Genomic DNA, 114890 nt, shown 5'->3' with positions numbered 1-114890 from the left:
GGTAGCGGGACAGTACCCGGTGGACGGTCGAGGGGTGCAGACCCAGCAGATAGCCGATCCTGGCAGGGCCCCACCGGCGGTTCACACGCACGGCAATGATCCTCCGTTCGGTACGCGTAGCAGTCCTGCGGGGCGAGGAATGTGGCCGACTCGAACGGTCCACCATTCCTTCGGGTCCCTCCTGGCGGTAGCGCTTCGCCCAACGTTCAGCAGTCGGGACCGAAACCTGAAACCGCTCCGCGGCACGGCGCAGGCTCCAGCACTGATCAACAACACACTGCGCGAGCTGTAACCGGCCACGAGGAGTGAGGAAAGCATTAGGGTGGGACACGAAGACCTCCGTGTGTGGAAAAAGGACTCTAGACAAGCCCCACTCCACCCGGAGGTCTTCTTCATGTCACCAAACCACGCCGGGCGTCACTAACGTCTGTGGTCAATACAACTAGGTGGCTCAATGGGCTGCTCCGCGGTGTCGGAGGTTGGGAAGGGCCGGGTTCCGGGAACCCTTTCGCGCCGAGGTCTGCTGCCCGGCCTGCCACTGTTCGGTTGCGGCCAGACCAGTGCCTCGGCCTCTGAGACCCATCCTGACCTGAAACGCGCCTGTCCCGGGCGTCCTCTAGAGTGTAGAGATGCGCCTGCTGCACAGAATTACCTCCCAGGCCGGGCGCTTCGGCTGGTTCGGCATCTCGGCGGCGGCTGCAGGTGTTTTCCTTACGGCGTGCTCCCAGGTAGTGGACGTAAAACTCTGCGAAGGACGCGGCAAACCCGGCATGCGCGCCGATGATGGTGGCTCTGCCCAATTCTGTCGGGGACGCGACGTCGGGCAAGACCAACAGCCAAGCCACAGCCGCATGGGGAGATCCCTCCCGGTTGATCCTCCGTTGCGGCGTCAACGTCCCTGGCCCCACCACGGACAGGTGCGTTAGCGTCAACGGGATCGATTGGCTGATCAAGGAAGGGGATACGGTGTGGACACCGCTGCAGCAGTGGGCAAACCGAGGCTTCACCGGAGCACGCACGGGCAGGACACGATCTCAGTCAAACGTTCCACCGCACCCCGAGACCTCCCCGTCCCGCTGGCGCTGTGGGGAGATCTGGCGGACTCCCTGCTGCGAACCAGGAACAGGGCCGGCTCGGCTTTTGCATCCCATTTCAGCTACATGCCTAAATGGCGCGGCTCCCGCGTCGTTGATGTGTCAGGACAACACCCATGAGCAAGAAGTACATGACCATCTCGTCGGTTGCCGTTGCCGCCGCTATCGCCCTGACCGGTTGCTCAGCTGACTCCGGCAGCAGCATGCCCGGGATGAACCACGGCGGTGACGGTCCCGTGCCGTCATCAACTTCCCCGGCGGCTGCCAGCTCCCCGACCGCAACGGACCCGGCCGATGTCGCGGGGACCGGTTCAGACCGCCGAATAATGAGAATGCCCCCCTGACGGTGGGCATCGCCGGGGCGTTGCCCACTGTGGCCGGAGGAATCTTTTACTTGGCGCAGCGTCGGTCCCGGAACTCGGGCCACCAAGGCCGTTCCAGACGAGGGTGACAGGTGCAGCAGGTGCCCCGCCTTGCGTAGATCCTACTGGCTTCCCCAGCAACAGACGGGCTCCGGTTGACGCCCAGGAGCTCCATCCACCACCACCTCGACGGATCCGACACTGGCTCGAAGCTGCGCTCCATACATTGTCAGCTACGCCCAGACCGGGTGATCCCGGATTGGAACCAGCTGGTGGAAAACACCTTCAATACTGCCGGCATCCCTGTGGGAGACACGGGCCCGATGTTCAGAATTACGCCACCCCGATTTCCAGCCAGTCTGGCCAGCTCGGGACCTATATCGGCAACAGCCAGGTCCTCGGCTCCGGTCTGAAGGGAATAACGAAACCGCGGTTCACCCGCTACCTGAATGACCGCCAAGGGCGCCGTCACTATCGTCCGCGCCGGAAAATGACAGCCCTTGGCAGCCCGCCTAAGGCTGGCGATGGAGACGGTCGCGTCCCGGGAATCCCCGCGGTGTCCTTTATAGTCCCAGCCTGTCGAGGAGGGCGTCCTCTTCGTCATCGGAAGTGTTGCGTTTGCGGGCTTTGTCCTCCCGGCGGACCCGTAAAGCCGGGTCGTGGGAGCCGCTCTGCCTCTGGTCCTCGTGTTCCTCCTTGGCAATACGGGCCTGTTGGCGGGCCGCGTGCCCGAACCCAACGAAGGCAAGTATTCCAAAGGTGAGCCATTGCATCGCGTACGAAAGGTTCGATCCTTCCTGAACAGCCGGCATGGAGAGCTGTTGCGGCGAAACGTCGGGCGCAGGCGACTCGGAGGCCATCAGCCCGTAACTGCCGGTCAACAGTGGGTACTCCAACTGCTTGGCATAGACAGGCAGGGCGATACTCGGCAATTGACCCTCAGGCGCCGTCCTACCCTCAAGCGCCTGCTCGGACGGTTTGATCCGGATTATAACCTCAACATTTCCCGCTGGTGGAGATGGGACAACATCGGGGTACCCAGACCTTAAGTTGCCGATGGGTAACCAGCCCCTGTCCACTATCACCGTGTCGCCCGTGCCGAGTCGGAAGGGAACAAGAATCTCATAACCGGGCGCGGAATTGTTTGGCCGGTTCCTGACAATCCGCTGATCCTGGGGCAGATATCGACCACTAAGCGTCACCGTTGTCCATTTAATTTCCGGATCAGACACCGAAAAATACTGTTCCACCTGCTCGAACGGCACAGGAGGTTTTACGTAGTTTTGCTGGACGCGCCGGATTTCAGCAACCGCCTGGTTGCGCCGATCCATCTGCCATTTGCTCAACCCTGCGCAGGCCGCCGCGACAACAACGGCAAGGACCAGGAAGCTCAGCCAGCGCCTTGTCAGCAGGAACCGGTAGTTCAAGGCGACCTCCTCTGGAGACGTGGGGGCTCAATCAATCCCTGGGTGGCGGGTTGTTTGAGGAACCGCATACGCGGTATCAGGCGTGGCAGGTTTGGGGTAAGGCGCAGGAATGCCGAGAACACCCATCCAGCGTAACCGTGCTGAAGGAAATCCTTTGCCTGCTCTCAGACGGGACGGCGCTCCCCAATTGACGTGACCAGAGGCCCCCGCTTGAAGATTGAGACTTCGGGAAGCACGCCCGCGCAACTTCGGATGACGTTGCGGCAGGCATAAGCGGCCGTCGAATGCGACAGTTCCTGGCCGCCATGCTCCTCGATGAGCCTGGCAAGTATGGCTGTAACAGGTTTGGATGGCCTCGGTATGACTAATCAATATCCGGCTGTGTCCTTGATCAGGGAGCCGGCAGAGACCGTTTCCGCAGGGTATCTGTCGGAGGACGAACGGATCACGATTGCGGACCGCTACCGCGGCGGGCACAGTCTTTGCTTAAACGTGCAGGAGCTGGGCAGGGCGCCGTCGACGTTGAGCCGGGAACCGCCGAAACCGGCACCAATGCGGCAGTTACCGCCACACCATGCGCAGAAGCTGGCCCGCACCCGCCGTCAACGCCCCGGGCAGGGCAAGATCGCCGGGAGACCCGAACTGCGGGAATTCATCCAGAAGCACTTGAACAAGTGGTGGAGTCCGGCTTGATCTGCCGCAGGATCAAGGCCCTTTTCCCTGACCGGCCTGAGCTGCATCTGGTGCACGAGACCACCTAGGAGGCCCTGTATCGAGCGGGCGCACCGGCGGTGGGTTCGGTCAACCGATGGACGAGCAAGCCCTATCTGTCCCGCGGGTATGCGCCTGCACCGGTCAACAACGCACTGATCCGCGCGAACAACTCCACCTTGACTCCGGCCAGACCAGCCCTCCGCCGTATCCATCGACTGATGAATCCAAAGTTGAAGCTGGGGCGATATAACCGTCACAAGTGCCCGTCGAGTCATAACGTGGGGCCAGAATGACCGTCCTACCGGCGCCACAAACCTGTCACAGCCAACGGGGATTCAGGTCCCGACTGTCCTTGGAAGCACCCTTGTTGGGCCATCCTCACCTACCAGCGGTAGAGTTCTCCATGACGCCCTTGTTAGGCGTCATGGAGAACTCTAGATTGCAAGCGTCCACCGTAGCCGTTGGTCCTTTGGGACGGGATTTGGAGCAGTGGCAGGCAAGCAAGGAAAACATGATTAATCGGGACGAAAACCTCCAGTTCTCCTGTTTCTGGCCCTCAGGCCGGCATGCCGCTGTCGTCCAGACGGCTGGTCCTGGTTGCTGCTGCATGCATCCTCGTCGGAATTTTGGCGGGGCGGTTCCTGTTCGCAGGGCTGATTTTGGCGGCAGCGGGAATGGCTGTACTCGCGGTCGCTTTGTCGTATGGAACTGGCAGCTGCCGGTTCTCCCCGGTGACTTGGGTTGTCTGCGTCGCCGGGGCTGTGTGGACTGCAGCGACTGCCGGGTACTGGCTGTCAGTGACTACAGCTGCCGACACTGCACGAGAGGTTCCTGCTATTGCGTCGCCGCTGTTCGACACTGGCGCGGCCAGTCTCGTCATCATGGCCGGAGGAGTAGTGACCGCAGCCGTTCTACGGACAGTGAGGGGACGGAGGCTTTCGTGATACCGGCGTTGTCATCCTTGTCGTGGAGGAGCTGCGGCGACGAGCCGGCGCTTGACATATCGATCGAAGGCCACGGACGTCCCCCGAATCGGGCCGCGAAAGATTTCCCATGCGGGGTTAGCTCCTGATGGCTCAGGGACAAGGGCGCCCCCATGCCGGGCACGGCTCATCATCTACTGTGACGGGCTCCCGCTGGCAGGCCAACCGGTTACTCCTGGTGATCCTGGCTCCGCTGGCACTGCTGACGTTAGTGGCCATGATCTGGATGTGGCCATCAGGCAGCAGGGAAGGCATCGCCCTCAACAACCCTTATTCCGGCGCCCCCGGGGCCACGTTCGAGAGCGGCAGAATTCAGCGGGTTCTGCACGAAGGTTGCGTTCAGGCAGGAAACCAGGGCAGTCAGGTCCAGGCGGACACGGAGTGCGTCTTTGCATTTACCGAACCGGACAAGGGCGGCACGCCTGTGAAAGTGATCATTAATCCTGATGTGGCAAAGTCCCATGGTGTCAAAGCGGGGGACAACATCACCTACGTTGACCTGTCGGCTTCCCCTGGCGTGGCTTCCAGCCCTGCGGCTCCGCGCTACATTTTCGTGGACTTTGTCCGCACGGTTCCTGTTCTGCTGCTGGCCATGCTCTACGCCGTCGTGGTGGTCACCGTGGCACGTTGGCGCGGGCTGCGTGCGCTTATGGGCCTCGTCGGGGCGTTTGCGGTTCTGGCAGCATTCATACTGCCCGGCCTGGCAGAAGGGAAACCCCCGGTGCTGCTGGCCCTTGTGGGATCTACCGTGATCATGATGGGCATGCTGTACTTCGCCCACGGGTTTTCCGCGCGCACGTCCACAGCTCTGCTTGGCACTGTGTTCGGGCTCGGCATCATCGCGCTGCTGGCCGCATGGTCAACGGATGCTGCGAACCTGTGGGGAAAAGCAGGTTTTGAAGCCTCAACCCTGTCCAGCATCTCCAGCAACATCTCGATCTCGGCGATCATCCTGTGCGGGCTGATCATCTCGGGGCTCGGGGTGCTGAACGACGTCACCATCGCGCAGTCATCCGCCGTGTGGGAACTCTACGAGCTTGCTCCGGAAACGACGGCGCACGACCTCTTCACGTCCGCCATGCGCATCGGCCGCGACCACATCGCCTCGACGGTTTACACCATTGCCTTCGCCTATGCCGGAGCCGCGCTGCCTGTCCTGATCATTGTGATGCTCTATGGCCGGCCGTTAGGGGAAGTGCTGACCAGTGCCGAGACCTCGGAGGAAGTGGTTCGCACGCTGGTTGGCTCTGTGGGTTTGGTCCTTGCGATCCCTGTCACCACCCTCATCGCCGTCCTGGTCGTCAAGGCAGAGGGCGCACGAACTCGGCCCGGCCGGCCCACGTCGTCAGGCATAACCGTGCCCCGGGACCGACCACCATTTTGGCCGGACAGTGCTCTGTGAGCAGCGGGGCGCGCAAAGAACAGCCGCCCCGCTGCTGGCTGGGTTTACTTAGCCAAGCGCGGCGAGGAGCTCATTGCATGCTGTCTCGCAGCGCTGGCAGGCGTCGGCGCAGATCCGGCAATGCTCGTGCATGCTGGCATGCTGTTCGCATTCGTCGGCGCAGGCTTTGCATGCTGTGGCGCACGCCTGGAGTACGGCGCGGGTGATGTTGGCGTCGTAGCCGGTGTGGCGGGAGAGGATGTTTCCCGTCGTGGCGCAGAGGTCGGCGCAGTCCAGATCTGTGCGGATGCACTTGACCAGTTCAGCGACCATGTCCTCGCTGAGACAGGCATCCGCGCACGCGGTACAGGCTTGGGAGCAGTCATAACAGGCTGCGATGCATTCGGCGAGTTTATGCTGGTCAATACCGCTCAGGTCCTTGGGGTAGGAGTCCAGGAGCTTGTGGGTTGTTCCATGTGTCATTTTTCTCTCCTTATCGTGTGGTTACGCTGACTGTGGTGCGTGCTGCAGTGCCGCGTGGTGGTGGCGGCCTCCGCGGTGTATGGGCTGTATCTTCTCCTGTCTCTATGGTGTTGGGACTGCTGTCCGTGACGGGCGGATGGACGGAATGAAGGCGCTGGGCCTACCGGGGCATGGCTTGCGCGTGAATTTTCAGGGCGCGGTCTTTGGCTTGTCGGGACGTTTCGGCTTGACGTGTCCTTCCGGCATGGCGGTACAGATCCTGGGCCCAGTCAAATTCCGCTGCGGCGGCCGCGTAGAGACCTTCGTCGAAAAGGCGCCTTCCTATCTGATGGCGCACGAGAGCTTCCCTGGTTCTGGTATGGGCCAGCCGGAGCGCTTCTTCGTGAAGCCGCGCGGCCTGCCTCCATTGGTAGGTCCTTTGGTAGGCATGGGCCAGGACAAGTAGAGCGTTGAAAGGATCCTCGGAGGTTTCCAGGAGCCCACGGCCTTCGGTGATCGCTTCATCCCCGCGGCCCAGCAGGGTGAGGAGCCAGACCCGTTCCACGGTTGTGCAGTCCGCGAGCCGCGACTCCATGGCGGCCCGGTCCACAACGACGTCCAGCAGCGTCCCTTGATCGGTACGCCACATTTTCTTCTCAGTTTCCATCAGTATCCATTCATTCCTGCTGTCCGAAAACGACTTCCTGGGTGAGCCGCCGACCATCCCCATGGGAACGGGCCATCAACAACGTTCCTTCCCGGACCGTGCAAGCTTTGCCGAGAGCCCACTTGGTTCCCCGCCTGGTCTCATTGAGCCTGCGCGCTGACGATCAGGGATTTGAGGGTGCCCTGGTTGGCCAGGCCAAGGATCCTGCTGGTGAGTATGACAGTCTGAGCGGAGCCCACTAGGACGGCCCGAACGGTACCCACCAGCCGGACATGCCGAACCTAATGACGGCTTGAATGGTACCCACCTGTGAACGTTGATCCATCCAGTGTTGGATCGACGACGGGAGGGCCGGGATGGGGTCAAGAGTGGAGTTGTTCGCGCAGATTCGGAGGGATGCCCGGGTGGAGGGCGCGTCAATCCGGGAGCTTGCCCGCAGGCACCAGGTGGCGCGGAAAACCGTGCGTAAGGCGTTAAGTTCCCCGGTCCCGCCAGAGCGTAAAACTCCTGTACGGTCCTCGCCGCGGCTTGATCCTTATAAACCGACGATCGACGCCATGCTCGTCGAGGACACGACGGCGCCGAGGAAGCAGCGTCACACTGCCCGGAGGATTCTTGCCCGGCTCATCGAGGAGCATGGAGCGGACGAGTTGTCGTATTCGACGGTGCGTGACTACGTTCGGGTCCGCCGGGCGCAGATCGATGTGGAGGCCGGCCGCCGGGTTGAGGTATTTGTTCCTCAGGAGCACGCCCCGGGCGCGGAAGCGGAAGTGGACTTCGGTGAAGTCTGGATCGTGCTGGACGGGGTAAAGACGAAATGCCACATGTTCATCTTCCGGCTTTCTCACTCCGGCAAAGCCATCCACCGGATTTACCCCACCCAGGCCCAGGAAGCGTTTCTGGAAGGCCACGTCGAGGCGTTCAACGAGATCGGCGGCGTGCCGGTCAAACATATCCGCTATGACAACCTCACCAGTGCCGTCAGGGCCGTGGTGTTCGGTCAGGGGCGGAACCGCCTGGAGAATGACCGGTGGGTGTTGTTTCGCTCGTTCTATGGATTTGATGCCTTTTATTGCCAGCCAGGTCTTGCCGGCGCTCACGAGAAAGGCGGGGTCGAGGGCGAGGTGGGCTGGTTCCGCCGCAACCGGCTGACCCCGATGCCCGTGGCGAGGTCCCTTGATGAGCTCAACGACTGGATCCGGAGCCGGGAGGTTCAGACGATCAGCGGCGGATTGATGGCAGGATCCGCACTATCGGCCAGGACTTCGCCGCCGAGCGCCCGTTCCTGGCACCGTTGCCGGCCGACGAGTTCGATCCCGGTCTGGTGTTGAACCCGAGAGTGGACCGGTCCTCAATGATCACCGTGCGGATGGTGAAGTACTCGGTGCCAGCACGGTTCATCGGTCGGCGGGTCCGGGTTTCATTGCGGGCATCCGAAGTTGTGGTGTTCGACGGCCGCGCGGTGGCGGCCCGGCACCAGCGGATTATTGCCAAGGGCGGGCAGTCGGTCCAGTTGGACCATTATCTGGAGGTCCTCAAGACCAAGCCCGGCGCTTTGCCTGGTTCCACTGCTTTGGCCAGGGCGCGGGAGTCGGGTGCTTTCACCAGCGCCCATGACGCCTTCTGGTCTGCCTCGCGCAGGGTCAACGGTGATGCCGCGGGGACCCGTGAACTGATTGACGTCCTGCTGCTGCACCGATCGATGGAAGCCGAAGACATCGAGGCAGGGATCACCGCAGCCCTTGGAGTAGGTGCCGTCAGTGCCGACGTCGTGGCGGTTGAAGGCCGCCGACATGCCTCCAGCATCCCTGCTGGTGGGTCCCGTCCTGACCGTCATCGCGGTGCTCATGCTGAAGCGAAAGTGCAACGAGTTGTCAGCCTGACCCAGCGCCGGCTGATGGACCCGGCGGCGGTCATCGCCGGGCTCCCTCCAGACAAGCGGCCGCTCCCGGCGATCAGCGCCTATGACGAGCTGCTGGCCAAACGCACCGAACACTCCGCAGGAACCGCGTCGAAGGAAAACATCTCATGAGCCCCACCGCACCGGCCACCACCATCACCCCAACCCTGCGACGGCGCCGCGGTCTGACTGAGCAGGCCGCGGTCGCGGCCGTGGACCAAGCATGCCGCCGATTGCGCCTGCCCACCATCCGGGCGGTTCTGGACGAAGCTCTGACCGTCGCGGGGAAGGAACAACTCTCTTACCAAGGCTTCCTGGCCGAGCTGCTGCTGGCCGAATGCGATGACCGGGACCGTCGCTCCTCAATCCGACGCGTCAAAGCCGCGAACTTTCCCCGGGATAAATGGCTCGGTGATTTCGATTTCGACGCGAACACGAACATCAACCCCGCTACCATCCATACCCTCGCTACCGGCGAATGGATTCGAAAAGGTGCACCGCTATGCCTGATCGGGGACTCCGGAACCGGCAAATCCCACCTGCTTATCGGGCTGGGCACCGCCGCGGCGGAGAAGGGATACCGGGTCAAATACACTTTGGCCACCCGGCTCGTGAACGAACTCGTCGAAGCCGCCGACGACAAAGTCCTCGCCAAGACCATCGCCAGATACGGCCGAGTGGACCTGCTCTGCATTGACGAGCTCGGCTATATGGAACTGGACCGGCGCGGCGCCGAACTCCTCTTCCAGGTCCTCACCGAACGCGAAGAGAAGAACTCCATCGCCATCGCTTCCAACGAGTCGTTCTCCGGCTGGACCAAGACATTCACCGACCCGCGCCTCTGCGCCGCGATCGTTGACCGGCTGACGTTCAACGGCACCATCATCGAAACCGGCACCGATTCCTACCGCCTCGCCCACAGCCTGACAAGGAACGCGCACTAAAAGGTAGCCGCGGCCGCCCGCCCCACGAACACATAGGTTGTCGTTGACCACTTCATGCCGCGCAACAGGACAGTTTGGAGACGTCAGTAGTGAAGGACTGGGCTGCTATCTTGATGCCTTCGGCCATGGTCAGATAGGGGCTCCAGAGATTCGCGACCTGATCAACGGTCATCCCGGCCTCCAGAATGTAAATCCCTGCGGCGGCGATGTCCCCGGCGTCCTTACCCACGACAGTGATCCCTACAATCCGACCCGTGTCCGCGTCGGCAACGATCTTGATGAAGCCGCGGGTATCACGGTTCACCAGCGCGCGAGGGATAAATTTGAGCGGCATAACCCGGCACATGCACCGGATCCCTGCCTGGTTCGCTTCCTTGTCCGTCATCCCGACAGCGGCCAGGGCAGGGCTGGTAAACGTGACCCGGGGCAGGTGCCGGTAATCGACCTCACGCCCGGCACCCTCAAAGGCGTTCTCCACCATCAGGGCCCCGTGCGCGGCGGCGACATAAACGAACTCCGGGTGACCCGTCACATCACCCGCGGCCCAGATCCTCGGATTAGTACTGCGAAGGCTCCCGTCGACCAGGACTTCCCCGCGGTCCCCGGTTTCAACGCCGACCATGCAAAGGTTCAAATCCTCCGTGACCGGGCGCCGGCCTGTTGCCATGAGCAGGCGCGCGGCCCTGAATTCCTCGTTTCCTCCTGAGACGGAAGCATCCACGACCACGTCCCCCGACACCTCATCGGTCCGGACCGAGGACGCTGTCGCTCGACGGACGACCCGGATGCCCTCATCGGCGAAGACACCGGCGAGGGCATGCCCGGCTTCAGGCTCTTCGGCCGAGGCGAGCTTGGACCGGACCAGGATGGTCACCTCCGTGCCGAGCCGGGCGAAAAGCTGCGCCTGCTCCAGCGCCACATACCCGCCGCCCACCACCAGCATCGAAGCGGGAACGTCCTGCAGCTCCATCGCACTCGTGGACGTCAGATAATCCACCTCGTCCATTCCCGGCACTTCAGGGATCCAGGGGGTGGAGCCGGTCGCGACCAGGTAGTGTTCCGCGCTGACTGTCTCGGTGGTTCCGCCCGGGGCGGTGATGTTCAAAACCGGTGCGGCTGCGGTTCCGGCGAACACCGCCGTCCCCCGCTGCAGGTTCCATCCATAGCCCGCGGCGAGATCCACATACTTCTCTGACCGCATGGATTCGACCAGTGAGCGCTTCCCGGCGACCAGTTCGGGCATATCCACCGGCTCTGCGGAGGTGCTGATACCGGGGAACCGTCCGGAAGCATCGAGGGCGACATGGCGGGCTTCCGCGGCGGCCAGCAGGGCCTTGGACGGGATGCAGCCCGTGTTCACGCACGTGCCTCCCACAGTGCTGCGCTCCACCATCAACACCCGCTTGCCACGGCTGGTTGCCCGGATGGCCGCAGCGAAAGCAGCCCCGCCGGAACCGATAATGGCCAGGTCATAATCGAAAGATGCTGCCGACACGAGGGACTCCTGAAGATGGAAGGGAAGCAGCCGCCAGCACACCTGTTGCTCAACCGACCGCCATGTGCAGCCTTCAACCGAAGACCAGCTCTGCATCCCATTCTCAACCTTCCCCTACACTGGAATGTCAAGGAATCGCCGTCCTGGCCGCCTGCTAAGAAATGAGTTCATGATGCGTATCGGTGAGGCCGCGGCAGCGGCAGGGATGACAACCAAGACGCTGCGTTTCTACGAGGACAGCGGGCTTCTCCCGGCAGCGAAAAGATCCTCTAACGGCTACCGGGACTACCATGACGACTCCGTGGCCAGGCTCGAATTCATCCGCCGCGGACGGGCCGCAGGCCTCGCCCTGACCCAAATACGCGAAATTCTTAGCCTCCGTGACGCCGGAGAAGCCCCCTGCGCCCACGTCCAAGACCTTCTCTCCAACCAGCTGGCCGAACTGGACCACCAGATTTCTGAACTAATGGCGCTGCGATCCATCGTCGCCGGCCTTCACGCCACTGCCGCGTCCGGGACCGACGCAAGCTGCGATCCCGAACAAATCTGCAGCTACCTCTGACGCACTACTCCGCCAGACGCCAGCTTCCAACAACCGGGACCCCGGGTATCGTCCCAACCCGCGGCAGTGTTTTCACAGACCCAGAAACCACGCCAAGAACCCCTAGACACCCTCACAACATCATCCCCGGACGTCCGACGGGTGGGTACCGTTCGGGCCGTCCTAGTGGGCTCCGATCACGTTGACACAATCAGCTGGCGACCCGTCCCCGTTTGTCTAGGACAAGGGTGGAGGGTACGGCCTGCGGCGGGACGTATTGCGCCATGGCGAGCAGGATCCCGCCGTTCTTATCCTCCATGCTCGGATAGGTGATGCCGAACGTCCGCTCAAAGGCGGTGGCGGTTTGTTCCTCGTCTCTGATGTTGACGCCGTAGAACCGGACTCCGTCACGTTGAAACTGCTCCCAGAGGGCCTCCAGGCGCGGGGCTTCGAGCCGGCAGGGCGCACAGGCGGCGTACCAGAAATTAAGTACGACGACCTGGCCTGCCCAGTCCGCTGAGCTGACGGCAGTCCCGTCGTAGAGCTTGCCGGTCAATACCACCGGCGGGGTCCGCTGCGAGGGGGCATATTCGGTGACGGAACCGTCACCGGCGATGTAGTTCTTGTTGTCGCCCGCCTTCGCTTGTTGGGCAAGGGCGTCATTGGAACCGCATCCTGCGAGGACTGTGATGCTCGCTGCCCCCATGAGGGCAGCGGAAATCAGCCTTCGCCGTGAAAGGACAGGGGCTTTCCCCTGATCAGACTGAGGGGGGAGAGGGGGTGTGAAATCGTGCACGGTCATCCCTTGCTGTTCTGGGTGATGGCCCGGACGACATTCATCCAAGAGCCGTCCGGGCGCCTTTTATAAGGGCTGCAAATCTTGGGAGTGGTCCTTCGAGGAGGGGCTTGCCCGGTGTGACTGTCGGCGCCGGCCAGTATGCGGGGAGCGTCGATGCTCGGGCGCCATCCTGGAAAAAGTGATGCTGCCTCCGGCATCACGACGGCCCCTGGGGAACGTTCGGCCCGTTCAAATGTTCGCGGTTGAGCGCCTCGAGCTGCTCGTCGGTGAGGCTGTCGTAGGAGCTCGCTTCATTCCGGTCACTGCGGGCGAACCGGACGAACATGAGGATGATGAGGGGCACGTCGACTATTTCCGCCAGGAACCACAGCAGGTCACCGGCGAGCTGTTGGTCCCGGAGCGGTCCCGGGAGCCAGCCCGGATGCCCGGTGAGGCCCTGCGTGGCGCCGTCCAGGATCTGCGGGCTGATCCGCATCATGATCCCGGGCACGGCGTCCGCGACCAGTTCAATGAACACGTAGATGAATTCGACGATGATCAGTGCGCTGACGGTCTTCGACGAGGCATCTTCGATGATGGGCACGACCATCAGCATCCCGGTCAGCGGCACGAGAATGGTCAGAACCACGTCCCAGAACGGGTCGGTCCGCAGGGGGTGGAACAGGGGCGTCAGGAAAAGGGTGAAGATTCCCAGGCCCAGCAGCGCGGCGACGACGGTGTTGCTCAGCGCCCGCATCACAGCGTGTGCCAGAAATCGGTCCAGCCTTGCCGTACCGGCGGGTCCGAGGGTTGCCCTGGCCAGGGTCAGGGGTTTGCCCGCAGTAACGAGCAACGGGACGATGAACAGGTATGAGGTGATTTTCAGGGTAAAGACCCAGCGCAGGTCGTGGCCGTACACCCCGGTAAATCCGAAGCTCAGCACGGCAAAGCTGCCCAGGCCCAAGGCGTAGAACGTCGCGGTGCGCCGCCACGGCCACCGGACCAATCGTTGCCGGGCGGCCCGGAGGCCGCGGGCGTAGAGCAGTGCGGCCGTGGTCAGTAGGGCCAGGGCTGGCCAGTTTATCGTCCAGGAGGTCAGGACTACATCCAGGGGCGGCATGCCGGTGCTATTTCGTCTCGGCGCGTCCGGCCATGACAGCACCGGCAAGCAGCAGTAAAGCGCCGGTGGGGTAGCCGATGAAGATGTCCTCCATGGTGCTCGGTCCCTGCCCTGTGGGTGCGAGGTGGGCTATCCAGTGGGCGATGGCCACGAGGGCGCCGAGGGCCATGAGGACCTGCCCGGTGCGGACCAGCCGCCGGTGCCGCCGATAGCGTGACTGGTAATCGTTCTGCTGTTTTGGTTTGCGGTAGTTTTTCATGATGGTCCTTAGTGGGGCGGGTCAGCCGTTGGTTCCGCCGGTGCAGGCGGCGCCGGGTTCGGGTGCATTCGGCGATTGCGCGTAGGCGCGGATGAATACGGGGATACGGGTGTCGTCGGCTGCCGTGGGTTCGAGCTGGGTTCCCCATGCCGTCGCCTTAACCGCGGCTGTTTGGTTCGGGTCCGGGCTGAGGAGTACGTACGGTTTGTCCCGGACGAGGCCTGTGAGTGTTGCGATGTCGTCGGCGGCAAGGTCGGGCTTGTAGGTCAGCCACACGGCGCCATGCTCCAGCGAATGGACGGCGTTTTGTTCGTTGATGGGGGTGGTGTAGATGCCGCAGTTCGTCCAGATCGGGGCGTGGTCTCCTCCAACGCCGGGTTCCTGGGGATAATCCACGGATGTTTGGACGTGGTTGCGGGACAGGTCGGTGAACGTCTGGATGCCTTCGATGGGTTTGCGGGCTTCTTCGGCGGCCCGGTTGCGTTCCTGGACGGAACCCGTCACCGTGATGGCGACAACGGTGATGATGGCGGTCAGCAGGAGGCCAAAGCCGCCGTAGACCAGCAGGTTCCATCTGCGTTGCTTTGCATTCTGTTTCGCGCGGATCGAGGCGACGATCGCCTGGTGTTCACTGCGTCGCTTGGCCGCGTTGCTCATACCGGTGTTCCTTTGCCTTGAATGTCGGAAGTGGGCTGGGCCGCGCTGCCCTGGTCGTGCTCGACTGCCGAGCGCGGCCGGCGCCTGCGGACCTGGAAGAGCACCAGCCCGCCGAGGAACACCAGCGCCGCGGCCCAGGTGTTAACCCGCAGCCCCAGGATGGTGTTGGCGGGATCGGAACGGAGCAGTTCGAACACGAACCTGCCGGCGGTGTAGAGCATGATGTAGACCGCGAACACCGACCCGGCGCCCAGTGAATACTTACGGTCCAGGAACATCAGCAACGACGCCGCTGCCAGGCACCACAGCGATTCGTAGAGGAAGGTCGGCTGGAAGTAACCGATGATTTCTGCGCTGCCGTCGGGTCCGGTCAGCGCCTGTCCGGTGGCCTGGTCCATCGCATGGATCCGGAGTTTCCACGGCAGGTCGGTGGCCTGGCCGTAGAGTTCGTTGTTGAACCAGTTGCCCCAGCGTCCCAGCCCCTGGGCGATCAGCAGTCCCGGGGCGGCAGCGTCGACGAATGCGGTGAAGGGGACCCCGGCACGGTGGGCACCGATCGCGGCTCCGACGAGTCCAAGAGCGACCGCTCCCCAGATGCCCAGGCCGCCCTCCCAGATCCTGAGCGCACCCCAGGGGTCTCTTCCCGGGGCGAAGTAGAGCTGGTTGTCGGTGATGACGTGGTACAGCCTTCCCCCGACAATGCCGAACGGTACCGCCCAGGCCACGACGTCCAGGGTCTGGGCCGTGGTGCCGCCCCGGGCGCGCAGGCGCCGTGCGGTCAGCCAGGCTCCGAAGACAATGCCGGCGAGGATGGCCAGGGCGTAGAAGCGTATCGTCAACGGCCCGAGTTGGAAGGCGCTGACCGTGGGGGAGGGAAAGAACAGTTCCATGGTGGCACGGGTGCTCATGGCAGGGGCCCTCACTTGGTGTAGGAGAAGACGGCCATCATGCCGCGTTCTGCGTGATAGGCGTTATGGCAATGGGTGAGCCACTGTCCCGGGTTGTCGGCGTCGAAGATCACCGTGACGGTCTGCCGGGGCCGGACGATGATGGTGTCTTTGCGTGCCCCGCCGTCGGTGACCTGGAAGGTGTGGCCGTGCAGGTGCATGGGGTGCCACATGTCAGTGTCGTTGATGAATTTCACTTCAACCCGTTCGCCTGCCTTGATATCGAAGGTGTTGCCGTACGGGTTGTTCATGTCGAAACGTTTTCCGTTGATGCCCCAGTCGTAGTTCATCATGCTTCCCGTGAGGTGGACGTCGTGGGTCCGGTCGGGGGTTTTGTCCGCCAGCGTGACTTTCGGATCGGCCTTGAGCTGGCCTCCGTCGACGACCGTGCCGTCCAGTTTGTTCGGGAGTACGGCGGGTAGGGGCTTCTTGCCGGTGCCGGTGCTGATGAACCCGAGCGCCTGGCCGGTCTTGCCCTCGGCCAGCGCCATGACGGGGGTATAGCCCTCCCGAATGGTGAGGAGCGCATCGATGCGTTCGCCCATGCCAAGGACCACGGCGTCAACGTCCTGCTGTTGGACCGGGAACCCGTCGGCGTGGGTGAGGGTGATTTTCTGTCCCGGGATCCCGACCCGGTAGGCGGTGTCCCCGGCGGCGTTGATGATCCTTAACCGGATGACATCCCCCGCGGTCGCGTTCAGGGTCTCGGCCTCGTCGGGCGCTTTGGAGTTGAACAGGTGGTACGGGTACTTGACGTCCCCGGCGTCACCGCCCAAAAAGTCGCTGCGGGAACCCATCAGCATATGGCTCATGCCCGATGATCCCTGTCCGGCCGAGGGGGAGGGGGTCGATCCCATTGACCCGGACATGGAGCCGTGGTCCATTCCGGGCATGGAACCGGACATGGACATGCCGCCGGAGAGTTCTTTCACGACCTCGTCAGGGGTGCCGGTGATGCCGTCCAGCCAGTCGTCGAGCAGGATGACCCAGTCCCGGTCATACACGAGTTCCTCGGCCGGGTCCTCGATCACCAGGGCACCATACAGGGCGCGTTCGCGTTGCATCTCCACGTGGGAGTGGTACCAGTAGGTGCCCGGGTGGGGAAGCCGGAAATCGTAGGTGAACGAGCCCCCTGCGGCCACGGGGTCCTGGGTCAGGCCCGCGACCCCGTCCATGTCATTGCGGAGGGCAAGTCCATGCCAGTGGATGCTGGTGGGATCCTTGAGCCCGTTGGCCAGGTCGACCTTCAACTGGTCCCCGACCTTCGCGCGGATGGCGGGCCCGGCCAGTGCGCCGTTGTACCCCCAGGTGATGATCGTCTTGGCTGCTACCGCGGCAGTGAGGGAAGCCGCTTGCAGGGGTTGGGTGACGGTGTTCCCGGAAGAGGGGCGCGCGGCTTCATGGTCGGCGACGGCTGGGTCGGAGGCCGTCATGCGTTGCGCCGCCACGGTGCTGGGTTTGGTGCTGGCAGTGCATGCGGCCAGGGCTGCGGCCGCGGCGGTGGCGACCGATAGGCCCAGGAAGCGGCGCCGGTCCAGATGGTGATTCATAGCGACTCCTTGCTAAAACGGTGCTTGAGGCTCCGCATGTGTCAGATGGGGGTAAGGAAGGTCCCGGAGAGGTTTTGCAGCTGGTAGATCCAGCGGATCCAGACTCCCGTGACCATGAGAATGCCCAGAACGATGAGCAGGGCGGCGCCGGCGATGTTGACGGCCCGGATGTGTTGACGGACGAAGGTCAGCGCGTTACTGACCCAGCCCAGCCCCAGTGCGGTGAGGGCAAAGGGAATGCCCAGTCCCAGGCAGTAGGCAAAGGCCAGCAGCGCGCCGCGCCCGGCGCTGCCGGTGGTGACGCTGAGCGACAGGACAGCGCTCAGGGTCGGTCCCATGCAGGGGGTCCAGCCGAGGCCGAAGACGACGCCGAGCAGCGGCGCCCCGGCCAGGCCCGTCCGCCTTTCGAGGTTGATTTTGCGGGTTTGCTGCAGCCAGGGCATCAGCCCCAGCAGTGCCAGCCCCATCAGAATCACTACAATGCCCATGCCGCGCATGAGTGCGTCCTGCCAGCGCAGCAGCCAGGAGCCGATCGCACCGAATGCCGCGCCGTAGAGGGTGAAGACCGCCGCGAATCCGAGCACGAATAGCCCCACGCCTGCCAGGACGCGGCGGCGGTTTTTCGGTTGGGTGGGGTCGGTCAGGCCGGAGACGAAACCGAGGTAGCCGGGTACCAGGGGGAGGATGCAGGGGGAGAGGAAAGATACCAGGCCCGCGGTCATCGCCAGCGGGATGGCGATCAGCAGCGCACCGGAGGTAACGGTGGAGGCAAAAAACCCGCCGATGTCCATCAGCGTCAGGCGGCGTCTGCAGGGCGGAAGGTTGCCCCGCCGTCGGTGGATACGACGAGCCCGCTCATCGTGGCGGCCCAGATCCACGGGGTGCCCCCGGATCCCTCGGATGCGGCGACGGCCTGGACACTGCCGTCAATCTTTCCGGTGCTCCTCCAGGTAAGGCCCCCGTCCACGGAAAGATAGACGCTGCCGTCCGGGGTGACCCCGGCCGCTTCCGCGGCGCTGGCGAAAGCGGCGAACTGGATAACCGGCGCTCCCTGGATCATGGTCCAGGTGGTCCCGGCGTCGGAGGACCGTCGGAGGCCCTCAGGAGTCGTTGCCAGCACGGTGTCGCTGTAGGGGTTGCCGGCCAGGACGGCGGGGGTGAACCCGGCAGACGATGTCTTCCACGTCGAGCCATCGGTGCTGGTGCGCATGGTTCCGTCAAAGCCGACGAGTCCGGACTTGGTTGTGGTCAGCGTATGGAAGTCCGATTCCCCTTGCCGGGAGACCTGTGCCCAGGTCTTTCCCCCGTCATTGCTCTTGAGTAGTCCCAGAGGGTTGGGCATTGTTGAGTCTTTGCCTGGATGGCCGGAGGCGTAAAAGACGCCCTCGTCCATGGCGGTCGTGAAACCCATCAGGTCGTTGCTTGGTCCGATTTTGACACCCGTGTTTTTAGAGATGTCGAAGAGCCCTTCATGGGTCGCCAGCAGTATCTGCCCGGTTTCGGAGTTCACGCTCAGCCCGTGGACGTGGGAGCTGGGCCGCCCTGCTGCAGCCGGGGACGCGGCATCGGGTGTGGCTGTGCCAGGGGAGCAGGCGGACAGGGTCAACAGCAGGGCAGCGGCCGTGGCGAGAGCGGCGGCCGGGCGGCGATGGCGAAAAAAGTGCAGGGGCACGGGAAACTCCAGAGGATGGACCGGCCAACCGGGCGGACCAGGGTAACCGGGAAGGGTGACAGGGGAGGTGCCGGCCCCCCAGGGGGAAGAGAGCCGGCACCCGTTCAGGCGCTGGCTACAGGGTGGCCAGCAGGTCCTTCATTTCCTGGATCTCGGCTTCCTGGGCGTTGACGATGTCCTTGCTGAGCTGGACCGCATCGGTGTTCTTGCCGTCGGTAGTTTCTGCCCTGGCCATCGTGACGGCGCCTTCGTGGTGGGCGATCATCTGGGTCAGGAACACTTTGGCCGCCTCAACGCCCTGCGCGGCCTCGAGCTTGGCCATGTCGTCTCCGCCCATCATTCCGGGCATGGCGTGGTTCGATGCCATGTCAGTCGCTGCGGCGGTGGGCTGGCCCCAGCTCTGAAGCCAGCCGGTCATCTTTTCGATTTCCGGTCCCTGGGCGGCTTTGACTTTGGTGGCCAGGTCGGTCACTGCGGCAGGGATACCCTGCTTCTTGAGCATCATGTCGCTCATGGTGACGGCCTGGGCGTGGTGGGGAATCATCATCTGCGCGAACATCGTGTCCGCGTCGTTGAAGGCAGCCGCAGCCGCAGCTGAGCTTGCGGGGGCCGCGGTGGATGACATCATCCCGGAACTGCCGTGGTCCATGCCTGGCATGCTGCTTCCGTTCGAGCTCCCCGTTCCGGAGCCGGCCGAGCATCCGGCGAGGGCGATGGCTGCGGCGATGGCGGCAGCCGAAATGGTCAGGGTCTTCTTCATGAAAATCAGGGTCCTCAAAGTATCAGCGGGGGGATCCGCCTGGAAGGGGGAGCATGCAGCGGCAAACCCTAAGGGGTCTGGTGTGTTTGCTGCAGGCCATCTGGCTGGACGATGGCACCGGTTGAAGGCACCGGCGCGGTGGAGTGATTTACGTCCGGCTGATACAGAGGTCGCCGGGGGAGGGGCTGCCCGGTGAGTAGGAATAGATGCTGCCGAGTAAAGCGGCGGCACCAAAATCGGGCAGATCATAGGGCGCTGTTCCCGGCAGTGGAGCTGAGAGAGTCGTATGTCCCGGGGCAAGGACACAAGCGGCGTCACCGGCAGACATCTCGGTGCACGACCCCGCCGGGTCACAGGACGACGAGGAGAAGGAACCCGCAGCCGCCGGATCATATGAAGCCACGCCTATGGACGTCCCCATGGCGTGGACGTGGCTGGCCGCCATGGCCTGCAGCTGCGTCGTCCCCCCTGGTCCTGCCATTGACATGGTGGGGCCCGGGGGCATGTCGTGGGCACCGCCCATAACGTGCATGCCGAAGATGCCGGCAATGACGGCCAGGGCCGCGGTCAGGAACCCTCCCCTCAGGAGGAAGGCCGTGAAAAGGCGACGATGCGCTGGAGTCACGACTCTTCCTCCTTTCCGTAGAGTTCTCTCACAACAAGGGTAAACCGGCAGGATGTTCCTGCCGGCCGGCTCCTTCTAGTTCAACGCGCGGGCCTGCATGTCCGTCTGCCGCTCCCGCTCAGCGACGTCGGCACCGGGATGGGCGGCTTTTCAGGTCGCCCGGGGGCACCTGCGGGTGGTGACGTTGCGGAAATGGCCCTCCTCGCCGGGAGGCACAATGCCCCGGCGCGAGCAGAAGGTGCCGGGGACATGCAGATTCTAGATGCCGGCGAAGGTGTACCCGGCCGCAGTCACAGCCTCCCGCATCACTGCCGCGTCGACCGTACCTTGCACCCGCAGGCGGGAGCGGCCGCCGGGGACGAGGTCAACGGAGGCAGATTCCACCCCATCAACGGCAGAGACAGCCTTCTCGACCGTCTGCACGCAGTGCCCGCAGGTCAAGCCGTCCACAGCGAATTCAACGGTAGTGGCACCGGCGGCTGCGGTGGGGGAAGGGGCGGCTTCGGTCGAGCAGCAGCTGCACCCCGATGCCGCGGCAAGCGGCAGCTGGGAACGGTTTTCGGTTCCACACATGTCAGTTTCCATTCCTTGACGAAGGACTAATGGGCGCTGGGATTGAACGGCTGTGAGAGCCGGGCGCAGGGGCCGGCCGGGACATACCACTTCACTGACAACAGCAGAAACTATACCGGGTGGGGGTATCAGGAAGAAAGTAAACGACCTGTGATCTGCATCTTATGTTATTCAAATGTGACAAGTGATGCGTGCGTGAAGTACGGTCGAAGCCGTGCCGGTTTCTCCGAATGCGGCACTCCCGAGCAGACTTGCCTAACTCTGCCGCTGCCCGGGATCCGTTCGCAACTTTCGTCCGGCAGAGACGGGGAAACCAACACTGGCCTGCTGTGGGCAGGCCTTGGGGTGAAGCCGTGCCTGGTTCCTTTGGTACCAGCCTCGGCCGGGTGTCTCCCATCCGAATCCGACAGCTAACCCCGCAGGCAGTGGGAGAGGCCCTTTCATGCCCATGCGCAAAGCTCACGGCCGTCACCGCGCGGTCCCTGTCCAGACCGGCACGCTTGCGGTGCTGTCCAAATCGGTCGCCGGAAACGCCGGTGCCGCCGGCCGGCAGGCGGCCGTTATCGCCGCGGCGTCCGGCCTTGTCCTGACCAGCGGCATTGCCGCCCAGGCAGCCGATGCCCCGGCCCAGCGTGAGGCGGAGCCGGTTCAGGCGATGGAAGTCGCCAGCCAGGTCCAGGCTCCGCTCAGTGCGGATGCAACGGTCCAGATTTCCTTCGAGCGTCCCGCGGTGGAGACCACCCCGGCTCCGGTCGTGGAAGCACCCAAGCCGGTCGCCGTCGAGGCGCCCAAGGCGTCCGCCGCACCCGCGGTGGCTGCAACGGCTGCGCCCGTGAAGGCGCAGGTGACGGTTGCCCCTGCTGCCGCCACTCCTGTAGCCGCGCCCGCGGCCAGCGGTATCAACGCCATCATGGTTTCCTCCGCCTACGCCCAAATCGGCATGATCCAGGACTGCACCCGGCTGGTCGAAAACGCACTCAACGCTGCCGGCATCCCTGTCGGGGACCTGGGCCCGATGCAGTTCATGAACTACGGCACCGTGGTCACCGACCCGCAGCCTGGTGACATGGTCATGCAGCCCGGCCACGTGGGAATCTACGTCGGCAACGGCCAGGTCCTCAGCTCGGGTCTGAACGGGAAGAACGAAACCGCCGTACACCCGCTGACCTGGATGACGTCCAAGGGCAGCGTCACGTTCGTCCGCGCCGGTAAGTAAGCCACTGAAGGCCGGTGATGCACTGCCTTGGGGGCTGTGCATCACCGGCCTTCAGCATCCCTGCCGCAATCGGGACTACACCCTCATTGCGGGCCGCCCGAAGCGGCGCAGCCGCAACGAGTTGGAAACCACCAAGACCTGGCTGGCGGCCATCGCGGCGCCTGCGATCACCGGGTTCAGCAGGCCCAGCGCGGCGACCGGGATGACCACGGCGTTGTAGAAGACCGCCCAGAACCGGTTGGTGTTAAGGGGGCGCCAGCGTCCGGGGGGACAGTCAATCGGTTGGGCGACCTGGCCAGATCACTCCCCCATCATCGCCGGATCCCCCGATCGCGATGTACGCCGCCACTATTGGGCAATGCGCAGCTGCTTGGGTCAAGCAGCCGCGAGTGGAATGAATAACGGATTTGTAACTTATGCGAACGATTCGCTACTCTAGAGAGGCATACCCCTGGCGGGTATGTGTTGACCGCTACGCCAAACCCCGCCGGCGGTCAATAACTATGAGCTTCTCAAGGCGGGGGCGGAGGATCCACTTACGGCGCCGGAGCGCGTCTTGGGGTGAAGCTACCTGGCGGCTGCGTTACCGCGCGTCCTCCAGCAGCCGGACAGTCCACTCGTCCGAATCCGACAGCTAACTTCGCCGGCGCCGAGAGGACCACAATCTTGTCTGCCCAGCCCAGACACGGCCGTCGCCGTGCCCTTCCTGCTACCAGGACACGCCGCCCCCTTTTGCGTGACGCTGCCATTCTGCTGCGCAGCCATCAGTGGGGCGTTACAGCTGCCGTCACGGGAATGATCGCCCTCACGGCCCTTTCGGCCGCGCAGGCCGACCCGGGTGGCCGAGCCGGAGCTCCGGACCGGGCCGCCGCGTCCGCAGTTCCTGCCGTTGAGGCTGCAGTTACCGCAGTGCCAACCGCCTCCCTGACCTTTGACAGCCCCGCGGTAACCTCCCAGCCGGCTCCTAAACCTGCGTCGCCCGTGGAGGCTGCCGGAACGGTTGCAGCATCGACTCCAGTAGCACCGGCGGCTGCGCTGGCCCCCACTGCACAGTCCCGCGGCCTGAGGGCACCACTGGCCGCCATGAACGTGAGCTCCCCCTTCGGATTCCGTGTCAGCCCCATCACCGGAGCTGCCGGCGAACTGCACATCGGCATCGACCTGACAGGAGCATGCTCGACCCCGGTGTTCGCTGCAGGCCCAGGGAAAGTCGTTGAGGCAGGCTGGAGCCCCTATGGCAGTGGCAACCGGATCGTTGTGGATCATGGCAACGGGATGAAGACCACTTACAACCACTTGGCCAGCATCGGTGTTTCGATTGGGCAACCAGTAACGCAGGGCCAACAGATTGCCGGCGTTGGTACGACCGGGGCGTCAACTGGTTGCCATCTGCATTTCGAAGTCCTGATTAACGGTGCGACCGTAAATCCCTCGGCCTACATATAAGGAGAGACCGGTTTCCGGCTTCAAGTCCGTCAGCTGTTCATGGTTGCGGAAACGTAGAGTGGCGCCGACAGGAAGCTTCCGATGACCGGACCTCCTCCGGCGCTTCAGCCGTACCGGTCCCGCGCCTGCCTCAGTGGATCCTCTCCTACCTTCTTCTGCCAGCCTGGAGGCCCAGAAACATGACGTCCGTTTTAACTGGACAGGTCGTCATGGCCACAGGCATTACCGGGGCACACGGCCGCAGCTCGACCCCGTCGTGTCCGTCCACGAACTTGCGTTCTGCCCCATGACCCGGATGACCCCAAAGGCGCCGCGACGTTTGTCCGCGCCGGTGAATAAACTGCTGAAGGCCGGTGATGCACTGCCTTTGGGGGTTGTGTATCACCGGCCTTCACCATCCCTGCCGCAGGCGGAAGGGGATTCACCTCATCGCGGCCCGTCCGAAGCGGCGCAATCGCAGCGAGTTGGTCACCACCAGGACCGAGCTGGCGGCCATCGCGGCCCCGGCGATCATCGGGTTCAGCAGGCCCAGCGCGGCGACCGGGATGCCCACGGCGTTGTAGAAGAAGGCCCAGAACAGGTTGGTCTTGATCGTGGCCAGCGTCTTTCGGGAGAGCTCGATGGCTTGCGCGACCTGCCCGAGGTCACTTCCCATGACCGTGAGGTCTGCTGCGGCGATCGCCACATCGGTCCCGCTGCCCATGGCGATGCCAAGGTCAGCCTGGGCCAGGGCGGCGGCGTCGTTGACGCCATCCCCTGCCATCGCCACGGTTCCGCCGGTCTCCTGCAGCCGGCGCACGGCCTCAACCTTGCCTTCTGGCAGGACCCCTGCCAGCACATCCGCGGCCGGGATGCCCACCTGCGCGGCAACGGCCAGCGCCGCGGCTGTGTTGTCGCCGGTCAGCAGGACCGGACGCAGTCCGAGCTCCTTGAACCTGCCGATCGCAGCCGCTGAGCCCGGCTTGATGGTGTCGGTGAGGCTGATCAGGCCGCCGGCCTCTCCGTTCACGCCGACCCAGATCACGGTCGCTCCGGAGTCCTCCAGCGCGTGCAGATGTTCCATGCTTTCTGCAGGGGTGTCGATGCCATTGTCCCGAAGCCAGCCGGCGCGTCCGACGACAATTGAGCGTCCGTTGACAGTGCCGCGCACGCCCCCGCCCGGGGCGCTGACGAAGTCGGCCACCGCCGCCAGGGGACCGTGTTCGCGTGCGGCCCGTGCAATGGCGTGGGCCACGGGGTGTTCGCTGGCCGCTTCGACCGCCCCGGCCAGGGCGAGCAGCTCGTCCCCGTCGGCCCCGGTCAGGCTCCGGACAGCGGAGACGGACAGTTTGCCGCTGGTGACGGTCCCGGTCTTGTCCAGCACGATGGTGTCCACGGTTCTGGTGTCTTCCAGGACCTGCGGGCCCTTGATCAGGATGCCCAGTTGCGCGCCGCGCCCGGTCCCGGTGAGCAGTGCCGTGGGAGTTGCCAGACCCAACGCACAGGGGCATGCAATCACCAGCACGGCTACTGCGGCGGTGAATGCCGGCTGCAGGTCCCCGGTGGCAATCAGCCATGCTGCAAAGGTCACCGCAGAGATGCCCAGGACGACCGGGACAAAGACCGCGCTGATCCGGTCGGCCAGCCGCGCGATCGCCGCCTTGCCGCTTTGGGCCTGGCTGACCAATTGTCCCATCTGGGCAAGGGTGGTTTCACTGCCGACCCGTGTGGCCTTGACCAGCAGCCGGCCGTTGGTGTTGATGGTCGCCCCGATCACGGTATCGTCCACACCGACCTCGACCGGCACCGGTTCGCCTGTGATCAGCGAGGTGTCCACCGCGCCCTGGCCCTCCACCACGAACCCGTCCGTGGGGATCTTTTCCCCGGGACGGACGATAAAGACGTCCCCCGGAACGAGCAAATCAACCGGGACCCGTGACTCGGTCCCGTCCCGGACCACGCTGGCTTCCTTGGCGCCGAGGTTCAGCAGTGCGCGCAGGGCGTTGCCGGCGCGCTGTTTTGCGTTGGCTTCCAGATAGCGGCCCAGCAGCAGGAACGTGGTCACCACGGCGGCGACTTCGAAGTAGAGTGCATGCGCGCGCATGTCCATGCCGGGGTGTGCTGTCATGATCGGATCGGCCAGAAGCTGCCAGGCCGAATACAGGAACGCGGCACTGACCCCGATGGATACCAGGGTGTCCATCGTGGAGGCCAGGTGCCGGGCATTGATGGCTGCCGCCCGGTGGAACGGCCACGCAGCCCACGTGACCACCGGCGCACTCAGAACAAGCGCAACCCATCCCCAGTGCGGGAACTGGGCGGCCGGGAGCATCGAGATGACCAGCACCGGCAAGGTCAGGAGCGCGGCCGTCAGGAGGCGGGGCCACAGGGCCGTTCCCGCCGCCGTCGGTGCAGCAGCCTGGTCATGAATGCCCGGCCCTGCCGGGGGCAGAGCCGGGTCATGAACCTGTTGTTTGTCCCGGGAAGGCGCCTGGGCCTTGAGCGAGGCGGTGTAGCCGGTGGCCGCCACCGTGTCGATGATCTGCTGGTCCGAAACAGCGTCAGGGACGATGACCCGAGCCGATTCCAGCGGCAGGTTCACCATGGCGTCAACGCCGTCAAGCTTGCCCAGTTTCCGCTCCACCCGGGCAACGCAGGAAGCACAGGTCATGCCTTGGATGTCGAGTTCAAGAATCCGGGTACCGGGAGCAACGGTTTCGATGCCCACGCCTAACCCCCGGCCACCACGGCGTAGCCGGCCTCAGCGACTGCCGCATGGATCCGGGCCGGGTCCAGTTCCCGCGCGGACGTTATCGTGGCCACGGATATGCCGTCCTTGTTCAGGGCAACGTCCACGTCAGCGACGCCCTCGAGCTCCTCCAGCTCCTCGGTCACCGATGCCACGCAGTGGCCGCAGTGCATTCCGGAAATGTTGACCCTTGTCTTCACGCTCATGACGTTCTCCTTCGTCGTTACCGCAGCAGGCGACCGATGGCGTCTGTTGCTTCTTTGACCTTTGCCTCGCCGGCCTTGTCCGAATCGGCTGCAGCGTTCACCACGCAGTGTCCTATGTGTTCTTCGAGCAGGCCCAGGCTGACCGCGTGCAGCGCCTTGTTTACCGCCGCGACCTGGGTCAGGATGTCGATGCAGTAGGCGTCTTCATCGACCATGCGGGCGATCCCGCGCACTTGGCCTTCAATGCGCTTCAAACGCCGCAGGTAAGCCTCCTTTTCATTGCTGTACCCGTAGCCGGCGGCATGGGCGGACTGTTGGCTGTCAAAATTTTGAATCATTGGGAATTCCCTTTCAGCGGCAACAAAAATATATACCCCTAGGGGGTATGTAGTCAAGGATCCGAGGGGTTACAGGCCGTTGCTTCAGGACCTCCGTGGTGCCGCAATTCAAGCGGGCTTGACTCGCTCGATGCCTTTATACCCGGATCGGCGGCAATTCATCATCAGCGAGAACGGGGCCGACGTGCCCGGGAGCCGACGCGACGCCCTTCTCGAACTAGCGACGCCGGACAAATTCCTCTCAAAGAACGTACCGTTGCTGATTTCACGCAGTTTCTGCGTATTATGCTCCGGGCGCTGACGATATGACGCACCCATCCCGCTCCCGCAGGTCGATGCCGTGTATGCCGGAACTTGACAGGCTGGTTGCTTAAGGCCACATAATTGGTAAGGTTACTGTCGATTTCCCACCTGGTGTGCTTGCGTGGATCGCAGCCTTCATCGGCGTTCGGCAGTAAAGAAACCGACGATAAGTCAGGGCAGAGGCAAACGAATCATGTCCATTCACGTTTGGGCTCCCGGCGGTAAGGCCAGAGGGAAAGTCGTGGCTGCGTCCTTGCTGCTCCTGATGGTTTTCGGCCTGGGTGTTGGAGCTTGTCCTCCTTCGTCCTTCACTTCGTTCCACGACGTTCAGGCCCCTGGGGGCGGGCAGCCAATGGAAAGTCCGACGCTTCGCACGGGTGTGGTGAGCCCCTTGGCGGATTCGGAAGCATTTTCCGTCCGGGCCGTCGCTTTCCCCGACATGTCAGCCCATTGCCTTCGGAGTGGGACACCTTCGCCCGCGCTGCCGGCACAGGAGCTTAGGGTTGAAGCCGCGATTGACGCGCCTGTCACGGCCGCGGCCGGGGCCTGTCCGGCAGGAAATGGCATGCAGCAACCGGTAGTCCTCGAGATGGGGCCATCGGCTCCTTCGTTGACTGCGTTGTCTATCAGCCGGACGTAAACCGCGCCCCTGCACGTGAAGGGTTACAAGACCTGGCGCCGGGCTGGATCGACGTTGCGTGGCGCCCTCTTTGGCATGACCGTTGCAGACTACCGCGACGGAACCCCAGGACAAGGAAGCAAAATCATGAAATTGAATGGAAAAATGCTGGCAGGCCTCAGTGCCATAGCCTTGGTGACGGCTCTGACCGGCGCCCAGGTCTCTACGGGTGCCAACAATGATGGGCCCGGCCGGGACGGCAACGCCCCCGTGGCCACCACCATCCCGACGACTCCCGGTGTCGACACGGATATGGGCGAGCTGCAAGGTGACACAAGAATTTTTCGGCTGACCGCGGTGGAGGTGACGCAGCAGATCGCGACGTTCCCGATCAAGACGGCAAAGGTCCTGGGCTGGAAGGCGACGGGAAGTGATGACATCAAGGCGTCAAGTCCCGGACCGACGCTGGTGTCCTACGAGGGCGAAAAAGTACAGTTCGTGGTCACCAACGATCTGGATCAACCAACCAGTCTGCACCCACACGGAACCCACGAACCAAACGCGGCCGACGGCGTGGCGGGCATCGATTTCGAGCCGGTAAAGCCCGGCACGACCCGCACGTACCCGGCCTACCAGCCCGGCCATGCCGGAACCTTCGCGTATCACACGCACACTAAAACAGCCGAACAGGAGCCGCGGGGCCTGGTCGGGCTTATCACCATCCTGCCAAAGACCACCCAGGCGAAGCAGAACCCCCAGATTGACATCGGGATGACCCTGCAGCAGTTCAATCCATCCTGGGACGACGGCAGGACCGTCAGTGAAGGTGCGCCGGCGGTGCCCAAACCAGACGAGCGTGGAATGTTTCCCTTCAGCACCATCAACGGTAAAACCGGGGATGCTGCCGGCGGCCCGATCAACATCAATCAGGGGGACCTGGTCCAAATACGCCTCTACAACGCATCCGGCATGGCCCATTCCATGCATCTTCATGGAATGGACATGACGTTGGTCGACATCAACGGTCATCCAACCCCACCCACCACCATCACCACCCAGGCGATCGAACCAGGAGAGTTCTTCACCGTGCAGTTCAGAGCGAACAACCCTGGCAACTGGGTCTTCCATTGCAGTTTCCCGGGTCACCAGGCCAATGCCAGCGAGTCCGGCTACCAAGGGGCGCCGGTTGGGATGCTCCGCATCTTCCACTACAGCGGCTCAGCCCCGGTACCAGCCGACTACTTCGGGTCACCGTCCTGACAGGTGCTCATGAGGCAGGACGGCCGCTGCCTTGAAGCGCAGCGACCGCCCTGCCTCCGCCCCGCAAAACGCCAGCAGATCCCGGATGCTGTAGTGCGGCAGAACGTTGGAAGTGACCGGGAAGCCGGGCAGGGGCTTCCACCCCCGTGGCACGGTTGCTCGGGAACTGCCCTGACAACCACGCGGTCCGCAACCTGTCCTGCCTTGGGACCGGCGCACCCGGTTTCGGCTTCTCCTGATGCTCAAAGCCCGGGATCGTTGTCATTGTTACCGGGCGCCGGGTTTTGGCCGTGTTCTGCCGCGTAGGCAGCAAATATGTCTTCCGTGGACCCGCGCGTAGTGAGGAACTTACCGCCGAGCGTCGCCGCGAGATGGTCCAGTGCTGCGGACAGTTGTTCCCCGGCCAGTCGCAGACATGGTTCATTCGAGGAAAGGACGACGTCACGGACCTGCACGGCGTATCCCAGCTGTTTGGCAAGAGATAGGTCCGGGTCCTCCTCCCGGAAATAGAATCCCTCCGTGTATTGGATGAAATCGACGTCCACCTTAGCTACCTCCGCTGCGATTGCGTCCAGTACCAGGGCTGCGGTTGGCACATCGGCCACCTGCATTCTGTCTGCAAAGCCGGCCACGGCAAGGCCCCGCAACTTGAGCGCCAGTGCCCGGCGGCGCGACAGCGGCGCATAAATCTGGGTGAACCACGTCAGCGCCGCGGTCAATAGCCCGAATCCGGTCAGTGCTTCCAGCGGAGTTAAGGCGCGTATAAAGGGGTCGCTGGGCACCACATCCCCGAATCCCAGCGTGGACAGGGTGACCGTGGAAAGATACAGGGCTTCTGCAAGGTCGTGATACTTCGACGGGTCTATACCCGGCGAGTAGGCGAATCCTGCCGGGATGTGCGGCCAATAAACCAGGGCCCATCCCAGGATTTGGAGGCCCACCCACGAAAGGACAACAAGCACCATGGCAGCCGGACCTACCATTGACCCGGCCTTGTGCCGCATGGCCCTGGAAGCCCGCCAAATGCCTGCGAGGACAAAACGGGTGAGTCGGCCCGTGCCGCTGGGATGAAGCAGCGTGTGGAAAATGTCCAGCAAGCCGAAAATAACGACCGCGATGCCCGCTATGCCCAGGAAGATCTGCAAGGACCGGCTCCTTTCTTCGCCAAACGGCGGGTCTGCCAAGACGCAAAACGATGTGGCAAAGTCGAATCCCGCCGGCCGCCGGCGGGTCTCCTCTGGTCAGGCGCGGCGCAGGAATTGCCCGCGGCCGGGGTACGGTAAGCATACTGAGGAATTTGAGCCTGTGCCGCTTCTGACATATCCCGGAAAGGACGCCATGCTGGCTTACCTGGACCTGGCATTCGCCTTCGCGCTGGCCGTCGCCGGTGTGGGTGGCCTGTACGCGCTGCACCAGCTCACTGCCGCAGCCGGCAACTCGTTGGTCAATAGGCCGTATACCAGCGGCTGGGTCCCTGAGCAGCATGCACTTTCGCGGTACCACGCCCGCTACTATCCCGCGACCCTGGTCTTCCTGGCGTTCGACGTCGAGATGCTCTTCATGTACCCGTGGGCGGTGGTGGTGCAGGGGCTTGGCGCTTCCGCGGTCATCGAGATGTTTGTGTTCCTGGGTGTGCTGATGGCCGGCGTTGTGTGGGCCTGGCGCGAAGGAGCGTTCAAGTGGGCGTGAGGGACGCCCTTGCCCGGGCCGCGGTAACGCGCTGCCATGTGTTCGTCGTGGAGGCGGCGGACGGATCAAGCGCCCGGATGGCCGTGGAGGAGGACATTACGCTCAGGGGGTGGGTGGAGGCACTGTCGCCCGGCGACGCCGACATCCTGTGTGTGTGCGGCGACGTCCCCGCCGGTGAGGCAGAGGCCGTGGAACGCCTCTGGAACCAGCTGCCGGGCCCCAGGAGCCGGACCCGGGTGGGCCGCCCGGAGGACGTCCGGGCGTTGCTGGACGGCTGCGTCGGAGCGTTGACCGACGTCGATCATCAGGGGCGAACAGAGCGGGACCGGACCAGCGAACAGGGCCAGGACGACGGCGGGATGGACTCCCACGCGGACGTGGATGAGGGCGGGATGGACTCCTCCTGCGGGGACGTGGACCACGGGGACATGGACGACGGCGGGATGGGCCACGAAGGCATGGACCACGGGGACATGGACCATAGCGGGATGGACATGCCGATGCCGGGCGGGATTCCGTTGGCCGGCGAAGGTAAGGACCGGGACGGTCTTGACCTGGATGTCCTGAAGGTGCCGCTGGGCCCCTACCTCCCACACTGGCCGGCCGGACTTGTCCTGCACTGTGAACTGCAGGGGGACGTTGTCTTCGCCGCAACTGCGGAGTATGCCTTCGACCCGTCCGCAGCTGGCAGTGACGCCGGCCCAGCTGGCCGGGAACGCGCCGTCGTCATCCACCGCACGGACCTCGCGGCGCGGCTCCTGACATTGGCCGGGGCAGCCGGGGACGCGGCCGGGATCAGGGCTGTCCGTGACGCCGTCCGGGCTGGGGCGGGCATGGAGGAATGCCTGCGGCGGCTCGATGCCGTCGCCTCCAGGCTGCGCCGGAACTGGCTGCTGCGTCGGACGCTGCAAGGGGTGGGCCGCATTCCGCATGGGACCGCAGGGGACTCAGCCGGAACGGATGCGTGGGACCGGCTGCTCCGCATGGTCGACGCCGCCGCAGGTGCATCGCCGGCGGGTTTGGACCCTTCGGACACCCTGCCTGGCTTGGTCGGTGGGCAGGAGCTGTCCGTGGTGCGCCTCATTGTCGCCAGCCTTGACCTCTCGCCCACCCCTGTACCGGCGATGGAAGGGGACATGGCATGAGCGCCGGTGCCGTGGAGCAGCTGCCGTACTGGGGCCCGCTGGCAGCCCTTGCGGCCCTCGTCGTGGTTGCGTTGTCCGGGGCCGTGGCCGATGGTGTGCTGTCGGCCCGTGCCGGGGGCGCCCGGAGGGGCGCCCTGGCTCCGATCGCCGAAGGGGCGAGGCTGCTGCGCCAGCGCAGGCGCACCACCGTGGCGGCAGACGCCGTGCTCCGCCAGGTGGGCGTCATGGGACTCATGGTGGCCGCCGCGCTGAAGGTTGCCGTGCTGCCGGTGGGCACGTGGGTGGTGTCCGACCTCGACGTGGGACTGGTCTGGTTCAATACGATGGACGTCCTGGTGTGGGCCTTCGTCTGGCTGGCCGGCTGGGGTACCAACAGCGTGTATCCGCTGGTGGGCGGGTACCGTTTCCTGGCCCTCGCGCTGGCGTATGAGCTGCCGCTGATGTTCGCGCTGACAGCCCCGGCGATAGCTGCAGGCAGCCTGCGGATGGGGGACATTGTCGCTGCGCAGGACGGCCTGTGGTTCGTGGTGTGGATGCCCTTGGCCTTCCTGGTATTTGTCGCCGCCGTCCTGGCGTTTTCGCTGCAGCGGCCCTTTACCGCCCCCATTTCTGCCGACCTCGGGGGAGGGGTCCTGGCGGAGCTGTCAGGCATGGACCGGCTCCTCCTGCTGGCTGGCAGGTACGCGCTGCTCGCCGCGGGCTCCGGCTTCGCCGTTGCCCTTTTCCTGGGCGGCGGTTCCGGCCCCTGGTTCCCGGCCTGGTTCTGGTTCCTGGCCAAAACGGTTGCCCTGCTCTGGCTGCTCGTGGCCGTCCGCCAGCGGGTCCCGCAGCTGCGGCCCGAACAACTGATGGCACCGGCGTGGGTAGTGGGCCTTCCCCTGGTCCTGGTGCAGCTCCTCATTGTTTCCATCGTTACCATCACCGGAAGGGGCAGTTGATGCTCGAAACGGTTGTCTTCGCCGCCCTTTCCCTGCTTGCGGTGGCCTCGGGCGTGGCGGTTTTCCGCACGGACTCGATGGCGCGCGCCAGCTATGCCCTGGCCGTGTCCTTCGCAGCGGTCGGCATCATCCTGCTGCAGCTCAAGCTCGAGTACATCGGCGTCATCACCGTCCTGATGATGGTCATGGAAATGGCGATCATGGCCATCTTCATGATCATGTTCATGGGCATGAATCCGGCCCTGATGCCCATGGACATGGTCCACAGCAAAAAGGTCGCTACCTCTGCCGCGGTGGGGTTGTTCCTGCTCCTGGCCGCGGGCATCCTCTTCGCTGACTGGCCGCAGGCCCGGACGCAGCCGGCAGGGAACCTTACGGCATCGCTCGGTGAGGCCATCATGGGCTCCAAAATGCTGGTGATGCTGGTGGTCAGCCCGGTGCTCTTCGCCACCCTGGTCTCGGCCCTGGTCCTGGCGAATCCGCGCGGCCGGTACGCCGCCTACCCCACCCTGCCCCCGGAGTGCAAGGGCGGCGACGGCGACGCCCACCACGGCCGCCGCGGGAATCATGAGGATGACGGCGGCCAGGACGACAACAGCGGCCACGAGGGCCACCACGCCGGTCATGAAAAAGTTACTGGTCATGAAGGCCATCATGGGGATGGTGGTCACCAATGAGCCTTGAGCTGGTGTTGCTGACGGCGGCCGCGCTGTTTTGCGTGGGCCTGTACGGTGCCATGTCCCAACAGGTGGTGGTCATGGTGATGATGGGCCTTGAGCTGATGCTCAACGGGGTCATCCTCGCGGCCGCCGGCTTCTGGTGGTTCCTGGCCCCGGCGCCGGACGGCCAGGTGCTGTTGCTGGTGGTGATCGCCGCGATGACCGTGGAAATGGCCATGGGCTTTGCCGTCGCCATCCTGCTGCACCGCTCGCGCGGCACGGACATGACAGACATGGCATCGGACCTTGCCGGATGAGTTGGTTGCTGATCCTGCTGATCGGGATTCCGGCCGGCGCCGGGACCGCACTGGCCGTCGCCGGACGGAAGGCGGACCGGGTGGCGCCCTTGGTGTCCGTCGCCATTTCGGTGCTGGTGCTGGTTGCTGCCTCGGCTGCGGCAGCGCTGCGGCCGGCTCTGTGGGTCCGCTTCCTGGCCGGGGCGGGCTTCGGCCTGGACGTTGACGACCTCAGTGCGCTGCTGCTTCCAGCGGTTGCCGCGGTGGCGTTCCTGGTGCTGGTTTACGCAGCAGCAGCGGACATCGCCGGGCCGGCCCGGTTCCACGGTCTGATGCTGGTGTTCATTGCCGCGGTCCTGGTGACGTTGACCGCCACCACACTGCCCGCACTGCTCTTCGCCTGGGAGGTCATGGGGGCCGCCTCCTACGCCCTGATCGGGTTCCATTGGCGGCAGTCCCACCGCGTGTCGTCCGGGCTGACCGCCTTCATTGCCACCCGCACCGCGGACCTGGGCCTGTACCTTGCCGCAGGAGCGGCGATGGCGGGGGCCGGAATGTCCGGCGCCGGAGCGTCCGGTGGCGGCATGTCGCTGGCAGGGCTCGACGGCCTTCCCGGCCCCTGGCGTGACGTTGCCGCCGGCGGAATCCTGGTGGCGGCCCTGGGCAAGGCCGCGCAGTTGCCCTTCAGTTTCTGGCTGTCCCGTGCCATGGACGGACCGAGCGCCGTCAGCGCGCTGCTGCACTCTGCGGCGATGGTGGCTATGGGAGGTTACCTGCTCCTTCGGGTCCAGCCGCTGCTCGCGGCATCGGGATGGGCCGCCGACGCCGCAGCATGGGCAGGGGCAGCCACCGCCGTGGTGCTGGGGCTGATTGCGGTGGGCCAGGAGGACCTGAAGCAGCTGCTGGCGGCCTCCACGTCGGCGCAGCTGGGCTTGGTGACCATGGCCGCAGGCGTGGGCGACGCTGCGGGAGGTGCGGCCCACCTGATGGCACACGCGGCCACCAAGAGTGCCCTGTTCCTGGCGGCCGGCGCGTGGCTCGCGGCGCTGGGAACTAAAAGGCTGGCGGATCTGCGGGGAGCGGGGAGGCGCTGGCCACTGTTGGGCGCCTCCTTCACCCTTGCCGTGCTGGCGCTGGCGGGAATCCCGCCGCTGTCCCTGTGGGCCACCAAGGACAATGTCCTGACCGCCGCACGCGAGCACTCCCTGCCGCTCTACCTCGCAGGCCTGGCAGGGGCCGTACTTGCTGCCGCCTACGCCGCGAAGGCTGCCGCATTGATCTGGAAGCCCGTGCTCCCCGGGACCTCTGCCGGGTATGACTCGGAGGAGAAGGGAAGCCGGACCGTCGCCCGCTGGCAACAGGTGCCCGTCACGCTGCTCGCCGTGGCAGCTGCCCTTTCCGGCCTTCTGGTGCTGGGGACGGTGGGGGACGTGGTGCGCGGAATGCTCGGCAGCGGGGCACGGTCTTCGCTGCCGGAACTCGCGCTGTCCGGCCTGCTGGCCCTGGCCGTGCTGATCACCGTGTGGAAGTTCGGCGGTTCCCTCCCGTCCATTCCGGGCGCCCTGTCCTGGCTGCAAATGGAGCGAGCGGCCCACTTCCTGCTGGTCCGCCCTGTCCTTGCCACCGCCACCCACCTGGCCCGCTTCGACGACGCCATCCTGGCCCGCGCTGCGGGCGGTTCGGCGGAACTGACCCGCCGGAGCGCGCATGGCCTCAACGCGGTTGACACCGCCCTGGACTCCGCGACCGACGCGATGGCCGGTGCCACTGCAGGCGCGGCTGGCCGTTCAGCCATTACGGACGAGGCGATTGACGGGGCTGTCAGCACCCTTGCCCGCAGCGTCCGCGCGGCCGGGAGGGCCGCCCGCCGGCCGCAAAGCGGGCAACTGCACCATTACTACGCCCAAGCCGCCATAGTCATCATCGTGGCGGCCGTCCTACTCATCGTCGTGAGGTGACCTTGCTCAGTCTTGCCATCCTTTTCCCCCTGGCCGCGGCAGCGGTAATCCTTGCGTCCGGCGGGCGAGGCGGCGTGTCCCGCGCCGTGTTCCTGGGCGCGGCCGCGTTGGAAGTACTGCTGGCGGCAGTCATGTGGGCGGGGTACCGCGACCCGGGGCCGGGCCGCCTGGCCTATGAAGAACAGCTGCGCTGGATACCCAACGTCGGAAGCACCTACCACGTGGGGACAGACGGGCTGTCACTGCCCCTGATCAGCCTCACCGCCGTCATCTTCCTCGCCTGCGCAGTCTACGACTGGGGCGCACGGGACCGGCCGGGGCCACGCGCCGCCCTGTTCCTTTTCCTGGAGGCAACCAGCGTGGGCCTGTTCGCCGCCCAGGACCTCATACTGTTCTTCCTGTTCTTTGACCTGTCGATCGTCGGCATGTACTTCATCATCGCCGGCTGGGGCCACGGGGACCGGGCCCGGTCCGCGCTGAAATTCTTCCTGTACACCTTCCTGGGATCGCTGGCGCTGCTGCTGGGCTTCGTCGGGCTGTACCTGGCTTCCGCCCCCCACACGTTCGACATCCCCGAACTGCTGCGTGCCCAACCGCTGCGTGGCAACCCGGCCGGCCTGTGGGTGCTGGCCGCCGTCGTCGTCGGCCTGGCCATCAAAACCCCGACGGTGCCCTTCCACACCTGGCTGCCGCCGGCCCACACGGATGCGCCGTCCACCGGTTCGGCGGTCCTGGCCGGCATCCTGCTGAAAATGGGCACCTACGGCTTCGTCCGGATCGCGATGCCTCTGCTCCCGGACGCCTGGCGGGCATGGACTCCCGTGCTGATCGCCGTCGGGGTGGTGTCGGTCCTCTACGGCGCCCTGGTTGCCCTCGCCCAGAGCGACCTTAAACGCATGATCGCCTACACCTCCGTGAACCACATGGGTTACATCATCCTGGCCCTGGCCGCGGCGGGTGCCGGCGGAGGCCAGGCGGCCAGGGAAACCGCGGTGACCGGAGCCGTCACCCAGATGGTCAGCCACGGCCTGATTACCGGGGCCCTCTTCCTGCTGGCCGGTGTCCTCCATAGCCGCGCGGGAACCTATGACATGGGTGCCTTCGGCGGTTTGGCAGCCCCTGCACCCCGTTACGCGGCATTCTTTGCCGTGGCCGCCTTTGCCTCGCTGGGCCTGCCCGGGTTCAGCGGCTTCATCGCCGAGTTCCAGATCTTTGCCGGCAGCATCGGCGCCGCCCCGCTGACGGCCCTGGCGCTGCCCGGCATCCTGATCACCGCCGCGCTCTTCCTGCGGGCGCTGCAGCGCGTGTTCACCGGCGAAACCCGGGGAAAGTCACCGTCGGTGACAGACCTCCGACCGGCCGAGGCCCTATCCTCGGGCGGACTGCTGGTGCTTTCGGTGCTGGTGGGACTCGTCCCGGTTCCCCTGCTGGACGTCATTGCCCCGGCTGCGGCCTCGCTGGTCAGCCTCCTGGGAGGGTAGCCGCCTGTGGAGTCCATGAATCCGGGGACCGACGCTCTGGTGCTGCTGCCGGAAATCCTGATGCTGGCAGGGGCGATCGCGGCTTTGCTGGCGGGCTCCTTCCTGCCCAGGGAGCGGCAGTGGGTCAGCCGGGCCATTGGGCTGGCTGCCCTGGTGGCCACTGTTGCCGCGTCCGGCGCCGGTGCCGCCGCCTATTCCGGCAGCTACATCGTTGACGCCGTCAGCAGCGGGGGGCGGCTGGTGGTTGCGGTCTCTGCGTTGCTGGTCATTCTGCTGGGCACGGACGAACTCCGCGGCAGTGAGCGCGAAAGCGAAACGTACAGCCTGATCCTGCTGGCTTCCCTTGGCGCCATGGTGCTCGCGGGCGCCGCCGACCTCCTGGTGCTCATAGCGGGGTTCCTCCTGGCCAGCATCCCGCTGTACGCCCTGATCGGTCTTGGCCGGACCCCGTCCGGTGGGGAGGCTGCCCTGAAGACCTATCTGCAGGGTGTCTTCTTCGGAATCCTGCTGATGCTGGGGGTCACGGTGCTCTACGCCACGGCCGGGACCACGTCCTACCCCGGCCTGGCCGCCGGGCTGGAACCCGCTTCGACCGCCGTCGTCGGAGTGGGACTGGTGGGTGTCCTGGCCGGCCTGATGTTCAAGGCGGGGGCGGTCCCGGGGCACTTCTGGGTTCCGGATGCCGCGGAGGGGGCCGGGACCGCGGCCGCCGCGTTCGCCACCACCGTTCCCAAAATCGGCGGCATCCTTGCGGCTTACCGCCTGCTGGAGCACATGCCCCAAACGGTGGCCTGGCCGCTTCTGGTCGCATTGCTGTCCGCGTTCACCATGACCCTGGGTAACCTGGCTGCTTTTGCACAGCAGAACCCCCGGCGCCTGCTGGGCTGGTCCACTGTCAGCCAGTCCGGGTATCTGCTGATGCCGCTCGCCGTGGCCGGGGCCGTGCCGCTGGCCCTTCCCGCCGTCCTGGTCTACCTGGCCGGTTACGCAGCCAGCAACCTGGCGGCCTTCGCAGTCATCGCGGCCTACCCTCACCGGAACGTCCTCACCGGCTATGAAGGCTTCGCCGCCGCGCGTCCAGGGCAGGCGACGGCGCTGGTCGTGGCCCTGCTCAGCCTGGTGGGGACACCGCCCACCGCAGTCTTCCTCGGAAAACTGACGGTGTTCACTGCAGCGTGGGACGGCGGCTTCTGGTGGCTGACCGTCGTCGCCGCAGCCAACACGGTGGCAAGCCTCTTCTACTACCTGCGGTGGCTTGCCCCGGCCTTCCGTGCCGCATCTCCGGACTCCCCGGGGGCGGGGGACTTCAACCACCGGCCGTGGGCAGCCGGGGTTGCCCTTGCCGGGGCCGTCCTGATCCTGGCCGCCGGCATCGGCGGCGGCCTGGTCTGGGCAGGCCTCGCTTGACGGGCCGGACCTTCGTTGACCAAAGCTATCCGTGGCTGTGGGCGCCGTGCCGGGACGCAAAGAAGCGGCAGACAGTACGCTGGGTACCCCCGGGACCGGTCAGCGGCAGCTGGACGGGGCGGCCAGCCGGCCGCAACTACGGCACCCGGGGGAGAGGGAGTTCCATGGCTGAAGTATTCCCAAGGGAGGCCGGGCGTTGCTGAACGGACGTGCCGCCCATTGGCTGGACGCGCTGCGGACGCAGCTGTGGCCGCTGCCGGCGCTGGCCATTGCCGCCGCGATGGCGCTCGGGGCCGCGTTGCCGGCGCTCGATTCCGGCGTTTACGGCCAGCTGCCTGACAGCGTCAGCGTTCTTCTTTTCAGCGGGGGGCCGGACGCTGCGCGGGCGGTCCTGCAGGCCATCGCGGGCTCCCTGATCACGGTGACGTCCCTGACGTTCTCCCTGACGGTGGTCACGTTGCAGCTGGCCAGCAGCCAGTTTTCGCCCCGCCTGCTGCGAACCTTCACCGCCGACCGTTTTGTCCACGGGACGCTGGCGCTGTTCCTGGCAGCGTTTGCCTTCGCCCTGACCGTCCTGCGCAGCGTCCGTAACGAGGGCAGGGGGAACACGCTGTTTGTCCCCGAAATATCCGTAACCGTCGCCTTCGTCCTCGCCATTGCCAGCGTGGTGGGCCTGGTGCTGTTCCTGGCGCACCTCACCCGGGAGATCCGGGTGGAGACCATGATGCGCCGGGTGGACCGGGAAACCCGGGACACCATTGACCGGGTGTTCCCGAAGGACCGGCCCGCTGCTGGCACCCCTCCCGTCCCGCAGCCGGGCAGTTTCCCCATTACGGCAGCGTCCTCCGGGTTCCTCACCTCGCTGGACAAGGACCGGCTCCTGGCGGCTGCGGTGAACTGCGGGGCCGTGGTCCGGATCGACAGGGAACCAGGGAGCTCGCTGGTGGAAGGGGTTCCTTTCGCCACGGCCTGGCTGCTGGAAACGGGAGCCGGCCTTGGGTGGGCCGCCCGGGAAGAATTGTGCCGGGATATCAACGAGGCCGCGGCCACTGGTTTCGAGCGCACCAGCGTCCAGGACATCGGGTTTGGGTTCCGGCAGCTGGTGGATGTTGCGGCCCGCGCCTTGTCGCCGGGCATCAATGACCCGACGACGGCAGTACACATCCTGGGCCACCTCTCGGCCCTGTTGTGCCGGCTGGTGGAAAGGGATCCCGGCCCGGAGCGGGTCCGCGACGACGACGGGAGGGTGCGGGTTGTGCTCGCGCTTCCGGAGCTGCCCGCGCTGGTGGACCTGGCCGTGAACCAGCCCAGGAACTACTGCCGGGCCGGAAACGTAATACGGGTGTGACCCGCGCCACCCCCTGCCGCGCTAGGCTGTTAAGGGTGTTCAACGGGAAATGGCTGCGGGCCACGCCGCACAGCGCTCCGCCGAGGACGCGTCGCTGTAGGCCTGCCGCATTGGGGATGACCCCTGTATGGATCCTTCTGGCGTTTCTGCTCACCGGGGCGGCGTCCTATGTACAGGGCAGCAGCTATGCCCTTGCCGGGCATATGCCTGTTCCCGCGTCTTCTGCTGAAAGCCTCGCTGCCCACGCGGAGTCTTCGAAGCCAAGCGAACAGGCTCAGGCCGGTACCCCAATGTTAACCTCCCACCACCTCCCTGGCTTCATCGCCGGCGAAGCGTTCCAGGATGGAAAGCTGCTGGAGCGGGCGTGCTGCGAACGGCGGCAGGCTCCGCGGGCTGAACCGGTTCTACTCAGGACCGCGGTGGTGCACTCCGCTGACCAGGTACAACGCGGGACGCCAGGTATTGCCCTTTCTTCTCCCCTCATGCCGCCCGAGCCTGGTCTTCCCAGCCTCACCGTGGTGCAGCTTGCCGTCAGCCGGACATAGAACGCAGTGCTGTTCAACCCACACCACTGCCCCCGATACCGGAAAGACAAACCAATGACTAACAATGTTCTGTCCATGATCGACGCCCACCCCCAGGGCGTGGGAGGACTGGATAGGGCCAAGGTTGCCGAGTGTATCCAGACCTGCTTTGAATGCGCCCAGACCTGCACCGCGTGCGCAGACGCATGCCTCAGCGAGGACATGGCAGCGGAGCTCACCGCCTGCATCCGCACAAACCTCGATTGCGTCGACGCCTGCGTGGCCACCGGCAAAATCCTTTCGCGCCATCGGGGCCGTGACGAGCAAGTGACCCGTGTGATGGTGGAAGCCTGCCGGGCAGCCTGCAGGGCCTGCGCCGGCGAGTGCGCCGGACATGCCTCCATGCACAAGCACTGCGAAGTCTGCGCCGAGGCGTGCCACCGATGCGAACAGGCCTGCACGGATCTCCTTTCCGCACTTGGAGGGGACACACCATGACACGGCCCAGGGAAGTCCAGTGGATGGCGTCGGACGACCCCCAGCTGCGGCGAATGCTGGCAACACACATCCACTGCGGGGAGGACATGCAACCCGTGGCCCGGGCGGGCGCGGGAACGGATGGGCCGGAGGACAGCAAAGACGCTGCCGGCCAGGTCACCTACCGTTGCGCCTGCGGTTTCAGCTTCGATGAAAAAGCCGAATAGCCTCGTTCCTTCCCCCGACTTGCCTCAGTCATGGATCTCACTTCCCGTCAGTCCGATGAAGACATCCTCGAGGGTGACCGTGCCGCGTGCCACGGCAAGCACTTCAGGATCATTCTTATGTTTGGTGATCAGCTGGGCGGGTGTCCCGATCGTGAGCAGTCCCGTGATCGATGATCGCTACCCGGTCACACACTGCCTGGGCTTCCTCCATGGAATGTGTGGTGAGCAGGATGCTGCTGCCGTCACCGCGCAGCCGCTCGACCCGGCCCCATAGTGCCCGCCGGGATTGTGGGTCCAGTCCTGCCGTCGGTTCATCCAGCAGGAGGAGCATTGGGTTGTGGAGAGAGGCGATGAAGAGCGCGAGGCGTTGTTGCTGGCCACCGGAGAGCTGTTTAAACCGTTTGCCCAGTTCCTCGCCGAGCCCGATCCTGGTCATACTCCGCCCGATCTGGTCCCTCGAGAGTTTCACCCCGTACAGGCCCCCATAGAGTGTCACGATCTGCCGGATGCTCAGTTCGTCCTGAAAGCTGGAGGACTGCAACTGCACACCAAGGAGGGCCTTCACCGCTGACGGATTCTGTTGAACATCCAATCCATTGACGCGTACCCGGCCCGACGCAGGCTCTATCAGCCCTTCCAAGACGCTGAGAGTGCTTGTCTTCCCTGCACCATTGGGCCCGAGCAGTCCGAAGATCTCTCCCCGGTAAACGTCAACGGTCAGACCGGCCACCACCGTCCGTGTCCCGTAAGCCACGTGCAGGTCTTTGATCTCCAACAGCGGCCGCACTGGCTGCTCGTTCATTTCGGTCATCTGCACGCATCCCCTCCACGCGGCCCGCTACAGGCCTTGGTGGCCCCAGCCTATGGGGAGAAACTGAACGTACTCCCAGAACCGACGCAAGTCGACTCCGGCACCTTACCGCGCCGTTCCGAGAAGTCAGTGACTCAGCGGTGCCATTCTCACGCTCCGCTGACTCGGTTACTGGGCGAGTCTGACGGAATCTTTCGGACCCTCACCAGGACGTGGGGCACGGGGCGAAACCGACGGGGATGACAGGTCTTCTAACCCCCTCGGCCCCGCCACCTCCACGCTCAACCTGATGCATTTGGTCTCCGTTCCATGGACCAGGAAGCCGCCCGGCCACCAGGTGTACGGGGTCTTCTCCTCCGGGCACGCCGTGAAGGTCACGGATGTGTTGCCCTCCGTCGCGCCGTACTCGGCCGCGAGTCCCACGGTCTTCTGCTGCTCCGACGCCACATTGACGGTGACCGTTTGCCCGGCACTCAGCCAGTATGGATCTTTGCTGGTCCACCCATCGGTATGCTGATAGCCGTCGATGGCGTCCTGGTACGCCAGGTAAGTGACGTCCAAAGCGATGTGATCATCGTGGTCGGCCCGCAGGCGTTCCAGCCAGGCGGAGCCCGGCCGGGGGCATCCTGACGGTCTCAGATCGAGAGTCGTCACAGCCGAGTGACAGTCCCAAAACCAAGGAGAAGCATCCATGAACAACAACGAGCTGGCCCAGTTGGGTCTCGACACGGATGGCCTTACGCCGGACGCCGACTACGTCCCGAACCCCTTCACCGCCGATGACGGTGTGCACGTAGACCTCGTGTACCGCGCGTACCTGCAGCTCGAGCAGATCAACGCGCTGGGCGGTATCAGCCTGCTCGGCGGCTCGCACGAGCGGCTGGAGGAAATTTATGGCGGACTTGAGGACGGCATGGATCTCATGACGGCGGTGGCGCGCTTCGGCGACGATGAGCAGCAGCATCGCGCCCAGCAGCTCATGGCGGCAGGGAAGATCAGCGGCTCCTGACAGGCCTCGACGGAACCCCGACAGCTCCGGCTGTCGGGGTTCTTTCTTTTCGTCATGCAGACCGAGCTGGCGAGAACCCCTGGATATGCCGGGGCCCGGCATGCGTCGCGCGGACACCAACTGAACCAGGCGAGCCCCATTCTTCCCCTGGACAGGGACCGCGGGAACCTAAGCATTTGGTTCCATAGCCGCTCATTATCCGTCCATGCCCCGGCTGCTGTCTCCTGGCAGATCCATGCGCCTAAACAGACAGAAGTACGACCCTGATGTTCATGTGGTGTTCGCACCGTTCTGCCTGATAATGCAAGGATCGCAGGAACATCGCTCACGATGTTATTCGCATTCCTCCGGGAGCAGGCAAGACTATTCACGATCAGTGTGTGGCGACGAACTTCACCACCATCGATGCTGCGGCGTGGTGATCAAGTCGACCGGGGCGCATGCCGACCCTCACCTCGTTACCCAACGTCCGTTAGTCAGACAACTCGCTGACGTCTCTGCGAGATCGACATCGCCCCCGGTCATGCTCGGCCCGGTCGACTTAATCGCCACGCCAGGAACCATTGGACGCCGAGAATTTCGCCTGAACAGGGGAAAAACGGGCCTGAGTGACCCATCTCCTACCTCAACAACGGGGCGGGTCATTGCACGTCTGGTCGTCACGCCGCTCGATAGGCGTGTTCGAAGTTCAGGTCATGTCGTTCCATGCTTCACCTCCCATTGGCTACATCCTCTGGTCGCAGACCGCATTCCCTCTCGGGTTCTAGGTCATGCCCGTTGAGTGCGATCTCAATGGATGGTGGCCACCCGGATGCGGCCTGGTATCGCAGGCCAACGACAACGCCCTCGGCGCGGTCACGTCACTGTTCGCAAACATTCTGCAGAACATGGCGTCGTGGCTGTGGGCCTTCATCACGGGTGCCTTCACTGTGTCGAACGTCGACGACTCCCAGTGGCTGTCCATCCAGGGACTCACGAGCTGGTGGGTGATAGTAATGCTGACTCCGCTCGCCGTCGTAATGATCTTGCAGCTGCTCTCGGGTCTCATTAGCCAGCAACCAAGACGCATTGGAAGAGCTTTGATAGGCGGAGCAGTCGCGATCCCATTGGTGGGCGCCGCCGTGTACCTCGTCCGGCAGTTGACGAGGGCAACAGACCTGGCGTCTGCCGCCCTCCTCCAATCGATTGGGTCCGACCCCTATCTTGTCTTCATGCGGCTCTTCGGCTTTGAACGAGCGCCGCAGGGAAGTGGCCGGGAATGGAACTTGGTTTCACTGGCTCCCGGAAACACCGGCGGCCCGGCGGGCGCGGCCGTGGTGACCATGATGGCAGTCGTGGTCGTCTGGATACTCGCCTTCATTCTGATGTGCTCGATGATCTTCCGCTCGTTCGCCCTCGTTGTCCTCGCCGCCGTCGCCCCCGTGGCCCTCATGCTGCTGCCTTGGGACAAGACAAAATCCTGGGCTCGCCGCTGGTGTGAGGTCGTCATCGCGTTGGTTGTGGCCAAGCCCTTGGCTGCAACAGTCCTGGCCGTCGCCGTAAAGCTCTTTGCCGATTCCAAGTCCTTCGCGGGCTTGGCAGCCGGAACCGTAGGCATGGCCCTCGCATGTGGGGCACCCATGATGGCCCTGCGCCTCGTGAGCTTCGCTGGAGGGGAACTCGCTGCAGCTGCGCAAACGGCGGGCGGTGGCCACGTGCTCTCGCGAAGCAGCAGTGTTGCGGCCCGGCAAATCAGTCGTCAGGCAGGCGGCCGACTGATTCTCGCAAACATGGTGAGTCGTTCCGCCATGACACGGCCCATCAGTTCAAGCCGTAACGTCTTCCCGACACAGGTGTCAGCTCCTCCTGTGCCCGCCGGGTTGACCTCACCGGGCCCCGATGGAGGACAGAGAGCCTTGAAGACAGGATCGTCAACCGGATCACCGGGTGCACCGCAGTCCGCGGAAACCACAGGGTTCGTGCGTGTAGGTCCACCGAGCCAAGGCGGCGCGGTTCCAGCGCGAGCCCGGCAAAGCACGCCTACCGAACCGGGACCGCGAGCGCGGCCTCCCGCTAACACCCCAGGTCCGTCGAGCCCGCAACCTCCGAAACCCCAGCCACCCAGAATTGATCCTCCGAAGGGAGGCACCCCTCATGTCTGAAGACGGGCGCGCGTTGGAAGCCGTCAAATTCCCAAGGTACGAGCGCCGCGGTTTCTTCCTCGGACTCAAGTGGTATCAATTGCTCATTGTTGCCGCGGGAGTTACCGTCGCGATCGTTGCATCAGCGAGCCATGGTCCAATCGGACTATTCACCACTGGGCCTATGTGGCTCGTGCTCATACTGCTCGGAATACTGCAGTACTCCCGTGTCCCATATCCAGTCTGGGCACAACAGATCGCAACGTTCTTCTACCGCGCAGCTGTGGGCCAGACGAGGTTCCTCGCAAAGCCTGAAGCTCCACGCATCGCCGGCCGACTTGCCCTTCCCGGCGGGTTGGGCAATCTGGAGATTCGAACTACCGCCCGTGGGGAATGCTTCCTGGTCGATGGCCACGGCAAGGAGGCAATCGTAGTGCTGCGGTGCAGTACGCGGTCCTTTGCTCTCCTGGACGCTGACGATAAAGCGTGGGCAGTCCAGGCCTGGTCACGGGTTCAGGCCGGCATGGCCCAACGGCAAAGCATTGCCCGCATCGCCATTCAGGACTACACCGTGCCCTACCCGTCATCGGCACTCTGGGAGTTTTACAGGGAAAACGCCCTGCCGGCGCGAGACAACAAGGAAGCCGCTGGGTGGGGCCATCGTGCATACGAGGACTTACTGGGGGCCGCCGGCTCGGCTATGAGCCATGAGCTGGTCGTCGCGGTTGTCCTGGACACGAGTAAGGCGCGACGGCGGATCAGGGAGTCGGGCGGGGGCGTCACCGGCCTTGAACACGTCCTACGGCTCGAAGTCGATGCGATACGAACGTCGCTGGGTACTCACAACGTCAAGGTCGAGGAATGGTTCGGCGAGGCGGGGTTGCTTGCCATCATTCGCGGCGCTTTCGATCCTGCCCTTTTGCCCGCCGGCAAAGCGATGGCCGCGACAGCTTCGGCGTCGAGTGCACCAGCAGCAGAGTCGACGGATGAGCTCATGAGGCAAGGCCCGATGGGTGTAGAGGAGCACTGGACCTACCTGCGGACAGATTCCGGCTTCCACCAGACCTTTTGGATTGCTGAATGGCCGCGGCAGAAAGTCTTCCCGGGCTTCCTCCACCCTCTGATCTATGTGGGCGAATTCCGCCACACCTTCACCGAGGTTATTCGGGCGGTACCGACCGCTGAAGCTCTGCGCGACATCCGTTCAGCCCAGGAAGCCCACGAGACCCGTCGCCGTATCAATGCCCGCTTCGACAGGCCGCTCACGCGTGAGCAAAGGGCCGAGGAAGAAGAAGTGACACAGAGGGAAGAAGAGATTGTCGCCGGCCACGGTGACGTCCGTCCGGCCTCTTATATGACCGTCACAGCGACCTCACTGGAGGACTTGGCACGACACCGCCAGGAGCTTGAGTCCGCGGCAGCGGGAGCTTTCGTTGAGCTGCGGCTTCTCTACGGACAGCAATGGGCGGCTTTCGTTGCGAGCGCGTTGCCCTTGGGAAGAGGACTGCGGTGAACAAGACGAATGGCAGCTTCGAGTACCTTCCGTTGGGGGTAAGTCGGGGGGATCAGAAAGCACGACGGCGGTCCGCACCTTGGGCGTCCAAGCGGGCGAGTGCTCCGTCGGAGGATGAACAGCCCGGACTTCAGAAGCTTCGCTTCACGGGAGATTGGGGGAACAAGGAGCCGAACTCGCTCCGGGGCCCACACCGGTTGCGTCCGGCACCGCACCGCGCCTCGACCATGACATTCGCGGCCGCCTACCCGTTCCTCACAGAGTCCGGGCTGGGGCATGAAGGCACCTACATCGGAACCGATGTCTTCGGGTCAGGAGCCTTCTCCTACGATCCCTGGATCCTTTACGACAAAGGGATCATCAGCGGCCCATCCATCGTCGTTATCGGAACCGTCGGCACAGGCAAGTCGATGTGCGGCAAGTCGCTCGTCGCGCGGTCCATCACATTGGGCAGGAAAGCCGCCGTCGCCTCCGATCCCAAGGGTGAGTGGGTTGCCGTCGCCAAAGCTGTAGGCGGAAAGGTCATTTCCGTCGGACCAGGCCGTCCCGCACGAGTAAATCCACTGGATGCCGGGCCACGGTCAAGCGCCCTCACTGAAGCACAGTGGCAGGCTGTTGTTCGCCAGCGGCGCCGGTATCTCCTGGTGGCACTTGTCTCCCTCATGCGTCAAGGAATGCCGCTCCGACCCGTCGAGCACACGGCCTTGGATATCGCCCTCATGGAAACAATGGCGGAAAACTCCAACCCCACGCTGCCCATGGTGCTTGACCATTTGCTGCGACCGTCGAAGGAGATGGTAGCTCTCGTCGGGGTCGAGGGCGGAACCGCCGTCAGCCATTCCCTTAGACGCACGGTGTCCGGTGATCTCGAGGGCATGTTTGATGCTCCGTCCACCGTAGCCTTCGACGCGGACGCCCCAATGATGGTGATGGACACTTCGGCGCTCATTGGGGCTTCGGAGCAAGCCCTGTCATTAGCGGCCGCTTGCGGCGCTACCTGGCTGGAGGCGGCGATCACCAATCCCGACGGCGGCAAGCGCCTTGTCGTCTACGACGAAGGTTGGCGGATGCTCGCTGATCCTTACATGCTGGCGAAGATGAGCGAACAGTGGCGTTTGGCCAGAACTTACGGCATCGCCAACCTGCTGATCATGCATAAAGTCGCTGACCTCAACGAGATTGGTGACAGCACCAGCGGACATCGGCAGAAAGCCCTGGGTCTCCTCACCGAAGCGGACACCAGGATCATCTACCGCCAGAAGCACGACGCAATGCGGCTTACCAAGGAAGCGCTGGGCCTTACCGAAGCCGAGTGCGAGCACGTTGAGAATCTTCCGAAGGGCGTCGGTCTCTGGAAGGTCGGCAACCGCTCCTTCATCGTTGCCAACCGGGTGACAACGGACGAGTTGGACGTTTTCGGGACTGACGGCAGGATGCTGTGAGACAGCTAGTGAGTTCCCGGGCTGCCAGCGACAATCCGCTCGTCACCGCTGCTCTCGTTGGAGCGGCGGCTTACGTATGTCTCTGCGCGTTGGTGCAGGCCGCGGCGCAGCTCGCGACCTCTTGGCACTGCGGCGCCTTGCCGCCGTCGCCCTTCAACCCGGGTGCCGTCGTCGGACTTTTGGCCAACAGGATGGACTGGATAGTCATCCGCAGTGGGGACTGCGCAGTCGGCACGGACAGCGTTTGGTGGATCTTGGCTCCGGCCCTGCTGCTGGTCGGAGCGCTCGCCGTGGCTGCGCTGGTTGCGTGGAGGCGGTGGAAGCAATCGGGGGCATGGCTCCGGCAGGACATCCTGAACCGGGACGGCGTTGCCCGTCGCGCCGAAATCGTCCACGACTTTGGGGCGAGGGCGGTGCAGAAGCGGGGGAAGTTCACGCGCCCGGGACTGGTGAAGCCTTCGGTGCAGGATCTGTCCTGGACCCTGGGTCGATCCCGCGGCGTCACGGTCCACGTTTCCACTGAAGAATCGATGGTGATCCAGGGTGCTCCCCGGTCCGGCAAGGGCCTCTACGTGGTCATCAATGCGATCCTCGACGCGCCCGGTGCCGTCGTAACGACGTCTACGCGGGCTGACAACCTTGTAGTGACCATGAAGGCAAGGGCTTCTGACGGGCGCCCGGTGACGGTGTTCGATCCCCAAGGCATGTCAGGCTTGCCGTCGTCCCTCCGCTGGTCACCGGTGCGGGGATGTGAGGACCCGGACTTTGCCACCCGGCGAGCGCTGGTCATTACCGCGGACACGGAAATGAAGGGCGAAAACGCTGCGTGGCAGAAGCGCTCGCTGATCGTCCTCCAATGCCTGCTCCATGCTGCTGCCCTGTCCGGCGAGGGAGTGGCTGCATTCCGACGCTGGTCCTCCAGCCCTGTGCTTGCCCGGGAAGCGCTGGAAGTCCTGGGCACGCCTGGCGCGGCGCTTGGTTGGCAGTCAGACCTGATGGGAATCCTGGAAGACGACCCGCGGAATACCTCGAACTCTTGGATCGGTGTCTCGGCAGCGGTTGCCCCGCTGTCTTCACCGAAGGTTTTGGCTGCACTGAACCCGCAGGATGAGTCCGAGGAGTTTGATCCGAAGGCGTTCATTCGGGAACGGGGCACGCTCTATTTGATCGGCACGCGCGCAGGCGCGGCTGCTGCCGGTCCATACCTGTCCGCCCTGATCGACGACATTGACAGCGCGGCTCGCGAAATGGCGTTCGTTTCGCCAGGCGGCAGGCTTGAGCCGCCGCTGTCCCTCATACTCGATGAGATCGCCAACCTGGCTCCCTGGCCGGGCCTACCCGTGGCGCTGGCTGATGGCGGCGGCATCGGCATCTCCACCCTCGTCGTCCTCCAATCCCTTTCTCAGGCCCGTTCGGGCTGGTCCATCGATGAAGCGTCAACAATATGGGACTCCGCCATCATTAAGGTGATTTTCGGAGGCGGATCTGACGAACACGACCTCCGATCGCTCGCCGGTCTGCTCGGCGAGCGCAGCTTGACGCTCACCACGCGTTCCTGGTCGTCACAGGGCCGGCAGGACGGCGAACAGCTTCGCGACCGTCCGGTGATCGCCTTGGACGAGATTCGACGCCTCCCAGCTGGCACCGCACTCATGCTGGGTCGGCGCACGCGGCCTATTTTGTTGGATCTCCTGGAATGGCACAAGCGCAAGGACGCCGGGGAACTGCGCCGCCTGAAGGCTGAGATGGAGCGCCTGTTGGCCGACGGGCACAAGCAGCGTCAACAGAAGACCGAAGGGGCTCCTGATGCATAGCCGTGACAACGTCGACGAGTTTGATGTTCCCTCCTCGGGTTCCTTTGGGGACGACGAGATTACTGCACAACTTTTCAGGTCGGCATTTGCCGGACAGGCTGGGCCCAAGTCCGTGACCCGCCGCTGGCGGGAGATGACGACCGAGCAATCACAGGAGGCATGGCGATCGCTATTTGCGTGGGTGCGATGGCTCGTGGCCACCTACCAACTGACGACGTCGGTCGTCCCGGACTGCTGGTGGCGTCACCCTGAGATCGTGGCTGAGTTGTACGCGCTTCACCGCGCGGAGTTGGCCTCCTACACAACGGACGATCCTGGCTTCGGGCCGCTCGCCTTCCATGAAAGGCTCCCACACGCAGTCGAACGTCTTAGGACGCACACCAGGGCGGCCGGATGCGTAGGACTGCAGGCACACAAGGATCCCGCACCGCGCATGCTTGCGAACGACGATCCGGCCTTCCTCGACTGGTGCAAGGCGGCCCATCAATTGGTTCCCGAATTCTGAGTCATGTCGCTCCAATGACCTGGTCGCCATGAACTGGTGTCTGCGCAGCTGAGCTGCGGTCCAAGAAACAGAAGGGTGGCTGTCGTGGCCGCTGCACCCGAAGTTCCGTCAAGCCCCTCCGCTGGCCCGAACTCCCCGTTGGAGCCTCAGCGACTGGCGCCCGAGGAACGTGTTGCTGCCTTAATGGACGGACTGCACTCGATTCTTGAAAAGGCTGTCGAGTCGCCATCACATTGGCAGGTTCTCCTTGACGCTTCCGCCAGCCTGTGGCGCTATTCCGGCGGGAACGTTGCCCTGCTGATGATGCAGATGGCACAGCGCGGTACCGACGAGCCCACGCTCGTGGCGGGCTTCAAGGAATGGGAGCGGCACGGGCGGAATGTTCTTCGTGGTGAGCATGCCTTGTGGGTGATTGCGCCAAGGACGGCCCGCGTTCAACAGGTGCTCTTGCCGGACGGCACCCGTCACCGCATCCCTGTTGGCGACAAGGCTCCCAACGGCGCCGTTGACGAGGGGAAGAAGACGCTCATCACTGGCTGGCGGGGCCAGGCTGTCTTCGACGTCTCCCAGACCGAGGGTACCCCGCTGCTGGTTCCTCGATCAGCTGGGCTCACGTCAGTCGAGGTGCCGCGGCTGTGGGAGTCGCTGGCTGGAGTTGCCCGCGCTCACGGCTTCTCAGTGCAAGTCACGGACTCGCAGTTCGGGCTCACAAGCGGCTTCACGGACTTTGCCCAGCACCGGGTGCAGGTGGGTGGCTGGCTGAACCCGGAGGAACGGGCAGCGGTGCTTGCGCACGAGCTCGGGCACGTTCTGCTGCACGGCCCGAACGACAACGTGGGCAAGTTGTATGGAAGCAGCGTGGACCACCGCGGGCTGGCAGAAGTCGAGGCGGAGTCAGTGGCCTACACGGTGCTTAAGGCGCATGGAATTGATAGAGGGCCTCAATCAGCAAGCTATCTGTCCGGCTGGGCTGATGCAGTTATCGAAGCGGAGCATTCAGCCGCCGGAGTTACGTCCCGAAAGGAGCCGGCCTCGCGCGTGGATATTGCCAAATCAGTGCTTGGCCGGGTGACGGCCGCAAGCAAGGAAATTCTTGAAGTGACCGATCCGCCAGGACTAGGCGGGAAGGTTCCGGCTGCAGAAGCCTCCCTGCAAGTTGAAGGCCAGGAAACCTATGCGGGCGTGAAACCGGCACAGGAACCGTCGCGTGGCCTGGAGATTTCTGGCCCGTAGGCCGGCTTTGAAGCGTGGGATGGGAAAGTCCCGTCCGCGAAGGAAGGACGCACGATATGAGCACCAGAATACCGATCAACATCGCCGGCAACCTCGTGGCAGATCCGGATCTGACCTACGGCGAGTCGGGGGTGGCCCACACCAAGCTCCGCGTTGCGGTGAACCAGCGCGTCCAGGGGCCAGATGGATCCTGGCATGACGGTGAGCCTGTTTTTCACAACGTCTCCGCGTTCCGGGCGCTCGCCGAGAATGCCTCCAATTCGCTGAAGAAGGGCGACCCCGTCACCGTTTCGGGTGAGCTGGAATTCCGTTCCTTTGAAAAGGATGGGGAGCGGCGCGAGGCTCGTCGGATCGTAGCCGAGACCATTGGCCCGGACCTTCGCTTTGGTACCGCTGTATACCAACGTTCTGCGCGTGCCGCTGGGCCTGGCGCTTCAACCGAGGCGGGCCTGCAAGCGGCGCCGGAGCCGACGTACAACATCGCAACCAAGGGTTCGGTGTCGGTATCCCCTTTCGGCGAGCCGGCGCGGAATGAGGTTAGTCTCTGACCCTGCGCCGTTGGGAGGGCCTACTGAGCTTGCCCCCTAGGGCGTGTCTCCTAAAGCTGTTAGCCAGATGCTGATTGCCCGAAGAACCGCTCCTCCGCGGTAGGTGAGGGCGAGTTTGTCGTAGCGTGTTGCCAAGGCACGCCATTGCTTGAAGACGTTGAAGTTCCGTTCGACGACGTTCCGGCCTTTGTAATCCTCTTTGTCGAAGGCCGGGGGCCGGCCACCGGAGGAGCCGCGTCGCTTCCGGTGGCCGATCTGGTCGGAAGGCTGCGGGATGACAGCAATAATGCCGCGGTCGCGGAGGTGGGTTCGGATCGCTCGAGAGGAGTAGGCCTTGTCACCGCGGACACGGTCCGGGCGGGTTCTGGGTCTGCCCTGACCGGCCCGGTTGATCTTCAGCTGGTTCATGAGGTGGGCGAACATCGGCGCGTCCCCGCCCTGGCCCGGGGCGACCAGCAGAACCAAGGGCCTGCCTTGGCCATCAACCAAGGCGTGAATCTTGGTGCTCAGTCCGCCCCGGGACCGCCCAACCGCATGATCGTCCGGCTCAGCAAACAGATTCATGTAATTCGAGCCGGCCCCCTGTGGTGCGCGGCAGGTTGGTGCCGTGCTGGTGGGCACGGTTCACCGTCGAATCGACCGAGACCGACCAATCCACTTCACCCTGAGAGTCCGCGACCGTCAGCAGTGCAGCCAGGATGCTGTCCCACGTTCCGTCACCGCTATAGCGGCGGTGACGCTTCCAAATGGTCTGCCACGGACCGAACTCGGCAGGCACATCCCGCCACGCGATCCCGCACCGATACCGGTAAATGATGCCCTCGACCACGCGCCGGTCGTCCCGAAAAGGACGACCCCGACGACCATCAGAGGACGGCAACAACGGCTGGATGCGGGCCCACTGCCCATCAGTCAAAACAGAAGTACGCGACACCCATCAAGCATCCCGCCTAAACCAACCCAGGTTTAGGAGACACGCCCTAGCGAGACATGGCAATGGCCTGGTCCTTCCGCCGAGGACCAGGCCATTGTCATGCTGTCTCGCTGATGGACCGCGGTGCCTGCTATAGCCGCGAACTGCCCTTCCATTCGTCCGGTTCCACCCGCTTGATGCTCGAAGAGTGGGCCCACCCCATGTGGTACTTGCCGGAGGCATCCAGCCATTCGATGAGACCGTACTTGTGGGTCCAGCCAACGGCCTTGCCATAGATTCCGCCTACATACACTAACGGCCGGGCATACTTCGGGAAGTCCCGAATAGGCGCCGGATCATCTATCGGACGGGTGGACTCAGCGTCCATCCGGGCCATCATGCGCTCGAGGTCTTCTGGCGAGCCGGACTTGATCACGCAAACAACTATAGAACATATGTTCGAATAAGGGTTTCGGGACCAAACCAGCGGCAGGAGCTTCAGGTATTCCGTGCCCTCACAACGGATGGCGTTACAGGAGCCGCCCCGCGCCCTTCGGCAGGAGCCCAGGCCAAACAATCGACCGCCTGAATGAAGTACGTGTCCGGCCATGGCGCGCCAGGCATAACCTGGGATGGGTCCGGGGAGATGAGCAGAACCGATCCGGGCCAGATCGGTTCCGGAAGCGACTCCAGCCAGGCCCGCTGAGTGTGGTTGAAGCGATTCCACCGGATTGTGACCCAGGAGCCTGTGGGTTGTACTGCATCAACGCTGACCAGCGTTACCTCCGCTGTTGTGCCGCCGAGCGCTTTGGCGTTGCTGAAGGATCTCCACTGTTCCGTCGCCTGTTCCAGCCAGGCGCGCCGTTGTGTAGTCCGTCGCCACCATTGCCATCCAGTAAGTAGTGCAGCAGCGAACAGCGTGGCGCCGCCTACTAACTTTGCGGAGAAGGGAACGCCGGCGGAGGGAAGGAGAACCAGAGAGAGGGCAGCCGCGGATAGAACAACCGCGCTGGCCAGTACCAACCCGGCTGTCGCAACTCTCGGTTTCACCGCTGGGTTCACGACCAATGTTTTGCCTCTACATCAGCTTAGATCTACCAGCCCGAACTCGTAAGGACGACCTGCCCCGATCGACGCATATCAAATGTGCTGATCTCGGGCTGAGGGGCGGGCTGACAGCTGCCGGCGCTCTCAATTGCTTCCTGAAGTCTTTCCCGCTGGCCCAGCTGTTCCCATTCGTAGTTCGCCGGGGGAGCTCCCAATGGCAGGTGAGAATCGTAGATTCCCCATCTGTCCCTGAACAGGGCAACATCGCGAATCAGCCCGCCCAAGAATTCTGTCGCACCCACGGCGGCAGTCAGCTCGTCCTTCCACGGAGCACCCTGCGTCAGGGCAGCCCAGGTGACGGATTCCATCCTTTGCCGGATGCGTTCGCGGACCTGGACGATCATGTCTGCCAACCCGGGTCCAAGTACCGGGAACGATTCGCGCAAAGGGTCTGTCGCCGTCGTCGGTGTTCCTTTTGTGTAGCGACGAAGCCACGCGCTAAGGAGGGCCATCGGGTCGTGCACTGAATGGCTGCCCTGCACGGTCCGCTCCATGACGCGCTCTGCGCCGTGACGGCCGACCGCTGTAGCTTTTCGCCAGGCGGCAACTGCAGCGCCCCACGACGGTGACGCGCTTAGTTCTTGCACTGCGAGCGGGGCACGCTTTCCCAGACAACGTCTGAGGTCCTCACCGGCGGCAATCTGCGCGAGGTATTCGTACTCGGCATACAGCCGTTCAAGGTTGTCCGCCTTCCTGCTCTCTGCTTCGCGGACCTCGTGGGCAGTCCGCTCGGCACCCTCTGCGGCCAATATCTCACCGAGAATGCTGCGCCACGACAGCTGCAGCGAGGGGTCGACGGCTTGGTGTTCTGAGTCGTCGCCCTCGCTGACATATGCTGCGTTCCCGGACCGGCCGCGCGTCATGCTCACGTAGAGCAGCTCGCGGGTCAACCGTCCTGGGGTGACCACTGTGTGCCCGGTATCGACCGTAAGCCCTTGGGATCGGTGAGCGGTAGTCGCGTAGCCGAGCTCAACGGACGTCTCAAGATAGGCCCGGGGGAGTACGACGCTCGCCCCAGTCTCCCGCCGTACTGCGAGAACTGACCCGTCGTGCCTGTTGACCGCTCTGACGTCGAACAGCGTCCCGTTTCGGACAAATTCGCCTTCGCTGTCGATGTGCCGGCGATTGTTGCCGCGGGCGATGATGGTGTCACCGGAACCGGCCTGCAAGCCGTCGGCGAGTTGAGCTGCCAGCTCTGCATCCACAACGCCCTGGGCCACCAGGTCTGCTCGGGCCCGCTCGTTGAGCATGCTGACCGTCTCGTTGTCTGCGGCAATCAGGATGGACGACTTACCAGCGCGCCTGTCGGCCCGCCACGCAAGATACGCCTCGTCCAGCATGCTTAGGTAAGAGCCGTGGCGGATCCGCCGATGCTGCTCGTAGTCCTCGATCGCCGAGTAGTCTCCTGCCCGCAGCTTGAGGGACGAGGCGCGCTCCCACTCGTCGTGGAATCGCCAAATAGTGCTGAGGCGGGTGGTGAGTCCCTGGCGGTCCAGCCAGCCGAGGACGCCGCCGGCGTCGATTGCGTCCAACTGGCCTGGGTCTCCTACCAGGAGAATTTTCGCGCCGGCTTCCATTGCTTGTTGCACAAGTGCAGCAAGCTGAAAGGTGGACACCATAGACGCTTCGTCAACGATGACGAGCTGAGTCGGGTGGAAGCACCAGCGCTGTTGGGTTGCGGCTAGTCGGGCAGCTTCCTGGGCGAATACGGTGCTCCGGCGGTCGCTGTACTTGGACGAACTCAAGAGTTCCTCAATGTGGAAGAAGCGGTCAGCCCGTGTGGCCGCCCCGTGTCCCAGCGACTCGTGCAGCCATTTGGTAACGTTCTCGGTGACCATGCGAAGTTCCGTGCCCAGCACCTCCGCGCTCGCGGCAGCCGGGGCCAGCCCGACGACACTGCCCGCTCCGTGCTCTGCCTCCCAAACTGCCTTCACCGCACTCAACGTGGTGGTTTTTCCCGTTCCCGCCGGGCCGACGATGGCGTCCAGCCGGTTTCTGCTAAGGACGACGTCCGCAACTGCCGCGCGCTGATCGGCATGTAGCCTCGGCACTTGCACACGGCGGCCGCTGTCCAGCGAGTCCATGACGACTGATGGGCGGACAGCCGGTCCGCCGTGGTCCTTCCTTGCTGTCATGATGGCGTCCTCGCAAGCGAGTGTTGAAGCGTCGGTGTAGAGGCGTGACCCATGGAAGTCGAAAACGCTCCGCTGGTTGAGCTGCAGGTCCGGGCCAGCGTTCGGTGGAAGGGAGTAGCGGTACTCGTTCAGGGGAACTGATTGTTGTTCGGCAGCGGTGGCGACTGCATCTATCAAAGCGGCCCGGTCTGATGAGGTGCTGCAGCGGATTTGGGCGCAGACTCTCTCCGCTTCTGCAAGTAGGTTCCAGCGGTTCCAGGTGGAGCGTTTTCCGGCAACCCGTTCCCTGGCGATGGTCGCGACAGCGGAGGTCCAGTCGGGAGTGAAGTCCAGGAAGGTAAAAGGGGCGACGCGGGAGCGGTTGATGGTGTGGGCGAGGACGTCAGATGGCTGAAAACCTTTGGCAATTGCTCGAGCCTGCCATTGCTCAGAGAGCTGGTGCAGTGGTGTGGGACTCTCGGGCTTCGGGGCGCGAGTGGAAAGGGTTGCCTGCTGGCGGAGTTTGATGGTAGTCGTAGCCGAGGGAGTCTGGCAGTGATCCTTGGTCCACGCTGCCACAAGACGATCAGTTTCCAAGTCGATGAGGCGGGAGCGATTGGAGAATTCGCGGATGAGTTCTTCATCGATCCCGGTGAGCTGTTGGCTGGGGTTGTGCGTTGTGGTGAGGGGAGCGCGGATCTCGGGGTCGCACCCAAGGTCCCGTTGGAGGGCGTCGAACAGCAGGCCGTTGTAGTGTTCGCTCGCCGCAACGGCTGCTTTGTACAGAGCTCGCGAGTCGAGGGTAACCCAGGCTCCGTCGGTGACCCGTTGTGTGCGGTTGGCGATAACAAGGTGGGTGTGGAGCTGCGGATCCCCGGTTCGTGACTCCCAATGGTCGAACGCGGCGGCAACAGCTCCTTGCGTGCCGATATGGGCGACTCCGTTACGGCCGGCCCTTGTATGGATGACGTTCTTTTCCAGCCACGCAAGGGTCGCCTCGACCGCTTCGTGGTGGGTTCGCAGGATCTGCTGCTGCTTGCTGTGCGGGCTCAGCGCCCAGAGTACGGACACCGACTTTGGCACGCTGAACGTCAGGTCGAAGCCGACGACCGCATGCCGTTGGGCTGATTGGCCGGGCTGGTTCTCGACAGCGGCAGATTGGGCGTGTGGCCTGCCCAGGGGAGTGCCGGTCTGCGGATGCACCGCCATGTCAAATACCGCTCTTGCGTCGGTTTCCGTGACGGCGTCACCCAGCGACTTACTGATGCCGTTTAGTCCGCCGCCAATCCAACGCCCCTGGGGTGTGCCCGCCTTCATGTAGTACGTGGTGGGGTCCGGGGGAGAACCGGATAAGTCATCCATCATCGTCGTCTTGAACAGGTAGCGCAGACCCGACCGGGCAGACAGACGTGCGATAGACATGGTCACAGTCGAGGTGCCCCTGCCTGATGTTTGCCTGGATCCCATCCCCGCCGGCGGAGGATGTCCAAGGTTCGGACGTCAAGAGCCACTCCCTTGGCACGGGAGATTGAGACAAGCAAGGCCGCGGTGTGGGCCAGGTCCTGCACATTAGTCCGTTGAGCTCGTTTAAGGCGGGCGACCTCCGACTGGAGGAGGTTGATGCTCAGCCGCTGTTCCGAACTCTCGGCTTCGAGCCGGTCGATCTCTGCGGCTTGAGAGCGGAGCTTGGACTGAACCACTTGGCGTTGGCGCTCGCAGGATATCCTCTCGGACTCCAGACGACGCTTCGTAGCCTGCAACTGCGCTTTGAGGTGCGGCGAGCTCAAAGTTGTTGCCGGCACTGTAGAAGGTCGAATTGTGGCTCGGTGGCGACGACTCCGGTGCCTGTTCGCACAACGTTGGGAGCAGAACCGGTGGCTCCTCCGCGTCGCTTCGAAAGTGGTATGGCACTCTTCGCAATTCTTCTGGTTCACGTTGATTCATCAGCGAAGCGCAGCGGGGCAACATGACTGGCCGTGACAGCATCTAACGCTGGCGCCTTGGATGCCAGAGGTGTGAGGGCTGGATTCTAACGAGGAAGGTGGGGCGTGGAGCGGCTCTCGAGTAAGAGCTCGGCGCGTTCGACTACCGACAAGTGGTGTTCGTTGAGGCGCTCGCGGGCTAGGGGACTCGCCAATTCACAGTCTAGGATTTCGACTAGATGCCGGTGAAGGTGGGCTTCCGCGTGGCGGGAGAAGAACACGAGCAAAGCGGGGCGGTGGTCCTGCAGGACCAGCTCTCGCTGGCAACTTGTAACGTCATTCCAAATTGGCTTGATCTGCATGAGAAGTAGCCTTGCCCGCAGCGCGAAGATGCCCTGCCGGAGGCGTCCCGCCACGCGGGGGAGAAGTAGTCCAAGACTGACCAGGAGCACAGCAGCCGTCTCTCCGATCCAGTAGAAGCCTGTCAGTGCGGCAGCTGTTTGACTGTCGGCGCCTTCAGCTGCAATCACAGCGCCGTAGATCAGCCGGTCCAGCAGGACAAGTGCGAAGAGGACGCATCCCCCTGCGATGAGGGAAAAAGCCGACCGGAAGGCCGGTGCGTGCATGTGCGGGACGTTGCTGCGGCAGACCCGGGCTATGTCAAGGCAGACCCACATGATGAAAGCGGAGCCTGTCCAGAGGAAGACTGCCATCCCGGGCTGGTCAGCGTAGGTCAGCGGCAAGTTGGGATCGGTGCCATCCACGCGGCTGGCGAGAAACCCGGCCGTCACTGTGGTGCACACGGCGGCAGCAGCGAATCTGCCCAAGACGAGCTGCCGCCGTCGTACTTCTGTATCTGTAACCGCTGCCAGCAGAATCGCCGTGCGAAACTGCCAGAACCCCAGGAGCAAGGACAAGAGGGTAACCAGGCCGACGCGGTTGTGTCCGCCAAGTAATGGATCGACGGTGTAGTAGACCGCTGGGACATAAAGGGTACAGGCGATCGCAGCGAGGATAGTGGCGCGGAAGACGCTTCCACGGTGAGCATCGAGCGCTGTTGGAAGCCTGAGAACGGTCAGGACCCAGAGTGCGGCGGCAGGGACCGCTTCCATCAGCCGAATACTTGTCGAAATGCCAAGGGCTCGGGCATGGCATCGACGTCGCTGTTGATGATCCGAGTAGCGAGTTGGTCGGCCAAGACTTCAGCCATGAGTTCTGCGCCGTCTGTGTAGCTGCTGCGTCCGAGCACGCGGAGTACGTCCTGGCTTAGGTCAGGCAGGAAGGTCGCGGCAAGGTCTGCGCTAGTTTCTTCGAGGTCATGACAGAGAATCATGTGGCTGAACTCGTGAAGGACGATCTGCTGCCGGTGCCAGGCCGACTTCACGGGGGCATGCAACACGATGTCCCGGTCCGCGCAGATTAGCCACACGCCGCAGAGTTCCGATCCGGATAGGCCGGGTAGTTCGTCGACAATGATGGGGCGGCTTCTTTGCCGTTCCAGTTTGTCCTGAATGAGCTGGAGTGTTGGCGCCTTGGGCAACCCAAAGCCTTTCTCGGCCTTGCGGGCTACTTTTCGAGCTTCACGATAGTTCATTGCTTTGGAAGGTTGACGGGTCAGGGACCTTGACGGGGCCGATTTGATCGAGCGAGTAGCCGCCCGGGTACAAAGACGAGCCGGCCTTTCCTGGCGTGAAATGAGGCTTTCGCTGCAACGGCAGCCGGCGGTGGAGGGCGTTGCGGACTGCCAGAATAATTTCCAGGGTGGCTCGGGAGCCTCGGCCGCTGCGGGGGAGCCCGAGGGCGCCAACGAGCCGGTCATCAGCGAGCATTACACTGATCATTCTTGCAGCGAAGGGTCGTAGAGGAAGCGGCAGACGGCTCTGAAAGACCTGAACTGTCGCGTCCATCAGCTTTTGGCCTTCAATCGATGCAGAGACATGGGTTGCCTCGTATTGGTCGAAGAAACGCTCCGCTTCGGCATAGGTCTCCGGCATACCCTGTACGTTCATCCGGGATCCCAACTCTGCGAAAAAACGGGCTGCAGCGGTTAGCTCTGCTCCTGTGGGCGGGCGCCACCCATGCTGCTGGGCCCAGCGAACCGGGACGACCAGCAGGGTCAGAAGGACGTAGAGGTAATCGTCCGCGCTGCCGGGGACGTTGCGGTGAGCGCGATTGAGCAGGGCGACCATGTGCTCTCCCCGGTCGCTATCGAGGCCGCTTGCGATGAGCTCGTAAATGACGATTGCAGTGTCGTAAGAGCGCTTCATGGGACGCTCCAGGATTTCGCCGTTCCGGTAGAGAGTGGCCGCTATGCGCGGGATAGCAAAATTCCGGTAGTACGAGAGGAAGAAGCCAAGTTCAATGTCTGCCGCCAGATCGTAGAGGACCATGGTGCGGAAGGTGGTTTCCCAGTCGTTCGAGGAAGGGCTCTCCTGGCGCCGGAGGCTGTCAGCGAGGGTGGGATGAATCTTCATCGTGGCCCCCGTTCATAGTGCTTGCTACTGCACACTCGAACTGTGGGCTGCGAAGGCTCCCCAGCTCGGCTAACTTGCTTACATCCTAGAACTGTTGTCCTCAGCTGGCTAGGTGAATGTAGACGGGTCTACGCAGGTTTCTTGGTGCGGTTGTTGGCCAGTTCTCGCTGCAAGCCCTTTTCCCCCTGGCGCATCATCAGGGCATGTGCTGCTACGAAGGCCGGAGCGGCAACCGGTGTCAGTACGTTCATCCAGCGTTGGGTAGGCCGCACGCGCCACTCTATGTCCATACGGGTCGTCTTGCCCTGTTCTTGGGGGACAAGGGTTACTCGGCCCGTGCCCTGCAAGTGACCGCCGGCGTCGAACTCTATCTCACGAGGCGCGGAGACCTTTGTAGGGTGGATGGTGATGGTGAGCGTGTAACCCAGGAACGCCTTGAAGTTCAGGTGGGCCGTGGTGGCCTTCAGGATTTCCTCCGTGGCTTCGCTCGCGGCTTCGGTTCGCTCCAAGGGCGCAGCGAAGGTGCAGTGCGGCCACCAATTGGGCCAACTCATATCGGTGTCTGCAATGACGGCCCACACCTCTTCGGGCGAGGCGGGGAACTGCCAGGTGGAGTTGAGGTTGAAGAGGCGAGACTTCATATGAATATCTTGGCATCAACTCCAGCGCGCCCTGCTCCACCGACTTCGCGAGGCAAGCAAGGAAGGCATTTTCGACGTCTCCGGCCTCGTTGAGCATTACTCTGTGCTTCGGGCTGGTTGTCAGGTAGGACTCTAAGACTCAACAGTTGGCATGTGCAGGAACAGCCTTTCGAACCCTATTCTGACGCGCTTTTCGCCGCTGCCCGACGTCAGGTTGGGGTGTACTCCAAAGCGAGTCGTCGTTAATGGAGAAGACGTAAAGACCGGCATTACCCCCGATTATGACCAACCCGGAGCTTACTCCTTCCAGCACACGCGATGCTGACGCTGCCGCCAGACTCGGTGTTCTTCTCTACCGAGTACGATCCGGTTCTCGTCGGCCAAGAGTTCGCCGAGCACGCGGTAGGTTTCGCCGAACGCATGGAGCCGGATGCTCCGGGCTTCCACCGCACTCAAACGGTCTATTATGTTTGGGTTGCCAAGGGGCAGGTTGTACTTGAGACGGACACCGGGGAAGTGACTTTGGACGAGAACGACGTCGTGGTGCAGCACGGCACCAGGCACGCCTGGCGGAATCCCAGAGACAACTCCGCAACCCTGAGTGTCGTCCTCGTGGGCGTTGAGGCCTAAACTCGCTGCCAGGGTTCCCTGCGCAGAATCGGCGCAGACAGGGGAGGAGTGCGTCACATTCGATTCGATTCCCCTCGTGGCGTCTGGCGACCTGGATGTTTTGTGCTGCAGACCCTTGGCACCGTGCTCCACTTCGAGGCTGATTTTTTTGGGCCTCTGCGAGCGTCCGGCAGCCGCGGCCGACGATGGCTGAGTGATCGGCGAAGATATCTTTATCGCCGTCGTCGGGAGAGATAAACCCGAAGCCCTTTTCGGCGCTGAACCACGTGATCGTACCTGAAGCTATGCTGCTCCGTTCCTTCTCGCGTGGGTGCCTTCGGTTGGGACCCGGGGAGTGTGGGTCGTATGCCGGGTGTCGAGCGCGATGGTGCTTCCGAGTATCACGAGCGACAGGGACACGGATGCGATGGCGTCCGTGAGCCAGTGGTAGCCAAGGTAAAGCCTGCTGAGTGTGACAAGGCTGATCCCGAGGACAGCGACCAGGCAAATCGCGGACGTGAGGAGGGGTGTTTTCCGCCGTGACAGGACCAGGAACGCAGTAACCAGCAGGAAATCGCAGGCGCCGAGGACGTGGCCGGAGGGAAAGGAGTAGCTGCCGTCCGGGCCGAGCAACATGGCCTGAGCCGGTGGGCGCGGTCGTTGCACGATCGGCAGGATGATCTGGGAAATGACGACGCCGGCCAGCATCGCCCCGGCCAGCATCAGAGGCCGCCAGGCATTTCGGGCGATGAGCGCCCAGGTAAGGGTGACGACAAGAACAACAATGGGCATGGCGACAGGTCCGAAGACGAAGGCAACGGGAGCCATCACGGTGGTGAATACCGGGGCGCGGAGGGTCAGCAGCCAGTTACGTACAGGCTCGTCCGCCCCGGCCAGCCATGTGTCCTGAACGACGCTGGCCGTGGTGAGGGCGAAAAGGGCCGTCCCGACCAGGGCCAGGAGCAACGCGCTGATGTAGAGCCTGCGTTGTACTTTCAGGCTGACAACCCGTTGTACCCCCATCCAATGGTGGTGGCCTGAGTTCTGTCCCCGCGCTGGTTCGTGCCCTGCTGCCATCGTTTGAGTCCTCTTCTCTGATAGGGCACAGGCGGTCAGTAGGTGCCGGGAGCGGCCTGCCGGGATTGTATGGCGTCGGCCCGAGTCAGCATGCTTCGCCGTTCTGTGCTTGAGTAGTCGGCTGCGCTGATCGCTATGTTCAGCCGGTCCAAGTGATCAAGGATCGCTTCCCGGTTCCGGCCATAGGGGTCGCACCAGGTGAGCTCATCAAGGAGTTCAAGGAGGCGGTTCGCTACCGCCGGGTCTGTGGCACCGTAGTGCCGGGGCTGGTTCATCGCCAGGTCCAGGAGTTCCCGGAGCGTGGGAAGGGTCAGCACCAGGCGGATGCGTCCGTCATCGTCGGTAAGGTGCTTGGGTCCGGGGTTTCTGGCGGCAAGCCGGCACAGGAGTGCAGAGAGGTGCCCCATGACGTGCACTGCTGTGGTGGGGTCGTTGATGCCCGGTGACAGCGCCCGGACGGCGACGTCGACCAGCTGCCGGAATCCGTATGCGACATCCTGTGTGTTGGTCCGCTCAAAGTCGGTGGTGACGGCGGCGTTGGTCCCGTGCCCCAGCTTCTCTGAGATCTCTGAGGTGAAAGTCGCACCAGGTTCTATAGGCCAGGCTGTAGCGAATGGAACGCCGTCGACCAGTGAGCCGCCCGGTCCCTGATCGATTCTTAGGACTGCATGGCAATCCTTCGCCAGTTGGAGGAGCGCGTCTTCGTTAACTGATGTCAGGAAGCCCGAGGACCTGGATTTGATGGGGAGGCTGTCGGGTGGGGCGCCGGGACTGACTCCTCTGGTGGGGCGGTCCTTGGGAAAGACGCGGTCGATGGTTTCCTCGGTTTCGGTGTGGACTCGGCACATCATGGTTTCCACCCGGATTTCCCTGGTGAGGTGTGCCAGGAAGAGCACAAGGCCAACAACGCTGGCGATGGCCATTACGAGTGCGACAGTGACCGAAATTTCGGGGACGAACGCTGTGTTTCCATTCGCACCGTCCCGCACACTGCGCAGAACTGTCAGGGCAAAGGTAAACGCGGCCAGAAAAAGGGCGAGTGTCCCGTGGACGAAGCGATCGGAAGCAAAAGTGCGCAACAAGCGGGGGGAAAATTGGCTGCTGGCCAGCTGCAGCGTGACGACAGTCAGTGAGAACGTCAGCGATGTGACCGTGATGAGCGAGCCAGAGATCGCCTGCAGGACGGCCCTTGCCGCGTCAGGACCGCCGCTGAACAGGATCACCGAGACGCTGTCCGGCAAATGACGATCGACAGTGGAGTCGATCGCCGGCAAGCCGATACCCAGCCCTACCGCCAAGGCAACTGCAAACGCCGGAAGCGGCCACAGGCGGGCCCTTACCTCATCTAGCCAGTACACGCCCCGCCCATTCAGCGCCACTGCTGCCTCCACGCTGGGGGTACGTTTGTCATGATGCTCCTTTCACAGATGGCCAGGACCAGTCTGGCCACGGTAGGACCTGCACCACTGCCGACTGTGGCAGGAACCATAAGCCTACTGTTTTCGGCGCTTCTTATGGCTGCTGTTGTCGGGACGTTCCCTCAGCAAAGGAGTACTGACGTATGTGGTTCGATACTTGGGCAGATGTCCTTCGTGTCCTGATCATCGGCACCGTTTCATATGTGGCTCTAGTGCTGGCACTCCGGGTTTCGGGTAAGAGAACCCTTGGACAGCTGAATGCCTTCGATTTCGTCGTTACCGTCGCCATAGGGTCCACCCTTGCGACGATCCTGCTCAGCTCGGACGTCTCGTTCCTCGAAGGCATGGCGGCCCTGGTGCTCCTCGTAGGCCTCCAATTCATCGTGGCTTGGGCCTCAACGCACATACCGGGAACCAGAGCAGCTGTCACATCGGGGCCCGCGGCTCTGGTGATTTCCGGGCAGCTTCAACATGCGGAGCTGCGGCGGAACAGGCTGACCGAATCTGAGGTTCTCCAGGCGGTCCGCGGTACTGGTTCCGGCGACCTGTCCGACATCGCGGCGGTCGTCCTCGAGACAAACGGAACCCTCAGTGTCATTCCGAAGAGCAAACTCGGCAACGGCACAGCCTTACGGGGGGTGCGCGGTTTTCCTGAGGATCAGGACCTGGACCACCTTGGGTAGGAGAATTCCCCGGCACGTTGAGTGAGGCGTAAGCGCCGGCTATTTTGCAACGGTCCGCAGGATCTGATGGGCGATGACTCTGTCGATTCCTGGTAACTGCGTTGCCCGGATGATCCAACGCCGCAGGAGGCGCCGGAAGCGGCTGGCCGGAAGGAATGAAGCAGCGGCTCGTCGCCCTGAAATTTGTGCGGCTTCTACCGTGGGCTTCCATCGCTGCTCGAAGCGCTCAAGAGAAGATGCGATGTCTTCAGCTGAGGCTGTCGCAAGCAGATTCGCCAGGAGCGCGGCACCCGCGACTGCCAGAGATCCGCCTTGCCCTGCCAACAGTGACACGGCGCCACTGGAATCTCCGACGAGAACTACGCGTCCTTTGTGCCATGTCGGCATGACAATCTGGGCGACGATGTCATCGTAGGGATCGTCAGGGCACAACTGGAGAACGCGCTGCACTGCTTCACCGGTGTCGGCAAATTCAATGCGGAGCCGATCACGAATGCGGGGCAAGCTGTCATCGCTGCTCGCACCAGTAGCGCCTGTGTCACGGTAGACCAGGAAAGCAGCAACCGAGTCCCCTCGAAGGCCGTATAGGCCGGCCATACGATCGATCGTGTCGGTCAGCACGAAACGGTTTCCGAAGGCTGCGTTCAGTTCAGCGTCCTGGACGATGAACGCTGCCGCACGCATTCCCAGCGGCCGAAGGTACTGCTTTTCAGGACCGAATAGTTGTGCCCGAATCTCTGAGTGGACGCCGTCGGCGCCGATGAGGAGGTCGGCAGCGATGGTCTCTGGGGGAGTTTTCTGGACCCGGACGTACGCGCCTTGGTCGTCGGTTCCCGCGCCGGTCACCTGTGCCCCGTAGCGGAGTTGGATCCTGCCGCTGGGAACGTCTTGGAGCAGCGCTTCCCGTGCCGCCTGCTCCATGTCTGGCCTAAGCAGGCTAAGGACCTTGCCGCCTGCCAGTCGGGAGAACCGTTCGTAGCTGATGCTGCAGGTAGGGCGTCCTTTCAGGTCAACGTAGTCAGCTGCGTCGATCCTGTATCCGACAGCTGCGAGGCGCGGGTAGAGGCCGATTTGTTCGGCTGCTTCCACCCCTGCGCCGAAGAAGTCCATCATGTATCCCTCAGGGCGGGGCGTGGATGATTTTTCGAGCACGAGGACATCCCAGCCGGCCAGCCCGAATTGCCGTGCGGCGACCAAGCCTGCGATGCCTGCTCCCACCACAATGACTTTCACGGCTGTTCCGTTGCCTCAGGCAGGTTCTCTCGTTGCTCAAAAGCAAAGCCGCAATCGCATTGGTAAGTAACTACAGGACCGTCCGGATTGGCCTGCGTACCTGATTCGTCCACGGCCGGTATCTCGCGCATGAGCTCACCGCAGTGCCTGTGGGAGACCAGCATCTTTCGTACGTCTGGATCGCTCGCGGAAGTGTCACGGTTTTTCATGGGCCTCACGATGCCTTCCAACCATTCGGGACGGACATGAACATGGGCGGGTGTAGCGCCGTTGCTTCCATCAGTTTTTTTCCTTCTAGAGTGGGTGACCGTTCCTTTGCAGCGTTCTCACGCAGCATCCAGTCCGGTCCGGGTCGTCTGGGCGAAGGATGAGCCGGTAAGAGGCCAAGACTTCCGTAGAGGGCGTTCCGACGCGCTTCGTTAGGTCAGCTTCCTCGTCCTCATAGATGGAGGCATCCGCCCAAGCGGGGCAGGCCCTACTCCTGACCCTCCTTTCCTTCTGTCTTGTCCAAGTCATTGCCCTGGGACTGTGGCGGCAGCCCTTTCACTAACTTTCCTGCCCCTTGCCGTTTCCGGAGTCAAAAGGAGTGGTGCCGGTCTCAAAGAGGACAGTGTCAAGGCGCTCCACCCCGCGGACATTGTCGAGGAGTTCGTGCTCCAGCGGTGCGCCGCGTTTGATCACGCTGATCTCACCTGTGGGCTCCAGGATCACGCAGGCAACCTCGCTCCGGTTCCTGATTCCGGCGAGTCGCAGCTTTGGCCACAACTCCTCTTCCACAAGGTGTGTTCGCTTCAGATTTGAGCGCAGAACTTCGTTGCCTGACATGAGGAGGATGGGCGGGTTGTTCAGCAGTTTCGAGGAACGGTTCCATCGCTGCAGCTGCCCTGCCAGCGCCTGCATAGCGAACAAGGTTGCCAAAGCAAGCAAGCCAGCGGTGAGGGTGGGGGTGTAGCCCAGCGCGGCGCGCCCTAGCACAGCACCCAGGGCTACGACCGTGGCGAGATCGGAACTGGACATCCGTGCCAAAGCCCGCTGCCCGAGCATCCGGACTAAGGCGACGAAGGCCAGGTAAATCCCGGCGGTGGACAGAATGACCAACACACCCTGCATGGGCGTTAGCGACAGGTCATCCCACATTGTCCACTCCCTCCTCACCGTCCCGGCGCGTGCCGGGAGTCGAAGCCGGACTACATCCCCAGCACCAGGTTCTCAGCGGCAGTAGGCTCTCCCGCAGCCTCGGCGAACAGCGCGAAGGCGGCCGCCACTCTATCCTGGTCGGACGGCGTCAGACGGGTCAGGACAGCTGCGATGTCGCGGCGCCGGGCCTCTGTAACTTCTTCAACAACCCGAAGCCCGTCTTTCGTCGGAGACACCAGCACCTCCCTGCGGCTTCCGGGGCTTTGCTCCCGGATGATCAGGCCGGCCGCCTCCATCCGGTCGGCTGTCCTGCTGAAACTCGACTGGTGGACTCCGAGCAGTTGTGCCAAGTCACCCATCCGCGCAGGGCCTCGAGAGGCCAGGAGCACCAGGACCCGGAACTGGGGGAGGGACACCGAATCGGGAATTCCCGCCAAGGAGCGGGCAACGATGCCCAGCAGGGCACGCGATGTTGTCAGCGTCTGCTCCAGCGCTTCACGTTCTCGCGCCTGCGCCGTATCCTTATTCATTGCACCCTGCCCAGCTCATATACCTCGGACCAGCGAGGTAACTTAATCAGATACATATTTTATCTCCCACCATATGTCGCGTCCAGCACATGCGTTCGGGGACCAGGGGCCGGTTCTGGTTTAGACCCGATCCACGAAGAAGGATCCGCCCACGGGTTTATATGAGTCCGCCGGGCTCTGGGTGCTTCTCCTGGGTTATTTAGGAGCGAGATCAGGTGAGGGCAAACCGAATACATTCTTAAGGGCAGAACGGGCGGCGTACCACCCGCATAGCCCGTGGACCGAGGGGCCGGGCGGTGTCGAGGATGAACAGAGGTAGACACCTTTTGCCGGTGTCTGCCAGGCGTCCGGGGAGATCACCGGGCGTTTGAGCAGTTGCAGCGGTGTAAGGGCCCCGGCAGAGAAGTCACCTCCGACGTAGTTGGGGTTGTATTTGCTGTACTGCTCAGCGGTGATCGAGTGGGTGGCGAGGATCGTGTCCCGGAAGTTCGGCGCGAACTCTTCGATCCTCCGGGTGATGGCTTCAGTCATGTCCGCTGTCGAACCTGCAGGGACGTGGGTGTAGGTCCACAGCACGTGCTGTCCGGCCGGCGCCCGGCTGCTGTCCAGGGTTGAAGGCTGGGAGGCCAGAACAAACGGCTGCTGAGGATGCCGCCCGGCGGCGACCTCGGCTTCTGCCCGGGATATGTCAGCCCTGGTCCCGCCCAGATGGACGGTGGGTGCGTTCATCAGGTCAGGGTTGGCCCAAGGCACCGGGCCGGAGAGCGCGAAATCGACCTTGCTGACGGCGTTGCCGTACCGGAACGAGGCAAGTTTGCGCAGGTAGCCGGTCGGCAGCTCGGCTCCCGCTACTTCCGCTAGTCCCGCTGCAGAAAGGTCCAGCAGGATGGCCTTCGGCCCGGAGGCGCCGCGGAACTCCTCCAGTCCAGTGACAGGGATGTTGAGGACAATGTCACCGCCATGTTCCAGGAGGTCATCTGCCATGGCGTTGGCGATTGATTGGGATCCGCCGACCGGTACCGGCCAGCCACGGGCGTGGGCGTGCGCGCCAAGAAGCGTTCCCATGCCGCTGGTAGCCAGGCCTGGCAGGGGGCCGATGCAGTGGCTGCCGACGCCCGTGATCATTGCCGGTGCGGTGTCCTCACGGAAGCGCGTATTCCACCACGGACCACCCTGTTCTACCGTCCGCGCAGCATAGAGGATGGCAGCAACCGGGTGCCGTGGGATGCGAAGCAGCTGGTGCATGGTGAGATCGGTGACGCCGTCGGCACGTTCAACGAGCGGCTGGAAGAGCCGGCGGTATTCTTCCCCGTCACGGCCCAAGCCCTCGGCAGTCCGTCCGAGACTGCGGTACGCGATTCCGGCCCTGAAGGCATCCACTGCATGCGCATAAGAGATGTCGGGCACGATGAGGTCAATCCGGTCCTCCAGGTCAAAGGCCTGAAAGAACGGACTCGCCAATGCCATGGGGTGGACAGCAGAGCAAACATCGTGCCGGAACCCCGGCAGCGTGAGTTCCGAGGTCCTTGTTCCGCCCCCGATCTTGCCTGCTGCCTCGATCAACTGAACTTTCAGCCCGGCGCGTGCCATCGTCACGGCAGCTGCCAGTCCGTTCGGCCCTGCGCCCACAACCACTGCATCCGGTCTCATCAAGAGCGTCCGTTTCCGCGTCCGGTCTGGCTCAAGTTAGCGGCTTCGGGACTGGGTAGAGGCGTGTCGCTGTGCCTTGAGCGGCCGTGTTGGAGTTGCAGGGCGCAGTGGATGAGGGGGAAGTGGCTGAAGGCCTGCGGGGTGTTGCCCAGTTGCCGCTGGTTTTTGGGGTCCCATTCTTCGCTGAGCAGACCGACGTCGTTCCTCAGGTCGAGGAGGCGTTCGAAGAGTGCTTCAGCCTCCTGCCGGCGGCCTATTCCCAGCAGCGCATCGACGAGCCAGAAGGAGCAGGCGAGGAAGACGCCTTCGGTTCCTGGTAACCCATCGTTGCTGGCTTGGGGGTGGTAGCGCAGGACGAAGCCGTCTTCGGTTAGGTGCTCTTGGATGGCGTCGACGGTTCCGATGACGCGGGGGTGGTCGTGGGGCAGGAATCCTACGCGGGGGATCAGCAGGAGGCTGGCGTCCAGCTCTTTGCTTCCGTAGGACTGGACGAATGTGTTGCGTTCGCTGTCGTAGCCATGGGTCATGACGTCTTTGTGGATGGTCGCCCGCAGGGCGGACCACCGCTTTTCGGGGCCGGGCAGGCCATATTGCTGGATTCCTTTGACCATGCGGTCAGCAGCGACCCACGCCATGACTTTGGAGTGGGTGTTGTGACGGCGGGGGCCACGCATTTCCCAGAGCCCGTTGTCGGGCCTGTCCCAGGCGCCTTCAAGGAATTCCATGAGCGCAACCTGGATGTCCCAGGAATCATCACTGCTGCCGTCACGGGAGGCGGCGCGGGTGAGGGATAGCCCGTCCAGAACCTCTCCCCACACGTCCAACTGCAGCTGTGGTGCCGCAGCGTTCCCTGTCCGGACAGGTTTGGAACCTTCGAATCCGGACAGCCATGGCAGTTCAATTTCGGGCAGGCGGCGGGTGCCGTCGATCCCGTACATGATTTGGAGCTGGGATGGGTCCCCAGCCACTGCCCGCAGCAGCCACTCGCGCCAGGCGGCCGCTTCGTCGACGTAGCCGGCGGCGAGCAGTGACTGCAGCGTCAGGGTCGCATCCCGCAGCCAGCAGAAGCGGTAATCCCAGTTCCTGGCACCTCCCGGGTCCTCCGGCAGGGAAGTGGTGGGGGCGGCCACGATCCCGCCCGTGGGCGAGTAGATGAGCCCTTTGAGGGTGATCAGTGACCGTTCGACGGCGTCCTTGTACTTTCCTTCCATCCTGCTGCGGCCCGTCCATTCCCGCCAGAAGTCCTCAGTGGTTTGCAGCGCCTTGGCGGCGTCGGTCTTCGGCGGCGTGGGACTGCTGCTGGGCAGCCAGCGGAGGACGAAAGGTACTTGATCACCAGCGCGGACGGTGAATTCGCTGACCGTTCGCATGTCCCGGCCTTTCAGGGGAGCTTCGGTGCTGAGGTAGGCGGCATCGGGGCCTGCGACCGCAGTGAGGCCATGGTCGCCTCGTCGCACCCACGGCACAATATGGCCATAGTCGAAGCGCAGGCAGAGCTCCCCGTACATCTGCACGCTGCCGCTGAGCCCTTCGACAATGCGGACCATGTCCGCGGCGTCATCGCGGATCGGCATGAAGTCGGTGACCCTGACGCTGCCGTCGGCGGTCTCCCAGTCGGTTTCGAGGATCAGGGTGCCCGCGCGGTACCGCCTCCGTGTGCATTTATGCGCGCCTGCCGGTGCCAGGAGCCATCGGCCGGCATTGGGTGTATCCAGCAGGGCCGCAAAGCAGGCAGGGGAGTCAAAGTTCGGCAGGCACAGCCAGTCAATCGATCCGCTGGTACTGATCAACGCTGCCGTGTGCAGGTCCCCGACAAGTGCATAATCACTGATCTCAGGCATCGTTTCCCTTCCTGTCGGCACCCTCGATGAGCTGGGACGGTTGCAAAGAGCGGGAGGCAGAGGTGCGGCCTGCCAGAAGGGCCACGGCCAGTGCCCCGAGGAAGGCAGCTGCAATCAGGACTGGACGGGACCAGCGGGGCTTTTCAGGTAAGCGGACCCGGTGCGCGCCCGTCCCGGTCGTGGTGACCTCACCCGGGGACAGCTCCCATTCGGACGGAGCCGGAAAAATCCCGGGTGGCAGTTTTTCCTCCCGGAGCTCCCGTCGGTGGGCGAGCCGCTCCCGGACTTCCGTGTTTGGGGCAGGTATCACATTGTCTGCTGCCAGTGCTGTTGGGTAGTCGATGATGTATGGCACGCCGTAGAAGGCCGAGGACGCGACCGATTCCAGCCAGGTGTCCGGCGGGGGCTGGACGCCATGGGCGGCGAAGGCCGAACGCAGCATGTCCTGGATATCGTCCAGTGCCCTGCCCTGTGCCTGTCGAGTGACGTCGAAGATGGACAGCTGGAGGTGCAGCTTCTCATCGGCCATTGGGTCCTTGGCTGCTGGGTCCTGTCCGGTGGGGTCGGTGGGCAGCGGTTCAGCGTCAGCAGGGTTCGCGGGGCCAGGATTGTTGGTCATGGAGCATCCTTTCAGTCGCAGTTACGGCTCAGCCGCCTACCTGGTCCACGGTAAAGGCGGCGAGGAATCCGGCGGCGGCGATGAGGCCGGTGAGCAGGTGGTGTTCTTCGAAGGCTTCGGGGATCATGGTGTCGGCCAGCATGGCCAGAATGGCGCCGGCCGCCACCGCGGTGATAAAGGCGACGACCTGGCTCGGTGCGCCCTGCAGAAGCAGGAAGCCGACCAACGCCGCGATACCGGACAGGACCGCGATACCGACCCAGACTCCGAAGACGTATTTGGCGCTGCGGCCGGCTCTTTTCATGCCGGCCGTGCTGGAAAGGCCTTCGGGGACGTTGGAGATGAAGACGGCGGCCAGCATGGCCGGGCTGACCGCGCCGGCAGTGACCAGTCCCACGCCGAGGACCACTGATTCCGGGATCCCGTCCAGCAGGGCCCCGATGGCGATGGCGGTCCCGCTGCCGGGTTTCTGCTGCTCTGAGGGCTGCTTTCCGTTGGAGCGTTTGCGGTGCTTGGCGCCTTTGAGGGCAAGGAGCGCGTTGGCGGCGACGTAGACCATGGCGCCGGTGGCGAAGCCTCCGATGGTGGGCCACAGGCCGCCGCCGTTGACTGCTTCTTCCACCAGTTCAAAGGCGAGGGCAGAGATCAGCACGCCGGCGCCGAAAGACATGACAGAAGAGACGATTTTCGAGGGGATCTTCCACTTCCATGCCAGGGCGCACCCGACCACCAGTGCACCGCCGGCGATCGTGCCCCACATCCAGGCCTGCAGCCACATCGGCATCAGGCACCCCCTGCCGTCGTACGAACGTTGCTGGTAATCCTTCTGTTCACTGCGTTTCCGTTTCTCTTGTCGTCATGCTGCAACCGGCCATCACTCACACCCGGTAGCGGTCCGCATCAGCGGCGCGGAAAGCTAATCCGTTGCCCGGTCCATCTCCTGGCCGTACCCATCCGCCTTGCGGATCCAAGGTGCCCTCAAAGAAGAGGTTCTCGATCCGGACGTGGTCGTGGAACCATTCGAGGTGGCGGAAGTTGGGGGTGGCGGCGGCGACCGCGGCATTCAGGTGAGGTGCGCAGTGGCCGGAGACTTGAAGGCCGTGGGCAGCGGCGACGGCGGCGATGCGCAGCCACTCGGTGATCCCGCCGCACCTGCTGACGTCCGCTTGCAGGCAGTCGATGGCATCCGCGGCGCACAGGCGTTGGAAGTAGGGGAGACCGGTCCCGTATTCGCCGGCGGCCACGTCGGCGTCCACCGCGTCCCGCACCACCCGGAGCCCGGCCAGGTGGTCGCTTGAGACGGGCTCCTCGAACCACGTCACGTTCTCGGCAGCAACCTCGCGCATGACGCGGACAGCCTGTTTGTCGGTATAGGCGCCATTGGCGTCAACGAACAGTTCCACGTCAGGGCCGACGGCGGAACGCGCCTGGCGGATGCGCTCCAGGTCCCGGGGAACGTTGGTTCCGTTGTCCTGGCCGATCTTAATCTTCACGCGCGGGATGCGTTGGCCGTGGGCCCAGCCTTCCAGCTGACTCCGCAGCTGGTCTTCCGAATAGGTGGTGAACCCGCCGCTGCCGTAGACCGCCACGCTGTCCCTGACCGAGCCGAGGAGTTTGTGCAGCGGCAGGTCCAGGAGGCGGGCCTTCAGGTCCCAGAGGGCACAGTCGACGGCGGAGACGGCGTAGGATGCCAGCCCCGTGCTGCCGGGGTTGCGCACCGTCCGGGCCATCGCCGCCGCAGCGGCCGGCACGTCCAGGGCGTCAACGCCGTGCACGGCTGGGCCGAGGAGCGCTTCCACCAGGTCCGCTGTGGCGGCCGGTGCGTACGTCCATCCCAGGCCCGTCTTCCCGCCCGCCGCGGCCTGCACCAGCACCATCGTGGTGGAGTCCCAGCTGAAGGTGCCGTCCGCTTCCGGCGCATCCGTGGGAACTGTGTACACCGCGGCATTGAGGGCCGTGACGGGGGCCTCCCCGGATCCCACCCTTCAGCCCTCCTTGTGCGGCAGGAATTCCTGGATCTTGGTCTTGACGCCTTCCTTCACCACGCCCCAGGCACTGTCATCGCCCTTGACCATGGCCTCGGCAGTCTTCCGTGCCTGTTCAAGGGTGGCGTGTGGTGGAATGGGCGGAATGTCGGGGTCGGTGCGGACGTCCAGGAGTGTGGGCCTGTCAGCGGCGAGGGCTTTCTCCCAGGCCGGGCCGACGTCGTCGGGATTGTCCACGTGGATGCCCTGCAGTCCCAGGCTTTCGGCGAACCCGGCGTAGTCCACGTCCGGGAGTGCCTGGGATTCGCGGAAGGCGGGCACTCCGCCCATGGCCCGCATTTCCCAGGTGACCTGGTTGAGGTCGTTGTTGTGCAGGACGGCCACCACCAGGCGGGGGTCGTCCCATTCGTGCCAGTAGTGCTTGATGGTGATCAGCTCGGCGAGTCCGTTCATTTGCATGGCACCGTCACCGGCGAAGGCGATCGCCGGCCGGCCGGGGTGGGCAAACTTGGCACCGATAGCGTAGGGAACCCCGGGCCCCATGGTGGCCAGGTTGCCCGACAAGGAGCCCCGGACCTCTCCCCGGAACTTCAGCTGCCGGGCGTACCAGTTGGCTGACGAGCCGGAATCGGCGCTGAGCATTGCGTTGGCCGGAAGCCGGGTGGAGAGCTCCGCAAAGAGCAGCATGGGGTTGACGGGGTCGGCGCTGACCATGGCTTCGTCGTGCATGGTTTCCCACCAGCGGCTGATGGATGACTCCAGGCCTTCCTGCCAGGACCGGTCCTGCTTGCGCTCCAGGTGCGGGATGAGGGCACGCAGGGCGGTGCCGGCGTCGGCCACGATGTTGAATTCGTTGGTGTAGCGCAGCCCGATCATTTTCGGGTCAACGTCGATTTGCACGCCTCGGGCCTGGCCGGGCTCCGGCAGGAACTGGGTGTAGGGGAAGCTGGAGCCGACCGTGAGCAGGGTGTCGCAGTCGCGCATCATCTCGTAGCTGGGGCGGGTGCCCAGGAGACCGATGGAACCCGTGACGTAGGGCAGGTCGTCGGGTAGTGAGTCCTTGCCCAGCAGGGCCTTGGCCACGCCGGCGCCCAGCAGTTCCGCCACTTCCCGGACGTCGGCGGAAGCTCCCCGGGCACCCTGGCCAATGAGGATGGCCACCTTGGACCCTTCATTCAGGAGTTGCGCGGCGCCGCGGATTGACTCGCTGTCCGGCTGGATGTCGGGCCAGCGGATTCCGACGCTGGAGGGGACCATTTTGAATTCGTGCGTGGGGGCGGCGTATTCGAGTTCCTGGACGTCCGCGGGGATAATCACAGCGGTGGGTGCCCGCTGCGCCTCTGCGATCCGGATGGCGCGGTCGATGACGTTGGGCAGTTGCTGCGGAACGGTGACCATTTGGACGTAGTCCGAGGCGACGTCCTTGAAGAGGGTCAGCAGGTCCACCTCCTGCTGGTAGGACCCGCCCATGGCGCTGCGTGCGGTCTGGCCGACGATGGCCACTACGGGAACATGGTCCAGCTTGGCGTCGTACAGCCCGTTGAGGAGGTGGATTGCGCCGGGGCCGGAGGTGGCCATGCAGATGGCGGCGCGGTCACTGAACTTGGCGTAGCCCACAGCTTCGAACGCGGCCATCTCCTCGTGCCGGGCCTGGATGAATTTCGGCTGGTTGCCTGCCTTGCCGAAGGCGGCCAGGATGCCGTTGATGCCGTCTCCGGGGAAACCGAAGACCTTGTCCACGCCCCACTCGCCCAGGCGGGAGAGCAGGTAGTCAGCCACTGTAGTTGCCATGATCAGTCTTCCTTCGTGCTCATCGTGACGCCCCTGCGGGCGTCTTGGACCAGGACGCCGGCCGCGCGGGCCGCCAGCGCCATGATGGTCAGGGCCGGGTTCGCGCTGCCCTGGGTGGGCAGGACGCTGCCGTCGGTGACCAGCAGGTTGGGTACTGCGAAACTGCGCAGGTTACGGTCCACCACCCCCTCCTGCTCGACGGCGGCCATCCGGGCGCCGCCCACCAGGTGCGCGTAGCGGTTGATGGTGATGACTTCCTCCGCTCCGGCCGCGGTGAGGATCCGCTCCATGACCTGCTGCGCTGCGGACATCAGCTGGCGGTCGTTGTCACACTGGCTGTAGCTGAAGCGGGCCACGGGGATGCCGTGGCGGTCCGTTTCGTCCGCGAGCGTCACCCGGTTCCCTTCCAGTGGGAGGAACTCGCAGAGCGCGCCCAGGCAGGCCCAATGCGGGTAGTCGCTCATGTACCGGCGGAGTGCCGCGCCCCAGTGCCCCTGCGCTGCAACATGCTCCGCCCAGGTGATGGGGAGCGGGGAGACGCACTGGATGGAGAAGCCGCGTTTGTAGGGCTTTGACGGGTCTGTTTCGTAGAAGTCCTCGGTGCTGACTTCCGGGGGAGGGGCCTTCCACATCCGCACTTCGGCCTGGAACCGCCCGGCCGTTTGGGGTGCGCCCTGCACCATCAGGTAACGGCCCACCTGGTCGAAGTCGTTGCACATCCCGTCCGGGAAGCGTGGCGAGGTGGAGTTCAGCAGCAGGCGGGGCGTTTCGATCGAGTATCCTGCCACGGCCACCAGGCGGGCGCGCTGGAACTTTGTCACCCCGCCCTGGACGTATTCGACGCCGGATGCCAGGCCGGTGCGTTCGTCCAGACAGATTCTGGTGGCCATGGAGTCGGGCCGGATCTCGGCGCCGTGCGCCAGGGCGTCGGGGACGTGGGTGATCAGCGGTGAGGCCTTGGCGTTGACTTTGCAGCCCTGGAGGCAGAAGCCCCGGTAAATGCAGTGCGGGCGGTTGCCGAACCGGCCATTGGCAATAGCCACCGGCCCCACTTTCGCCGTCACGCCGCAGGCATCGGCCCCCCTCAGGAACAGCTCCCCGTTGCCGGAGACCGGGTGCGGCCGGTGAGGGTAGCTGTGCGGATCCCCCCACGGCCAGTGTTCGCCGGAAACCGGCAGTTCGGCCTCTATCTCCTCATAAAAGGGCCGGAGTTCGCCGTACTCCAGCGGCCAGTCCGCGCCCACACCGTCCGCGCTGAGCGTGTGGAAATCGCTGGGATGGAAACGCGGTGTGTAGCCGGCAAAATGGACCATCGAACCGCCCACGCCCCGGCCGGAATTATTTGAACCCAGCGGCACGGGGTCTTCCCCGCTGATCACCCGGGGTTCAGTCCAGTACAGGTGGTGGGAGCCGGCCTCATCACTGACCCAGTCCTGCTCGGGCTCCCAGAACGGCCCCGCATCCAGGCCCACGGCACGCCACCCGGCCCGCGCGAGGCGCTGCAGGAGCGTGGCTCCTCCGGCGCCGCAGCCCACGACGACGATGTCGACCTCGTCGTCGTCACGGTACCGACGCATGTTATCCCTCAGCCGCAGGTTGCTGCCAGGGCCCTTCGGCAGCAACCAGGCGGATTCGTTACGTTCCCGCAGGTTGCTCATCTGTCAGCCCCATGCGTGGGATCCGCGTCCGGGCGGACGTCGCGCACTTCGAATGGTTCCAGCCGGTCCACGCCCAGGTTCTTGTAGCCCCGAGGGTAGGCCGGTCCCGCGAAGCCGATCTCGTCCCAGGCCAGGGGATGGGAGTAGAACGCGGTGCACGCATACCGTGTCCACAGGCTCCACACCCGGTCCGCCGGCAGCCCATGCCACAGATCCCGGTCCAGGTCGCAAAGATCCCGGAGCAGCGTGGCCCGTCCATCCCAGTCAAGCAGGGCGAAGGTGCGGTCTGCCCGGGACAAGGCCTCCCGGTCAAGCGCCGCGAGGGAGGCGCGCCACGCCTCGCCGTCCCGCGGCATGTTGTCGTAGTGCCAGCCGTCGGTCTCCTCCTCCGCCAGGCGCGCATCCACCATGTTCACCACCGGCACCCGCGGTTCCGCCTGCTGGTCCAGCAACTGGTCAAACAGGGCCCGCGCCGCCGCCTCCTCCTCCGGGGTGAAGAAGCGGACGTCCGGAGGCAGGGCCATCCGGGACTGCACGACGGCGGCCGTCGCCGGATCCCAATGCCGCGCCTGGGCGAGGGTGCTGAAGCCCGGGTACCGGCCGCCGCTGTCGGCCGGCTCCAGGGGCAGCCCGGTCACGGTTCCCTCCTCAGGACCGAGGCCAGCACACCCATGCCACCCACGAGGGTGACCAGCAGCGGCGCGAAAAGTGGCGGGCCCATCTCCAGGTTGTAGCGCAGGTTGGACAGACCGCCCGGCTTCTGCCGAATGCCCTGCAGATGCAGCCAGGTACCCTGCACGCCGTTGACTATGATGGCTGCGCTTGCCAGCGGAAGCGCCGTCTTGGCCATGCGGCGGCTGAAGACCCCTGCCACCCCCGCCGCAGCCCCCAACGGACCAAGGGCAACCGGCGCCCACATCCACTTGTTGCCGAAACTTGCCTTGTCATGCTCCAAGAAGATTTCAGCGGCCGTCACCAGGGCGCCCGCTGCCGTCAACGCTGAGAGGGACCGCTCAAACCGGCCAGTCTGCACATTCCGGATCAGCCGGTCAATCCCGTGCACGGTGACGGCGACGGTATGTTCTGCGCGTTGTGTTTTCACGATTCTCCTAACCTGCCACGGGAGGTTTCTTGCACATCGGGGGATGCGTTATCGCAGCGTCTACAGGCCGGCGAAGTAGCTTCTGCAACGATCCCCGTAAGGAACCACCTCGCAGTGGTCTTGGCAAAGCCACCTTGGCGGCCTGGCTGCCGAATCGGGTTCACCCCTGCAATGCTGCCCGCGCTGTGACCGCGGCCGCTACCCGCGCGCCGGAACTCCGGGAATACGCGGCAGGCCAGCGATGCATTCGGGGACGATCGACCAGTTATTGGTTGGCCACAGCCAGTCTCGGCACTTCCGACGGCCGCTTCACCACAGGAATCCAGTGGTGAAGCGGGCCTTCGGAAAGTCCAACAAGCCATATCTCCATTGAACTCCAACATATGCCGTGCAGCAATAGTTAACGTTTAGCATTTATGCCCTAGTGCCTGGATAAGCCGAACTTCTCGCAGTCTCTCCGCATGTTCCGTCAGTAGGAGAGTGCTTCCCGGGCGGTAATACACCCAAGACTGCCGCAATGTTCCGGGCCTCGCGGGAGTTGAAGCCGCGCAGGAAAAGTGAGAACAAGCTGCTGGTCTGTTAGGACTTAACGACCGGCCGAGGGGCGCGTAGTAGACCGTGTGCCGTCTGTGCGGGTTCCGTATGCCGTGTTGTCTCGGGAGTTGTTCGGCGACTGTTTCTGCGGCGTTCTGAGCATGGAAGCTGGTGGGGGCGGGAAGTTGTCAGTGCTGAACTTCGGGGCTGCCTGGTTCATGAAGCGTGCCCACTGCATGCCGGCGAGGTCCGCACCGTTGACGACGCTGTAGTAGCGGCCGTTGATGGTGATGTCCTGGTTTATCCATTGCGGTCCGGTGCCTTTGTAGCTGCCGAACCAGGAGGCGGTTGCGACACCCGCGGTGGCACCAACCGTCCAGGTGTTGATGTTCCCGTCGGTTGTCCCGGTCTTGGCGAAGATGTCGTAGCTGGTCTTGTCGACCGGCAGTTTGTATCCCGATCCTTTGATCAGGACGTTCTTGAGCGCGTACGTGACCCCGGCTGCCACTGCCGGTTTGATTGTTTGGTGGCAGTCGGCTGAGGGGACGGGAAGTTGGTTGCCGCGGCTGTCCGTGATGCCGGTGAGTGCTGTCGGGCGGCAGTAGTTGCCGCCGCTGGCGAATGTGGCGTAGGCGTTGGCCATGGTCAGTGGTGCGACGTCAACGGAGCCGATGAGGTTGGAGATTTTGGAGAAATCGTAAGGAGCGTTGGTGTGCCCGTTCCTGATGCCGGCCGCTGTAGTCATTTTTTGGACATTGCAGAGGTCGAGCTGGCTGGCGGACTGGAACGTGATGGTGTTGATGGATTGATAGAGGCCCTGCAGGACGGTCATTTTGTAGTAATGGTTTGGATCGTCGTTGGGGAGCAGGTGGGTGCCGGCAGCGGGGTCGTACGCCCCCGATGTAGTGCCGCAGCTGTTCTTCCAGGGATATCCACGGGGATACTTCCGCGCTGCGCCGTTGAGGATGGTGTTCATTGACTTCCCGGCGTTGAGCCACTGGGCGAAGATAAACGGCTTGATGGTGGAGCCCACCTGGAAGCCGCCGGCCCCGTTCAGGGAGTTGCCGTTCTTGTCGTTTGCGGGGAGGGCGAAGTTGCCCATGTAATTTCCCGGGGCAGGGGCCGGATCGTAGTGCGTGTTCTGTGCCATGGCCAGGACTTTTCCGGTGCCGGGCTGAATGCTGACCAGCGCCGTTCCCCGCTGCAGGGGGTCACCGGCTGACATGGTGGCACGGACAAGGGCCTGGGCTTTTTGTTGCAAGGCTGGATCGAGGGTGGTCCGGATGGTCAGGCCGCCGCTGTACAGGAGGGCGCGGCGCGCGTTTTCGTCGGCCCCGTAGGCGGGGTTGTTCAGGATGAGCCTTTGGACGTAGTCGCAGAAGTATGGCGCGGTCCGGGCTGCCACGCAGCCTTGCCGTGTGGGGTGGAGGTCAAGGCCGATGGGGCTCTCCACGCTTTTGGAGTGGGCCGCGGCGGTGATCCGTCCCTGCTCGAGCATCTTGTCCAGAACCAGGTTCCGCCGTGCGAGCGCGTGGTTGGGCTGGGTCACCGGGTCGTAGAAGGACGGATTGTTGATGATTCCGGCCAGTGTGGCCGCCTGGTGCAGGTTCAAGTCCTTCGCGTGGACCCCGAAGTAGTACTTGGCGGCCGCCTCGATGCCGTAGGCATTGTTGCCGAAATAGATGATGTTCAAGTAGCCCTGAAGGATCTGGTCCTTGGTGTGGGTCTTTTCGAGCGAGACCGCTAGTTTCATTTCCCTGAGCTTGTCGCGCAGGGTTTTTTCGGGCCCCAGTCTCACGTCGTCGGGATGTCCTGCGGTGATGTGCGATTGGATGATGACGTTGTTGACGTATTGCTGCGTGATTGTCGAGGCGCCTTGGCGCGCACCACCGGCGGTGGCGGCGAGGGCCCGGAGGATGCCCACCGGGTCAGTGCCGCCATGGTCGTAGAAGCGGGCATCTTCTATCGCGATGATGGCGTCCTGCATGGACTGCGCCATGCTGTCCAGCGGCACGCTGTCCCGGTTCTGGCTGAAGAAGGTGGTTATCAGGGACCCGTCGCTGGCCAGGACCGTGCTGGCCTGGGCCTGCCTGCCGATCTCCAGTTCATCGGGAAAGCTGCTGAGCAGCCTGTTCGAAAATCCAGCCGCCGAGGCGCCGGCTGCCGCGAAGGGAAGCGCCAGTGCGGTCACCAGGACCCCGGCCAGTGCGCTGACAACGGTGAAGAGAAACAGTTTTCCCAGGAACATCCTTGACCTCAGCAACAGGAATCTTCCTTCCCTTTCGTGTCTGCACCCCTGCGGCCACAATGGCTGGCTACTTGCCTTGCGGAACCGTGCTGGTTCCGGGATCGCGCTGCCGCAAAGCCATAACAAGGCGCATCATATGTTCGACGGCATGGGTTCACGCTAGCAGTGGCGTCGGCAGTCGGTGGGTGATTCTCGTTGTCCGGCCGGGATCGTTCCTCTACCGTTATGTCACCAAGGCCGTGGGCGACAGGAAGAAAAGCACACCGTCCCAAGATGCAATGACGCCCGGAGCGTCTGCTAGCGGGTTTCCCGGGCTGGCGATTTCCTGTGGGGCTGGTCCTGGTGGCTCCGGCGCCTGACCGCAATCCATTGGGCGGCAGTGATTGCTGCAGCCACGGCTCCTGTAGTGGCGACAGTGAGCGGGTCGGACTGGACCTTGACGAATACGAAGGCCAGCAGCACGGTGGCGTCGAGAACGATGGCCGTCCAGGGAACCCAGGTTTTGGCCCGGATGCCGTCCGCGAGGTGGAAGATGACACCGGCGTGGACGGCAATGTCCATCGCGAGGTAGAGAATTGCGCCAAGGGAGGCGATTTGGGAAAGATCAAAGGATGCGGCCAGGATCATGGCCAGCCCGGCTGTGATGTAGAGGGATTGGTGTCCTTCCTTCCCCGGCAGTCCGGGAGCCTGCCCCATGTCCTGGAGCATGTCGTAAAGCTTTGAGACCGAGAACAGGCTGGCAATCAGCCCGGAAAGAGTGGCGACGACGGCGATCACGACTGTGAGGGTTACGCCCCAGGAGCCGAACGTTGGCACCGCGGCCTCGGCCAGCGCGTAGTCCCGGGCTTTTGTTATTTCGCTTACCGAGAGGCTTCCCGTTACCGCTGCGGTGATCAGCAAGTAGAGCAAAGTGCACAGGCCGATGGCGATGATGATGGAACGGCCGATGTTGCGCTTGGGATCGCGGAGGTCAGCGCCTTGGTTGGTGATGGTGGTGAAGCCCTTGTAGGCGAGGATGCACAAGGTAACTCCAGCCAGGAAGCCCACCCATCCCTGCTCGGGGGGAGTGCGTTCCCCGGCGGTGAGCAACCGGCCCAGGGAGCCGGCTCCGGCCGCGATGATGCCGGCCACCGCCAGGATCGCGATGCCTGCAATCTTAATTCCGGCTGTCACCGTTGCGGAACCCTCCACCCATCGGTTGCCAACGAGGTTGACCAGGGCTGCGCCGGCGATCGCCGCCACGGCCAGCACCGCCACCCAGACTGGGGACCCCTGCAAACCAAAGGGGCGCAACAGGTATGTAGCGAACGTCCTGCCCAGCAGGGATTCGGCCAGGATCATTGATACATACATGAAAAGCGAGAAGGTTCCCGCCACCACCCCGGGCCCGTAGGCGGCTTTGAGCAGCATGGCGATTCCGCCCGACGACGGGTTGGCGGCAGAGTAGCGAATGTACGAGTAGGAGCTGAAAGCCACCACTACGGCACCGGCAAAAAAGGCCCAGGGCACCCAACTGCCGGCAAGTTGCGCCACTTGACCTACAAGGGCAAAAATGCCTGCCCCGATCATCACCCCTGTTCCGAGGGCCACTGATCCTGTCAGTGACAACTTCTTCTTGTTCGAGGATTCGGAGTCCGCGGTCATGCGAAGGTCCCTTCTGTTGTGCTCAAGGGCAACACCGGCGAGTCAGAGCACGCGAATATTTTCCGCCACAGGCCCGCCCGGTCCTTTTCTGACGTCAAACTGTACTTTCAGGTTCTTGTAAAGCACCGGTTGTCCAGTGGCAAGTACGGCCGAGAAGTGGGCAAAGACGTCCTCCGTACCGTCATCAGGAATGATGAAGCCCACGCCCTTTTCGGCGCTGAACCATCTGACCGTTCCTGTTGCCATGCACCTTCATCCTTGTTAGTCTCGCCGTCCGGCGAGACGCTGAACCCCTAGTCATAACCGGCGGCATCATATGACTGGGGCCATGAATGCACGCTAGCAGCGGAGGGCAGCCCTTTGCAGGGCGTGGAGTTGGACTGGGTGGATCGTTCCCCTACCGTTATGTTTCCGGATGCTGTCGAGGGCTTGTCGGCGCCATGGTTAATAGCACTTTGCTGACCGCGATGATCTGCGCGTAAGGCCCCAGCGCTATCCTTCGCACTCGCTGCAGTAGGGGTGGCCGTCCTTTTCTTTTGCGAGCTGGGAGCGATGCCGGACCAGGAAGCAGGAGGAGCAGGTGAATTCGTCTTCCTTTTGGGGCACTACTTCGACGACAAGTTCCTCAGCGATGATGTCGCCGGGAAGGTCCACGCCGTCGACCGAATCGGCTTCTTCCAGTTCCGTGACCACGCTGCGGGCGTCGGGAGTGTTGGCGGCGCGGAGTGCCTCAAGGGACTTCTCTTGAGATTCCTTTACCTCGGAACGAACTTCGTCGTAATCGGTTGCCATAGCGTTTTCGTTTCTCCTTGTCCCGCTCCACGATGCAGCGAAGCCAGGTGAATCCTGCGCCATTCCATCGAGGCCGGTAATTTGCTATTGGGAAACGTCTGGCGTGCATCATGGATTTACTCATGAAGATAGTAAGGCTACTGTCGAACTGTGGGGAATACCCAGTGCGAGCAGTTTTTGTTAAATCCTCCTGTGGGGTGGAGGGGCGCTATCGGTGAAAGTGGAAGAAGAACGCCCTGATTGGAATAGATCAGTACTGTGGTAGACCATATTGCCGAAATCTGGGGAACCCGGACGCCCTACGCCGGCCACTGAAGCAAAGAAGGGCTTACGTCCCTTGACCATCCAGCGGGCCCGGCAAAAGATGGCCCTGCGTACGGTGGCGGAACCGCCGGGGATGTGAGGATGAAAATGGGTGCCAGTGCATTTCTCATCGTTGTGGGCCTCGATGGTTCTGAATTGTCTTTTGGTGCCCTGAAATGGGCGGTGGAGGAAGCCCGCTTGAGGCAAGGAGCGGTCAGGGCGGTCACGGCCTGGCACTATCCCCCGGTGCCCTCCAGTGTTGAAGACGCCGGACCAAATGACGCCCTTCACTACTTTCAGCGCATGCAGTCTGAAGCGCTGGAGACGGTCGACAGCCAAGGGCTGGAGATTTCGGCGGTGCTTGTCCGCGACCTGCCAGCAAGGGCCTTGCTTGACGCAGCAAAAGACGCCGACCTGCTTGTTGTTGGATCCCGCGGTCACGGAGGTTTCGCAGGGCTGCTGCTCGGGTCGGTCACTAATCAAGTGGCCCATCACGCACCTTGCCCGGTCTTGGTCTTCCGGGCGGCAGGGTAACGGCTCGTAACCCCCGCGGGCGAGGATTGGCCGGCGAGCAGAGGCTCCGGTAGCGAACCGAGTGTGCATCCCTGAATCCGGCAGGTCATCGAAAACCTGTGCGGGACCAGTAGGTCTACAGGCAGGTGCCCGGTCCTCGTGGCCAGCGATGCTTGGAGGGGTCAGCCTAGGGTGGCCCAGACGAGGCCGCCGCCGATGCCCACAGCCAAGGTCAGGAACGCTCCGCTCGTGGCTGCCCGCGCGGGCCAAGCCCGGGGGGTGAAGTCTCCTGCTCCGGGGGTCTCCGGTGAGGCGGTGCGGAAGGCGGGGGCGAGCCAGCGGAGGTAGTAGAAGAGGCTGGCGACGGTGTTGAGTGCTGCGAGGGCGGCGAGCCACCAGAAGCCGCCATCCCACGCTGCAGTAAAGACCGCCAGCTTCCCCAGGAAGACTCCGGTGGGTGGGGTCCCGACCAGGCTGAGGAGGGCCACGACAAGTGCCACGGCGTGCCACGGCCGGGCGGTCGATAGCCCTTCGTAGCCGCGGAGTTCGGCGCGGTCCGGGTAGGCTCCGATGATGGCGAATGCTGTGAGGTTGCTGGCTGCGTAACCGGCCAGGTAGACCAGCACGGAGGGCAACGCCAGCGGGACAGCACCTGCCACGGCGAGGGGCATGAGCAGGTATCCGGCCTGGCTGACCGTGGACCAGCCCAGCAGGCGCCGCGGGTTCTTCTGGCCGAACGCTGCCAGGTTTCCCAGTGTCATGGTCACGGCGGCGAGCAGGGCGACCAGCAGCGGCCACGCTACGGTGCCGGGCATCTGCCCCAGCAAACGGTAGGCGGCCAGGATCCCGCCAATTTTAGGGACCGTGGTGGCGAAGGCGGCAGCCGCGGTTCCGGCCCCTTCGGCGGCATCCGGAACCCAGAAGTGGGCGGGAACGGCTCCTGCCTTGAACATCAGCCCGGCCAGGACGCCCACCAGCCCCACACCGGTTATCGCCCCTGCGGCATGTTCGAGCCCCGACCGGAGGCCGGCGTAGGACGTGGTTCCGGCGGCGGCATAGAGCACGGCGACGCCGAGCATGAGCAGGATGCCGAAGAATGCGCCCTGCAGGTAGGTCTTGAGCGCGGCCTCGGCGCCATTCTTGGTTCTTCCGATGCCGATCAGGGCATACAGCGGGATGCTGGCAAGGAGGAAACCCGCGATGAGCACCAGGAGGTCGGCCGCACCTGTAAGCACGGTCGCGCCGAGGCAAGCCAGCAGGATCAGGGTGTAAGTTTCGCTTTCGCGGTCGGTCGCGCGGAGTTCATTTGTGCCCAGCACGATGACCAACAGTGCCGATACCGCCACCACCAGCCGCCCGGCGCCGGTGCCGGCGTCGATCGTGTAGCTACCGGAGTAGGCGGACGTGGCCGTTCCAGCAACGGCGGCAGCAGCCGCGGTTGCGCTTGCTGCCAGTGCGCCCAGTGCAATGATCCGGCTGATCCATTGCCGTTCCCGGGGAACGAATGATCCGGTCAGCAGAGCGGTGATGGCACCGGTCAGCATCAGGATTTCCGGAAGCAGCGCGAGGGCATCAGCGCCGGGATTCATGGATTCCACTAACGCCTACCCTCCCAGCAGGCTGACCAGCGACGCCGAGGCCGGGCTGATGGTGTCCAGCAAGGGCGCCGGGATGAGGCCGATCAGCACAGAGAGCACCAGCAGGCCGCCTGTGGACCAGGCTTCGGCAGGGCGAAGGTCAGCCAGTCCGGGGGACTTTCCCCGTGGTTCCCCGGTGAACACGCGCTGGAGTGCGCGCAGGAAGAGCGCGGCTGTGATGAGGATGCCCGGAAGTGCGAGGGCGGTCAGGGGGACGGCGCCGATGCTACCGGCGAAGATCTGGAATTCGGCGATGAAGCCGCTGAAACCGGGCAGGCCGAGCGAGGCGAAGGCAGCCACGGCGAAGAATGCGGCAAAGCGGGGTGCCGGGGAGGCGAGGCCGCCGAAGGCACCCATGTCGTAGGTGCCGGCCCGGCTGTGCAGAACTCCGGCCAGCAGGAAGAGGGCGCCGGTGATGAGGCCGTGGCTGACCATTTGCGTGACGGCGCCGGTCACGGCTGTTTCCCGGGCTGCGGGGCTGCCGCCGGCACCGGCTGCGGCCAGGGCGAGGACGATGTAGCCCATGTGGTTGACGGAGGTGTAGGCGATCATGCGTTTCAGGTCGCTCTGGGCCAGGGCCACGAGTGCCCCGTACAGAACCGACACCACGCCCACAGCCACCAGGGCCGGGACCCACGCCCGCCAGGCGTCGGGAAGCAGCGGCATCGCGATCCGGACGAAGCCGTAGGTGCCCATTTTCAGCAGCACACCGGCAAGGACGGCTGAGCCGGTGGCGGGCGCATCGGTATGTGCCGGGGGCAGCCAGGTGTGGAACGGCACGGTGGGGGTTTTGATGGCCAGGCCGAAGACGACGGCGCCAAGCACCCACAGGCCGGCCGGGTTGTCACGCAGCGGCTGGGCCCGGAGCAGTTCCGGAATATCGAACGTGTGCGGCGCGCCGCCGAGGTAGAGGCCGATGAAGCCCAGCAGCAGCGCCAGCGAGCCCAGGAAGGTGTAGAGGAAGAACTTCAAGGCTGACCGTGCCTTGTCCCCATGGCCCCACCCGGCGATCACGAAGTACATGCCAACGATGGACAGGTCGAAGAACAGGAAGAACAGGATGAGGTCCTGGGCGGCGAACAGTCCCACGCTGGTGGCTTCGAGGAACAGGAACAGCGCTGCCCTGGGGGCCGGCCGGTCCCTGGCGCCCCAGTCGTACACGGCGCAGGCAAGGAAGATGACGGCGGTGAGGCCGATCAGGGGCAGTGACAGTCCGTCCACCCCCACGTGGTAGCTGCTTCCCACATTGGGGATCCACCGCAGCCGTTCCTCATAGGCCAGTCCGTCCGGTCCCGGGTCCTGGTATCCGGCCCACAGGATCGCGGTGAGTACCACCTCGACGGCGGTCGCCCCGAGGAAGAGGGCGCGGGCCATGCCGCCGCGTCCGGCGGACATCAGGACTGCCGCCGCCGCGGCCAGGGGGAAGAGGATGGCGAGACTGAGCAAAGTTACCTCACGACGATCAGAAGGACGGCGGCCACCACAATCACTGCGGCGGCCTGGACGTAGTAGTGGTGCAGTTGGCCGGTCTGGGGCCGGCGGGCGGCTGCACCTGCGCGACGGGCGCTGCGGGCAAGCCCACTCACCGCGCCGTCGATGGTCTGTTCCGTGATGGCGGAGCGGCCGGCCAGGCGGGAGGTGGCAGCGGCTGCAGCATCGGTGCCGCGATCCAGCGCCCCGTCAGCGCGATTGAGGCTTCCTGCGCCCTGCAGGACTTCTCCCGCGGCGTGCTCCACGCCGCGGGAGAGAACGGCATCATCGAACCGTGCCAGGGAGCGGGCGGCCGCAAGTACCGGGCGTACCAGGACGATGTGGGCGGCACGTTCCATGTGAAGCCAGGCCAGCGCCCCTGGCAGTGGTGGAAGTTTGCCGCCAAGTACCCATACCGGAACCAGGACCGCCACGGCGAGCACCCCTGACACGACGAGTTCGGGCAGGGAGGACTGGGCCCTGCTGCCCAGGACGCCTCGGACAATGTCACCTGTTGTGCCCAGCACCAGGCCACCGGAGACAGCGGCGCCGGCGGCGAGGACTCCGATCGGGACGAGCTGCCACGGGGTGACAGTACGGCCGCCCGCCTCCTCTGCGTCATAGCCGGACGCAGTTTCCGGGAGCACCGGTTTCCAGATCAGTGCCACGGCCTTGGCGGCGTACGCGGCGGCGAGAACAGCGCCTGCCAGCCCGGCAATATACAGGGGAAACGAGTGTTCGCGCGCTGCGGTGAGGATGTTGTCCTTGGTGGCCCACAGCGCCAGCGGAGGAATCCCGGCAAGGCTGAGCACCGCGACGGTGAACGCGCCACCCAGCAGGGGCCAGCGGCGCCCGGCCCCGCGAAGGTCGGCCAGTTTCTTGGTCCCGAGTGCGGCCAACCAGGCGCCCGCCGCCAGGAACAGCGCGCTCTTCGTTGCCGCGTGGGCCATCAGGTGCGCGGCGCCGCCCGCTGCATCACCCACTCCGGCGGCCATCACCACAAACCCGAGCTGCGCCGCCGTCGACGCCGCCAGGAGTTGCTTAAGGTCCTGCTGGCCTATCGCGATGAAGCCCAGGACCACGGCGGTGGCCGCCCCCGCCCACGCCGCCGTGTCCGCAGCCCACCCTGTGGCTGCGAGGAGGGGCTGGACCCGCAGGAGCAGATATCCGCCCATGGCCACCATCGCGGCCGAATGCAGCAGGGCGCTGACCGCACTGGGTCCGTCCATGGCCCGGGAGAGCCAGAAGCTGAACGGCAGCTGCGCCGCCTTGCCAACCGCGGCCACCAGTATCCCGGCGGCAGCAACGTCCCGCCATGGCCCGGGAAGGCTGTCCAGGCCGGCCAGGGACATGGCATCCCCTGACCATGCGCCGGTGGCCATCGCCGCTCCCGCCGCGAGGTACAGTCCAAGGTCCGCGGTGCGGGTTGCCACGAACGCCGTCAACCCGGACGATACCCGCCGTGACTCCTTCCAGTGGAACCCGATGAGGGCGTAGGAAGCCGCTCCCATGACCTCCCAGGCAAAGAGCAGCGTGGAAAGGGTGGTGGCAGTCACGGTGACCAGCACCGATGCGATGAAGATCAGCATGAGGCCGTGGAACCGGGCTGGCGTGCCGATGCCCGATGCGGCGGCGTAGAGCAGGACCAGGAAAGCCACCCCGGCAACGGCCGGGAGCAGCAGCGCGCTGAGGGCGTCAACGCTCAGCCCGAACTCGCTTCCTGCCAGGAAGGGCGCGGCCAGGGCGGGGCGCAGGGCCGCCGCTGCGGAGGCGGTGCCCAGCACCAGGGCAGAGACGACGACGGCGAACACGGCCGCGAAACGGTCCACCTTCGTCCCGGCCACGGCAAGCGCTGTTCCGGCGGCGGCAGGAAGCCCGATGAGCAGGATCAGCAGCCAGCTCATCCGGCGAGGTCCGATGCCATCTCGGTCATGTCGGTCTGCCGGGAGCGGTGCAGCAGGATCGCAACGGCGAAGCCCATGGCCATCTCCACCGTCATGGCGGCGATCACCACCAGTAGCAGCACCTGGCCATCAGGTGCCGGTGCGAGGAACCACCAGAACGCGGCCGCTGCCAGGATGACGCCGTTCAGCATAAGCTCCAGGCCCATCATGACCATCACCACCACCTGCTGCGACAGCGCGCCATAAAGTCCCACGCAGAACAGGGCGGCCGCCGCGATTAACACCAGTTGAAGTGTCATTGGTGCCCACCGGCCCCATGGTGCTGCCCATGCCCATCAGCGTGTTCCCCAGTGTGTCCGGCGCCGTGGTCCATCCCGTGCCCGCCGTCGTCCGCATCCTCCAGGGGGAGCAGCGGGTAGGCGCTGTACCTCCCACGCGGGTTTGCCAGGACCAGCGCCGACACCAGTGTGGCGAACAGGACCGGGCTGATGACGAGCATCACGAGCATTTTTGGTTCCATGATGGCTTCGCCCAGGGACCTGGTCAGATCCCCACCTGCATTGCTTCTGCCCTCCGGCCAGTCGGCGAGCAAAATCCCCGCAGTCAGCAGCAGGAACAGCCCAATGGCCGCCCCGGCTGACAGCTTTTTGCTGTGCACCATGTCCATGGGCATCAGCGCCGGGTTCATGCCCATGAACATGATCATGAAGATGGCCATGACCGCCATCTCCATGACCATCATCAGGACGGTGATCACGCCGATGTACTCCAGCCTGAACTGCAGCAGCATCAAGCCGACGGCCACAAAGGACACTGCCAACGCGTAACTGGCGCGCGCCATTGAATCAGTGCGGAACACCGCCACGCCGGCAGCAAGGGCGATTGCGGCAAGGACGGCAAAGAGAACTGCCTCGGGCATCAGCTGGTCCTTCCGTTAATGGTGATGACGGCGACAAGGAGGACCTGCAGGAGGACAAGGGGCAGCCCCACCACCCAGGCCGGGGCCATGAGTTGCTCCGGCCGCAGTTCCGGGATACGGCGGCGCAGGGCCACGAGCAGCCACAGCAGGACAACGGTCTTGCCAAAGAACCAGAGCCAGTCCGGCAGCAACGGGCCGGAGCCGCCGCCCAGGAACAATGCCACGGCGTAGCCGGCACCTGCCGACAACAGTGAGTAACGGCCGGTCAGGACAAGGAAACGGTCCACACCGGAAAGCTCTGCCGTTACGCCGCCTGTGATGTCTGCGGACATGGGGGCGGTGAAGGGCCGCTGGAGGGAAAATGCCAGCACCGCGGCCAGGAACACCACGAAGGCGGCCGGCATCCACACCACGAACCACAGGTCCTCCTGCGCGGCCACGATGTCACCTATCCGCAGGCTGCCCGCCGCCACGGCAGGAGCAGTCAACGCAAACATCAACGGCAGTTCATAGGCCAAGGCCAAGGCAAGGAACCGGTAAGCGCCCACCAACGGAAACACGCTGTTCTGCCCCCAGCCGGCCAGCCACACGAAGGCCCACACCAGGACGTCCATCGCATTGAACCAGACAAGCCCGACGGCGAGGTCGGACACCACCCAGGCGCCTGCGGGCAGCACGGCCACCTTCAGCGCCGCGGCCACCGTCAACCCGGCCACGCCCACCCTGCGCAGCAGCTCGTCGGCTGCCACGGTGGTCCGCCTTCGCTGCCGGAGCAGCCGGGCCGCCTCCGCAATTGGAGCGAAACCGCCGCCGCGGCGCCCACTGGAGCGTGCGGCCAGTACGCCGTTGACCATCGCCCCGGAGAAGGCCACCACGGCCAGCGCCGCCAGGGCTGCCAGCGGCCCCCAGGCAGGAAGTTGCTGAACCACGCCCGGCGTCATCGCGCCGGTCCTTCCACTGCCGGTACCGGTTGGGGCGAAAGGTCGAGGCTTGCAACTACAAGCCGCACCACGGACAACTCAAGGCCCCGGACCAGGTCAGGCAGGACGTTCAGAGGGACATTGCCTCCCGGCGCAGTGCCGGTCGCAGTGCCTTCCAGCATGGCCAGGAGCCGGTCCCAGGCATCCGTTCCACCGGGTTCCCCGTCCTGCGGGATCCGGCCGACTCCCTGCAGCGTCCGCCGCAATAGCCAGTCCCGGCCCAGCCGTGCACTGGATGCCGCAAGCGACCGCCTGCACTCGTCCAACGCGCCACCATCCAGGGCAGCATCCCGAACCCGTCGTACCTTCGCTGCTTCCCGTGCGGCGCCGGCCAGGTGCAGGAGCCGTGACGCGAGATCCGACTGCCGCACCAAGGCCGCACGCTCCGTCGCAGACGGGCCGCCAACGAGAATCCCAGTGCGCTGGTCGAACGCGTACTCGGCGTCGGCAGCGAAAACGACATCCCCCTGCAACTCGCAGCGCAAAACCAATCCGGCAGGCCAGAACGGAAGATACGGGCCCAGCGGCACCTTCAGGGCATCCAGGTCAAGACCGTCGCGGTCCTTTCCCTCGCCCGCCAGGCCGATCCCGCCCGGCATCGGCATCTCCATGCCGCCGTGGTCCATGCCCTCGTGACTCATGCCGCCGTGGCTCATGCCGCTATGGTCCATACCCTCGTGGTCCATGCCGCTATGGTCCGGGTTCATCTCCGCGTCACTGTCGCCGTCGTCCTTTCCTCCGCGATTCATGCCTTCGTAATCCATGTCCGTGTGGCGATCCCCGCCGCCGTCGTGCTTCCCTCCACCGTCGTCTTCTTTCGGTTCAGGAGCCGTGCGTTCCGCTTCGAGCCGCACCTGTGCTTCCACGTCCAGCAGCTCCCCGACGCAGCCATCCAGCGCAATCCCGGCATGTTCAGGTCCGGTGATCACTGTCCTGCTCCTGGGCCCCGGCAGCTGCTCCCAGAGGCGGTCCACCGCGTCCGTCTGGTCATCCGGAACCTCTCCGCAGATGCAGAGGATGTCCGCGTCGCCAGGTGAAAGCGCCTCCACCCAGCCTCTGCCGGCGATGTGGCCTTCCACCGCCATCCTGGAATGGGAGCCGGCGAAGGCCTCGACCACAAACACGTGGCAGCGCCTCACCGCAGCCCGGGCCAGCACGTGCCTCAGGCCCACTTGAAAGCTCCTTCGCGCCATGCCCACACCACGCCGGCCATCAAAACACCCAGGAACACAAACATCTCTATGACAGCCGACGCGCCGATCCGGGGCACCACAACTGCCCACGGGTACATGAAAAGCATCTCAACGTCGAACGCCAGGAAGACCAGCGTCACCGGGTAGTAGCGGGCGTGATACCGCGAGAGGGCGTGCTGTTCAGGGATCCAGCCGCTGGTGTAGGGCTTGCTGACCAAGGGATTCCTCGCCACAGCCGTCAACTGATGCAGCGCGTACAGGCCACCCACCCCCACAAGCGCAACCGCGAAGGTGATCGCCAGGTTCAGGTAGGCAGACATGCGTTTCCCTTCATAACCAGCCCCCAAATCCAGATCATCAGCATGCTTACAGTAGCGTGTGACTATTACAAGTGGGGAGGCATGCCGCTCCAGAGCCAGGTGGACCTGGAGCCACAAGAACTGGGTTTCGATCTGTTCTGCCTATGGACAGGCAGGGGGAGGCGAAACGATCGTTCCAGGGGACGAATGCAAGGGGAACTCTAGCGGGGGAGACCGGAACAACTCCCATACTCCTCGCCGGGATGGTTCGTGGACGTCCAGAAGGTCGGCGACGCGGCCGTCCTTCCACTTCGCTGAAGGGTGCCTGCCATCGACGCCGTCTTGTATCCGTCACCTTGGAATCAATGTCCCCGAGTTCAGAGCTCCGTAAGCCGGTGAAACTTAGTGCTCGTAGTAGTGGTCGCCATGGGCTGCGTGCTTGTGCCCGTCATGCAGGTAGTCCACATGACCATCGTGCTCGACTGTTTCGTGGCCGCACCCGGGGCCGTGTTCATGGCTGTGCTGATGATCGATGGGGGTGTGGTCGGCCCTGGAGTCGTCCGGATCAACTGGTGAAGCGTGTTCGGGGCTGATGGACATGTTCTTCTCCTCTTTAGCTTGTGCTGCACTTGAATGTGGATGAGGTTTTTTGTTCTTGATTGAACCCGTTTTCAATGATGGTCCTCGTTACTTACGGGGCGCTGGGGACGTCGATGACGACGCCACTGGTTCTGCACACTGCGAGGGCATCTGAGTGGCGAAAGGGGAAACTCGCGCAGCGGGCCGTTCGTGGGGGCCGGCGGCGCCCGCTTTCTACGGGTTGAACACAGATTTGTCGGGTTCATCAGTCCGAAGGCGGGTTGACCGGCTCGCTGCCGCGGGTGACTTTCACGCCTGTGAACTCCGCGTCGACCGGTGCTGTGAACCTCCGACCATTGACCTCGTCGTGCCGCATGACGTGGGTGGTTCGATGTGGACCAAGAGGCTGTACTCCCCGTCCTCTGGAACATTCCAGTTGCGGGCGTAGTGGTAGAGCATTGGATGCCAGACCAGTTCCTGTTCATACGGGCCCAACTTCTGCCCGCCAGGGGTAATGAGGGCTGCCGTTACCTTGAGGTTTGGGATGAAACGCCCGTCCGCCACGTCGCAGACAGCGATCTCGACGTGGAGGTTTTCGTTCTTCGGGTTTTGCCAGGAGAGCTGTCCGTCCCGGTAGTGATACATCCCTTCGGCGTCCTCGATCGCGTACCCGACCATGTACTCGCCGGCCTGTTGCTTCCCACCGGTGTGCGCCACCTCCTCCACCATGTACTCCAGGGCCTTGCCGAAGGCTTCGCCCTGGGCCTTGGCAAGGTCCAGTTGGGTTTTAGTGGCTTCCGACGTGTCCGGGTCCATGGGGGGCTTTTGGTGTTTTTCCATTAGATTCCTTTCCGCTTGTTGCTGGCTGTGGTTGCGACAGGCGTCAGTGGCCCTCGCGGGATCGCGCTAATTCGGCTGCCGCGAAGGTCAGAGCGATAGCGGCGTTTACGGTAGCGACCGGCCGCCGTCGTTCATCCAAGACGGCTAGGCCTACGGCGGTGAGGGCGTGGAGTATGTCTACCCCGCCGCCGAGAAGATGGAGTGGCTTGCCGCCTCGGGCTGTCACAGCGGCCTGCAGCAGATGGCGTGCACCGAGGATGCGCATCACGATGCGGGCCCGTTCGTCCAGCGCCTGGCCGGTCAGCATCTGCTCTACGGCTCCCGGAGCGATGAGAGCTGCTGCTCCATACGCCGCGCGGACCGCTTCCGTCACCTTCACTGCGCTGCCTTTCGGAGGAGGACACCAACTGCTGCGGCGCTTGCGAGGAGGGCACCGGTGGCGGCGGCCGTGAGGCCGTGGTGATGGGATGCGATGAGCTGGTAGCTGCGTGAAATGGACCTGCTGTCAAAGATTCCGTGGGTGCCGAAATCCTTGGTTGTATCGGCTGGCTTCCAGAGGTTGGCCGGTTGGTCAGGGTCCCGGCGGTCCCGGGTTTGTTGTGCCTTGAACCCCGTTTTGGCCAGGTACCGGTCCAGGAGTCCGGGCGCCAGGGCGTTTGCGATTAGGGTCGCGGCCGTGCTGCCGCCCACCCAGTATTCACGTCGCCGGGGATGGGCTGCGGCGTAGACCACGCCCTGTGCCGCTACTTCCGGCTGGTAGATCGGGGGTACGGGCTGTGCCTGGTGCGGAAGGCGGGATAGGACCCACGAGAATTGCGGGGTGTTAACCGCTGGCATCTGGACCATGGTGGTTTTGACGCCGCTGCGCTCGTGCAGCAGTTCGGTCCTGAGGGACTCGTTGAACCCTTGGATGGCGTGCTTGGCGCCGCAGTACGCTGACTGTAACGGGATCCCGCGGTAGGCCAAGGCGGAGCCCACCTGAACGATCGTCCCTCGGTTCCTGGGCTTCATCCGTCTGAGCGCCGACATGGTCCCATAGACATAGCCCAGGTACGCAACCTCCGTAACGCGTTTGAATTCATCCGGTTGGATGTCACCGAAACGTGCAAAGACCGACGTGAAGGCGACGTTGACCCAGACATCAATTGGCCCGAGTTCCCGCTCCACCCGCTCGGCTGCGGCATCCACCGCTTGGGCGTCACACACGTCGACTGGGATAGCCAAAGCGGTGCCTCCAAAAGATTCGACGTCGGCCGCGGCCGCTGCAAGCCCGGCCTCGCCGCGGGCAAGCAGGGCGACGGCATCGCCTTGCTTGGCGAAGGCGATAGCCGAAGCGCGGCCGATCCCGCCGCTGGCTCCGGTGACGACAACAACTCGAGGTGATGTGTCCATATGCTTCTCCTTGGTTCCGGCCCCTATCTGGGGGCCATTCCGGGGCTCGCGCGAGGTTTGGGTTTATAGGTCCTGTGAAAGCTGGCAGCGGCGAAGGGCTTCAAGATTGGTCGGCGAGGTTTCCGAGGGTGACCCGCAGGGTTTGCGAGGCCGATCCGCGCTGCACGTCAACCTCGACCTGCTGGCCTGGGTCCTGCTTCCTGAGAGCCACGAGCAGGTCCGTTACGTTGCCGACCTTTGCGCCAGCGAATTTGGTGATGATATCCCCGGCCTTCATGCCTGCCTTTTCCGCCGGGCTCCCCTGGGACACGCTGACAACCAGCGCTCCAGCCGTCGCAGCCAGTGAGAACCGCTGGGCGAGTTGCGGCGTGATGTCCGTCGGGACCACGCCAAGGGCGGCGTGTTTGACCGAACCACTGGCCAGCAGCTGGTCGGCGACGTTCGTGACAGTCGGCGACGGTGTTACGAAGCCGATGGCCACCGCTCCGGAGCTTGGTGGCAGGTATGCCTCGGAGAGCCCGATGACCTGCCCTGTGGAGTCAGCCACGGCGCCGCCGGAGTTGCCAGGGGAAATAGGGGCGTCCGTTTGCAGGAGGTCGATGGCTCCGTGTGGAGACTCCTTGGACGGCGGCATGTTCCGGTGAAGGCTGGACACGATTCCGGCGGTGACCGTTTCCTCCAAGCCCAGGGGGCTTCCTATGACGACTGTCATTGAGCCCACTTCGGGGTCCGACGTGGCGAAGCGGGCGGCGGGGAGGCCCGTCCGGTCAACCTTGAGCACGGCGACGTCCGTGACGTCGTCAACGCCCACCACGGTGCCTTGAGATTGTGAGCCGTCTGCGAACTGGACCTGGACGCTTTTGAAAGGTTGCTTTTGCTGGTCTTCAACGACGTGGGCGTCGGTGACAATGGATCCGTCGCTGTGGTAGATGACACCGCTACCCAGGCCGATGTCTGTGCGTATGGTGACGACAGACGGTTCAACGTCCTTCACGACACCTGGGACTGCGGGTAGGCCTGCTGCAGCAGCTTCGGATGCCGCAGGAGATGGTTGGGCCGGTGATGCTGTTGCGGAACCGGGCGCCGGCCCGGGAGTGCCGGTGCAGCCTGTCAGGGTAAGCGCTGCCGCGGTTGTCCCTGCCGCCGCGTAAAGTCTTAGTGATTTCACGTATTTCTCCTCCTTCGGCCCCCTCCGCGGCTCCTCTTGAATGCCAAGGCCGCAATTGAGCGAGACAAATGGTGTGTGAACGGGACAGTAGGGGATAGGGGCTGCCGCCCGTCAGGGGCGTCCTACTTAGGCACGTACGGGGCGTATTGCGACAGAGTGCCATCGAGCACGGGAACGTCCGTGACTTTGCTGTCGCCTTTGGCTTCGATGGTGAGGTTGGTGCGTGCCCCTGGTGGATCCCGCGTGCTTTGAAGGATGTGTTCTGCTGTGTCGAATCCGATCTTCCCCTTGGCCGGGACTGTCACCTGCACCGTGTCGTCTTTGTCCCTGATTATCAGTCCGATATCTTCGGCTGTGGTGTTAAAAACCGTTCCCAGGAGACGGCCTGGCTGGTTCTCTGCGGCGGAGACAATCGAGATACTCCGTAACTCGAGTCCTTGCAGATCAAGGTTGGAACCGGGGGCTACGGATTTATAGTTATCAGCTTCAGCGTTGTAGCACCCGCTCAGCGCCAGAGCCCCAAGAAGCACCAGCACGGCACTGATAAAGCTGCGAATTACCTTCTTCACCCGCATCGCAATTCCTTCCCTACCAACAGTTCGCATCCGGCCCTTCCTTCGCCGCTCCGGCTCCAGCCATCATGTGTGTTGCTGTCCATGGTTCAGGAGGCGGCTAAGGCTTCGTCGGGGAGGCCCCGGGACGGTGGTCCTGGGGTGACCCTGAGAGCCGGCTCTGCGCAGCTGGGCTATCCGTACCGCGCCCACGACCGCTACCATCAGCCCTCCTGTGAGAGCAGCTATTACGAGCCCGACGCCAAGCGGCAAGGATCCTGACAATCCCAGATACTGCACCCGGACGAGATCCTGGTTCTGGAGGATGAAGACAATCAGCAGACTCAACATCAGCAGGGCCCCCAGCGTCACCGCCCACATCGTGCCTGCCCTGGTGGTGCCGGGCGGGTCACCTCTCGCCTTGCCCAATTCCTTTCCGGCAGCCGGGGGTCTCCCTGGCCGGGGAGGGATCGAAATTCCAGTTACTGACGATTCAGAGCGCATTCCGCTACATCCTTCCGTGAGGTCTCTGCCCCGCCAGGAGCGGAGACTTCCCCCTGCCGGCGCGCCGCCGGCCATCCGGGACAAGACCGTCCGGCTCGGCGGGTAGCCGACATGGTTGCAATGTCTACATGGGGGCTGTCATCTCCAGCTCCGGCCCGGCTCAACGCGCGCAACCGCAGGACCTCCGGAGATCGCTCTAACGTGCCATCGGGATGGGATCCAAAGCACCGCTTGGTATCACCCATATGTCCATTGAACCGCAAAGCATGCATAGTAACAACAGTTAACTGGGAACATTTGATGCTGAAATCTGGGCCGTTGCCTATGCCCCCAAGGTGCTGACGCTCAGCTTTCTAGGCCGGCGCAGTCCCCGCAGGAAGCACAGTAACTGGGTATCGCCGCCCAATTTGGCTTGGCGGGAAATGCCAGTCTTCTCACTTGGAGGCCGGGACTGGTTCTCCCAATCCTTGGCGTGCAGAAGAGACGTCGGAGCGGGGGATCGACGTTGTCGCACAGAGCCCTCTTCGGCGCGGCTTAAGACCATGCGGCCGCTTCCGTCAACCCTTGGCGGCAGCTGGCGTTGGCTCTTGATTGCGGGCGAACCGGCGCGCGATGACCACGTCGGTGGAGGAGTGGGAGAGAATGGAAAGGACGATGACCAAGGCGACCAGGTGGTAGATCTGGTCGGCCAAGGCAATGCCCGATTCGAGGATGATCAGGCCGTAGACAACTGAGGCAAAGCCTTTGGGTCCGAACCACATCGCCGTGACCTGTTCCCCGAGGCTAAGTTTGGCGCCGATGAAAGACACCAGCAGTGCCAGGGGTCTGGCCACAACGAGGGCGAACACGGCGAAGACCCACCCACCAAGCGGTATCTCCCCGAACAGGAATGTCGGGGTGATGAGGGCCCCGAAGACCATGATGGCGGCGAGTTTGAGCAGTTCGGTGACGAGTTCCCCGAACTGCTCGAATTCGTGGCGGAGTTCCGTGCCGAAGGTTGCGACGGTAATCCCGGCGGCGAAGGCTCCGAGGAATAGGTTGGCATGGGTTGCCTGGCAGATCGCCAGGACCAGGAGTCCGATGGACACCGCGAGCAAGGGCTGCAGGGACCGGATGGCCTGCAGGAAGGGCAGACGCTCGAGCCCGAGGACGACGATGGGGATCACGATACCGACGGCGATGCCGAGGACGATTTCGATGAGAAGTTCCTCCCCGTGGGTGTTGCTGCCGCCAGCTGCGGCGAGGAGGATCAGCACGATGGGCAGGGCCAGGCCATCGTTGACGCCGGATTCGACGTTGAGCAGGTGCCGGATCCGTCCCGGGACTTCTTCTCTGCCCACGATGGCGGAGGCGAAGACCGGATCCGTGGGGGCGAGGATGGCGCCGAGGAGGAAGGATTCCAGCCAGGGCATGCCGACGATGTAATGGGCGAAGACAGCGGTCAGCGCGAGGGTGAGCGGCAGGCCAAGCAACAGGGCACGGCCGGGCAGCCGCCAGGCCACGCGCAGGTCGCGGAAGCCCACCCGCATCCCGTCCGTGAAGAGGACCGAAAACAGGGCCAGTTCGGCCAGCCCGCTAACGATCGGGTCACCTGAGGTGACTTTGATGACGCCGAGGGCTCCGGGGCCCAGGAGGAAGCCTCCGACCAGGAAGAGCACGGCGGTGGAGAGTACCGTCCGGTTTGCCCGTTCGGAGATCAGTACCCCGATGAGCAGCAGGACAGCGAAAGACAACAACAATGCAGTAGCCACGGCCACCTTCCTATTCCCTTCCAGCCTAGACTGAGCCGCGGTCGGAGTAGACGGTCACTATAAGAGGAAGGGTCACCCGATGACGGGGCGTTCTTCGGGCAGCTGGTAGAGCCTCGGCCGGGCGGAGAGCGCGAGGGCCGATGCGACAGTGATCGTTCCGATGCGTCCGGCGAACATGAGGACCATGAGAACCCATTGGGCGCTGGGTGGCAGGTCCGGTGTGATCCCGGTGCTCAGGCCTACGGTGGCGAACGCGGATATGGCTTCGAAGAGCACCTTGTCGAGCGGGTGGTCAGTGACGATGAGTAGGAGCATGGTGCCAGTGATCACAGCCGCCACGCCAAGAAGCGCGACGGACAGGGCCTGACGCTGCGAGGACGAGCTGATGGAGCGGTGGGCGATGGTGACGTGGTCGCGGCCGCGGACTTCGTTCCAGATCGCGAAAAAGAGCACCAGGAACGTGGTGATTTTGATGCCGCCGGCTGTTCCCGCGCTCCCGCCGCCGATGAACATCAGGATGTTCGTGACCATAACGGTCTCGGGTGAGGCGGCCCCGTAATCGATGCTGTTGAACCCTGCGGTGCGGGGGAAGACGGTGCCTGCAAGGGTGGCGAGGAGCTTGCCGCCCAGCGGCATGGGTCCCAGGGTTTGATCCCTGTTCCATTCGAAGGCGGCGAAAAAGACGGCACCGGCGGTCAGCAGGACCAAGGACCCGTAAATGGTCAGGCGCAGGTGGACGGTCCATTCCTTCATTCTGATCCCGCCCTGCAGCAGGACGATGAGCACTGGGAAGCCAAGGCCGCCGACGATGATTGCGGCGCAAATGGGGACGATGATCCATGGGTCGCCGGCGAAGCCGATGAGGCTGTCGCTGTACAGGGCGAAACCGGCGTTGTTAAACGCAGACACCGCGTGGAAGATCCCATGCCAAAGTGCGGTCGCCGGGTTGTCGTCGTAGGCAATCCAGAAGCGGGCCGTGAGGACGGCTGCTGCGGCTGCTTCGAAGAGGGCCATGATGCGGGCCACGCGGAACAGGACGGAGCGGACGTCACCGAAGTTCAGGGTATGGGTTTCGGACTGTGCCACGAGCTGGCCGCGGACGCCGATGGTTTTCCGCACCAGCAGAGCCAGCAGTGTTGCCAACGTCATGATGCCGAAGCCGCCAACCTGAATGAGTGCCAGAATCACCCCTTGCCCCAATGGTGTCCAGAACGTTGCGGTATCCACCGTGGCAAGGCCAGTGACACAGACGGCTGAAACAGAGGTAAACAGGGCGGGCAGGAAGGGTTCGGGTTGGGTGCTTGTGTGTGCGATGGGCAGCATCAGCAGTTCCGCGCCGAGCACTATCACCACCAGGAACGCCAAGGGAACGAGGCGGACCGGGTGCAGCAGGGCGCGGCCAAGCCCGTTAGCTGCCGGCTGAGGGCTAAAACGGGCCTCGCGCCGGGTGACCCGGGAAAAAAGTCGCCGGATGTTTGTTCTATCGGGGCTCATCGTCCGACCTCCTCTGCTTGGTCCACTCCAACACCAGCCCGAACGCCGGGCCCCGTCAGTTGCAAAGGCTCGACCCGTCCTTCGTTCGTTTCGTCTTGGTCAGTCACAGCGCTGAAGCTAGCAGACGGCAGAGCGCCAAGACCTTGCGACTGGCCCTTCTTTACGGATCCTTAACGCCTGGTCCCTGCTCAACGGGGGAGCAGGGTTGCCCTGAAGTAGCGCTGTCAGTCTAGCTGGGGCGAGTTTGTGGTTCCGCTGCCGTGGGGTTGCGCCTGCCGGTGGAGTTTCTCGTAGCGATTAGCGCAACCGCTGGGTTGTTGGGGCTGTTGGCCAAGGCCTCCGCCTGCACCGCTCATGGCCAGGCTGGAGCCGTGCCCAAAGAGGGAGATACAGGAAGCGGCGTCACCGACCAAGGTGACCCGCCCATGTGACCAGCTCGGGAGCTTTACTTGCCTGATCGCATCGGAGTATGGTCCTCCGCTTCCTGAACCTTGCGTCGCACGTCCTGCACTTCGGGTAGGGCCGAATCGATCAGGCCGAAGGCGTTTAGGACAACCCGTTTCTGGGTTTCTCTTAGCGTGGTACTCACGCGTGGGATGGGGAGGGGCGCGGAAAATAAGGGCTGCCCCTGCCGTTCCGTTGAGCGGGCGCACCACTAATGACCGTAGGCCGGTTGTACTCAACAATCGAGTCGGGATCTGCCGCTGGACGCCCGAGAGACATTGTCCCAATGTACAACCCGAGAGGGATGTTCAAAATCCTTCTCGGGCCTGAAGGCCCTCTCCCAGATGCTGGAGTGCAGTCCATCCGCCGCCACAACGAAATCGAGCGAGCGGCTGGGAAATGGCAGAACTCCACATGGACACCGCCCTGATCCCGCTCCAATGCCGTCACTTCGTCCGCGAAAACGAACTCCGCCTGGTACTCGGCGGCCGGCTGCAGGTTTTGCGGCGAAAACTTGCCCAGCAAATTTCAAGGTCGCCGCCGCGGAACCTGCCGAGCCGGAACTCGACTACCCCGCTCCGACTCCGTGACGAGCGTCAGCCCCGGAGCGTGCGCCGGGCTGTCCTGCAGGGGCTGCAGCACACCCTTCCGTGACGGCGCCTTGGACCATCCACCGGGTCACCACTAGGCCGGAGCTGGTCCCTGCGGTCAACGGCTGTCACGTCCGCTCGCTGCTGGGCCAGCCGGTAGGAAAGAGTAGCCCCCGCGATTCCCGCCCCGGAAACCAAGACACTGAAAGGTCGCATGGCCTCTGACCCAGCGCCGGCTCATGGACCCGGCGGCCGTCATCGCAGGGCTACCGCCGGACAGCCAGCCCCTGCCATCGGTCCTTGCCTATGACGAGCTGCTGGCCAAACACACCGAACACCCTGTACGAACAGCGTCGAAGGAGAACATCTGATGACTCCCACGGCAGCGGCCACTATCATCACCCCGACTCTGTGCCGGCGCCGTGGCCTGACTGAACAGGCCGCGGTCGCGGCCGTCGACCAGGGCCGCCGCCTGCGCCTGCCCACGGTCCGGGCGGTCCTGGACGAAGCCCTGACCGTCGCGGGGAAGGAACAACTCTCTTGTTAAGGCTTCCTGGCCGAGCTGCTGCTGGCCGAGTGCGATGACCGGGACCGGCGCTGCTCGATCCGCCGGGTCAGAGCTGCGAACTTTCCCCGAGACAATTGGCTCGGGGACTTTGACTTCTATGCAAACCCGTCGTCACCCCCGCCACCATCGACACTCTGGCCACCGGGGAATGGATCTGCAAAGGACAGCCCCTCTGCTTGATTGGGGATTCCGGGACCGGTAAATCCCACTTGCTGATCGGGCTCCGCACCGCCGCGGCTGAGAAGGGCTACCGGGTCAAATACACGCTCGCCACCCAGCTGGTGAGCGAGCTCGTGGAGGCCGCGGACGAGAAGGTGCTGGCCAAGACCATTGCCCGCTACGGGCGGGTGGACTGCTGTGCATTGATGAGCTGGGCTATATGGAGTTGGACCGGCGCGGCGCCGGGCTTCTCTTCCAGGTCCTGACCGAACGGGAGGAGAAGAACTCGATCGCGATCGCTTCCAACGAGTCTTTCTCGGGCTGGACTAAAACCTTCACGGACCCGCGCCTCTGCGCGGCGATCGTGGACCGCTGACTTTCAACGGCGCCATCATCGAAACCGGCACGGACTCCTACCGTCTCGCCCGCACGATCGCGCATCAGGGCCAACAGCCCGCACCGTGAGCGGCCCGCCGTTCGTCAGGCCCCGCCGCCGAGCCTCTGGATGAATTCATCTGCCTGGGCCAGGTTCCTGGCCATCTTCGCCCGCTGATGCACGGCCCGTTCCAGGAACCCTGCCAGAACTTCGGACCGTTCAGGGGCAGTGCCCTCAGGGCCGGCGAGCAGTGCAAGGATCTCAGCCATTTCCTCCAGCGAGAACCCCAGCGGCTTCATCTGTTTTATGACCATGAGGCGTTCGAAGTCGTCCTCCGAGAAAACTCTGAAGCCGCCGTCAGTACGGGCCGTTGCCGGGAGCAGTCCGACGTCGTCGTAATGCCGGATGGTCCGAAGGGACAGGCCCGTCCGCTCTGCCAACTCGCCGATATGCATGGTGTTGGTGCTGCTGGTCTTAGCCGTCATCAGCGCCTCCGTCCTCTTTCGGATTTTAAACCCTACCATCACGTTAGGGTAGGGTTGTCGTATGGGGTGAGACCTTCAAGAGTAGTTCCCCCACCTCCCCGGCGCGGCGCTGCGCCCCCACAGTCACTTGCACAACGAAGCCGCACCCGCGCGCCTTCCTCACCATGAACGGAGCCAGAAATGGCCACCACACAAGCCGAACCCGCCCCGGCGTTCACCCCCGAACAGCTCCAATCTGTCCGGGGCACCCTGATGTCACCACGCCGGCTTAAGACCGAAGTCCTCGCCGGAATCGTCGTCGCCCTCGCCTTGATCCCCGAAGCCATCGCCTTCTCGATCATCGCCGGCGTCGACCCGCGGATCGGGCTCTTCGCCTCATTCACCATGGCCGTGACCATCGCCTTCGTCGGCGGCCGCCCGGCCATGATCTCCGCCGCCACCGGCGCGATTGCTCTGGTCATCGCACCACTGGTGAAAACCCACGGGGTGGACTACTTCGTCGCCGCCGTGATCCTGGCCGGTGTTTTCCAGATCATCCTGGGACTCTCCGGGGTCGCCAAACTCATGCGGTTCATCCCGCGCTCGGTCATGGTCGGATTCGTCAACGCCCTGGCCATCCTGATCTTCATGTCTCAGGTCCCCGAACTGATCGGTGTTCCGTGGCTGGTCTATCCCCTCGTGGCCCTCGGCCTGGCCATCGTCTTCGGCCTGCCCAAACTCACCAAAGCAGTTCCCGCGCCCCTGGTGGCCATCATTGTCCTGACCCTCGTCACTGTGTTTGCGGCCGTCGCGGTCCCCACCGTCGGCGACAAGGGCGAACTCCCGAATTCCCTGCCGACCTTGTTCATCCCGAACGTGCCGTTCAGCCTCGAGACGCTTCAGATCATCTTCCCCTTCTCCCTGGCCATGGCCTTCGTGGGCCTGCTCGAGTCCCTCATGACCGCCAAACTGGTCGATGACGTCACCGACACCCGCTCCCATAAGACCCGGGAAGCGTGGGGCCAGGGCGTGGCCAACGTCGTCACCGGGTTCTTCGGCGGCATGGGCGGCTGCGCCATGATCGGCCAGACCATGATCAACGTCAAAGCCTCCGGCGCCCGCACCAGGATCTCCACCTTCCTCGCCGGTGTCTTCCTCCTCATCCTCGTCGTCGCGCTCGGCGGCATCGTCTCACTGATCCCCATGGCCGCCCTGGTCGCCGTCATGATCTTCGTCTCCGTCGCCACGTTCGATTGGCACAGCATCAACCCCCGGACCCTGAAGATCATGCCCAAGAGCGAAACCGCTGTCATGGTCGCCACCGTCATCGGCACCGTCACCACCCACAACCTGGCCGTCGGCGTCGGAGTCGGCGTCATGGTCGCCATGGTCCTGTTCGCCCGCCGCGTCGCACACTTGGTCACCGTCGAACGCAACGTGACGACCACCGGTGATCACGAAACCGCTACCTACGTCGTGGATGGCGAGCTGTTCTTCGCCTCCTCCAACGACCTCTACACCCAATTCGAATACGCCCTGGACCCGAAGCACGTCGTCATCGACATGCACGCCTCCCACCTCTGGGACGCATCAACCATCGCGGCCCTCGACGCCATCACGGAGAAATACCACCACCACGGCAAAGAAGTGAAAATCATCGGCCTCAACCAAGCCAGCACCCTCATGCGCGAACGCCTCGGCGGCAAACTCAGCGCCGGCCACTGACCCACCAAGACCAACTGAGGCCCCTTCCTGCGAAGAAAGGGCCTCAGCTGCACACCGGCCAAGTTCCCCAACCCCCGCAAAAAACGAACGTCAAAAGCCACGCATCACCACCAGGAAGCGATCCAAACGGGGCCAGAAATAACCGTCCTACCGGGGCCAGAGAGAGAGTTGACATATTCAGAGGTTCTCGCAGCTACGTCCACTCCCGTTAGTTTGGCGCCGATAATGGGACTGTCTGAATAACGGTGGATCCACAGTTGGCCTGACACGCCGGGCGTTGCCTGGCGGGGAGGACTGATCATGAGCGACACCATGGATCCCATGGCGACTGATGTGGATCAGCAAGAGTTAGCGCAGCAGCTCCTGGCCCAGGCCAAGGAACAGGGCATCGACCTCGTCGGCCCGGGCGGCCTGTTGAACCGGCTCACAAAGAACGTCCTGGAGACTGCGCTAGAAGCGGAAATGGACGAACACCTCGGATACGAAAAACACGACGTGTCCGGACGCGGGAGCGGGAACTCCCGCAACGGCACCCGCACCAAAACCGTGCTGACCGAGATCGGGCCTGTGGAGATCGATGTGCCGCGGGACACCGGCTCGACCTTCGATCCGCAGATCGTGCGCAAGCGGCAACGCCGGCTGACCGGTGTTGACGAGATCGTGTTGTCGTTGAGCGCTAAGGGGCTCACAACCGGGGAAATCGCGGCCCACTTCGCAGAGGTGTTCGGCGCCAGGGTCTCCAAAGACACCATCTCGCGCATCACGGAAAAGGTCATCGGGGAGATGACCGAGTGGCAGAACCGGCCCCTGGACCGGGTTTACCCGGTGATGTTCATCGACGCGATTCACGTAAAGGTCCGTGACGGGCAGGTCACTAACCGGCCGGTCTACGTCGCCATCGGTGTCAGCGTCAGCGGCGAACGCGACATTCTCGGGTTGTGGGCCGGGGACGGCGGCGAAGGGGCTAAGTTCTGGCTCTCGGTGCTGACCGAGATCAAGAACCGGGGCGTCGAGGATGTCTGCATCACGGTCTGCGACGGGCTCAAGGGCCTGCCCGAGGCCATCAACACGGTCTGGGAGCGGGCCGTCGTTCAGACCTGCATCGTGCACCTGATCCGCAACACCTTCCGCTATGCCGCCCGGCAGTACTGGGACGAAATGTCACGCGACCTGCGCCCGGTCTACACGGCCCCGTCCGAGGCTGCGGCTAAGGACCGCTTCGTCGAGTTCTCGGGCAAGTGGGGCCGCCAGTACCCCGCGATCACCCGGCTGTGGGAGAACGCCTGGAGCGAGTTCGTGCCGTTCCTGGACTACGACGTCGAAATCCGGCGGGTCATCTGCAGCACCAACGCCATCGAATCCGTCAACGCCCGCTACCGGCGCGCGGTCAGGGCCAGGGGCCATTTCCCCACCGAGCAGGCGGCCCTGAAATGCCTCTACCTCGCCACCCGGGCACTAGGGCGTGTCTCCTAAAGCTGTTAGCCAGATGCTGATTGCCCGAAGAACCGCTCCTCCGCGGTAGGTGAGGGCGAGTTTGTCGTAGCGTGTTGCCAAGGCACGCCATTGCTTGAAGACGTTGAAGTTCCGTTCGACGACGTTCCGGCCTTTGTAATCCTCTTTGTCGAAGGCCGGGGGCCGGCCACCGGAGGAGCCGCGTCGCTTCCGGTGGCCGATCTGGTCGGAAGGCTGCGGGATGACAGCAATAATGCCGCGGTCGCGGAGGTGGGTTCGGATCGCTCGAGAGGAGTAGGCCTTGTCACCGCGGACACGGTCCGGGCGGGTTCTGGGTCTGCCCTGACCGGCCCGGTTGATCTTCAGCTGGTTCATGAGGTGGGCGAACATCGGCGCGTCCCCGCCCTGGCCCGGGGCGACCAGCAGAACCAAGGGCCTGCCTTGGCCATCAACCAAGGCGTGAATCTTGGTGCTCAGTCCGCCCCGGGACCGCCCAACCGCATGATCGTCCGGCTCAGCAAACAGATTCATGTAATTCGAGCCGGCCCCCTGTGGTGCGCGGCAGGTTGGTGCCGTGCTGGTGGGCACGGTTCACCGTCGAATCGACCGAGACCGACCAATCCACTTCACCCTGAGAGTCCGCGACCGTCAGCAGTGCAGCCAGGATGCTGTCCCACGTTCCGTCACCGCTATAGCGGCGGTGACGCTTCCAAATGGTCTGCCACGGACCGAACTCGGCAGGCACATCCCGCCACGCGATCCCGCACCGATACCGGTAAATGATGCCCTCGACCACGCGCCGGTCGTCCCGAAAAGGACGACCCCGACGACCATCAGAGGACGGCAACAACGGCTGGATGCGGGCCCACTGCCCATCAGTCAAAACAGAAGTACGCGACACCCATCAAGCATCCCGCCTAAACCAACCCAGGTTTAGGAGACACGCCCTAGTAACGAGACTCATGTCCGACGGTGACTTGTAAACCTCTGGGTGCTTCACGACACGGATTAGGGGCTAGTCAATAACGACCGTTTCTGACCCGCGTTCGGCACGCCTCCGAAAAAGTGTGACTGTTGGCGGTAAATGGCGGTCTTTTTGCGGCGCTAAATGTCGCCTTGCTAGTCGGCAAGCGCTCGTGACCGCCTGTAGAACGTCGCTCGGGACATACCGAGATCCCGGGCAACCTGCGCTGTGGGCTCGCCACCTTTGACTAGGCGAACAGCGCTTCTGATCTGACTATCAGTGACCCGGCGGGGTCGGCCGCCAAGGTCTTTGCCAGCTTCTCTTCGCTTGATTATGGAATCCGTGACGCGTTCGCGCTTGATCTCGTATTCCATCTGCGCAAGGGCGGCCATGATCGTGAACAACATAGAGCCCATCGGTGTTGCTGTGTCGACGTCGCCTCCGCCCAGGTTCAGGACGCGCAGGCCGGCACGCCTAGTGCGGAGTTCGTCGGCGAAGGCAAGCATGTTTTGGGTGGATCGCCCGAGCCGGTCCAAAGTCGTGATGACCAGGGTGTCACCCTCCATGAGCGCGTCGAGTGCTCGATCGAACTGTGGTCGCGACGCACGCGCTCCGGAGACACCCTGGTCGACGTAAAGGTCGTCGCGTCGAACGCCGGCGGCCAGTAGATCCGCCCGCTGCCGGTCCGTGGACTGCTGCCGCGTCGAAACCCGTGCGTAGCCAATAAGTTTCGGCATGCCTGCCTCCGATGTGTCTCATAACTAATGATTGGTACGCCGATTCAAGCAGAAGGTTTCGAGACATAGTTATGAGAATCGCCGGACGCAGAGAAAGTCGCGAGATTTCACAGGAATCAGGATCTTACGGGACAGAGCCAGTGAGACGTCTCGTATCCCAAGAGTTCCGAGACAGGAAGTGGCAACCTCAAGGTCTCACACTGGTTAGTCAGATTGGCGGGAGAACAACTCTTGTTTCTCCATATTCGAGCGTGACCTCCCTGGGATACACCACGCCCGTAGAACACGAACAGTTCCTCACCAGCAGTAAACCCCAGCCGGCACAAGCCGCCTGATCAACTGTCCACGATTTGCGGGTAACCCCAGCGGACGGGCGACCGGCCCGGGCGCGTAGGGAATGGCTCAATGTTTGGTGAGGCCACGATAAGGGCCGGAAGAGGCAAGGCTGGACACGCCGAAGTTCTAGAAAGTTCTAGAGCGTTCTAGAGAAAAACCAATTTGTCAGTAGACCTTGCTATTTTTGACTCATGCAGCTCGAACTGAACCCCTCAACCCTGGCTCCGGCGCACAACCCATGCACCTCGCAAACTTGTACGCAATGAGCTAGCCGTTGGTGTTCCCAACCCGCAGCGATTCGTTGATGAGTTCCTAGATTTCAATGACGCGGCTCCAACTCCGGGCCAAACTTATTAGAGGAGATCTCCCGATGGCATTCTCATTCAGCGCGAAGAAGCGCCGAGCGACTAACCGACAGATAGCTGAGGTGCAGCAGATGCTTGCCACTGCTGAAACCTACGATTTCAACCGTGGGGAGAGCTATGAGGCAGATAAACTGGGCGACTTCGTCTCACATTTCAGTGCAGAAATTCTGGGTTCACCACTTCCCAACTCGCGCGAACTGGGGCGTCAACTAGCAGCTGAAACCGTCAACAGCCGGTTCCCCGATGCTGTCAATGCAGCCTGGCTTGTCGCTGTAGAGCTTCCCAGCAGCAAAATAACGGAGCTGAGCAACATGCTCGGCCCCATGGGGGTTACTAACGGGGCTACATTCTTCACTGATGAGTTCCCAGACAGAGTCGAGGAGCCGATTCTGGGTCGGAAGCTCAATCTCTGGCGCGGTCCTGCTGCCATAGCGACAATAATTCTTGCAACCCACGCTGCGCAGATGGGCTATGTGTGGTCTGGCAGGGAGCTCTCATAGGCGTTAGCGTCGACTCTGCTCAAACTCGTCCACACCAACAGCATCAAACACTCCAGCCCAATCAGTCTGAACATCGTCTCGGCTGGGCAATCAGTCTTTGTAGGACACGGCCAGTGGGAATGCGGAAACAAGAGCAATGATTGGTTCTCACAGTGTCTCGAAACCTTGCCGTCTCGAATTTAGAGATTCAAGACAGCCGGAGTCCAGCGGCGCGACAAAGAGCGATCACAAAACGCCGCCATTTATAGGCAAACTTGTCATTTTCCGTACTCGCGTGCACGGCGAGCAGCCCGTTTTCGCGGTTGTGCAGGCGGGTGTTGAGCACTGGTTTTTCCGTACTCCTCTGCACTAGGGTCGGTTTTGCTTACTACTCCTCTGCACGCCGAGGGAGGTGTCGGAGTGGATGCGGAATCGGCGCCCATTCGTGAGCCGGGCACGTTGACGATGCGGGATGATCTCTGGGCTCGGACGAAGTCGGTTTCGGTGGTGATCGGCCCCTTGGCCGCGCGCACGGTTGTTGGTAGGGCAGCGGTTGATGCTGCCGCCGCGGCCTTGGGCGTATCGCGGCGCCAGGTGTACGTGCTCCTCAGACGCTATCGCGACGGTTCTGGTTTGCTGACAGATTTGGCTCCTGGCCGTTCCTCCGGAGGGAAGGGAACTGCCCGGCTGTCAGATGAGGTCGAGGACCTGGTCCGGGTGATGGTGCGGAAGCAGTTCCTGACTCGGCAGAAACGGACGTTGGCGTCGGTGTATCGGGATATTGCTGCGGCCTGCCGCGCACGGCAGCTTCCTGTCCCGGCCAGAAACACGGTGGAACGGCGCATCCGGGCGTTGAATCCAGTTGAGGTAGGCCGGCGCAGGGGAGGGCCCGATGCGGTGCGGTCGCTACAGTCCGCCGGGGACGAGGTGCCTGCGGTCGGCACGATTCTGGAGCGGATGCAGATCGACCACACCGTCATCGATGTAATCGTCGTGGACGAGCGGGAGCGGCGACCGATTGGTCGGCCGTATCTAACTGTCGCTATCGACGTGTACAGCCGGTGCATCATCGGCATGGTTGTGACCCTGGAGGCGCCCTCGGCAGTGTCGGTTGGGCTGTGCCTGGCGCATGCCGGGACTGACAAACGACCATGGCTTGAAGGTCTGGGTGTTGAGGCGGGGTGGCCCATGAGCGGGAAGCCGAGACTGCTGTACCTGGATAATGCCAGCGAATTCAAGAGCGAAGCGCTCCGACGAGGATGCGACCAGCACGGTATCGAGCTGGCCTACCGTCCGCTGGGCCGACCTCATTATGGCGGAATCGTGGAACGCGTGATCGGCACCGCAATGAAGCAAATCCACGAACTTCCCGGGACCACCTTCTCCAACCCCAGCGAACGGGGTCGTTATGACTCCGACCGGGAAGCGGCGTTGACCCTGCGCGAGCTGGAGAAATGGATGGCCCTTGCCGTCACCAACTACCACGGCACCACCCACAGCACGCTCGGGCAGACGCCAGCTGGACGGTGGGCTGAAGGGGTGGCGGCGACGGGGCCGCCGCCGGTTGCCACTAACCCGACAGCGTTCCTGGTCGATTTCCTTCCCGTCGTGCGGCGTACCCTGACAAGGACGGGCTTCGTCATCGACCATGTCCACTACTTCTCCAATGCACTGAAACCGTGGATCAGCCGGCGCGAAAGGCTTGGGCCGTTCCTCATCCGCCGGGACCCCAGGGACATCAGCAGAATCTGGGTACTGGAACCAGAGGGGGCTCACTACGTCGAGGTCCCTTACCGGACGATAGCTAACCCCTCTGTGAGCCTGTGGGAGCACCGGCACGCCCTGGCGCGACTACACGAGCGCGGGGTAGCCCAAGTGGACGAAGCGGCGTTGTTCCGCACGATCGCGCAAATGCGGGAGATCGCAAGTACTGCCTCGAAGACCACCAAGCGCATGCGCCGCGACACCGAGCGCCGCAACGTAGCGACGACGGCGCATTCGAAGACACCATCCCCATTGCTCCCGCCGGAAGCCCCTGCTCAGCAGGAACCGGACATGGTGGCGGATGCGGCCCGGGTACCGCGATTCGATCAGATCGAGCAGTGGTGACCATGCCTGAGTACGAGGCACCGGAGTTTTCCCACCTGCACCCGAGTGTGCGGGCCGCGGCACGGTTACCTGCGAACGAGCGGGTTGAATTGATCCGGGCTGACCGGTGGATCGGTTACCCGCGCGCGGTGGAAGCGGTGGCCCGCCTTGAGTCCCTGTTGTCGTGGCCGGACAAACAGCGCATGCCGAACCTGTTGCTGATCGGGCCGACGAACAACGGCAAGTCGATGATCGTGGAAAAGTTCCGCCGGGGACACCCGCCCGTGGCCGAGCCGGAGCGGGAACTCATTCCGGTGTTGTGCGTGCAGATGCCGTCGGAGCCTTCCGTGCTGCGCTTCTACATCGCGCTCCTGGCCGCGCTTGGGGCACCGCTTCAACCACGGCGGCGCCTGGCGGACGTGGAGCAGATCTCGCTGAAACTGCTGCGCTTAACGGGAGTGCGCATGCTCGTCATCGACGAGCTGCACAATATCCTCGCCGGGCAAGGCAACAGCCGCCGGGAGTTCCTCAATCTTCTACGGTTCCTGGGCAACGAGCTGCGTATCCCTATCGTCGGCGTCGGAACCCGGGAAGCATATCTTGCGGTTCGGTCCGATGATCAGCTGGAGAACCGGTTTGAACCCATCGTCCTTCCCCTGTGGAACACCGGTGCGGACACTCTGTCGTTGTTGGCCAGTTTCGCGGCCGCCCTACCCCTGCAGCGCCCCTCGGACATCGCTACCGCCGATATGGCGCAGTACTTACTCGCCCGAAGTGAGGGAACCATTGGCGAACTCGCCCGGCTCCTGACGACCGCGGCGATCGCCGCTGTGGAAAGCGGTGAAGAGCGTATCAATCGCCGCACTTTGGTCATGGCCGACTATGCAGGACCCACAGAACGGCGCCGTTTGTTTGAACGCGAACTGATGTGAGACCGCCGGAGCGCTGGCCCCTTCATCCGGCACCTGCAGCAACGGAATCTTTGTCCTCTTGGCTGCGGCGGACGGCGACCAGCTACGGGATGTACTCCCACCAGCTGCTCGAACACGCACTCGGTCACCGGGAACTTAGCGACGCTGAGCTGGATCTGAACCCGCCACGTTACCTCCTCGACGAGCTCGCCAAACGTACGGGCCTCGACCAGCACCGCGTACAGGCCATGACCATGGCCGGCTGGGTGCCATGGCTCTTCGACTCCCTCACCCCTGCACCCGATACCTACGAAACCTATGTGCACCAGTTCTCGGTACTCCTGCCACCGGCGCGGCGCCAAATCTACACACCGCGGAAGTGGCTGCCATGGCTCGCGGAAACCCGGGTGCTGCGGGGGTGCCGCGAATGCCTGGAGTCCGGCCCGACGATACTGCTCTTCTGGCAATTGCCGCTCATGGCCAGCTGCCCGGTACACCGACACCGGCTTGAGACCTATGAAGGACACCCTGCGGACTACATCAAGTGGACAACCTCCGTCGAGGACCAGCGGGAACTCCCGGAGTCATTGACCCTGATGGACCGGCGCACCTGGCAGGCAATAACGACAGGATCCGTCGACCTGCCCCGGCGCTCGGTTCACGCCGGAGTCTGGTTCCGGCTGCTGCGGACCCTCCTGGACGAACTCAGCGCGCCCCAGGGACGATACGGCCGGCAACTGGAGGAGGTGCGCCGGGTCTGGGACCACTGCGGCCACCCGTTCCGGGCCGGCCTGCACTCATGGCAACCGTTCGAGACCCTCCACTGGACCAGGCAGCAGCAACTGCTCGAAGCCGCTGCCGCCGCGATGGAAATGGTCGAGGCCGGCTCCCTGACCGCCCTGGGTACCTCCGCGTACCTTTTGCGTTCCGAACCGAAGGCACCGATCAGCAGTGGGACCCCGCCCGGATCACCGACAGCTCGCGCGGGCACGCAGAAGCAGCCGACACTGGACGAGCTCTGGAATCAGGTGACGGCTACCCGGGATGCGTGCATCGCAGCAGCCAAAACGGATCCAGTGGTCGCGAAGCACCTCTTCGACTTCGCACGCTACGGGTGCCGCAGTCAGGAATCCGTCCGCGGTCTTCGGGACACCTTCGCCGAGCTTGGGATACCCCTTGACTTCCTGTCACAAACAGAAGGATGACAGCCCTTTGACTGACGTAGAATAAGTAACGGGTTAAGTGACATATTCTGATTTCGAACCAGATTGACAACTTGGTGTCACTTAAACGAACGTATAAATGACTTGGGGGAGTGGGCCATGTTGGTTGGGTACATGCGGGTCTCCAAGGCGGATGGCTCCCAGACCACCGACCTGCAGCGCGACGCGCTTCTGGCCGCTGGCATCGACACCGGCTCGCTCTATGAAGACATGGCGTCCGGCAAGAAAGACAACCGACCCCAGCTCGCGGCATGCATCAAAGCCTTACGGCACGGGGACACCCTGGTTGTGTGGAAGCTTGACCGGCTCGGGCGGGATCTGCGCCACTTGGTCAACATCGTCCACGACCTGACCGAACGCGGCATCGGGTTGAAAGTCCTGACCGGGCAGGGAGCGGCCATCGACACCACGACGGCGTCAGGCAAGCTTGTTTTCGGAATCTTCGCTGCCCTGGCCGAATTCGAACGCGAGCTCATCTCCGAACGCACCATCGCTGGCCTCGCTTCTGCCCGGGCCCGCGGCCGCAGCGGTGGCCGCCCCTACAAGATGACTCCCGCGAAGCTGAGGCTCGCCATGGCGTCCATGGGGAAACCCGGCACCAAAGTCAGCGAGCTCTGCG

The 114890-nt window shown here is 63.8% G+C and carries 103 protein-coding genes, 6 pseudogenes and 2 riboswitches (2 of these 111 running past the window's edge); of the genes and pseudogenes, 40 read left to right on the top strand and 69 right to left on the bottom strand.

Annotated elements, in window-relative coordinates; translation table 11 throughout:
• Positions 1-331 carry the start of an IS481 family transposase gene (locus NIBR502771_RS16645; protein WP_141159458.1) on the bottom strand. Its footprint begins 638 nt before the window's first position, so 331 of the gene's 969 nt are visible here — the first part of the coding sequence; its start codon is at positions 329-331; its stop codon lies beyond the left edge, outside the window.
• Positions 332-629: 298 nt separating this feature from the next.
• On the opposite strand from NIBR502771_RS16645, the pseudogene NIBR502771_RS21025 reads away from it, so the two are divergent.
• Positions 630-975, top strand: a pseudogene (locus NIBR502771_RS21025) (DUF3515 domain-containing protein); the annotation flags it as partial.
• A 1044-nt stretch (positions 976-2019) separates the two neighbouring features.
• On the opposite strand, the gene NIBR502771_RS16635 reads toward NIBR502771_RS21025, so the two are convergent.
• Positions 2020-2883 (bottom strand): SURF1 family protein, encoded by an 864-nt coding sequence (locus NIBR502771_RS16635; protein ID WP_141160712.1) that lies wholly within the window; start codon positions 2881-2883, stop codon positions 2020-2022.
• Between the two features lie 315 nt (positions 2884-3198).
• Between NIBR502771_RS16635 and NIBR502771_RS21285 the strand changes: the two genes are divergently transcribed.
• Positions 3199-3576 (top strand): helix-turn-helix domain-containing protein, encoded by a 378-nt coding sequence (locus tag NIBR502771_RS21285; RefSeq protein WP_347886666.1) that lies wholly within the window; start codon positions 3199-3201, stop codon positions 3574-3576.
• Between the two features lie 1092 nt (positions 3577-4668).
• Complete coding sequence (locus NIBR502771_RS16630; protein WP_109045794.1) at positions 4669-5982, top strand: YibE/F family protein; 1314 nt, start codon at positions 4669-4671, stop codon at positions 5980-5982.
• Positions 5983-6030: 48 nt separating this feature from the next.
• Here the strand turns inward: NIBR502771_RS16630 and NIBR502771_RS16625 are convergent, their stop codons facing one another.
• Both NIBR502771_RS16625 and NIBR502771_RS16620 read right to left on the bottom strand, forming a co-directional pair.
• Entirely contained in the window at positions 6031-6444 is a 414-nt protein-coding gene (locus tag NIBR502771_RS16625; protein WP_109045793.1) for a four-helix bundle copper-binding protein, read from the bottom strand.
• Positions 6445-6604: 160 nt separating this feature from the next.
• Positions 6605-7153: a hypothetical protein gene (locus NIBR502771_RS16620; protein WP_240617792.1), complete on the bottom strand. Its 549-nt coding sequence runs from the start codon at positions 7151-7153 to the stop codon at positions 6605-6607.
• 293 nt (positions 7154-7446) lie between these two features.
• On the opposite strand from NIBR502771_RS16620, the pseudogene istA reads away from it, so the two are divergent.
• Both istA and istB (NIBR502771_RS16610) read left to right on the top strand, forming a co-directional pair.
• Positions 7447-9122, top strand: a pseudogene (gene istA / locus NIBR502771_RS16615) (IS21 family transposase).
• Positions 9119-9934: an IS21-like element helper ATPase IstB gene (istB, locus tag NIBR502771_RS16610; protein WP_011691635.1), complete on the top strand. Its 816-nt coding sequence runs from the start codon at positions 9119-9121 to the stop codon at positions 9932-9934. The pseudogene istA and the gene istB (NIBR502771_RS16610) overlap by 4 nt, the downstream one beginning before the upstream one ends.
• 52 nt (positions 9935-9986) lie before the next feature.
• Here the strand turns inward: istB (NIBR502771_RS16610) and merA are convergent, their stop codons facing one another.
• The gene (merA, locus tag NIBR502771_RS16605; protein WP_141160711.1) at positions 9987-11429 is read right to left on the bottom strand and encodes a mercury(II) reductase; all 1443 of its coding nucleotides are present in this window, start codon (positions 11427-11429) and stop codon (positions 9987-9989) included.
• Positions 11430-11601: 172 nt separating this feature from the next.
• Between merA and NIBR502771_RS16600 the strand changes: the two genes are divergently transcribed.
• On the top strand, positions 11602-11991 hold the full coding sequence (locus NIBR502771_RS16600) for a heavy metal-responsive transcriptional regulator (RefSeq protein ID WP_031216440.1): 390 nt from the start codon (positions 11602-11604) through the stop codon (positions 11989-11991).
• 190 nt (positions 11992-12181) lie between these two features.
• Here NIBR502771_RS16600 and NIBR502771_RS16595 read toward each other — a convergent pair whose 3' ends face one another.
• The 11 genes from NIBR502771_RS16595 to NIBR502771_RS16545 form a co-directional block, all read right to left on the bottom strand.
• The gene (locus NIBR502771_RS16595) at positions 12182-12676 is read right to left on the bottom strand and encodes a TlpA disulfide reductase family protein (RefSeq protein WP_246839711.1); all 495 of its coding nucleotides are present in this window, start codon (positions 12674-12676) and stop codon (positions 12182-12184) included.
• Positions 12677-12965: 289 nt separating this feature from the next.
• Positions 12966-13868, bottom strand: a complete 903-nt coding sequence (locus NIBR502771_RS16590) for a cytochrome c oxidase assembly protein (RefSeq protein WP_141160709.1) — start codon at positions 13866-13868, stop codon at positions 12966-12968.
• A gap of 7 nt (positions 13869-13875) precedes the next feature.
• Entirely contained in the window at positions 13876-14127 is a 252-nt protein-coding gene (locus NIBR502771_RS16585) for a hypothetical protein (protein WP_141160708.1), read from the bottom strand.
• Between the two features lie 21 nt (positions 14128-14148).
• Positions 14149-14784: a DUF3105 domain-containing protein gene (locus NIBR502771_RS16580; RefSeq protein ID WP_141160707.1), complete on the bottom strand. Its 636-nt coding sequence runs from the start codon at positions 14782-14784 to the stop codon at positions 14149-14151.
• Positions 14781-15692: a prolipoprotein diacylglyceryl transferase gene (gene lgt / locus NIBR502771_RS16575; protein WP_141160706.1), complete on the bottom strand. Its 912-nt coding sequence runs from the start codon at positions 15690-15692 to the stop codon at positions 14781-14783. Before lgt ends, NIBR502771_RS16580 begins: the two co-directional genes overlap by 4 nt.
• Before the next feature lie 11 nt (positions 15693-15703).
• The gene (locus NIBR502771_RS16570) at positions 15704-17281 is read right to left on the bottom strand and encodes a multicopper oxidase family protein (RefSeq protein WP_141160705.1); all 1578 of its coding nucleotides are present in this window, start codon (positions 17279-17281) and stop codon (positions 15704-15706) included.
• A gap of 41 nt (positions 17282-17322) precedes the next feature.
• Positions 17323-18072: a cytochrome c biogenesis CcdA family protein gene (locus NIBR502771_RS16565; protein WP_141160704.1), complete on the bottom strand. Its 750-nt coding sequence runs from the start codon at positions 18070-18072 to the stop codon at positions 17323-17325.
• A gap of 5 nt (positions 18073-18077) precedes the next feature.
• Positions 18078-18953 (bottom strand): F510_1955 family glycosylhydrolase, encoded by an 876-nt coding sequence (locus NIBR502771_RS16560; protein WP_246839710.1) that lies wholly within the window; start codon positions 18951-18953, stop codon positions 18078-18080.
• A gap of 115 nt (positions 18954-19068) precedes the next feature.
• Positions 19069-19713 (bottom strand): DUF305 domain-containing protein, encoded by a 645-nt coding sequence (locus NIBR502771_RS16555; RefSeq protein WP_141160703.1) that lies wholly within the window; start codon positions 19711-19713, stop codon positions 19069-19071.
• 148 nt (positions 19714-19861) lie between these two features.
• Complete coding sequence (locus NIBR502771_RS16550) at positions 19862-20338, bottom strand: hypothetical protein (protein ID WP_141160702.1); 477 nt, start codon at positions 20336-20338, stop codon at positions 19862-19864.
• 258 nt (positions 20339-20596) lie between these two features.
• Positions 20597-20911 (bottom strand): heavy-metal-associated domain-containing protein, encoded by a 315-nt coding sequence (locus NIBR502771_RS16545; protein ID WP_141160701.1) that lies wholly within the window; start codon positions 20909-20911, stop codon positions 20597-20599.
• A gap of 242 nt (positions 20912-21153) precedes the next feature.
• Positions 21154-21350: riboswitch (cyclic di-AMP (ydaO/yuaA leader) on the top strand.
• 3 nt (positions 21351-21353) lie between these two features.
• On the opposite strand from NIBR502771_RS16545, the gene NIBR502771_RS16540 reads away from it, so the two are divergent.
• Positions 21354-22127 carry an NlpC/P60 family protein gene (locus tag NIBR502771_RS16540; RefSeq protein WP_141160700.1) on the top strand — a complete coding sequence of 258 codons (774 nt, stop codon included), beginning with the start codon at positions 21354-21356 and terminating at the stop codon, positions 22125-22127.
• A 75-nt stretch (positions 22128-22202) separates the two neighbouring features.
• Here the strand turns inward: NIBR502771_RS16540 and NIBR502771_RS21280 are convergent.
• Positions 22203-22421, bottom strand: a pseudogene (locus NIBR502771_RS21280) (hypothetical protein); the annotation flags it as partial.
• A gap of 171 nt (positions 22422-22592) precedes the next feature.
• Positions 22593-22788, top strand: a riboswitch (cyclic di-AMP (ydaO/yuaA leader).
• Between the two features lie 422 nt (positions 22789-23210).
• Between NIBR502771_RS21280 and NIBR502771_RS21020 the strand changes: the two are divergent.
• Positions 23211-23573: a M23 family metallopeptidase gene (locus NIBR502771_RS21020; protein WP_246839709.1), complete on the top strand. Its 363-nt coding sequence runs from the start codon at positions 23211-23213 to the stop codon at positions 23571-23573.
• Positions 23574-23994: 421 nt separating this feature from the next.
• Here NIBR502771_RS21020 and NIBR502771_RS16530 read toward each other — a convergent pair whose 3' ends face one another.
• The 3 genes from NIBR502771_RS16530 to NIBR502771_RS16520 are packed head-to-tail and all read right to left on the bottom strand — an operon-like array spanning position 23995 to position 26845.
• Entirely contained in the window at positions 23995-26223 is a 2229-nt protein-coding gene (locus NIBR502771_RS16530) for a cation-translocating P-type ATPase (RefSeq protein WP_141161606.1), read from the bottom strand.
• A 59-nt stretch (positions 26224-26282) separates the two neighbouring features.
• The gene (locus NIBR502771_RS16525; RefSeq protein WP_141160699.1) at positions 26283-26507 is read right to left on the bottom strand and encodes a heavy-metal-associated domain-containing protein; all 225 of its coding nucleotides are present in this window, start codon (positions 26505-26507) and stop codon (positions 26283-26285) included.
• 17 nt (positions 26508-26524) lie between these two features.
• Positions 26525-26845 carry a metal-sensitive transcriptional regulator gene (locus NIBR502771_RS16520; protein WP_141160698.1) on the bottom strand — a complete coding sequence of 107 codons (321 nt, stop codon included), beginning with the start codon at positions 26843-26845 and terminating at the stop codon, positions 26525-26527.
• A gap of 1069 nt (positions 26846-27914) precedes the next feature.
• On the opposite strand from NIBR502771_RS16520, the gene NIBR502771_RS16515 reads away from it, so the two are divergent.
• Positions 27915-29027 (top strand): multicopper oxidase family protein, encoded by a 1113-nt coding sequence (locus NIBR502771_RS16515; protein ID WP_168225755.1) that lies wholly within the window; start codon positions 27915-27917, stop codon positions 29025-29027.
• 242 nt (positions 29028-29269) lie between these two features.
• Here NIBR502771_RS16515 and NIBR502771_RS16510 read toward each other — a convergent pair whose 3' ends face one another.
• Positions 29270-30172 carry a potassium channel family protein gene (locus tag NIBR502771_RS16510; protein WP_141160696.1) on the bottom strand — a complete coding sequence of 301 codons (903 nt, stop codon included), beginning with the start codon at positions 30170-30172 and terminating at the stop codon, positions 29270-29272.
• A 160-nt stretch (positions 30173-30332) separates the two neighbouring features.
• Between NIBR502771_RS16510 and NIBR502771_RS16505 the strand changes: the two genes are divergently transcribed.
• The 11 genes from NIBR502771_RS16505 (at position 30333) to NIBR502771_RS16455 (ending at position 41176) form a co-directional block, all read left to right on the top strand.
• Positions 30333-30716, top strand: a complete 384-nt coding sequence (locus NIBR502771_RS16505; protein WP_246839708.1) for an NADH-quinone oxidoreductase subunit A — start codon at positions 30333-30335, stop codon at positions 30714-30716.
• On the top strand, positions 30707-31861 hold the full coding sequence (locus NIBR502771_RS16500; protein WP_141160695.1) for a hypothetical protein: 1155 nt from the start codon (positions 30707-30709) through the stop codon (positions 31859-31861). The genes NIBR502771_RS16505 and NIBR502771_RS16500 overlap by 10 nt, the downstream gene beginning before the upstream one ends.
• Positions 31858-32799, top strand: coding sequence for a complex I subunit 1 family protein (locus tag NIBR502771_RS16495; RefSeq protein WP_141160694.1), 942 nt, complete (start codon positions 31858-31860; stop codon positions 32797-32799). Before NIBR502771_RS16500 ends, NIBR502771_RS16495 begins: the two co-directional genes overlap by 4 nt.
• The gene (locus tag NIBR502771_RS16490; protein ID WP_141160693.1) at positions 32799-33476 is read left to right on the top strand and encodes an NADH-quinone oxidoreductase subunit J; all 678 of its coding nucleotides are present in this window, start codon (positions 32799-32801) and stop codon (positions 33474-33476) included. Before NIBR502771_RS16495 ends, NIBR502771_RS16490 begins: the two co-directional genes overlap by 1 nt.
• Positions 33473-33775: an NADH-quinone oxidoreductase subunit K gene (locus tag NIBR502771_RS16485; RefSeq protein WP_141160692.1), complete on the top strand. Its 303-nt coding sequence runs from the start codon at positions 33473-33475 to the stop codon at positions 33773-33775. The genes NIBR502771_RS16490 and NIBR502771_RS16485 overlap by 4 nt, the downstream gene beginning before the upstream one ends.
• On the top strand, positions 33772-35712 hold the full coding sequence (locus tag NIBR502771_RS16480) for a proton-conducting transporter membrane subunit (protein WP_141160691.1): 1941 nt from the start codon (positions 33772-33774) through the stop codon (positions 35710-35712). The genes NIBR502771_RS16485 and NIBR502771_RS16480 overlap by 4 nt, the downstream gene beginning before the upstream one ends.
• Entirely contained in the window at positions 35709-37193 is a 1485-nt protein-coding gene (locus tag NIBR502771_RS16475; RefSeq protein WP_246839707.1) for a NuoM family protein, read from the top strand. The genes NIBR502771_RS16480 and NIBR502771_RS16475 overlap by 4 nt, the downstream gene beginning before the upstream one ends.
• Positions 37194-37208: 15 nt before the next feature.
• On the top strand, positions 37209-38600 hold the full coding sequence (locus NIBR502771_RS16470; protein ID WP_141161603.1) for an NADH-quinone oxidoreductase subunit N: 1392 nt from the start codon (positions 37209-37211) through the stop codon (positions 38598-38600).
• Positions 38601-38796: 196 nt separating this feature from the next.
• Positions 38797-39948, top strand: coding sequence for a DUF2254 domain-containing protein (locus NIBR502771_RS16465; protein WP_246839706.1), 1152 nt, complete (start codon positions 38797-38799; stop codon positions 39946-39948).
• A gap of 599 nt (positions 39949-40547) precedes the next feature.
• Positions 40548-40970, top strand: coding sequence for a four-helix bundle copper-binding protein (locus NIBR502771_RS21015; protein ID WP_141160690.1), 423 nt, complete (start codon positions 40548-40550; stop codon positions 40968-40970).
• Positions 40967-41176 carry a hypothetical protein gene (locus NIBR502771_RS16455; RefSeq protein WP_141160689.1) on the top strand — a complete coding sequence of 70 codons (210 nt, stop codon included), beginning with the start codon at positions 40967-40969 and terminating at the stop codon, positions 41174-41176. The genes NIBR502771_RS21015 and NIBR502771_RS16455 overlap by 4 nt, the downstream gene beginning before the upstream one ends.
• A 115-nt stretch (positions 41177-41291) precedes the next feature.
• Here the strand turns inward: NIBR502771_RS16455 and NIBR502771_RS16450 are convergent, their stop codons facing one another.
• Both NIBR502771_RS16450 and NIBR502771_RS16445 read right to left on the bottom strand, forming a co-directional pair.
• Positions 41292-41987 (bottom strand): ABC transporter ATP-binding protein, encoded by a 696-nt coding sequence (locus tag NIBR502771_RS16450; RefSeq protein ID WP_246839914.1) that lies wholly within the window; start codon positions 41985-41987, stop codon positions 41292-41294.
• Positions 41988-42155: 168 nt separating this feature from the next.
• Positions 42156-42641 carry a hypothetical protein gene (locus NIBR502771_RS16445; protein WP_168225754.1) on the bottom strand — a complete coding sequence of 162 codons (486 nt, stop codon included), beginning with the start codon at positions 42639-42641 and terminating at the stop codon, positions 42156-42158.
• 37 nt (positions 42642-42678) lie between these two features.
• On the opposite strand from NIBR502771_RS16445, the gene NIBR502771_RS16440 reads away from it, so the two are divergent.
• The 8 genes from NIBR502771_RS16440 to NIBR502771_RS16405 all read left to right on the top strand — a co-directional run bounded on the left by NIBR502771_RS16440 (position 42679) and on the right by NIBR502771_RS16405 (position 52171).
• On the top strand, positions 42679-42996 hold the full coding sequence (locus NIBR502771_RS16440; RefSeq protein WP_141160686.1) for a hypothetical protein: 318 nt from the start codon (positions 42679-42681) through the stop codon (positions 42994-42996).
• 770 nt (positions 42997-43766) lie between these two features.
• Positions 43767-45137, top strand: coding sequence for a type IV secretion system protein (locus NIBR502771_RS21275; RefSeq protein WP_109864359.1), 1371 nt, complete (start codon positions 43767-43769; stop codon positions 45135-45137).
• Positions 45130-46629 carry an SCO6880 family protein gene (locus NIBR502771_RS16430; RefSeq protein ID WP_109864360.1) on the top strand — a complete coding sequence of 500 codons (1500 nt, stop codon included), beginning with the start codon at positions 45130-45132 and terminating at the stop codon, positions 46627-46629. The genes NIBR502771_RS21275 and NIBR502771_RS16430 overlap by 8 nt, the downstream gene beginning before the upstream one ends.
• Before the next feature lie 227 nt (positions 46630-46856).
• Positions 46857-48071, top strand: a complete 1215-nt coding sequence (locus NIBR502771_RS16425; protein ID WP_133247125.1) for an ATP-binding protein — start codon at positions 46857-46859, stop codon at positions 48069-48071.
• Positions 48072-48079: 8 nt separating this feature from the next.
• Entirely contained in the window at positions 48080-49885 is a 1806-nt protein-coding gene (locus NIBR502771_RS16420) for a type IV secretory system conjugative DNA transfer family protein (protein WP_141160685.1), read from the top strand.
• On the top strand, positions 49878-50390 hold the full coding sequence (locus NIBR502771_RS16415) for a hypothetical protein (RefSeq protein ID WP_141160684.1): 513 nt from the start codon (positions 49878-49880) through the stop codon (positions 50388-50390). Before NIBR502771_RS16420 ends, NIBR502771_RS16415 begins: the two co-directional genes overlap by 8 nt.
• A gap of 183 nt (positions 50391-50573) precedes the next feature.
• Entirely contained in the window at positions 50574-51623 is a 1050-nt protein-coding gene (locus NIBR502771_RS16410; RefSeq protein ID WP_141160683.1) for an ArdC-like ssDNA-binding domain-containing protein, read from the top strand.
• Positions 51624-51679: 56 nt separating this feature from the next.
• Positions 51680-52171, top strand: a complete 492-nt coding sequence (locus tag NIBR502771_RS16405) for a single-stranded DNA-binding protein (protein ID WP_141160682.1) — start codon at positions 51680-51682, stop codon at positions 52169-52171.
• Positions 52172-52207: 36 nt separating this feature from the next.
• Here the strand turns inward: NIBR502771_RS16405 and NIBR502771_RS16400 are convergent.
• From NIBR502771_RS16400 to NIBR502771_RS16365, 7 genes are all read right to left on the bottom strand, one after another.
• Positions 52208-53105, bottom strand: a protein-coding gene (locus NIBR502771_RS16400; protein WP_141160643.1) for an IS5 family transposase whose coding sequence is annotated in 2 segments (ribosomal slippage) — positions 52208-52753 and positions 52755-53105 — 897 coding nt in all. Because the reading frame shifts where the segments join, the coding sequence is not laid out codon by codon here.
• A gap of 130 nt (positions 53106-53235) precedes the next feature.
• Entirely contained in the window at positions 53236-53520 is a 285-nt protein-coding gene (locus NIBR502771_RS16395) for a hypothetical protein (protein ID WP_141160681.1), read from the bottom strand.
• 658 nt (positions 53521-54178) lie between these two features.
• Positions 54179-57727, bottom strand: a complete 3549-nt coding sequence (gene mobF / locus NIBR502771_RS16390) for a MobF family relaxase (RefSeq protein WP_168225753.1) — start codon at positions 57725-57727, stop codon at positions 54179-54181.
• Between the two features lie 607 nt (positions 57728-58334).
• A complete protein-coding gene (locus NIBR502771_RS16380) occupies positions 58335-59339 on the bottom strand; it encodes a hypothetical protein (RefSeq protein WP_141160679.1) in 1005 nt (334 codons plus the stop codon).
• Positions 59339-59821 (bottom strand): hypothetical protein, encoded by a 483-nt coding sequence (locus NIBR502771_RS16375; protein WP_141160678.1) that lies wholly within the window; start codon positions 59819-59821, stop codon positions 59339-59341. The genes NIBR502771_RS16380 and NIBR502771_RS16375 overlap by 1 nt, the downstream gene beginning before the upstream one ends.
• Positions 59808-60701 carry an oxygenase MpaB family protein gene (locus NIBR502771_RS16370; RefSeq protein WP_246839705.1) on the bottom strand — a complete coding sequence of 298 codons (894 nt, stop codon included), beginning with the start codon at positions 60699-60701 and terminating at the stop codon, positions 59808-59810. Before NIBR502771_RS16370 ends, NIBR502771_RS16375 begins: the two co-directional genes overlap by 14 nt.
• A 128-nt stretch (positions 60702-60829) precedes the next feature.
• On the bottom strand, positions 60830-61342 hold the full coding sequence (locus NIBR502771_RS16365) for an SRPBCC family protein (RefSeq protein WP_141160677.1): 513 nt from the start codon (positions 61340-61342) through the stop codon (positions 60830-60832).
• Between the two features lie 318 nt (positions 61343-61660).
• Here NIBR502771_RS16365 and NIBR502771_RS21010 point away from each other — a divergent pair, with 318 nt between their 5' ends.
• Positions 61661-61972: a cupin domain-containing protein gene (locus NIBR502771_RS21010; protein WP_141160676.1), complete on the top strand. Its 312-nt coding sequence runs from the start codon at positions 61661-61663 to the stop codon at positions 61970-61972.
• Positions 61973-62123: 151 nt separating this feature from the next.
• On the opposite strand, the pseudogene NIBR502771_RS21270 reads toward NIBR502771_RS21010, so the two are convergent.
• From NIBR502771_RS21270 to NIBR502771_RS16345, 3 genes and pseudogenes are all read right to left on the bottom strand, one after another.
• A pseudogene (locus NIBR502771_RS21270) lies at positions 62124-62207 on the bottom strand (hypothetical protein); the annotation flags it as partial.
• A 47-nt stretch (positions 62208-62254) separates the two neighbouring features.
• Positions 62255-62974 carry a phosphatase PAP2 family protein gene (locus NIBR502771_RS16350; protein WP_168225752.1) on the bottom strand — a complete coding sequence of 240 codons (720 nt, stop codon included), beginning with the start codon at positions 62972-62974 and terminating at the stop codon, positions 62255-62257.
• Positions 62975-63063: 89 nt separating this feature from the next.
• Complete coding sequence (locus NIBR502771_RS16345) at positions 63064-64386, bottom strand: DUF2254 domain-containing protein (protein WP_371706657.1); 1323 nt, start codon at positions 64384-64386, stop codon at positions 63064-63066.
• Positions 64387-64589: 203 nt separating this feature from the next.
• Between NIBR502771_RS16345 and NIBR502771_RS16340 the strand changes: the two genes are divergently transcribed.
• A complete protein-coding gene (locus tag NIBR502771_RS16340; protein WP_141160674.1) occupies positions 64590-65129 on the top strand; it encodes a DUF421 domain-containing protein in 540 nt (179 codons plus the stop codon).
• Between the two features lie 39 nt (positions 65130-65168).
• Here the strand turns inward: NIBR502771_RS16340 and NIBR502771_RS16335 are convergent, their stop codons facing one another.
• The 16 genes from NIBR502771_RS16335 to NIBR502771_RS16260 form a co-directional block, all read right to left on the bottom strand.
• Entirely contained in the window at positions 65169-66362 is a 1194-nt protein-coding gene (locus NIBR502771_RS16335; RefSeq protein ID WP_141160673.1) for an FAD-dependent monooxygenase, read from the bottom strand.
• Between the two features lie 546 nt (positions 66363-66908).
• On the bottom strand, positions 66909-67499 hold the full coding sequence (locus NIBR502771_RS16330; protein ID WP_141160672.1) for a DUF421 domain-containing protein: 591 nt from the start codon (positions 67497-67499) through the stop codon (positions 66909-66911).
• Between the two features lie 50 nt (positions 67500-67549).
• Entirely contained in the window at positions 67550-68029 is a 480-nt protein-coding gene (locus tag NIBR502771_RS16325; RefSeq protein WP_141160671.1) for a MarR family transcriptional regulator, read from the bottom strand.
• A 195-nt stretch (positions 68030-68224) separates the two neighbouring features.
• Entirely contained in the window at positions 68225-69679 is a 1455-nt protein-coding gene (locus NIBR502771_RS16320) for an NAD(P)/FAD-dependent oxidoreductase (RefSeq protein WP_210411245.1), read from the bottom strand.
• Positions 69679-71520 (bottom strand): glycoside hydrolase family 15 protein, encoded by a 1842-nt coding sequence (locus tag NIBR502771_RS16315; RefSeq protein ID WP_141160669.1) that lies wholly within the window; start codon positions 71518-71520, stop codon positions 69679-69681. The genes NIBR502771_RS16320 and NIBR502771_RS16315 overlap by 1 nt, the downstream gene beginning before the upstream one ends.
• On the bottom strand, positions 71513-72139 hold the full coding sequence (locus NIBR502771_RS16310; RefSeq protein WP_210411244.1) for a hypothetical protein: 627 nt from the start codon (positions 72137-72139) through the stop codon (positions 71513-71515). Before NIBR502771_RS16310 ends, NIBR502771_RS16315 begins: the two co-directional genes overlap by 8 nt.
• Before the next feature lie 28 nt (positions 72140-72167).
• Positions 72168-72923: a ZIP family metal transporter gene (locus NIBR502771_RS16305; RefSeq protein WP_141160668.1), complete on the bottom strand. Its 756-nt coding sequence runs from the start codon at positions 72921-72923 to the stop codon at positions 72168-72170.
• 94 nt (positions 72924-73017) lie between these two features.
• Positions 73018-74121 (bottom strand): enolase C-terminal domain-like protein, encoded by a 1104-nt coding sequence (locus NIBR502771_RS16300; RefSeq protein WP_141160667.1) that lies wholly within the window; start codon positions 74119-74121, stop codon positions 73018-73020.
• A gap of 3 nt (positions 74122-74124) precedes the next feature.
• Entirely contained in the window at positions 74125-75915 is a 1791-nt protein-coding gene (locus tag NIBR502771_RS16295; RefSeq protein ID WP_141160666.1) for a thiamine pyrophosphate-requiring protein, read from the bottom strand.
• A 2-nt stretch (positions 75916-75917) separates the two neighbouring features.
• Positions 75918-77492, bottom strand: coding sequence for a GMC family oxidoreductase (locus tag NIBR502771_RS16290; protein ID WP_246839703.1), 1575 nt, complete (start codon positions 77490-77492; stop codon positions 75918-75920).
• A gap of 77 nt (positions 77493-77569) precedes the next feature.
• Positions 77570-78211, bottom strand: coding sequence for a gluconate 2-dehydrogenase subunit 3 family protein (locus NIBR502771_RS16285; RefSeq protein ID WP_141160664.1), 642 nt, complete (start codon positions 78209-78211; stop codon positions 77570-77572).
• Positions 78208-78675: a hypothetical protein gene (locus tag NIBR502771_RS16280; RefSeq protein ID WP_210411243.1), complete on the bottom strand. Its 468-nt coding sequence runs from the start codon at positions 78673-78675 to the stop codon at positions 78208-78210. Before NIBR502771_RS16280 ends, NIBR502771_RS16285 begins: the two co-directional genes overlap by 4 nt.
• A gap of 586 nt (positions 78676-79261) precedes the next feature.
• Positions 79262-81472 (bottom strand): transglycosylase domain-containing protein, encoded by a 2211-nt coding sequence (locus NIBR502771_RS16275; protein ID WP_246839702.1) that lies wholly within the window; start codon positions 81470-81472, stop codon positions 79262-79264.
• 282 nt (positions 81473-81754) lie between these two features.
• Entirely contained in the window at positions 81755-83101 is a 1347-nt protein-coding gene (locus NIBR502771_RS16270) for an APC family permease (RefSeq protein ID WP_141160663.1), read from the bottom strand.
• Positions 83102-83143: 42 nt separating this feature from the next.
• Positions 83144-83347: a cold-shock protein gene (locus tag NIBR502771_RS16265; protein ID WP_141160662.1), complete on the bottom strand. Its 204-nt coding sequence runs from the start codon at positions 83345-83347 to the stop codon at positions 83144-83146.
• Positions 83348-83593: 246 nt separating this feature from the next.
• The gene (locus NIBR502771_RS16260; RefSeq protein WP_141160661.1) at positions 83594-83893 is read right to left on the bottom strand and encodes a DUF4193 domain-containing protein; all 300 of its coding nucleotides are present in this window, start codon (positions 83891-83893) and stop codon (positions 83594-83596) included.
• A gap of 405 nt (positions 83894-84298) precedes the next feature.
• Between NIBR502771_RS16260 and NIBR502771_RS16255 the strand changes: the two genes are divergently transcribed.
• Positions 84299-84730 (top strand): universal stress protein, encoded by a 432-nt coding sequence (locus NIBR502771_RS16255; protein ID WP_371706605.1) that lies wholly within the window; start codon positions 84299-84301, stop codon positions 84728-84730.
• A gap of 161 nt (positions 84731-84891) precedes the next feature.
• Here NIBR502771_RS16255 and NIBR502771_RS16250 read toward each other — a convergent pair whose 3' ends face one another.
• The 17 genes from NIBR502771_RS16250 to NIBR502771_RS21260 form a co-directional block, all read right to left on the bottom strand.
• Positions 84892-86298 (bottom strand): NADH-quinone oxidoreductase subunit N, encoded by a 1407-nt coding sequence (locus tag NIBR502771_RS16250; protein ID WP_141161596.1) that lies wholly within the window; start codon positions 86296-86298, stop codon positions 84892-84894.
• A gap of 15 nt (positions 86299-86313) precedes the next feature.
• A complete protein-coding gene (locus NIBR502771_RS16245; RefSeq protein ID WP_141160660.1) occupies positions 86314-87792 on the bottom strand; it encodes a NuoM family protein in 1479 nt (492 codons plus the stop codon).
• A gap of 2 nt (positions 87793-87794) precedes the next feature.
• A complete protein-coding gene (locus NIBR502771_RS16240) occupies positions 87795-89720 on the bottom strand; it encodes a proton-conducting transporter membrane subunit (protein ID WP_141160659.1) in 1926 nt (641 codons plus the stop codon).
• The gene (locus NIBR502771_RS16235) at positions 89717-90019 is read right to left on the bottom strand and encodes an NADH-quinone oxidoreductase subunit K (protein WP_141160658.1); all 303 of its coding nucleotides are present in this window, start codon (positions 90017-90019) and stop codon (positions 89717-89719) included. Before NIBR502771_RS16235 ends, NIBR502771_RS16240 begins: the two co-directional genes overlap by 4 nt.
• Positions 90016-90639 (bottom strand): NADH-quinone oxidoreductase subunit J, encoded by a 624-nt coding sequence (locus NIBR502771_RS16230; RefSeq protein ID WP_141160657.1) that lies wholly within the window; start codon positions 90637-90639, stop codon positions 90016-90018. The genes NIBR502771_RS16235 and NIBR502771_RS16230 overlap by 4 nt, the downstream gene beginning before the upstream one ends.
• Complete coding sequence (locus NIBR502771_RS16225; RefSeq protein WP_246839701.1) at positions 90639-91568, bottom strand: complex I subunit 1 family protein; 930 nt, start codon at positions 91566-91568, stop codon at positions 90639-90641. The genes NIBR502771_RS16230 and NIBR502771_RS16225 overlap by 1 nt, the downstream gene beginning before the upstream one ends.
• Positions 91569-91576: 8 nt before the next feature.
• Positions 91577-92791, bottom strand: coding sequence for a hypothetical protein (locus NIBR502771_RS16220; RefSeq protein WP_141160655.1), 1215 nt, complete (start codon positions 92789-92791; stop codon positions 91577-91579).
• Positions 92782-93132 (bottom strand): NADH-quinone oxidoreductase subunit A, encoded by a 351-nt coding sequence (locus NIBR502771_RS16215; RefSeq protein WP_141160654.1) that lies wholly within the window; start codon positions 93130-93132, stop codon positions 92782-92784. The genes NIBR502771_RS16220 and NIBR502771_RS16215 overlap by 10 nt, the downstream gene beginning before the upstream one ends.
• A 381-nt stretch (positions 93133-93513) precedes the next feature.
• A complete protein-coding gene (locus NIBR502771_RS16210; RefSeq protein WP_141160653.1) occupies positions 93514-93711 on the bottom strand; it encodes a zinc transporter permease in 198 nt (65 codons plus the stop codon).
• Between the two features lie 288 nt (positions 93712-93999).
• Positions 94000-94530 carry an iron transporter gene (locus tag NIBR502771_RS16205; protein WP_141160652.1) on the bottom strand — a complete coding sequence of 177 codons (531 nt, stop codon included), beginning with the start codon at positions 94528-94530 and terminating at the stop codon, positions 94000-94002.
• 375 nt (positions 94531-94905) lie between these two features.
• Positions 94906-95922, bottom strand: a complete 1017-nt coding sequence (locus NIBR502771_RS16200; protein WP_141160651.1) for an SDR family oxidoreductase — start codon at positions 95920-95922, stop codon at positions 94906-94908.
• A gap of 100 nt (positions 95923-96022) precedes the next feature.
• Positions 96023-96916 carry a S1C family serine protease gene (locus NIBR502771_RS16195; RefSeq protein WP_246839700.1) on the bottom strand — a complete coding sequence of 298 codons (894 nt, stop codon included), beginning with the start codon at positions 96914-96916 and terminating at the stop codon, positions 96023-96025.
• A 296-nt stretch (positions 96917-97212) separates the two neighbouring features.
• Complete coding sequence (locus NIBR502771_RS16190; protein ID WP_141160650.1) at positions 97213-97665, bottom strand: hypothetical protein; 453 nt, start codon at positions 97663-97665, stop codon at positions 97213-97215.
• A 63-nt stretch (positions 97666-97728) separates the two neighbouring features.
• On the bottom strand, positions 97729-97992 hold the full coding sequence (locus NIBR502771_RS21265) for a lipopolysaccharide assembly LapA domain-containing protein (RefSeq protein ID WP_371706656.1): 264 nt from the start codon (positions 97990-97992) through the stop codon (positions 97729-97731).
• Positions 97993-98702: 710 nt separating this feature from the next.
• The gene (locus tag NIBR502771_RS16180) at positions 98703-99896 is read right to left on the bottom strand and encodes a sodium:proton antiporter (protein WP_141160648.1); all 1194 of its coding nucleotides are present in this window, start codon (positions 99894-99896) and stop codon (positions 98703-98705) included.
• Between the two features lie 72 nt (positions 99897-99968).
• Entirely contained in the window at positions 99969-101390 is a 1422-nt protein-coding gene (locus NIBR502771_RS16175; protein ID WP_141160647.1) for a TrkH family potassium uptake protein, read from the bottom strand.
• A gap of 1040 nt (positions 101391-102430) precedes the next feature.
• Positions 102431-102640 carry an NAD(P)-binding protein gene (locus NIBR502771_RS21260; protein ID WP_141160646.1) on the bottom strand — a complete coding sequence of 70 codons (210 nt, stop codon included), beginning with the start codon at positions 102638-102640 and terminating at the stop codon, positions 102431-102433.
• Between the two features lie 23 nt (positions 102641-102663).
• Here NIBR502771_RS21260 and NIBR502771_RS21135 point away from each other — a divergent pair, with 23 nt between their 5' ends.
• Positions 102664-102795 (top strand): hypothetical protein, encoded by a 132-nt coding sequence (locus NIBR502771_RS21135; protein ID WP_256371456.1) that lies wholly within the window; start codon positions 102664-102666, stop codon positions 102793-102795.
• Positions 102795-103616 (top strand): annotated as a pseudogene (gene istB, locus NIBR502771_RS16165) (IS21-like element helper ATPase IstB). The gene NIBR502771_RS21135 and the pseudogene istB (NIBR502771_RS16165) overlap by 1 nt, the downstream one beginning before the upstream one ends.
• A 15-nt stretch (positions 103617-103631) precedes the next feature.
• Here the strand turns inward: istB (NIBR502771_RS16165) and NIBR502771_RS16160 are convergent.
• Positions 103632-104012 carry a MerR family transcriptional regulator gene (locus tag NIBR502771_RS16160; protein WP_141160645.1) on the bottom strand — a complete coding sequence of 127 codons (381 nt, stop codon included), beginning with the start codon at positions 104010-104012 and terminating at the stop codon, positions 103632-103634.
• Between the two features lie 180 nt (positions 104013-104192).
• Between NIBR502771_RS16160 and NIBR502771_RS16155 the strand changes: the two genes are divergently transcribed.
• Together NIBR502771_RS16155 and NIBR502771_RS16150 are read left to right on the top strand one after the other, a co-directional pair.
• A complete protein-coding gene (locus tag NIBR502771_RS16155) occupies positions 104193-105716 on the top strand; it encodes a SulP family inorganic anion transporter (RefSeq protein ID WP_141160644.1) in 1524 nt (507 codons plus the stop codon).
• A gap of 312 nt (positions 105717-106028) precedes the next feature.
• Positions 106029-107174, top strand: a pseudogene (locus tag NIBR502771_RS16150) (IS256 family transposase); the annotation flags it as partial.
• Here NIBR502771_RS16150 and NIBR502771_RS16145 read toward each other — a convergent pair.
• Both NIBR502771_RS16145 and NIBR502771_RS16140 read right to left on the bottom strand, forming a co-directional pair.
• Positions 107172-108069 (bottom strand): IS5 family transposase gene (locus tag NIBR502771_RS16145; protein ID WP_141160643.1). Its coding sequence is split into 2 segments (ribosomal slippage): positions 107172-107717 and positions 107719-108069, totalling 897 coding nucleotides; the frame shifts between segments, so codons are not numbered across the junction. The pseudogene NIBR502771_RS16150 and the gene NIBR502771_RS16145 overlap by 3 nt on opposite strands.
• 218 nt (positions 108070-108287) lie before the next feature.
• Positions 108288-108869 (bottom strand): recombinase family protein, encoded by a 582-nt coding sequence (locus NIBR502771_RS16140; protein WP_141160642.1) that lies wholly within the window; start codon positions 108867-108869, stop codon positions 108288-108290.
• 706 nt (positions 108870-109575) lie between these two features.
• On the opposite strand from NIBR502771_RS16140, the gene NIBR502771_RS16135 reads away from it, so the two are divergent.
• From NIBR502771_RS16135 to NIBR502771_RS16115, 5 genes are all read left to right on the top strand, one after another.
• On the top strand, positions 109576-110070 hold the full coding sequence (locus NIBR502771_RS16135) for a hypothetical protein (RefSeq protein WP_141160641.1): 495 nt from the start codon (positions 109576-109578) through the stop codon (positions 110068-110070).
• 399 nt (positions 110071-110469) lie between these two features.
• Complete coding sequence (locus tag NIBR502771_RS16130) at positions 110470-112158, top strand: Mu transposase C-terminal domain-containing protein (protein ID WP_141160640.1); 1689 nt, start codon at positions 110470-110472, stop codon at positions 112156-112158.
• 2 nt (positions 112159-112160) lie between these two features.
• Positions 112161-113069: a TniB family NTP-binding protein gene (locus NIBR502771_RS16125; RefSeq protein ID WP_141160639.1), complete on the top strand. Its 909-nt coding sequence runs from the start codon at positions 112161-112163 to the stop codon at positions 113067-113069.
• Positions 113066-114253, top strand: coding sequence for a TniQ family protein (locus NIBR502771_RS16120; RefSeq protein ID WP_141160638.1), 1188 nt, complete (start codon positions 113066-113068; stop codon positions 114251-114253). The genes NIBR502771_RS16125 and NIBR502771_RS16120 overlap by 4 nt, the downstream gene beginning before the upstream one ends.
• A 117-nt stretch (positions 114254-114370) precedes the next feature.
• On the top strand, positions 114371-114890 hold the 5' portion of the coding sequence (locus NIBR502771_RS16115; RefSeq protein ID WP_141160637.1) for a recombinase family protein. Its footprint extends 95 nt past the window's final position; 520 of the gene's 615 nt are visible here — the first part of the coding sequence; its start codon is at positions 114371-114373; the stop codon falls past the right edge of the window.

This window comes from Pseudarthrobacter sp. NIBRBAC000502771, assembly GCF_006517215.1.
In the GTDB taxonomy this organism is placed as follows: Bacteria; Actinomycetota; Actinomycetes; order Actinomycetales; family Micrococcaceae; genus Arthrobacter; species Arthrobacter niigatensis.
Note: the sequence above shows the minus strand (reverse complement) of the source record. Positions and strands in the feature narration are given on the sequence as shown.

Bases quoted from the DNA above. Each gene is read 5' to 3' on its own strand.
- NIBR502771_RS16525 (WP_141160699.1), bottom strand. From the start codon at position 26,507: ATGAGCGTGAAGACAAGGGTCAACATTTCCGGAATGCACTGCGGCCAC.
- NIBR502771_RS16215 (WP_141160654.1), bottom strand. From the start codon at position 93,132: ATGTCTGCCTACCTGAACCTGGCGATCACCTTCGCGGTTGCGCTTGTG.
- NIBR502771_RS16240 (WP_141160659.1), bottom strand. From the start codon at position 89,720: ATGAGCTGGCTGCTGATCCTGCTCATCGGGCTTCCTGCCGCCGCCGGA.
- NIBR502771_RS16410 (WP_141160683.1), top strand. From the start codon at position 50,574: ATGGACGGACTGCACTCGATTCTTGAAAAGGCTGTCGAGTCGCCATCA.
- NIBR502771_RS16450 (WP_246839914.1), bottom strand. From the start codon at position 41,987: ATGACCGAAATGAACGAGCAGCCAGTGCGGCCGCTGTTGGAGATCAAA.
- NIBR502771_RS16490 (WP_141160693.1), top strand. From the start codon at position 32,799: ATGCTCGAAACGGTTGTCTTCGCCGCCCTTTCCCTGCTTGCGGTGGCC.
- NIBR502771_RS16260 (WP_141160661.1), bottom strand. From the start codon at position 83,893: ATGGCAACCGATTACGACGAAGTTCGTTCCGAGGTAAAGGAATCTCAA.
- NIBR502771_RS21260 (WP_141160646.1), bottom strand. From the start codon at position 102,640: ATGCGACCTTTCAGTGTCTTGGTTTCCGGGGCGGGAATCGCGGGGGCT.
- NIBR502771_RS16295 (WP_141160666.1), bottom strand. From the start codon at position 75,915: ATGGCAACTACAGTGGCTGACTACCTGCTCTCCCGCCTGGGCGAGTGG.
- NIBR502771_RS16580 (WP_141160707.1), bottom strand. From the start codon at position 14,784: ATGAGCAACGCGGCCAAGCGACGCAGTGAACACCAGGCGATCGTCGCC.
- istB (WP_011691635.1), top strand. From the start codon at position 9,119: ATGAGCCCCACCGCACCGGCCACCACCATCACCCCAACCCTGCGACGG.
- NIBR502771_RS16520 (WP_141160698.1), bottom strand. From the start codon at position 26,845: ATGATTCAAAATTTTGACAGCCAACAGTCCGCCCATGCCGCCGGCTAC.
- NIBR502771_RS16495 (WP_141160694.1), top strand. From the start codon at position 31,858: ATGAGCGCCGGTGCCGTGGAGCAGCTGCCGTACTGGGGCCCGCTGGCA.
- NIBR502771_RS16365 (WP_141160677.1), bottom strand. From the start codon at position 61,342: ATGAAGTCTCGCCTCTTCAACCTCAACTCCACCTGGCAGTTCCCCGCC.
- NIBR502771_RS16600 (WP_031216440.1), top strand. From the start codon at position 11,602: ATGCGTATCGGTGAGGCCGCGGCAGCGGCAGGGATGACAACCAAGACG.
- NIBR502771_RS16190 (WP_141160650.1), bottom strand. From the start codon at position 97,665: ATGCGGGTGAAGAAGGTAATTCGCAGCTTTATCAGTGCCGTGCTGGTG.
- lgt (WP_141160706.1), bottom strand. From the start codon at position 15,692: ATGAGCACCCGTGCCACCATGGAACTGTTCTTTCCCTCCCCCACGGTC.
- NIBR502771_RS16625 (WP_109045793.1), bottom strand. From the start codon at position 6,444: ATGACACATGGAACAACCCACAAGCTCCTGGACTCCTACCCCAAGGAC.
- NIBR502771_RS16210 (WP_141160653.1), bottom strand. From the start codon at position 93,711: ATGTCCATCAGCCCCGAACACGCTTCACCAGTTGATCCGGACGACTCC.
- NIBR502771_RS16325 (WP_141160671.1), bottom strand. From the start codon at position 68,029: ATGAATAAGGATACGGCGCAGGCGCGAGAACGTGAAGCGCTGGAGCAG.
- NIBR502771_RS16545 (WP_141160701.1), bottom strand. From the start codon at position 20,911: ATGTGTGGAACCGAAAACCGTTCCCAGCTGCCGCTTGCCGCGGCATCG.
- NIBR502771_RS16175 (WP_141160647.1), bottom strand. From the start codon at position 101,390: ATGAGCCCCGATAGAACAAACATCCGGCGACTTTTTTCCCGGGTCACC.
- NIBR502771_RS16200 (WP_141160651.1), bottom strand. From the start codon at position 95,922: ATGGACACATCACCTCGAGTTGTTGTCGTCACCGGAGCCAGCGGCGGG.
- NIBR502771_RS16530 (WP_141161606.1), bottom strand. From the start codon at position 26,223: ATGACCTGTGCTTCCTGCGTTGCCCGGGTGGAGCGGAAACTGGGCAAG.
- NIBR502771_RS16270 (WP_141160663.1), bottom strand. From the start codon at position 83,101: ATGACCGCGGACTCCGAATCCTCGAACAAGAAGAAGTTGTCACTGACA.
- NIBR502771_RS16595 (WP_246839711.1), bottom strand. From the start codon at position 12,676: ATGGGGGCAGCGAGCATCACAGTCCTCGCAGGATGCGGTTCCAATGAC.
- NIBR502771_RS21020 (WP_246839709.1), top strand. From the start codon at position 23,211: ATGAACGTGAGCTCCCCCTTCGGATTCCGTGTCAGCCCCATCACCGGA.
- NIBR502771_RS16205 (WP_141160652.1), bottom strand. From the start codon at position 94,530: ATGGAAAAACACCAAAAGCCCCCCATGGACCCGGACACGTCGGAAGCC.
- NIBR502771_RS16470 (WP_141161603.1), top strand. From the start codon at position 37,209: ATGAATCCGGGGACCGACGCTCTGGTGCTGCTGCCGGAAATCCTGATG.
- NIBR502771_RS16370 (WP_246839705.1), bottom strand. From the start codon at position 60,701: ATGAAGATTCATCCCACCCTCGCTGACAGCCTCCGGCGCCAGGAGAGC.
- NIBR502771_RS16310 (WP_210411244.1), bottom strand. From the start codon at position 72,139: ATGACCAACAATCCTGGCCCCGCGAACCCTGCTGACGCTGAACCGCTG.
- NIBR502771_RS16430 (WP_109864360.1), top strand. From the start codon at position 45,130: ATGTCTGAAGACGGGCGCGCGTTGGAAGCCGTCAAATTCCCAAGGTAC.
- NIBR502771_RS16160 (WP_141160645.1), bottom strand. From the start codon at position 104,012: ATGACGGCTAAGACCAGCAGCACCAACACCATGCATATCGGCGAGTTG.
- NIBR502771_RS16305 (WP_141160668.1), bottom strand. From the start codon at position 72,923: ATGCCGATGTGGCTGCAGGCCTGGATGTGGGGCACGATCGCCGGCGGT.
- NIBR502771_RS16630 (WP_109045794.1), top strand. From the start codon at position 4,669: ATGGCTCAGGGACAAGGGCGCCCCCATGCCGGGCACGGCTCATCATCT.
- NIBR502771_RS16425 (WP_133247125.1), top strand. From the start codon at position 46,857: ATGACATTCGCGGCCGCCTACCCGTTCCTCACAGAGTCCGGGCTGGGG.
- NIBR502771_RS16265 (WP_141160662.1), bottom strand. From the start codon at position 83,347: ATGGCAACAGGAACGGTCAGATGGTTCAGCGCCGAAAAGGGCGTGGGC.
- NIBR502771_RS16155 (WP_141160644.1), top strand. From the start codon at position 104,193: ATGGCCACCACACAAGCCGAACCCGCCCCGGCGTTCACCCCCGAACAG.
- NIBR502771_RS16330 (WP_141160672.1), bottom strand. From the start codon at position 67,499: ATGTGGGATGACCTGTCGCTAACGCCCATGCAGGGTGTGTTGGTCATT.
- NIBR502771_RS21275 (WP_109864359.1), top strand. From the start codon at position 43,767: ATGCCCGTTGAGTGCGATCTCAATGGATGGTGGCCACCCGGATGCGGC.
- NIBR502771_RS16540 (WP_141160700.1), top strand. From the start codon at position 21,354: ATGCCCATGCGCAAAGCTCACGGCCGTCACCGCGCGGTCCCTGTCCAG.
- NIBR502771_RS21285 (WP_347886666.1), top strand. From the start codon at position 3,199: ATGAGCCTGGCAAGTATGGCTGTAACAGGTTTGGATGGCCTCGGTATG.
- NIBR502771_RS16230 (WP_141160657.1), bottom strand. From the start codon at position 90,639: ATGCCCGAGGCAGTTCTCTTTGCCGTCCTTGCCGCAATCGCCCTTGCT.
- NIBR502771_RS16125 (WP_141160639.1), top strand. From the start codon at position 112,161: ATGCCTGAGTACGAGGCACCGGAGTTTTCCCACCTGCACCCGAGTGTG.
- NIBR502771_RS16570 (WP_141160705.1), bottom strand. From the start codon at position 17,281: ATGAATCACCATCTGGACCGGCGCCGCTTCCTGGGCCTATCGGTCGCC.
- NIBR502771_RS16320 (WP_210411245.1), bottom strand. From the start codon at position 69,679: ATGAGACCGGATGCAGTGGTTGTGGGCGCAGGGCCGAACGGACTGGCA.
- NIBR502771_RS16380 (WP_141160679.1), bottom strand. From the start codon at position 59,339: ATGGAAGCGGTCCCTGCCGCCGCACTCTGGGTCCTGACCGTTCTCAGG.
- NIBR502771_RS16290 (WP_246839703.1), bottom strand. From the start codon at position 77,492: ATGCGTCGGTACCGTGACGACGACGAGGTCGACATCGTCGTCGTGGGC.
- NIBR502771_RS16235 (WP_141160658.1), bottom strand. From the start codon at position 90,019: ATGACACTTCAACTGGTGTTAATCGCGGCGGCCGCCCTGTTCTGCGTG.
- NIBR502771_RS21265 (WP_371706656.1), bottom strand. From the start codon at position 97,992: ATGTTGAGTCTGCTGATTGTCTTCATCCTCCAGAACCAGGATCTCGTC.
- NIBR502771_RS16135 (WP_141160641.1), top strand. From the start codon at position 109,576: ATGGCATTCTCATTCAGCGCGAAGAAGCGCCGAGCGACTAACCGACAG.
- NIBR502771_RS16255 (WP_371706605.1), top strand. From the start codon at position 84,299: ATGAAAATGGGTGCCAGTGCATTTCTCATCGTTGTGGGCCTCGATGGT.
- NIBR502771_RS16250 (WP_141161596.1), bottom strand. From the start codon at position 86,298: ATGAATCCCGGCGCTGATGCCCTCGCGCTGCTTCCGGAAATCCTGATG.
- NIBR502771_RS16620 (WP_240617792.1), bottom strand. From the start codon at position 7,153: ATGGGGATGGTCGGCGGCTCACCCAGGAAGTCGTTTTCGGACAGCAGG.
- NIBR502771_RS21010 (WP_141160676.1), top strand. From the start codon at position 61,661: ATGCTGACGCTGCCGCCAGACTCGGTGTTCTTCTCTACCGAGTACGAT.
- NIBR502771_RS16485 (WP_141160692.1), top strand. From the start codon at position 33,473: ATGAGCCTTGAGCTGGTGTTGCTGACGGCGGCCGCGCTGTTTTGCGTG.
- NIBR502771_RS16140 (WP_141160642.1), bottom strand. From the start codon at position 108,869: ATGCCGAAACTTATTGGCTACGCACGGGTTTCGACGCGGCAGCAGTCC.
- NIBR502771_RS16350 (WP_168225752.1), bottom strand. From the start codon at position 62,974: ATGGGGGTACAACGGGTTGTCAGCCTGAAAGTACAACGCAGGCTCTAC.
- mobF (WP_168225753.1), bottom strand. From the start codon at position 57,727: ATGTCTATCGCACGTCTGTCTGCCCGGTCGGGTCTGCGCTACCTGTTC.
- NIBR502771_RS21015 (WP_141160690.1), top strand. From the start codon at position 40,548: ATGACTAACAATGTTCTGTCCATGATCGACGCCCACCCCCAGGGCGTG.
- NIBR502771_RS16440 (WP_141160686.1), top strand. From the start codon at position 42,679: ATGAACAACAACGAGCTGGCCCAGTTGGGTCTCGACACGGATGGCCTT.
- NIBR502771_RS16480 (WP_141160691.1), top strand. From the start codon at position 33,772: ATGAGTTGGTTGCTGATCCTGCTGATCGGGATTCCGGCCGGCGCCGGG.
- NIBR502771_RS16405 (WP_141160682.1), top strand. From the start codon at position 51,680: ATGAGCACCAGAATACCGATCAACATCGCCGGCAACCTCGTGGCAGAT.
- NIBR502771_RS16375 (WP_141160678.1), bottom strand. From the start codon at position 59,821: ATGAACTATCGTGAAGCTCGAAAAGTAGCCCGCAAGGCCGAGAAAGGC.
- NIBR502771_RS16590 (WP_141160709.1), bottom strand. From the start codon at position 13,868: ATGCCGCCCCTGGATGTAGTCCTGACCTCCTGGACGATAAACTGGCCA.
- NIBR502771_RS16415 (WP_141160684.1), top strand. From the start codon at position 49,878: ATGCATAGCCGTGACAACGTCGACGAGTTTGATGTTCCCTCCTCGGGT.
- NIBR502771_RS16565 (WP_141160704.1), bottom strand. From the start codon at position 18,072: ATGGACATCGGCGGGTTTTTTGCCTCCACCGTTACCTCCGGTGCGCTG.
- NIBR502771_RS16340 (WP_141160674.1), top strand. From the start codon at position 64,590: ATGTGGTTCGATACTTGGGCAGATGTCCTTCGTGTCCTGATCATCGGC.
- NIBR502771_RS16515 (WP_168225755.1), top strand. From the start codon at position 27,915: ATGAAATTGAATGGAAAAATGCTGGCAGGCCTCAGTGCCATAGCCTTG.
- NIBR502771_RS16315 (WP_141160669.1), bottom strand. From the start codon at position 71,520: ATGCCTGAGATCAGTGATTATGCACTTGTCGGGGACCTGCACACGGCA.
- NIBR502771_RS21135 (WP_256371456.1), top strand. From the start codon at position 102,664: ATGGACCCGGCGGCCGTCATCGCAGGGCTACCGCCGGACAGCCAGCCC.
- NIBR502771_RS16455 (WP_141160689.1), top strand. From the start codon at position 40,967: ATGACACGGCCCAGGGAAGTCCAGTGGATGGCGTCGGACGACCCCCAG.
- NIBR502771_RS16585 (WP_141160708.1), bottom strand. From the start codon at position 14,127: ATGAAAAACTACCGCAAACCAAAACAGCAGAACGATTACCAGTCACGC.
- NIBR502771_RS16555 (WP_141160703.1), bottom strand. From the start codon at position 19,713: ATGAAGAAGACCCTGACCATTTCGGCTGCCGCCATCGCCGCAGCCATC.